At 62.0% G+C, this 112,392-nt stretch carries 110 protein-coding genes, 4 tRNA genes and 1 riboswitch (2 of these 115 cut by a window edge); of the genes, 61 read left to right on the top strand and 53 right to left on the bottom strand.

Going from position 1 to position 112,392, the window contains the following annotated elements:
- Positions 1-777: the 5' portion of an FAD-dependent monooxygenase gene (locus R1W01_RS04290; RefSeq protein ID WP_297756127.1), read on the bottom strand. Its footprint begins 396 nt before the window's first position; the window shows 777 of its 1,173 coding nt (coding positions 1-777); its start codon is at positions 775-777; its stop codon lies off the left edge, out of view.
- 87 nt (positions 778-864) lie between these two features.
- Positions 865-1,287 (bottom strand): RNA polymerase-binding protein DksA, encoded by a 423-nt coding sequence (gene dksA, locus R1W01_RS04285; protein WP_243614593.1) that lies wholly within the window; start codon positions 1,285-1,287, stop codon positions 865-867.
- A gap of 407 nt (positions 1,288-1,694) precedes the next feature.
- Between dksA and R1W01_RS04280 the strand changes: the two genes are divergently transcribed.
- From R1W01_RS04280 to R1W01_RS04260, 5 genes are all read left to right on the top strand, one after another.
- The gene (locus R1W01_RS04280; RefSeq protein ID WP_243614560.1) at positions 1,695-2,540 is read left to right on the top strand and encodes an AAA family ATPase; all 846 of its coding nucleotides are present in this window, start codon (positions 1,695-1,697) and stop codon (positions 2,538-2,540) included.
- An 83-nt stretch (positions 2,541-2,623) separates the two neighbouring features.
- On the top strand, positions 2,624-3,082 hold the full coding sequence (locus R1W01_RS04275) for a GNAT family N-acetyltransferase (RefSeq protein ID WP_243614559.1): 459 nt from the start codon (positions 2,624-2,626) through the stop codon (positions 3,080-3,082).
- A 6-nt stretch (positions 3,083-3,088) separates the two neighbouring features.
- Positions 3,089-4,453 carry a DUF2927 domain-containing protein gene (locus tag R1W01_RS04270; protein WP_243614558.1) on the top strand — a complete coding sequence of 455 codons (1,365 nt, stop codon included), beginning with the start codon at positions 3,089-3,091 and terminating at the stop codon, positions 4,451-4,453.
- Between the two features lie 5 nt (positions 4,454-4,458).
- Positions 4,459-4,626: a hypothetical protein gene (locus R1W01_RS04265; RefSeq protein ID WP_243614557.1), complete on the top strand. Its 168-nt coding sequence runs from the start codon at positions 4,459-4,461 to the stop codon at positions 4,624-4,626.
- A 4-nt stretch (positions 4,627-4,630) separates the two neighbouring features.
- Positions 4,631-5,815, top strand: a complete 1,185-nt coding sequence (locus R1W01_RS04260; RefSeq protein WP_297756132.1) for a vWA domain-containing protein — start codon at positions 4,631-4,633, stop codon at positions 5,813-5,815.
- A 579-nt stretch (positions 5,816-6,394) separates the two neighbouring features.
- Here R1W01_RS04260 and R1W01_RS04255 read toward each other — a convergent pair.
- Positions 6,395-7,045: an SGNH/GDSL hydrolase family protein gene (locus R1W01_RS04255; RefSeq protein ID WP_297756136.1), complete on the bottom strand. Its 651-nt coding sequence runs from the start codon at positions 7,043-7,045 to the stop codon at positions 6,395-6,397.
- A 167-nt stretch (positions 7,046-7,212) separates the two neighbouring features.
- Between R1W01_RS04255 and R1W01_RS04250 the strand changes: the two genes are divergently transcribed.
- Genes R1W01_RS04250 through R1W01_RS04240 form a run of 3 tightly spaced genes read left to right on the top strand, consistent with a single transcriptional unit; the run spans position 7,213 to position 9,732 of the window.
- The gene (locus R1W01_RS04250; RefSeq protein ID WP_297756138.1) at positions 7,213-8,361 is read left to right on the top strand and encodes a M24 family metallopeptidase; all 1,149 of its coding nucleotides are present in this window, start codon (positions 7,213-7,215) and stop codon (positions 8,359-8,361) included.
- A 56-nt stretch (positions 8,362-8,417) separates the two neighbouring features.
- The gene (locus tag R1W01_RS04245) at positions 8,418-9,002 is read left to right on the top strand and encodes a DedA family protein (protein WP_297756140.1); all 585 of its coding nucleotides are present in this window, start codon (positions 8,418-8,420) and stop codon (positions 9,000-9,002) included.
- Between the two features lie 37 nt (positions 9,003-9,039).
- The gene (locus R1W01_RS04240; RefSeq protein WP_297756142.1) at positions 9,040-9,732 is read left to right on the top strand and encodes a M48 family metalloprotease; all 693 of its coding nucleotides are present in this window, start codon (positions 9,040-9,042) and stop codon (positions 9,730-9,732) included.
- Between the two features lie 22 nt (positions 9,733-9,754).
- On the opposite strand, the gene R1W01_RS04235 is transcribed toward R1W01_RS04240, so the two are convergent.
- From R1W01_RS04235 to R1W01_RS04215, 5 genes are all read right to left on the bottom strand, one after another.
- Complete coding sequence (locus R1W01_RS04235; RefSeq protein ID WP_297756143.1) at positions 9,755-10,300, bottom strand: RSP_2648 family PIN domain-containing protein; 546 nt, start codon at positions 10,298-10,300, stop codon at positions 9,755-9,757.
- Positions 10,297-11,493, bottom strand: a complete 1,197-nt coding sequence (locus tag R1W01_RS04230; protein ID WP_297756145.1) for an RSP_2647 family RNA methyltransferase — start codon at positions 11,491-11,493, stop codon at positions 10,297-10,299. The genes R1W01_RS04235 and R1W01_RS04230 overlap by 4 nt, the downstream gene beginning before the upstream one ends.
- A gap of 47 nt (positions 11,494-11,540) precedes the next feature.
- The gene (locus tag R1W01_RS04225; RefSeq protein ID WP_243612460.1) at positions 11,541-12,200 is read right to left on the bottom strand and encodes a DUF6778 family protein; all 660 of its coding nucleotides are present in this window, start codon (positions 12,198-12,200) and stop codon (positions 11,541-11,543) included.
- Positions 12,201-12,410: 210 nt separating this feature from the next.
- On the bottom strand, positions 12,411-12,680 hold the full coding sequence (locus R1W01_RS04220; protein WP_243612459.1) for a hypothetical protein: 270 nt from the start codon (positions 12,678-12,680) through the stop codon (positions 12,411-12,413).
- 1 nt (position 12,681) lies between these two features.
- Positions 12,682-15,477, bottom strand: coding sequence for a glutamine-synthetase adenylyltransferase (locus R1W01_RS04215; protein WP_297756149.1), 2,796 nt, complete (start codon positions 15,475-15,477; stop codon positions 12,682-12,684).
- Positions 15,478-15,596: 119 nt separating this feature from the next.
- Between R1W01_RS04215 and R1W01_RS04210 the strand changes: the two genes are divergently transcribed.
- The 4 genes from R1W01_RS04210 to R1W01_RS04195 all read left to right on the top strand — a co-directional run bounded on the left by R1W01_RS04210 (position 15,597) and on the right by R1W01_RS04195 (position 18,099).
- Complete coding sequence (locus R1W01_RS04210) at positions 15,597-16,064, top strand: YbaK/EbsC family protein (protein ID WP_297756151.1); 468 nt, start codon at positions 15,597-15,599, stop codon at positions 16,062-16,064.
- A 156-nt stretch (positions 16,065-16,220) separates the two neighbouring features.
- Entirely contained in the window at positions 16,221-16,649 is a 429-nt protein-coding gene (locus R1W01_RS04205) for a DUF2852 domain-containing protein (protein WP_243612456.1), read from the top strand.
- A gap of 116 nt (positions 16,650-16,765) precedes the next feature.
- Positions 16,766-17,215 carry an RDD family protein gene (locus R1W01_RS04200; RefSeq protein ID WP_297756153.1) on the top strand — a complete coding sequence of 150 codons (450 nt, stop codon included), beginning with the start codon at positions 16,766-16,768 and terminating at the stop codon, positions 17,213-17,215.
- A 62-nt stretch (positions 17,216-17,277) separates the two neighbouring features.
- Complete coding sequence (locus R1W01_RS04195; protein WP_297756155.1) at positions 17,278-18,099, top strand: arginyltransferase; 822 nt, start codon at positions 17,278-17,280, stop codon at positions 18,097-18,099.
- Between the two features lie 122 nt (positions 18,100-18,221).
- Here R1W01_RS04195 and R1W01_RS04190 read toward each other — a convergent pair whose 3' ends face one another.
- From R1W01_RS04190 to R1W01_RS04175, 4 genes are all read right to left on the bottom strand, one after another.
- Positions 18,222-19,382, bottom strand: a complete 1,161-nt coding sequence (locus R1W01_RS04190) for a winged helix-turn-helix domain-containing protein (RefSeq protein WP_297756157.1) — start codon at positions 19,380-19,382, stop codon at positions 18,222-18,224.
- A 147-nt stretch (positions 19,383-19,529) separates the two neighbouring features.
- Positions 19,530-21,884 carry a TRAP transporter large permease subunit gene (locus tag R1W01_RS04185; protein ID WP_297756159.1) on the bottom strand — a complete coding sequence of 785 codons (2,355 nt, stop codon included), beginning with the start codon at positions 21,882-21,884 and terminating at the stop codon, positions 19,530-19,532.
- A 16-nt stretch (positions 21,885-21,900) separates the two neighbouring features.
- Entirely contained in the window at positions 21,901-22,815 is a 915-nt protein-coding gene (locus R1W01_RS04180; protein ID WP_297756161.1) for a TRAP transporter small permease subunit, read from the bottom strand.
- A gap of 102 nt (positions 22,816-22,917) precedes the next feature.
- Complete coding sequence (locus R1W01_RS04175) at positions 22,918-24,000, bottom strand: TRAP transporter substrate-binding protein (protein ID WP_243612450.1); 1,083 nt, start codon at positions 23,998-24,000, stop codon at positions 22,918-22,920.
- 252 nt (positions 24,001-24,252) lie between these two features.
- Here R1W01_RS04175 and R1W01_RS04170 point away from each other — a divergent pair, with 252 nt between their 5' ends.
- Positions 24,253-25,677 (top strand): cache domain-containing protein, encoded by a 1,425-nt coding sequence (locus tag R1W01_RS04170; RefSeq protein ID WP_243612449.1) that lies wholly within the window; start codon positions 24,253-24,255, stop codon positions 25,675-25,677.
- Entirely contained in the window at positions 25,674-26,333 is a 660-nt protein-coding gene (locus R1W01_RS04165) for a response regulator transcription factor (RefSeq protein WP_243612448.1), read from the top strand. The genes R1W01_RS04170 and R1W01_RS04165 overlap by 4 nt, the downstream gene beginning before the upstream one ends.
- 74 nt (positions 26,334-26,407) lie before the next feature.
- Here the strand turns inward: R1W01_RS04165 and R1W01_RS04160 are convergent, their stop codons facing one another.
- Positions 26,408-27,451, bottom strand: a complete 1,044-nt coding sequence (locus R1W01_RS04160) for a cytochrome-c peroxidase (RefSeq protein WP_411028139.1) — start codon at positions 27,449-27,451, stop codon at positions 26,408-26,410.
- Positions 27,452-27,956: 505 nt separating this feature from the next.
- Between R1W01_RS04160 and R1W01_RS04155 the strand changes: the two genes are divergently transcribed.
- Together R1W01_RS04155 and ilvN are read left to right on the top strand one after the other, a co-directional pair.
- Entirely contained in the window at positions 27,957-29,711 is a 1,755-nt protein-coding gene (locus tag R1W01_RS04155; protein WP_297756167.1) for an acetolactate synthase 3 large subunit, read from the top strand.
- Between the two features lie 12 nt (positions 29,712-29,723).
- Positions 29,724-30,287, top strand: a complete 564-nt coding sequence (ilvN, locus tag R1W01_RS04150) for an acetolactate synthase small subunit (protein WP_243612446.1) — start codon at positions 29,724-29,726, stop codon at positions 30,285-30,287.
- A gap of 80 nt (positions 30,288-30,367) precedes the next feature.
- Here the strand turns inward: ilvN and R1W01_RS04145 are convergent, their stop codons facing one another.
- Positions 30,368-30,733 carry a hypothetical protein gene (locus R1W01_RS04145; protein ID WP_297756169.1) on the bottom strand — a complete coding sequence of 122 codons (366 nt, stop codon included), beginning with the start codon at positions 30,731-30,733 and terminating at the stop codon, positions 30,368-30,370.
- A 246-nt stretch (positions 30,734-30,979) separates the two neighbouring features.
- Here R1W01_RS04145 and R1W01_RS04140 point away from each other — a divergent pair, with 246 nt between their 5' ends.
- The 3 genes from R1W01_RS04140 to R1W01_RS04130 all read left to right on the top strand — a co-directional run bounded on the left by R1W01_RS04140 (position 30,980) and on the right by R1W01_RS04130 (position 33,248).
- Positions 30,980-31,762: a helix-turn-helix domain-containing protein gene (locus tag R1W01_RS04140; protein ID WP_243612444.1), complete on the top strand. Its 783-nt coding sequence runs from the start codon at positions 30,980-30,982 to the stop codon at positions 31,760-31,762.
- A gap of 113 nt (positions 31,763-31,875) precedes the next feature.
- Positions 31,876-33,033, top strand: a complete 1,158-nt coding sequence (locus R1W01_RS04135; protein ID WP_297756173.1) for an aromatic ring-hydroxylating oxygenase subunit alpha — start codon at positions 31,876-31,878, stop codon at positions 33,031-33,033.
- Positions 33,030-33,248 (top strand): hypothetical protein, encoded by a 219-nt coding sequence (locus tag R1W01_RS04130; RefSeq protein WP_243612442.1) that lies wholly within the window; start codon positions 33,030-33,032, stop codon positions 33,246-33,248. Before R1W01_RS04135 ends, R1W01_RS04130 begins: the two co-directional genes overlap by 4 nt.
- Positions 33,249-33,254: 6 nt before the next feature.
- On the opposite strand, the gene R1W01_RS04125 is transcribed toward R1W01_RS04130, so the two are convergent.
- The 6 genes from R1W01_RS04125 to R1W01_RS04100 form a co-directional block, all read right to left on the bottom strand.
- Complete coding sequence (locus R1W01_RS04125; protein WP_297756175.1) at positions 33,255-34,088, bottom strand: DUF2189 domain-containing protein; 834 nt, start codon at positions 34,086-34,088, stop codon at positions 33,255-33,257.
- A 66-nt stretch (positions 34,089-34,154) separates the two neighbouring features.
- A complete protein-coding gene (locus tag R1W01_RS04120) occupies positions 34,155-35,582 on the bottom strand; it encodes an amidase (protein WP_297756177.1) in 1,428 nt (475 codons plus the stop codon).
- A 162-nt stretch (positions 35,583-35,744) separates the two neighbouring features.
- Positions 35,745-36,872, bottom strand: a complete 1,128-nt coding sequence (gene prfB / locus R1W01_RS04115) for a peptide chain release factor 2 (protein WP_297756179.1) — start codon at positions 36,870-36,872, stop codon at positions 35,745-35,747.
- A 96-nt stretch (positions 36,873-36,968) separates the two neighbouring features.
- The gene (locus tag R1W01_RS04110) at positions 36,969-39,521 is read right to left on the bottom strand and encodes a penicillin-binding protein 1A (protein ID WP_297756181.1); all 2,553 of its coding nucleotides are present in this window, start codon (positions 39,519-39,521) and stop codon (positions 36,969-36,971) included.
- A 112-nt stretch (positions 39,522-39,633) separates the two neighbouring features.
- Positions 39,634-40,863 carry an N-acetylmuramoyl-L-alanine amidase gene (locus tag R1W01_RS04105; protein WP_297756183.1) on the bottom strand — a complete coding sequence of 410 codons (1,230 nt, stop codon included), beginning with the start codon at positions 40,861-40,863 and terminating at the stop codon, positions 39,634-39,636.
- A gap of 124 nt (positions 40,864-40,987) precedes the next feature.
- Positions 40,988-42,139, bottom strand: coding sequence for a pyridoxal phosphate-dependent aminotransferase (locus R1W01_RS04100; RefSeq protein ID WP_297756185.1), 1,152 nt, complete (start codon positions 42,137-42,139; stop codon positions 40,988-40,990).
- 58 nt (positions 42,140-42,197) lie between these two features.
- Here R1W01_RS04100 and R1W01_RS04095 point away from each other — a divergent pair, with 58 nt between their 5' ends.
- Both R1W01_RS04095 and R1W01_RS04090 read left to right on the top strand, forming a co-directional pair.
- Positions 42,198-43,535 carry a M48 family metalloprotease gene (locus R1W01_RS04095; protein ID WP_243612435.1) on the top strand — a complete coding sequence of 446 codons (1,338 nt, stop codon included), beginning with the start codon at positions 42,198-42,200 and terminating at the stop codon, positions 43,533-43,535.
- A gap of 16 nt (positions 43,536-43,551) precedes the next feature.
- Positions 43,552-44,301, top strand: coding sequence for a DsbA family protein (locus R1W01_RS04090; RefSeq protein ID WP_297756189.1), 750 nt, complete (start codon positions 43,552-43,554; stop codon positions 44,299-44,301).
- Positions 44,302-44,390: 89 nt separating this feature from the next.
- Here the strand turns inward: R1W01_RS04090 and ispG are convergent, their stop codons facing one another.
- The 3 genes from ispG to hemA all read right to left on the bottom strand — a co-directional run bounded on the left by ispG (position 44,391) and on the right by hemA (position 48,131).
- Positions 44,391-45,515: a flavodoxin-dependent (E)-4-hydroxy-3-methylbut-2-enyl-diphosphate synthase gene (gene ispG, locus R1W01_RS04085; RefSeq protein WP_243612433.1), complete on the bottom strand. Its 1,125-nt coding sequence runs from the start codon at positions 45,513-45,515 to the stop codon at positions 44,391-44,393.
- Between the two features lie 79 nt (positions 45,516-45,594).
- The gene (locus R1W01_RS04080; RefSeq protein WP_243612432.1) at positions 45,595-46,791 is read right to left on the bottom strand and encodes a helix-turn-helix domain-containing protein; all 1,197 of its coding nucleotides are present in this window, start codon (positions 46,789-46,791) and stop codon (positions 45,595-45,597) included.
- Positions 46,792-46,901: 110 nt separating this feature from the next.
- Complete coding sequence (gene hemA, locus R1W01_RS04075) at positions 46,902-48,131, bottom strand: 5-aminolevulinate synthase (RefSeq protein WP_297756370.1); 1,230 nt, start codon at positions 48,129-48,131, stop codon at positions 46,902-46,904.
- A 223-nt stretch (positions 48,132-48,354) separates the two neighbouring features.
- On the opposite strand from hemA, the gene R1W01_RS04070 reads away from it, so the two are divergent.
- Positions 48,355-49,731, top strand: coding sequence for a M20/M25/M40 family metallo-hydrolase (locus tag R1W01_RS04070; RefSeq protein WP_297756193.1), 1,377 nt, complete (start codon positions 48,355-48,357; stop codon positions 49,729-49,731).
- 81 nt (positions 49,732-49,812) lie between these two features.
- Here the strand turns inward: R1W01_RS04070 and R1W01_RS04065 are convergent, their stop codons facing one another.
- The 3 genes from R1W01_RS04065 to R1W01_RS04055 form a co-directional block, all read right to left on the bottom strand.
- Positions 49,813-50,034, bottom strand: coding sequence for an RND transporter (locus R1W01_RS04065; protein ID WP_297756195.1), 222 nt, complete (start codon positions 50,032-50,034; stop codon positions 49,813-49,815).
- Positions 50,035-50,060: 26 nt separating this feature from the next.
- Positions 50,061-50,137 (bottom strand) — tRNA-Asp (locus R1W01_RS04060).
- A gap of 31 nt (positions 50,138-50,168) precedes the next feature.
- A tRNA-Asp gene (locus tag R1W01_RS04055) sits at positions 50,169-50,245 on the bottom strand.
- A 403-nt stretch (positions 50,246-50,648) separates the two neighbouring features.
- Here R1W01_RS04055 and R1W01_RS04050 point away from each other — a divergent pair.
- Entirely contained in the window at positions 50,649-52,436 is a 1,788-nt protein-coding gene (locus R1W01_RS04050) for a M10 family metallopeptidase (protein ID WP_297756197.1), read from the top strand.
- A gap of 80 nt (positions 52,437-52,516) precedes the next feature.
- Here the strand turns inward: R1W01_RS04050 and R1W01_RS04045 are convergent, their stop codons facing one another.
- The 4 genes from R1W01_RS04045 to R1W01_RS04030 all read right to left on the bottom strand — a co-directional run bounded on the left by R1W01_RS04045 (position 52,517) and on the right by R1W01_RS04030 (position 55,346).
- Positions 52,517-53,293 (bottom strand): cobalamin-binding protein, encoded by a 777-nt coding sequence (locus R1W01_RS04045; protein ID WP_297756199.1) that lies wholly within the window; start codon positions 53,291-53,293, stop codon positions 52,517-52,519.
- 4 nt (positions 53,294-53,297) lie between these two features.
- A complete protein-coding gene (locus R1W01_RS04040; protein WP_243612426.1) occupies positions 53,298-53,600 on the bottom strand; it encodes a hypothetical protein in 303 nt (100 codons plus the stop codon).
- Positions 53,601-53,720: 120 nt separating this feature from the next.
- A riboswitch (cobalamin riboswitch) is annotated at positions 53,721-53,940 on the bottom strand.
- A 126-nt stretch (positions 53,941-54,066) separates the two neighbouring features.
- The gene (locus R1W01_RS04035; RefSeq protein WP_243612425.1) at positions 54,067-54,489 is read right to left on the bottom strand and encodes a DUF4345 domain-containing protein; all 423 of its coding nucleotides are present in this window, start codon (positions 54,487-54,489) and stop codon (positions 54,067-54,069) included.
- A gap of 29 nt (positions 54,490-54,518) precedes the next feature.
- Positions 54,519-55,346 carry an NAD(P)H-binding protein gene (locus tag R1W01_RS04030; RefSeq protein ID WP_297756201.1) on the bottom strand — a complete coding sequence of 276 codons (828 nt, stop codon included), beginning with the start codon at positions 55,344-55,346 and terminating at the stop codon, positions 54,519-54,521.
- A 144-nt stretch (positions 55,347-55,490) separates the two neighbouring features.
- Between R1W01_RS04030 and R1W01_RS04025 the strand changes: the two genes are divergently transcribed.
- Positions 55,491-56,462 carry an AraC family transcriptional regulator gene (locus R1W01_RS04025; protein ID WP_297756203.1) on the top strand — a complete coding sequence of 324 codons (972 nt, stop codon included), beginning with the start codon at positions 55,491-55,493 and terminating at the stop codon, positions 56,460-56,462.
- A gap of 33 nt (positions 56,463-56,495) precedes the next feature.
- Here R1W01_RS04025 and R1W01_RS04020 read toward each other — a convergent pair.
- The 3 genes from R1W01_RS04020 to R1W01_RS04010 form a co-directional block, all read right to left on the bottom strand.
- Positions 56,496-56,571, bottom strand: a tRNA-Val gene (locus R1W01_RS04020).
- 119 nt (positions 56,572-56,690) lie between these two features.
- Positions 56,691-56,765, bottom strand: a tRNA-Val gene (locus tag R1W01_RS04015).
- A gap of 19 nt (positions 56,766-56,784) precedes the next feature.
- Positions 56,785-57,201 carry an HU family DNA-binding protein gene (locus tag R1W01_RS04010; RefSeq protein ID WP_297756205.1) on the bottom strand — a complete coding sequence of 139 codons (417 nt, stop codon included), beginning with the start codon at positions 57,199-57,201 and terminating at the stop codon, positions 56,785-56,787.
- Between the two features lie 115 nt (positions 57,202-57,316).
- Here R1W01_RS04010 and R1W01_RS04005 point away from each other — a divergent pair, with 115 nt between their 5' ends.
- On the top strand, positions 57,317-57,760 hold the full coding sequence (locus tag R1W01_RS04005) for a tail fiber domain-containing protein (RefSeq protein WP_297756207.1): 444 nt from the start codon (positions 57,317-57,319) through the stop codon (positions 57,758-57,760).
- A gap of 73 nt (positions 57,761-57,833) precedes the next feature.
- Here the strand turns inward: R1W01_RS04005 and lon are convergent, their stop codons facing one another.
- Positions 57,834-60,230 carry an endopeptidase La gene (gene lon / locus R1W01_RS04000; RefSeq protein WP_243612420.1) on the bottom strand — a complete coding sequence of 799 codons (2,397 nt, stop codon included), beginning with the start codon at positions 60,228-60,230 and terminating at the stop codon, positions 57,834-57,836.
- A 275-nt stretch (positions 60,231-60,505) separates the two neighbouring features.
- Here lon and R1W01_RS03995 point away from each other — a divergent pair, with 275 nt between their 5' ends.
- Positions 60,506-61,423, top strand: coding sequence for a glycosyltransferase (locus R1W01_RS03995; protein WP_297756210.1), 918 nt, complete (start codon positions 60,506-60,508; stop codon positions 61,421-61,423).
- Here R1W01_RS03995 and tgt read toward each other — a convergent pair.
- The gene (gene tgt / locus R1W01_RS03990) at positions 61,420-62,550 is read right to left on the bottom strand and encodes a tRNA guanosine(34) transglycosylase Tgt (protein WP_297756211.1); all 1,131 of its coding nucleotides are present in this window, start codon (positions 62,548-62,550) and stop codon (positions 61,420-61,422) included. The two genes, R1W01_RS03995 and tgt, sit on opposite strands and share 4 nt — an antisense overlap.
- A gap of 116 nt (positions 62,551-62,666) precedes the next feature.
- Here tgt and R1W01_RS03985 point away from each other — a divergent pair, with 116 nt between their 5' ends.
- From R1W01_RS03985 to R1W01_RS03965, 5 genes are all read left to right on the top strand, one after another.
- Positions 62,667-63,557, top strand: a complete 891-nt coding sequence (locus R1W01_RS03985; RefSeq protein WP_297756212.1) for an SPFH domain-containing protein — start codon at positions 62,667-62,669, stop codon at positions 63,555-63,557.
- A complete protein-coding gene (locus R1W01_RS03980) occupies positions 63,557-63,841 on the top strand; it encodes an NfeD family protein (RefSeq protein WP_243612416.1) in 285 nt (94 codons plus the stop codon). The genes R1W01_RS03985 and R1W01_RS03980 overlap by 1 nt, the downstream gene beginning before the upstream one ends.
- Before the next feature lie 128 nt (positions 63,842-63,969).
- Positions 63,970-65,376: a 30S ribosomal protein S6--L-glutamate ligase gene (gene rimK / locus R1W01_RS03975; protein ID WP_243612415.1), complete on the top strand. Its 1,407-nt coding sequence runs from the start codon at positions 63,970-63,972 to the stop codon at positions 65,374-65,376.
- A 131-nt stretch (positions 65,377-65,507) separates the two neighbouring features.
- Complete coding sequence (locus R1W01_RS03970; RefSeq protein ID WP_243612414.1) at positions 65,508-65,870, top strand: SUF system Fe-S cluster assembly protein; 363 nt, start codon at positions 65,508-65,510, stop codon at positions 65,868-65,870.
- Positions 65,871-65,898: 28 nt separating this feature from the next.
- A complete protein-coding gene (locus R1W01_RS03965; protein ID WP_243612413.1) occupies positions 65,899-66,249 on the top strand; it encodes a HesB/IscA family protein in 351 nt (116 codons plus the stop codon).
- A gap of 32 nt (positions 66,250-66,281) precedes the next feature.
- Here the strand turns inward: R1W01_RS03965 and R1W01_RS03960 are convergent, their stop codons facing one another.
- Positions 66,282-67,196 carry an isopenicillin N synthase family dioxygenase gene (locus R1W01_RS03960; RefSeq protein WP_297756213.1) on the bottom strand — a complete coding sequence of 305 codons (915 nt, stop codon included), beginning with the start codon at positions 67,194-67,196 and terminating at the stop codon, positions 66,282-66,284.
- A 119-nt stretch (positions 67,197-67,315) separates the two neighbouring features.
- Here R1W01_RS03960 and tpiA point away from each other — a divergent pair, with 119 nt between their 5' ends.
- Complete coding sequence (gene tpiA / locus R1W01_RS03955) at positions 67,316-68,056, top strand: triose-phosphate isomerase (RefSeq protein WP_297756214.1); 741 nt, start codon at positions 67,316-67,318, stop codon at positions 68,054-68,056.
- A gap of 174 nt (positions 68,057-68,230) precedes the next feature.
- On the opposite strand, the gene R1W01_RS03950 is transcribed toward tpiA, so the two are convergent.
- The 3 genes from R1W01_RS03950 to R1W01_RS03940 form a co-directional block, all read right to left on the bottom strand.
- Positions 68,231-69,607: a TRAP transporter large permease gene (locus R1W01_RS03950; RefSeq protein ID WP_243612410.1), complete on the bottom strand. Its 1,377-nt coding sequence runs from the start codon at positions 69,605-69,607 to the stop codon at positions 68,231-68,233.
- The gene (locus R1W01_RS03945) at positions 69,607-70,272 is read right to left on the bottom strand and encodes a TRAP transporter small permease (RefSeq protein ID WP_243612409.1); all 666 of its coding nucleotides are present in this window, start codon (positions 70,270-70,272) and stop codon (positions 69,607-69,609) included. Before R1W01_RS03945 ends, R1W01_RS03950 begins: the two co-directional genes overlap by 1 nt.
- A 97-nt stretch (positions 70,273-70,369) precedes the next feature.
- Positions 70,370-71,374, bottom strand: a complete 1,005-nt coding sequence (locus tag R1W01_RS03940) for a DctP family TRAP transporter solute-binding subunit (RefSeq protein WP_243612408.1) — start codon at positions 71,372-71,374, stop codon at positions 70,370-70,372.
- Between the two features lie 366 nt (positions 71,375-71,740).
- On the opposite strand from R1W01_RS03940, the gene R1W01_RS03935 reads away from it, so the two are divergent.
- Positions 71,741-72,832, top strand: coding sequence for a fatty acid desaturase (locus R1W01_RS03935; RefSeq protein ID WP_297756216.1), 1,092 nt, complete (start codon positions 71,741-71,743; stop codon positions 72,830-72,832).
- A 54-nt stretch (positions 72,833-72,886) separates the two neighbouring features.
- On the opposite strand, the gene R1W01_RS03930 is transcribed toward R1W01_RS03935, so the two are convergent.
- The 3 genes from R1W01_RS03930 to R1W01_RS03920 are packed head-to-tail and all read right to left on the bottom strand — an operon-like array spanning position 72,887 to position 76,388.
- A complete protein-coding gene (locus tag R1W01_RS03930; protein WP_243612406.1) occupies positions 72,887-74,119 on the bottom strand; it encodes a sigma-54-dependent transcriptional regulator in 1,233 nt (410 codons plus the stop codon).
- Positions 74,116-75,867 carry an ATP-binding protein gene (locus R1W01_RS03925; RefSeq protein ID WP_297756218.1) on the bottom strand — a complete coding sequence of 584 codons (1,752 nt, stop codon included), beginning with the start codon at positions 75,865-75,867 and terminating at the stop codon, positions 74,116-74,118. Before R1W01_RS03925 ends, R1W01_RS03930 begins: the two co-directional genes overlap by 4 nt.
- 41 nt (positions 75,868-75,908) lie before the next feature.
- Complete coding sequence (locus R1W01_RS03920; RefSeq protein ID WP_297756219.1) at positions 75,909-76,388, bottom strand: Lrp/AsnC family transcriptional regulator; 480 nt, start codon at positions 76,386-76,388, stop codon at positions 75,909-75,911.
- Between the two features lie 331 nt (positions 76,389-76,719).
- Here R1W01_RS03920 and R1W01_RS03915 point away from each other — a divergent pair, with 331 nt between their 5' ends.
- Together R1W01_RS03915 and R1W01_RS03910 are read left to right on the top strand one after the other, a co-directional pair.
- Positions 76,720-77,559 carry a ferredoxin--NADP reductase gene (locus tag R1W01_RS03915; protein WP_297756220.1) on the top strand — a complete coding sequence of 280 codons (840 nt, stop codon included), beginning with the start codon at positions 76,720-76,722 and terminating at the stop codon, positions 77,557-77,559.
- A gap of 167 nt (positions 77,560-77,726) precedes the next feature.
- Entirely contained in the window at positions 77,727-78,665 is a 939-nt protein-coding gene (locus R1W01_RS03910; RefSeq protein WP_297756222.1) for a bifunctional helix-turn-helix transcriptional regulator/GNAT family N-acetyltransferase, read from the top strand.
- 9 nt (positions 78,666-78,674) lie between these two features.
- Here the strand turns inward: R1W01_RS03910 and R1W01_RS03905 are convergent, their stop codons facing one another.
- A complete protein-coding gene (locus tag R1W01_RS03905; protein WP_243612402.1) occupies positions 78,675-78,989 on the bottom strand; it encodes a cupin domain-containing protein in 315 nt (104 codons plus the stop codon).
- A gap of 171 nt (positions 78,990-79,160) precedes the next feature.
- Complete coding sequence (locus R1W01_RS03900) at positions 79,161-79,847, bottom strand: hypothetical protein (protein ID WP_297756224.1); 687 nt, start codon at positions 79,845-79,847, stop codon at positions 79,161-79,163.
- A gap of 239 nt (positions 79,848-80,086) precedes the next feature.
- Between R1W01_RS03900 and infC the strand changes: the two genes are divergently transcribed.
- On the top strand, positions 80,087-80,632 hold the full coding sequence (gene infC / locus R1W01_RS03895; protein WP_243612467.1) for a translation initiation factor IF-3: 546 nt from the start codon (positions 80,087-80,089) through the stop codon (positions 80,630-80,632).
- A gap of 123 nt (positions 80,633-80,755) precedes the next feature.
- Here infC and R1W01_RS03890 read toward each other — a convergent pair whose 3' ends face one another.
- The gene (locus R1W01_RS03890) at positions 80,756-81,343 is read right to left on the bottom strand and encodes a DUF6691 family protein (RefSeq protein WP_297756226.1); all 588 of its coding nucleotides are present in this window, start codon (positions 81,341-81,343) and stop codon (positions 80,756-80,758) included.
- Positions 81,344-81,347: 4 nt separating this feature from the next.
- A complete protein-coding gene (locus R1W01_RS03885) occupies positions 81,348-81,902 on the bottom strand; it encodes a YeeE/YedE thiosulfate transporter family protein (protein ID WP_317275032.1) in 555 nt (184 codons plus the stop codon).
- 260 nt (positions 81,903-82,162) lie between these two features.
- On the opposite strand from R1W01_RS03885, the gene R1W01_RS03880 reads away from it, so the two are divergent.
- From R1W01_RS03880 to R1W01_RS03830, 11 genes are all read left to right on the top strand, one after another.
- The gene (locus R1W01_RS03880; RefSeq protein ID WP_243612397.1) at positions 82,163-83,110 is read left to right on the top strand and encodes a phosphoadenosine phosphosulfate reductase; all 948 of its coding nucleotides are present in this window, start codon (positions 82,163-82,165) and stop codon (positions 83,108-83,110) included.
- A gap of 61 nt (positions 83,111-83,171) precedes the next feature.
- Entirely contained in the window at positions 83,172-84,212 is a 1,041-nt protein-coding gene (gene pyrC, locus R1W01_RS03875) for a dihydroorotase (RefSeq protein WP_297756230.1), read from the top strand.
- Between the two features lie 30 nt (positions 84,213-84,242).
- Positions 84,243-84,923: an orotate phosphoribosyltransferase gene (locus tag R1W01_RS03870; RefSeq protein ID WP_243612395.1), complete on the top strand. Its 681-nt coding sequence runs from the start codon at positions 84,243-84,245 to the stop codon at positions 84,921-84,923.
- Between the two features lie 263 nt (positions 84,924-85,186).
- On the top strand, positions 85,187-86,671 hold the full coding sequence (locus R1W01_RS03865) for a replicative DNA helicase (RefSeq protein ID WP_243612394.1): 1,485 nt from the start codon (positions 85,187-85,189) through the stop codon (positions 86,669-86,671).
- Positions 86,671-87,654: a hypothetical protein gene (locus R1W01_RS03860; RefSeq protein ID WP_297756233.1), complete on the top strand. Its 984-nt coding sequence runs from the start codon at positions 86,671-86,673 to the stop codon at positions 87,652-87,654. The genes R1W01_RS03865 and R1W01_RS03860 overlap by 1 nt, the downstream gene beginning before the upstream one ends.
- A 31-nt stretch (positions 87,655-87,685) precedes the next feature.
- On the top strand, positions 87,686-88,723 hold the full coding sequence (gene alr, locus R1W01_RS03855) for an alanine racemase (protein WP_317275031.1): 1,038 nt from the start codon (positions 87,686-87,688) through the stop codon (positions 88,721-88,723).
- Positions 88,720-89,502, top strand: a complete 783-nt coding sequence (locus R1W01_RS03850; RefSeq protein ID WP_243612391.1) for an MlaE family ABC transporter permease — start codon at positions 88,720-88,722, stop codon at positions 89,500-89,502. The genes alr and R1W01_RS03850 overlap by 4 nt, the downstream gene beginning before the upstream one ends.
- Complete coding sequence (locus R1W01_RS03845) at positions 89,499-90,245, top strand: ABC transporter ATP-binding protein (protein WP_243612390.1); 747 nt, start codon at positions 89,499-89,501, stop codon at positions 90,243-90,245. Before R1W01_RS03850 ends, R1W01_RS03845 begins: the two co-directional genes overlap by 4 nt.
- A gap of 216 nt (positions 90,246-90,461) precedes the next feature.
- Positions 90,462-90,890 carry a paraquat-inducible protein A gene (locus tag R1W01_RS03840; RefSeq protein ID WP_243612389.1) on the top strand — a complete coding sequence of 143 codons (429 nt, stop codon included), beginning with the start codon at positions 90,462-90,464 and terminating at the stop codon, positions 90,888-90,890.
- A gap of 17 nt (positions 90,891-90,907) precedes the next feature.
- Positions 90,908-92,275 carry a DNA repair protein RadA gene (radA, locus tag R1W01_RS03835; RefSeq protein ID WP_243612388.1) on the top strand — a complete coding sequence of 456 codons (1,368 nt, stop codon included), beginning with the start codon at positions 90,908-90,910 and terminating at the stop codon, positions 92,273-92,275.
- Between the two features lie 36 nt (positions 92,276-92,311).
- Complete coding sequence (locus tag R1W01_RS03830) at positions 92,312-92,866, top strand: CvpA family protein (protein WP_243612387.1); 555 nt, start codon at positions 92,312-92,314, stop codon at positions 92,864-92,866.
- A 77-nt stretch (positions 92,867-92,943) separates the two neighbouring features.
- Here R1W01_RS03830 and R1W01_RS03825 read toward each other — a convergent pair whose 3' ends face one another.
- Positions 92,944-93,270: a hypothetical protein gene (locus tag R1W01_RS03825; RefSeq protein ID WP_243612386.1), complete on the bottom strand. Its 327-nt coding sequence runs from the start codon at positions 93,268-93,270 to the stop codon at positions 92,944-92,946.
- Positions 93,271-93,704: 434 nt separating this feature from the next.
- Here R1W01_RS03825 and purF point away from each other — a divergent pair, with 434 nt between their 5' ends.
- The 7 genes from purF to R1W01_RS03790 all read left to right on the top strand — a co-directional run bounded on the left by purF (position 93,705) and on the right by R1W01_RS03790 (position 100,066).
- The gene (gene purF / locus R1W01_RS03820; protein WP_243612385.1) at positions 93,705-95,228 is read left to right on the top strand and encodes an amidophosphoribosyltransferase; all 1,524 of its coding nucleotides are present in this window, start codon (positions 93,705-93,707) and stop codon (positions 95,226-95,228) included.
- The gene (locus R1W01_RS03815) at positions 95,229-95,795 is read left to right on the top strand and encodes a DUF2199 domain-containing protein (protein ID WP_297756238.1); all 567 of its coding nucleotides are present in this window, start codon (positions 95,229-95,231) and stop codon (positions 95,793-95,795) included. It begins immediately after the preceding gene.
- Between the two features lie 147 nt (positions 95,796-95,942).
- Positions 95,943-96,212, top strand: a complete 270-nt coding sequence (locus R1W01_RS03810) for a hypothetical protein (RefSeq protein ID WP_243612383.1) — start codon at positions 95,943-95,945, stop codon at positions 96,210-96,212.
- Between the two features lie 299 nt (positions 96,213-96,511).
- Positions 96,512-97,168: an SDR family NAD(P)-dependent oxidoreductase gene (locus R1W01_RS03805; protein WP_297756241.1), complete on the top strand. Its 657-nt coding sequence runs from the start codon at positions 96,512-96,514 to the stop codon at positions 97,166-97,168.
- 132 nt (positions 97,169-97,300) lie between these two features.
- On the top strand, positions 97,301-98,086 hold the full coding sequence (gene surE, locus R1W01_RS03800) for a 5'/3'-nucleotidase SurE (protein ID WP_297756243.1): 786 nt from the start codon (positions 97,301-97,303) through the stop codon (positions 98,084-98,086).
- Complete coding sequence (locus tag R1W01_RS03795) at positions 98,083-98,739, top strand: protein-L-isoaspartate(D-aspartate) O-methyltransferase (RefSeq protein WP_243612380.1); 657 nt, start codon at positions 98,083-98,085, stop codon at positions 98,737-98,739. Before surE ends, R1W01_RS03795 begins: the two co-directional genes overlap by 4 nt.
- A 130-nt stretch (positions 98,740-98,869) precedes the next feature.
- A complete protein-coding gene (locus tag R1W01_RS03790; protein ID WP_297756246.1) occupies positions 98,870-100,066 on the top strand; it encodes a LysM peptidoglycan-binding domain-containing M23 family metallopeptidase in 1,197 nt (398 codons plus the stop codon).
- Positions 100,067-100,211: 145 nt separating this feature from the next.
- Here R1W01_RS03790 and R1W01_RS03785 read toward each other — a convergent pair whose 3' ends face one another.
- The 4 genes from R1W01_RS03785 to R1W01_RS03770 form a co-directional block, all read right to left on the bottom strand.
- On the bottom strand, positions 100,212-101,054 hold the full coding sequence (locus tag R1W01_RS03785; protein WP_243612378.1) for an ATP-binding protein: 843 nt from the start codon (positions 101,052-101,054) through the stop codon (positions 100,212-100,214).
- A 120-nt stretch (positions 101,055-101,174) separates the two neighbouring features.
- Positions 101,175-102,200, bottom strand: coding sequence for a twin-arginine translocase subunit TatC (gene tatC, locus R1W01_RS03780; protein ID WP_297756248.1), 1,026 nt, complete (start codon positions 102,198-102,200; stop codon positions 101,175-101,177).
- A complete protein-coding gene (tatB, locus tag R1W01_RS03775; RefSeq protein ID WP_243612376.1) occupies positions 102,197-102,688 on the bottom strand; it encodes a Sec-independent protein translocase protein TatB in 492 nt (163 codons plus the stop codon). The genes tatC and tatB overlap by 4 nt, the downstream gene beginning before the upstream one ends.
- Before the next feature lie 18 nt (positions 102,689-102,706).
- On the bottom strand, positions 102,707-102,925 hold the full coding sequence (locus R1W01_RS03770) for a twin-arginine translocase TatA/TatE family subunit (protein ID WP_243612375.1): 219 nt from the start codon (positions 102,923-102,925) through the stop codon (positions 102,707-102,709).
- A 207-nt stretch (positions 102,926-103,132) separates the two neighbouring features.
- Here R1W01_RS03770 and R1W01_RS03765 point away from each other — a divergent pair, with 207 nt between their 5' ends.
- Positions 103,133-103,795, top strand: a complete 663-nt coding sequence (locus R1W01_RS03765; protein WP_297756251.1) for a helix-turn-helix transcriptional regulator — start codon at positions 103,133-103,135, stop codon at positions 103,793-103,795.
- Positions 103,796-103,866: 71 nt separating this feature from the next.
- Positions 103,867-104,757, top strand: a complete 891-nt coding sequence (locus R1W01_RS03760; RefSeq protein ID WP_297756253.1) for a cation diffusion facilitator family transporter — start codon at positions 103,867-103,869, stop codon at positions 104,755-104,757.
- Positions 104,758-104,766: 9 nt separating this feature from the next.
- Here the strand turns inward: R1W01_RS03760 and R1W01_RS03755 are convergent, their stop codons facing one another.
- Positions 104,767-105,852, bottom strand: coding sequence for an ABC transporter ATP-binding protein (locus tag R1W01_RS03755; RefSeq protein WP_243612372.1), 1,086 nt, complete (start codon positions 105,850-105,852; stop codon positions 104,767-104,769).
- 97 nt (positions 105,853-105,949) lie between these two features.
- Positions 105,950-106,729, bottom strand: coding sequence for an SDR family oxidoreductase (locus R1W01_RS03750; RefSeq protein ID WP_297756255.1), 780 nt, complete (start codon positions 106,727-106,729; stop codon positions 105,950-105,952).
- A 142-nt stretch (positions 106,730-106,871) separates the two neighbouring features.
- Between R1W01_RS03750 and R1W01_RS03745 the strand changes: the two genes are divergently transcribed.
- From R1W01_RS03745 to R1W01_RS03725, 5 genes are all read left to right on the top strand, one after another.
- A complete protein-coding gene (locus R1W01_RS03745) occupies positions 106,872-107,897 on the top strand; it encodes a Hint domain-containing protein (protein ID WP_243612370.1) in 1,026 nt (341 codons plus the stop codon).
- Between the two features lie 152 nt (positions 107,898-108,049).
- Positions 108,050-109,657: a peptide chain release factor 3 gene (locus R1W01_RS03740; RefSeq protein ID WP_243612369.1), complete on the top strand. Its 1,608-nt coding sequence runs from the start codon at positions 108,050-108,052 to the stop codon at positions 109,655-109,657.
- 31 nt (positions 109,658-109,688) lie between these two features.
- A complete protein-coding gene (locus tag R1W01_RS03735) occupies positions 109,689-110,465 on the top strand; it encodes a hypothetical protein (RefSeq protein WP_317275030.1) in 777 nt (258 codons plus the stop codon).
- Positions 110,465-111,430, top strand: a complete 966-nt coding sequence (locus R1W01_RS03730) for a glycosyltransferase family 2 protein (RefSeq protein ID WP_297756261.1) — start codon at positions 110,465-110,467, stop codon at positions 111,428-111,430. Before R1W01_RS03735 ends, R1W01_RS03730 begins: the two co-directional genes overlap by 1 nt.
- 170 nt (positions 111,431-111,600) lie before the next feature.
- Positions 111,601-112,392: the 5' portion of a DEAD/DEAH box helicase gene (locus R1W01_RS03725; RefSeq protein ID WP_243612366.1), read on the top strand. The gene runs 636 nt beyond the window's last position; 792 of the gene's 1,428 nt are visible here — the first part of the coding sequence; its start codon is at positions 111,601-111,603; its stop codon lies beyond the right edge, outside the window.

Below are 112,392 nucleotides of genomic sequence, written 5' to 3'. Positions count from 1 at the left end.
CGCGTCGAGCATCTGTTTCGCCTCGCCACCATAGCCCGCAAAGGCCCTGCGCAGGTTGGCGGGGTCATCCTCATGCATCCAGCCCTCTTCGGCCCAGCCCGTGCGCTCCTGCACGGCAACGATGTTGATGATCTCGCCGCCCCGGAGCGGATAGCTCACCATGTGCTGACGCGGCCCCATATGGACGCGCGACACATTGGGATGGCCAATCACGTTCGGGATCGTCGCCCGCCATGCGGTCTGGCGCGTGAAGAACGGGGCCTGCACGCCGTTGAGCGTCTGACGCAGCTTCGAATGTAGCCCGTCCGCCCCGATCAGGAGCTTGGGCTTCACCACGTCGCCATTGCCCATATGCAGAACCGGCCCATCATCAAGCGCCACGCGCTCCACCTTCTGCAAAAGCCGGATACGCACCCCAGCCGCCCGCGCGGTCTCGGCCAGAAGATCGATGAGATCCGAGCGATGGACAAAGAAATACGGCTGATCCTGCGGCAAGAGCCCAAGATCGAGACGCGCCACAAGTCCCCCCGCGCGATAGTCGCGCAGTTCCACCGCCTCGCCCTGCACGGCGATACCCCGGAATGCCTCCCCAAGACCAAGTGCCTTGAGAACCGCAAACCCGTTCGGGCTGACCTGAATACCGGCCCCCACCTCGGTGATCGCCTCGGCCTGCTCAAGCACCGTCACCTGCGCGCCGCGCTGGCGCAGCGCAATCGCCGCCGTAAGGCCGCCAATCCCGGCACCGGCGACCGTGATCTTCTGTCCGTCTAAACCCATTCCCATCTCCTGCACCGCCCCATGGACGGAAAAAGCGCCGGGCTTTCACCCCCGGCGCCTCTGTCATCTTCCCAAGCTCATGCCGCGTCAGTCGTCGCGGTGAACTTTTTCGCGGCGCTCGTGACGCTCTTGCGCCTCAAGGCTCATGGTCGCGATCGGACGGGCGTCGAGGCGCTTGAGCGAAATCGGCTCGCCGGTCACTTCGCAATATCCGTATTCGCCTTCATCAATCCGGCGCAGCGCCGAGTCGATCTTGGCAACGAGTTTGCGCTGGCGGTCCCGCGTGCGCAGCTCGAGCGCTCGGTCTGTTTCTTCGCTGGCACGGTCCGCAATATCCGGGATATTGCGCGTGCTGTCCTTCATGCCCTCGATGGTATCGCGGCTGTCTTCCAGAAGTTCGCTCCGCCAGTTGATGAGTTTGCGGCGGAAATATTCGACCTGTCGTTCATTCATGAACGGTTCGTCTTCTGCCGGACGGTAATCGTCTGGCAGGAAAGATTCAGCTTTCATGGTTGCTCCCTCGTCGTGGCTAACGTCCGTCACAATCATTTCTTCAGACATCAGGCACTCCCTTCACTCTGCGCAAGCCAATAGCCCAGAGCTGTGCGAATGTCACTAGCCAAAGCGCGTATTTCCCAAGATCAAACTGTTCACGTTTTCATGTGGAAAAACATGCATCTGTTGCAGGCGTTCTGGATTGCATTCGCCAATACCGGAGCACTCCGTGGATTGTTCCTTCCCGCGCAACAATCTTGATCGGTGCAAATGGTCTGATTGCTCAAACAAGTCGCGCGTCTAACAACACGGCTGGTTGACTGCTTCCGACGCAGCGGCGGGGATTGCCAAAGCGGCGTCACCGCTTTACCCAAATGCCGGACATATGAATGACGCGCAGATGCAGGCAGGAAGGACGCCCCATGACCCATCGTTTTGAAGGCACGAGCACCTATGTGGCCACCGACGATCTTACCATCGCCGTGAACGCCGCGGTGGCGCTGGAGCGCCCGCTTCTCGTCAAGGGCGAGCCCGGCACCGGCAAGACAGAGCTTGCCAAGCAGGTGGCAGAGGGGCTTGGCCTGCGGATGATCGAATGGAACATCAAATCGACCACAAAGGCGCAACAAGGCCTTTACGAGTATGACGCGGTCTCGCGCCTGCGCGATAGCCAACTCGGCGAAGAGCGCGTTCATGACGTGAAGAACTACATCAAGAAAGGCAAACTCTGGGAGGCCTTTGAGGCCGACGAGAAAGTCGTTCTGCTGATCGACGAGATCGACAAGGCCGATATCGAGTTCCCCAACGACCTCCTTCAGGAACTCGACAAGATGGAGTTCCACGTCTACGAGACCGGCGAGACGATCAAGGCCAAGCAACGCCCGATCATGATCATCACTTCGAACAATGAAAAAGAACTCCCCGACGCCTTCCTGCGCCGCTGTTTCTTCCACTATATCCGCTTCCCCGACACCGAGACGATGCAACAGATCGTCGAGGTGCATCATCCGGGCATCAAATCCTCGCTCCTGACCACGGCCCTGACCCAGTTCTACGAAATTCGGGAAACCCCCGGCCTGAAGAAAAAGCCGTCGACCTCCGAAGTGCTCGACTGGCTGAAACTCCTGCTCGCCGAAGATCTCGACGCCGAGGACATCAAACGCGACGGCGTGGATGCCCTGCCCAAACTGCATGGCGCCTTGCTGAAGAACGAACAGGACGTGCACCTCTTTGAACGCCTCGCCTTCATGGCCCGCTCACGCCGCTAAGCACTGGATTTAACGCGTAAAAGAGCCATAATATCGCCCTAAAGCCTGCCTAGGGTTTGCAGAGATTTTTGTTGGAGCCGCGTATGTCGCACGCCTCTCAGGTTACGATTCGTCCCCTCACTGCTGCGGATGAAGCAGATTGGCGCCGTCTTTGGACGGGCTATCTCGCCTACTACGAGACCACAGTGCCCGAAGAGGTGTATCAAAGCACCTTCGCGCGCCTGCTCGGGGACGATCCGCGCGATTTCTCCTGTTTTGTCGCAGAAGACGGCGACGGACGGCTCGTCGGCCTGACCCACTACCTGTTTCACCGACATGGCTGGAAAATCGAGGACGTCTGCTATCTGCAAGACCTCTTCACCGATGAGGCCGCCCGCGGCAAGGGCGTCGCTCGGGCGCTGATCGAAGCGGTTTACGCCGCTGCGGATGCGGCCGGGGCGCCTTCGGTCTACTGGCTCACGCAGGATTTCAACGCCACGGCGCGCAAGCTCTATGACCGGATCGGTGTGCTGACCCCGTTCATCAAGTATCAGCGACCATAGACCCAGATGAAGCGCGCCCTTCTCCCCTTCCTCTTTGTGCTCGGGGCCTGTGTCGCCACGACACGGGACGACGCGCCAACCCGCGCTGCTGTCTCTGATAGCACCTTGCCACCAATGAAGATTTTCGCGGTGCCGCAACCGGTTGGCCCGACGCGCTCTAATCGCGACATGGCCCGCGACTTCCTCGATCTCGCCTTCACCATGGAAAGCGGTCGCACCCTGTCCGCCATGACCCGCTTTGAGGAACCGATCACCGTGCGCGTGACCGGTGCCGCCCCGGTGAGCCTTGCCCCAGACCTCAAACGCCTGCTCTCCCGTCTGCGCCGCGAGGCCGGAATCGACATTCGCCAGACCGGCGATAGCGCGGCCTCCATCACCATCGAGGCCGTCTCGCGCGATCGCATCCGCAAGAGCCTGCCGCAGGCCGCCTGTTTCGTTGCCCCCAATGTCTCGAGCTTGGCCGAGTATCACCGCGCCCGACGCGGCGCCACGACCGATTGGGGTCTCCTGACGCGCCGCGACAAGCTCGCCATCTTCGTGCCGAGCGATTCCAGCCCACAAGACTTGCGCGATTGCCTGCACGAGGAACTGGCTCAGGCGCTCGGCCCGCTCAACGATCTCTACCGCCTGCCCGACAGCGTCTTTAACGACGACAACGCCCATGCGGTCCTGACCGGGTTCGACATGCTCATCCTGCGGGCCTATTACGACCCGGCGCTCGCCAATGGCATGGACCGCCGCGACGTCGCGCGCCGCCTGCCTGCGATCTTTGCCCGCATCAACCCCGCGGGGGATCGGGTCTCGCCAGAAACCCTCGCCGAAACACCGCGCGCCTGGATCGACGCCATCCAGACCGCCCTCGGCCCCGGCGCGGGACCGGGCGAACGCCGTCGCTCTGCCGCCACGGCCCTGCGCATCGCCCAGCGCGCCGGCTGGAGCGACCATCGCCTTGGCTTTAGCCACTATGCCTATGGCCGCCTCATGCAATCCTACGACGCCGACGAGGCGCATAAGCATTTCCTTCTCGCCGACCGCGCCCTGCGCCTTGCAGGAGGCCCAGAGTCTCCGCATCGGCTCTATGTCGCGACCCAACTCGCCGCCCATGCCGTCTCGGCCGGACGTGGCAAAGAAGCCCTGAGCCGTGTGACGCCGCTCCTGCCCGTCGCCGCCAAGCTCGAGAACGCCACACTCCTGTCCACGCTGATGCTGCTGCGCGCCGAGGCGCTCGAGCTTGAGGGCCGCACCGCCGAGGCCGAACAGGTCCGTCTGGACAGTCTCGGTTGGGCGCGATACGGGTTTGGTTCGGACTGGGCCGTGCGCGCGAAACTGCGCGAAATCGCGGCTCTTAGCCCGCTGAAAGGGAGATACTGAGCCACATGTTCGTTCTGCTTGGGGTGCTACTCGGCGCCATCATCGGTGCCACGATCGCCAAACGTCGCAAGGGCAAACCCCTCGACATCCTGCAATATGCCGTGATTTATGCGATGATCTTTGCCATCATCGGCCTGTTCCTCACCATAGCCGCGCATAGGTTGGCGCTCTGATCCCATGTTTCTGCCCTTCTTCGACAATCTCCGATCCGGCGGTGTGCCGGTCTCCCTTCGGGAGTATCTGAGCTTTCTCGAAGGGGTGAAATCCGGGCTGACCACCTACGACATCGACGCCTTCTACTACCTCGCCCGCGCCACCATGGTGAAGGACGAGCGCAACCTCGACAAGTTCGACCGCGCCTTCGCGGCGACCTTCTCGGGGCTCGAAGGCATCTCCATGCAGGACATGCTGAACGCGGTCGACATCCCCGAAGAGTGGCTGCGCAAGATGGCCGAAAAGCATCTCAGCCCCGAGGAAATGGCCGAGATCGACGCGCTGGGCGGCTTTGACAAGCTGATGGAGACGCTCAAAGAGCGGCTGAAGGAACAGGAAGGCCGCCACCAAGGCGGCAACAAATGGATCGGCACCGCCGGGACCTCGCCCTTCGGTGCCTATGGCTACAACCCCGAAGGCGTCCGCATCGGCCAGAAGGAAAGCCGTCACAAGCGCGCGGTCAAGGTCTGGGACAAGCGCGAGTTCAAGAACCTCGACGACTCGGTCGAGCTTGGCACCCGCAACATCAAGGTCGCCCTCAAGCGCCTGCGCCGCTGGGCCCGTGACGGCGCACAGGAAGAGCTCGACCTCGACGGCACCATCCGCGCCACCGCCGAACATGGCTATCTCGACGTCAAAACCCGCCCCGAGCGCCGCAACGCCGTCAAGGTGCTCCTGTTCCTCGACGTCGGCGGCTCCATGGACCCGCATATCCGCGTCGTGGAAGAGCTGTTCTCCGCCGCCCGCGCCGAATTCAAGCATCTCGAATATTTCTACTTCCACAACTGCCTCTACGAAGGCGTCTGGCGCGATAACAAACGCCGCTGGCAGGAACAGACCCCGACCCACGAGATCATGCGCACCTATGGCGCGGACTATAAATGCATCTTCGTCGGCGACGCCTCCATGTCGCCCTACGAGATCGCCTATCCGGGCGGGGCCAACGAACACTGGAACGCCGAGGCCGGTCAGGTCTGGCTCGAGCGCGCCCGCGAAACCTGGACCTCGAACCTCTGGATCAATCCGGTGCCTGAGAAATACTGGGACCACACCCATTCCATTTCCATGATCCGCGAAATCTTCGAGGACCGCATGGTGCCGATGACATTGCAGGGGCTGGAACAGGGCATGAAAGACCTCGTGCGCTAACCCCACGCCCCTTTCGGTCAGCAACGATGCAAAGCAAGACGCATATCAGAGACCGTCGCGAGACATGGTCGCAAAGTGCAGCACTGTCCGGCAGGTAAAGGTTCGTTGTGCGGGACGAAGGAGACCTCTTTGACGAGGCTTTCTATTCCGAGATCTCGGTCTTCACGATATTCGCAACCATGACCGGCGCGCCGTCCTCTGCCAATCCACCAGTGCAGAAAATATTCTTCAAGCCCGTTAGTTCCGTTGCATCTGCATCTAGCGGAACGGCTCCCTGTTCCGATGGGTCGCAAGTATTGTATTGTGAAATAGCATCTTGCAAGGTCTCTGCTCTAAACTGGCTGCAGTATGTGCCACCCTCAAATTCGACCACGAACGTCCAAGTAGCCATTCTCAACTTCCATTCTGACGGGGAAATATTCCTTGCTGGTTATCATAACGAAGGATCGAAACTAACGTAACCGTTCTAAGGCTGGCATGTAGGTTTGGCCTCAAACCGACCCTTCGCTGCGCCTCCATGAAAGTCAGAGCGCCCTTTGATGCCAAAGTTCCCCCGGCACCTCCCCTCTCACCCCAAGATCACCGATCACGTTCCAAGACCGACGCCACAAGACTTGCGATCCGGGCCGAGCCTTTTTGCGAGGGATGCGTGCGGTCGAAGGCAAAGAGCGATAGATCATCGGGAGAGAACACATCATCCATGTCCACCAATGTCACGCCGTCATCGGCCCCGGCCATCCGTGAGAGCCGCTCTTCAAGCGCCTGATACGGGGCCTCGCAGGCGGTGCCCGCATATCGCGGCGACGTATAGTAATCCGCCCAGACCACCTGCGCCCCGCGCCCGCGCAAATCGGCCACCAAGGCCGGGATCGCACCCTGCGTCCCGTCGTCCGAGATCAACCGATCGAGCACCGGCCCACAATCGGAACAGTCGCAATTCCGGCTCAGGTCATTCGCGCCGCCATTGAGGACAACCCACTCGGCCTGCACCCCGTCAAGCTGGGTCGGGATGTTCAAGCCGCCGACCCCGCCCGCGACTTGCGCGAAGGAAAGCGACACATCGCCCACGGGTTCGCCCAAGCGCTCCTGCAACACATCCGCCACAGAGCCGCCGGTCATGCTGTTCCATGCCATGACGGAATCCCCCGCAACGACGACGCGCGCGTCCTGCGATGCGGTGCGCCCGCAGGCCGCGAGCAAACATAAGGCTAAGACTGTCCATCGGATCATGAAGAAAGACCTAGCGCGCACGATTGCGCGATCAAGCCGCCTTCGAAATCCGCACCACCGCAATGCAGACGCAATACCGACGTGATACCGACGTGGGGTTTGACGCTTTTTCTTGCCAAATTCCGCCCCCCGGTTTCCAGTGATCCGACGCTTTCAGGAGACTGCCCATGCCCCGCCATTTCACCACTGAGGAATACGCCGACCGCCTCTCCCGCGCCCGTGCGGCCCTCTCGGAAACCGGCCGCGACGGCCTCCTCCTCTTCGCGCCTGAAAGCCACTATTGGCTGACCGGATATGACACGTTCGGCTTTGCCATGTTCCAATGCATGGTGCTGACGGCCTCGGGCGAGACCCATCTCCTGACCCGCCGCCCCGACCGCCTTCAGGCGCTTCAGACAAGCACGCTTTCCGAGGATCAAATTCATATCTGGACCGACTATGAAGGCACTGATCCGATTGCCGATCTCGCCCGTTTGATTGCCTCTCTTGGGCTGGATGCGGCTCGCCTTGGCTACGAGTCGAGAACCGCAGGACTCAATGATTACTGGGGGTTACGGCTCCATGCGGCCCTTCCGGGCCTGACGGATTGCTCCGATCTGATGCCCGCCTTACGCCGCCTCAAATCCCCGGCAGAGGTCGAGATGCACCGCCGTGCCGCAGCCCTCTCCGATGACGCGCTCGATGCCGCGCTCGAGACCACCCGCGCCGGCGCCTTCGAAGGCGATATCCTCGCCGCGATGCAGGGCGCGGTGTTCCGGGGCGGCGGCGATTACGCGGGCAACGAGTTCATCCTCGGCTCCGGCGCAGGCGCGCTTCTGTGCCGCTCTGCCTCTGGTCGCCGTCACCTCGATCCACAGGACCAGATGACCATCGAATGGTCCGGCGCCTACGCCCGCTACCACGCCGCCATGATGCAGACCCTCATCACCGGCGACGCCTCCCCCGCCCACCGCCGCATGCACGCCGCCGCTTCTGAGGCCCTCACCGCCTGCGAAGCCGCCATCCGCCCCGGCGCCCCCATGGGCGACGTCTATGAGGCCCACGCCCAAACCTTCGACGCCCACGGTCTCTCACATGCACGGCTGAGCGCCTGTGGCTATGGCATGGGCGCGGTCTATGCGCCGATCTGGGTCGACTTTCCGATGTTCTACGAAGGCAACCCCCTGATCATGCAGGAAAATCAGGTCTTCTTCCTGCATATGATCCTGATGGATGATGAAAGCGGCCATGCCATGTGCCTCGGCCATTCTGTGCTCAATACGGCGCAGGGCGCAGAACGCTTGTCGCGCCACGCACCGGCCCTGTTCGAACTCTGACACACCCCTGTCACGCACCTCGGGCATGACCGCCTCATGTGTGCGAGGACCGACATGTGACAGACCTTCTGGCATCCTATGGCCTGCCGCTTCTGGCCCTCGTGACCTTTGCCGCAAGCCTCGCCCTACCGATCCCGGCCTTCCTCGCCCTATTGAGCGCCGGGGCGCTTGCGGCCTCTGGGCATCTCGCCCCGATCCCCGCCCTCTGCGCTGCGTTTCTAGGCGCGGCGCTTGGGGATCAATGCGGCTATCATTTCGGCCACCATATCGCCCCTGCCCTGCACCGAACCATGACCCGCCATCCGCACACTGGCCGCCTGCTCGCGCGCGCGGAACATCTGTTGTCGGATCACGGCGGCCTTGGTGTCTTCCTGAGCCGCTGGCTCCTCGCCCCCCTCGGCCCCTATATCAACCTGCTCTCAGGCACCGCAGAGTTGTCTTGGTTCCGCTTTACCCTTTGGGCGATGACCGGCAAGGCGCTTTGGATCGGGCTCTATTGCGGCCTCGGTTATGGCTTTGCCCAAAGCCTGCCCCGCGTCGCCACAGTCGTCCGTCAGACCAGCACCGCGCTCTTGTTCCTCGCCCTGATCGCCCTCGCCGCGCTACTGCTGCATCGCCAACAGAGCAAACGCCGCCGCTGACCTTGCCGAACCGTCCCGCGCAGGCCATATCAGACACATGCTACGCCTGACCCCGATCCTCCTCGCCCTGCTTTACGGGTTGCTGCTCTACCGCTTCTCGGTCTGGCGTACCTCGCGCGAGCTTGACGCACGTTCGACCGAGCTTGCAGATCCGACTCTCGTGCCCCTGATCCGGGACATGGCCAAGGCGCTCGACCTGCCCCGCATCCGCGTCCATATCTATGAAATCGAGCCGGTGAACGGCCTTGCCGCCCCGGATGGGCGCATCTTCCTCACGCGCGGCTTTTACAACCGCTACCGCGCGGGCGAGGTCTCGGCAGAGGAACTCGCCTCGGTGATCGCGCACGAACTGGGTCACGTCGCCTTGGGCCATTCCCGCCGCCGGATGATCGACTTCTCCGGCCAGAACGCCATCCGCACCGCGCTCACAATGGTCATCGGGCGCTTCCTGCCTGGCATCGGCCCCTGGCTCGTCAACATGGCGATGTCGCTTCTCGCCGCCCGTCTCTCGCGCGCTGATGAATACGAGGCCGACGCCTATGCCGCGGCCCTCCTTGCCAAATCCGGCATCGGCATCGCGGCGCAGAAGTCCCTGTTTCACAAGCTCGAAGACCTAACCCAATCGCGCGGCGGCGCAACGCCAGCCTGGCTCATGAGCCACCCCAAGACCGAGGAACGCATCAAGGCCATCGAAGCGCTCGAAGCGAAATGGGGCCTCGCCCCGGAATAAGCCATTCCGAAAAGCCTTGTCCCTACGCCGTCAAAGCTTTCGCCAACCTCGGCAAACGCGCCTTCTTGAGCAGGCGTCGCATGTCCCAACGTTCCCCCGAGAGCCGCTCGGCCTCCTGCCGCACGGTTTCTGCAACCTCTGCGACCGCCTCCGGCGCCCGCTCCCACACCCCACGCAAGAGCGTATCGGGATCGACCCGTTCAAGCCCCTCTTCGGCAAGGATATGGCGCGGAAAGTCCTTGGCATTCATCGTGACAATCGCATCCGCCGACCCGGAAATCGCTGCGGCAAGGACATGCGTGTCCGCCGCATCCGGCAGGTAGAGCCGATCCTCGAGCGACGGCTTCCACGTCACCTCGGCCTTGGGCCATGCCGCGCGCACAAGGGCGATCTCACCGCGTGCCTGCGCCTCGCCCGTCGGCCCGATCTTACGCGCCGCGCGCGCCCATTCCTCGAGGATGCGCTCGGACCAAAGCGGCTCATACGCGCCGGTTTTCGCCACCCCAAGCAGGATTTCCCGCATCACTGTCGGGTAGATCACGCAGGTATCGAGAAGAAGCCGCCTCACAGCCGGAAGAACAACGACTTGAGATAGCCGCTCTCGGCGAGTTGCGGCATCAGCGGATGATCCGGCCCGGCATACCCGGTGTGGATCAACTGGCCCTGCCGCCCGGCGCGCCCGATACCGCGCACGCAGGCCCCGCGAAACTTCGCCACATCCGCCGCATGGGAACAGGAACACAGGCCAAGATAGCCCCCCTCTGCCACCAACGGCGCCGCAAGCCGCGCCACGCGCTCATAGGCGCGCAGCCCCTTTTCCAATGCGGGTTTCGACGGTGCAAAGGCGGGCGGGTCACAGATCACCACGTCGAATTCCGCACCTTCCTCTGCCAAGGCGCTCAACACATCAAAAGCATCGCCCTTGCGGGTCTCGAACCGATCGCCAAAACCCGAGGCCTTGGCCCCCGCCTCGGCCAGTTCAAGCGCCGGTGCCGAGCCATCAACCGAAAGCGCCGAGGCCGCCCCGCCTGCCAGCGCGGCGAGCGCGAAGCCCCCCACATGGGAAAACACGTCGAGCACGCGCGCCCCCGCGCAAAGCCCGGCGGCAAAGCCATGATTGGGCCGTTGATCGTAAAAAAGCCCGGTCTTCTGCCCGCCCATCAGGTCGGCCATATAGGTCGCGCCGTTCATCACTACAGGCACCGGAGCCTCCGGCGCACTGCCAACCATCACCCGGCTGTCCTCATCAAGCCCTTCAAGGCTACGCGCCCGCCCAGACCCGTTCTTGAGCACCGTCGTGACGCCCGTTACCTCGACCAGCGCCGCAACCATTTCATCAAGCAAGACCTCGGACCAGGCCGCGTTCGGCTGGATCACGGCAACATCGCCAAAACGATCCACGACGACCCCGGGAAGACCATCGGCCTCGGCATGGATCAGGCGGTAGAACGGCGTCTCATAGAGCCGTTCTCGCAGCGCAAGCGCGCGGGCGAATTTCTCGACAAGCCACGCCCGGTCAATCTCGCGCGTCACATCCCGCTCGAGCATCCGCCCGGCGATCCGCGACTCTGCGTTGAACGCGATCAGGCCAAGCGGGCTGCGCTCGTTGTCTTCGAGACAGGCAATGCTGCCCGGCGCAATTTTCTTGGCGCGGCGGTCAAGCACGAGTTCGTTGTCATAGATCCAAGGAAACCCGTGGCGGATCGCACGGGCATTGGCCTTGGGTTTCAGGCGGACAATAGGAAAAGAGGACGGCGTCATGCCGTCCTCCTAATCCTTTCCTGCGCGTCTGAAAAGCGCCGATTGGCTCAGAGCGGTCTCACCGGGCTCAGCGGCACAACCCGCGCTGTCACGCCGCGCTCGGGCGCAACCCAACCGCTGGCAAGGCTCATCTCGTCGCGCACCACTTTGGCAAGGTGCTGAGTGATGCGGTATTTCTGGGTAAGCCCACGGGCCTCGGCCTGAAGCGCCTTGGAGCCACCATAGCCCACGAGGTCTGCCTTGATCTCACGCGGGCCGCGCACCACGGCGCCGGTCTGCGGGTCACGGATGGTCATGGTGAACTCGATCGAGTGGATACCCCCGACCGAATAGCGGGTCTTCTCGGTGAGCGCGTGGAAGCGGTGCACCTCGATCTCGACAACGACCGGCATCGCACCGTCCAGCGGCTGCGCGCCAAGCTTGATCGCGTCCTCGAAAAGCGCGCCCACCTGCTCATAGCGGTTGCCATAGGGGTCGCCGCGCCACACGATGTCACCACCGGGATAGTAGCTGTTGGCCTCCGACACTTTGAGCGTCAGCGGCACATTCACATCAAACCCTGCAAGCGCAAAGGACGGGGCCGGTGCGGCCAGTTCTGTCGCGGTCGGATCCAGCGGCGCGTTTCGCGTCGCGGTATCTACCGAGGCACAGGCCGAAAGGCCAAGTCCAAGAGCCATCATCAGGGCGGTCATACGAAGCGTCTTCATCGTCGTTCTCCTTGGGAGCAGAGTCGTTGCTCCTCTTCGAATTCCATCCGAATTTGCTTCTGAAATGCGGCACGATTGGGACAAATTGTGTGCCATTAGAAGGTATTGGCCGGGTTTCTTCGCCCAAATTGTCGCATCTCGGCAAAATGGCCAGCCTCCCTCTCACGCGCTTCAACCCTAAGCTGTGAGTCTGGCACCGGCCCAAGCGTTTTAGTGACGCGGACGGCTACGCCACCCTCCGCGCCGCTTCGGCGCATCCGAGCGCACAAGTCCATCATGCAGGATGGCGGTCATCGGGTGGTCTTCATTGCCGGTCTCGTAATGGTCAAGAAGCGTCCGGATCGCGTCGCGCGGCTTATAGCTGCTGTCGAGAGACAAGGCCCAGTCAAGAAAGATCGACCGACATTCCCCTTCGGTGATGCCTTCGATCTTATAGGCCTCGCGGACCAACCCCTTCTTGTCGATCTCTGTCAGATCCATCTTATGCTTCTCCTTCGCCCGCGCCCGTGTCGACGCCAAGCGCCGTGTCGATGATCGCCCCCGCCTCTTCGGCGCGTGCACGCATCGCCTCTGCCAAGGTCTCGAGCGTGTCCTCCCCGGTCTCACGCAACAGGAACGCTGCCCCGCCACGCCCGATATCTTCTGGAGAGATCGGTTTCTCACTCAGAAGCTTCGAGGCGACCTGCACCGTCCAGAACACACCATAGGCCTCCTCGAGGCGCGCGGCCTCAGCGTCCGACAGAAGCCCCACCCGCGCCGCCGATTGCAGCCCATCAAGGACATTCTGCGCCGCGCTCCCCTCAAGCAGCGCGCCCGTTTGCGACACAAGCTCGATCTCTTGCAACCTCCCGCGCCCGATCTTGGCATCCCATGCCCCGCTCGGGGCCTTCGCCGCGGCGATCCGTGCGCGCATGTCCTGCACGTCCTTGCGCACCGCCGCTGCGTCTTTCGCCCGCTTGAGAAGCCCCTCGCGGAACGCCGTGATCTCCTTCATCAACGCCGCCTCCCCCGCCACGGGCCGCGCGCGCGTCAGCGCAAGATGCTCCCATGTCCAGGCCTCGTTCTCCTGATAGCTCTTGAACGAGGTGAGCGAGGTCGCCACTGGCCCCTGTGTCCCCGAGGGGCGCAGACGCATATCGACCTCATAGAGCCGTCCCTGCGCCATCGGCGCCGAAAGCGCGGTCACCATCGCCTGCGTGAGCCGCGCATAATAAACCCGCGCCGCAAGCGGGCGCCGCCCCTCCGACGCTTCAACCCCATCCGCATCGTAGATCACGATCAAATCGAGGTCGGACACCGCATTGAGCCGCCGCGCCCCGAGCGAGCCCATGCCAAGCACCATCGCACCCCGCCCCGGCATCTTGCCGTGTTTCTCGGCGAATTTCTCCGCCACCACGGGCCAGAGCGCTGCGAGGACCACGCCCGCCACATCGGCATATTGCGCCCCGGCCTCGCGGGCACAGATCACGCCGCGCAGGTGATGCACCCCAATGCGGAACCGCCATTCCTTGGCCCATCGACGCGCCGCGTCAAGCTTGCGCTCGTAATCCGCGCCCTCGCGCCCCATCACGTCGCAAAGATCGTCGCGCAGCGCCGCTTCTCCCGGCCAGGCGGCAAAGAAATCCCCGCCGATCACCGCATCGAACACGCCCGAATTGCGCGACAGGTGCCGCGCCAGCGCCGGCGCCGTGCCGACAATATCGACAAGCAGGTCGATCAACTGCGGATTGGCCTCGAAGAGCGAGAAGAGCTGCACCCCCGCAGGCAAGCCACGCAGAAACCCGTCCAGCGCCAGAAGCGCCTGTTCCGGATGCGCGGTCTCGGAAAGCCGCTCAAGCAGGTCAGGCTTCAACCGGTTGAAGATCACCACCGCGCGCTCCGACCGCAGCGCCGGGTAGGCTTTCCAGCGATTGATGATCTCTTCATCGAGCCCGTGATTGACCTCGCCCCGCCCCGCATCCGGCGCAAAGAACCCCTCGGTCAGCTCATGCACCTCTGTCAATCGCGCCTTGAGGTCCTGCCGCAACTCCCCGACATCGCGCCCCATGAGACAAGCGATCCGCTCCATCCCCTCGGGTGACTTCGGCAGGTCATGCGTCTGGGCGTCGTTGATCATCTGCACCCGGTGTTCGACCTCGCGATGCGCCCGGTAGTGACGCGCGAGCGTCTGGGCGACGTCCTCCGGCACCCAGCCCTTCTCCGCCAGAAGCCCAAGCGCCGGCACCGTGCGGTTGTCGCGCAGTTCCGGATCGCGCCCGCCCGAAATCAACTGTCGCGTCTGGGTGAAGAACTCGATCTCGCGAATGCCCCCGCGCCCGAGCTTCATATTATGCCCCTCAAGCGTGATCTCGCCGCCAAGCCCCTTATGCTCGCGGATACGCAGGCGCATGTCATGCGCGTCCTGGATCGCCGCGAAATCGAGATGCTTGCGCCAGACGAACGGCGTCAGCGCCTTGAGGAACCGCGCCCCTGCCGCGAGATCACCCGCCGAGGGCCGCGCCTTGATATAGGCCGCGCGCTCCCATGTGCGGCCAAGGCTCTCGTAGTAGCGCTCTGCCGCCTCCATCGCGAGGCAAACCGGCGTCACCGAGGGATCGGGCCGCAGCCGCAAATCGGTACGAAACACATAGCCCTCGCCCGTGAGATCATTGAGCATCGCCGACATCTTGCGCGTCGCCCGCACGAACGACGCCCGCGCATCGTGAAAATCACCGGGATCGAACCGCGTTTCATCAAACAGGCAGATCAGGTCGATATCCGAGGAATAGTTGAGCTCATAGGCCCCCATTTTCCCCATGGCGAGCGTGACCATGCCGCCCGCCGTGGCCACGTCATCCTCGGTCTGCCCCGGAAGTTTCTTGCGCCGGATCTCGTTGGCAATCGCCGCCTTGAGCGCGAGGTCGCTCGCAAGGTCAGCGAACTCCGTAAGCGTCCCCGTGACCCGCTCCAACTCCCAGACCCCTGCGAGATCGGCCAACGCGGTCAAGAGCGCGATGCGTCGCTTGCCCTGCCGCAATGCACTGCCGAGCTGGTCCGCAGCGACCTCTCTCAAATCATCATAGAGCCGAGTCACAGCCGCTTCCGGCGCCTCGAACGCCTCCGGCAGCCAGTCGCGCTCTTTCTCGATCAGGGATTTGAGATAGGGGCTACACCCTGCCGTCCCGTGAAGAAGCTTGGCAAGGTCGCCCTCCATCTCCGGCACGAGGGTCAAAGTATCGTCGCCCCGATCTGGATCGAAGGCGCGCGGCAAGCGGGTGATGCGCGAGAGAAAGTCCATGGCGCGACAATGCGAATCCGCTCCCGCATGGTCAATGACATTGCGCAAGCAAACCCGCTTTACATCTGCTTTTTCCACCGGCCAAATGCCGCAACACTGCCGCCGAAGGAAACAGCCCCATGAGCAAGAGCCTCAAACGTGTCCGCGCCGCGCTCGACGCCGCAGACCTGCCGATCGACATCCACGAGACCGATGGCGCCCGCACCGCCCAGATGGCCGCCGATGCCGTGGGCTGCGCGCTCGACCAGATCGCCAAGTCGATCATCTTCCGGGGCGAAGAGAGTGGTGAGGCGATCCTCTTCCTGACCGCAGGCGGCAATCAGGTCGACGCCGCAAAGGCCAGCGCGCTGGCCGGAGAACCGCTCGGCAAGGCCGACGCCGCACTTGTGCGCGCCCAGACCGGCTTTGCCATTGGCGGGGTCTCCCCCATCGGACATCTCAATCCGGTGCGCGCTTTTCTTGATCCTCGCCTCCTCGAATTTGACGTGGTGTGGGCCGCCGCAGGCACGCCAAACCATGTATTCGCCATTGATCCAGCGGCCCTCCCGGCTCTGGCCAATGCGCAAAGCGGCGATTTTACCGCCTGAGACATAAGATTTTATTCATATAAAACAATTGCCTGTGTGAAAAATGTAAAAACCTTTCACATTTTCCCTTGCAATGCGACCACAGCACTCCGATCTATAGTAATGTGAAGACGATTTACATTCCAGTTCACCACCTAGTTCACGGAGATACCGACAATGACACCGACCGCCACCGCCTCTTATTCCTCTCGCCCGATGGGATGGTTCGCGCGGGCCGAAGCTTGGCTTGATGACAAGGGCAAAGGCGCATGGATTGCCGCCATGGTTCTTGGCTTCATCTTCTTCTGGCCCATCGGCCTCGCCCTCGTGTTCTACATCACCTACACCAATCGCTGGAGCAAAAACATGTTTGCAAAGTCCTGCCGCCGTTCCACCCACCGTTCGCACATGGGTCACATGGCCCCGACCGGCAACACCGCCTTCGACGCCTACCGCGAGGACACCCTGCGCCGCCTCGAAGAAGAGCAGCAGAACTTCGAATCTTTCCTCGAGCGTCTGCGCGAAGCCAAGGACAAGGCCGAGTTCGACCAGTTCATGGAAGAACGCGCCGCCAAGGCCGCAGCTGAAACCAAGACCGACGCCTGATCTGCGTCCCTCCCTTGCGCCCCGCCCTTCCCTCGGCGGGGCGCAAATGCGACACTCGCACCGATGCAATACCGACGTGATACCGACGCGATACAGATGTGATACGGGACCCAGATATGAGCGACCGCGACTTTACCCTCCCCGACCCTGACATTCAGCCCGAGTTCTATGCCGATGTCCCGACGAAACGCCTCGTCGCTTTCGTCATCGACACCGTGATCTCGATCCTTATTGCCATCGCGGCCCTGCCGTTCACTGCCTTTATCGGCATCTTTTTCTTTGCTTTTCTGGTCTCTAGCGCCGGTTTCGTCTACCGCGTCGTGACCCTCGCCACGGGGTCTGCCACATGGGGTATGCGCCTTGTCTCATTGGAGATGCGCGACCGCGCCGGACAGCGTTTCGACCTCGGCTCGGCCTTCCTGCACACGGTCGGTTTCTATGTCTCCTGCGCCGTCTTCCCGCTGCAACTCATCTCCGTCGTCCTCATGCTCACCACCGCCCGCGCCCAAGGCCTGAGCGATCATGTGATGGGCAGCGTGGCGATCAACCGCCGGGCGCGTTTCTGAAAGGGTTGGCGCGGGCGGGAACGCTTGCTATCGTCGCATAAGACGCCGATCAACGGAGCCCCATGCGCCATACACTTCCCCTCGCGCCCCAGTTCTACGTGACTGCGCCCCAGCCCTGCCCCTATCTCGAGGGGCGTATGGAGCGTAAGCTCTTTACTGCGCTGCAAGGCGATCATGCCGAGACGCTGAACGACTCTCTCTCGCATCAGGGCTTCCGTCGCTCGCAAAACGTCCTCTACCGCCCCTCTTGCAGCGATTGCGCCGCCTGTCTCTCGGCCCGCATCGACGTGTCGAAATTCAGCCCCACCAAAAGCCAGAAGCGCACAATCAAACGCAACGCGCATCTTGCGCGCCAAGCGACATCGCCTTGGGCCACGGAAGAACAGTTCTCTCTGTTCCGCCGCTATCTCGACACCCGGCACGCCGATGGCGGCATGGCCGATATGGACGTGTTTGAATTTGCTGCAATGATCGAAGAAACCCCGATCCGCAGCCGCGTCATCGAATACACCGACAAAGACGATGACCACCTGATCGGCGTCGCTCTGACGGATGTGCTCAGCGACGGGCTGAGCATGGTCTATTCCTTCTTTGAGCCGAACCTGCCGCGTCAGAGCCTTGGCACCTACCTGATCCTCGACCATATCGAGATCGCGCGCGAAGCGGGCCTGCCGTATGTCTATCTCGGCTACTGGGTGCCCGGCAGTCCGAAGATGGGCTACAAAGCGCGCTTTGCCGGGCTTGAGGTCTATTTCGGTGGCCAATGGCAGGCCATCGGAGACCCCGAGCGCTTCGACACCGCACGCCACCCGCTCTCGACCGATCCGATCGCCGAACAGGTCGCCAATATCTCCCTGCCCGACACGCGCAACCCCGGCAGCTAAAGCGTTCCGCATTATACTTGAGGCACGAAGATAAGGCGAAACGCGCGCAACGTTCATATGTTGCGAGCGTTTCGCGAAAAGCTGTGCCTCAGGTTTTTCTCGAAACGCTTTAGCATCAGGCGTCACACAGCCCAAACCACCTCATTCAGCCCCGCCAGCTTGGCCAGCCGGCCCAACTCGGCCTCAAGCTTGGCTGCGCGTTTCGGCGTGTGCAGCCGCTCTGACTCGGTCCAGAAGTTGGTCAGGGTCAGCGTGCCCTTGGCACGATCCCCCTTGGCCTCGATACGCCCTACGAAACGGTTCCCCTCAAGAAGCGGATAGACGTAATAGCCCCATTTGCGCTTCGCGGCGGGCACGAACATCTCTACGGTATATTCAAACCCAAAGAGCCGCGCGAGACGTGCCCGGTCCCGGATCGCCGGATCAAACGGGTTGAGAATGCGCAACCGCGACGTTGGCACCTGGAGCGCCTCGATGCGCGCCTCTATATCCGCGCAGGCCAGCGCCTTGTTCCATGCCCCATCAGCCCCCTGAACCTCGACCTCGACAAGCGCATCCGCAGCGCGCGTGGCCCAGGCTTTGACCTCTGCCGCCGAACACGCCTCCCAAAAACGCTGCACCTCTCCGGGCGTGCCAAACCCAATCCGCTCAAGCGCAGCGCCGCACAATTGGTCGATCTGCTCTTCATCGCTGTAGATGGGCACGTCCTGCGGAAAGACCCGCTCGGCCAGATCGTAATACTTGGTAAACCCTTCTCGATGCGAGGTCGCCAAATCGCCTGCATACCAGAGGTAGTCGAGCACCATCTTATGCGGTGGGCGTTGCCACATGGCCTTCTCGCCCGCGACCTTGGTCTCGAAGTCATGCGTTGAAAGCGGCCCTTCCTCGGTAATCCGCCGGGTCACTTCCGCAATCAGATCCGCATCCAGATGCTTGCCGAACCAATTCGACCGCCCCACCTCTTCCTTCTTGCGACGGAATTGGCGCTGCCACATGGGCAGGAACGTCATCGGCAACACCGAGGCATCATGGGTGAAATGCTCAAAGACCTGCCGCCGGTCGCGCAGCAACCTGTCGAGCATCGGTTCACGGTAGTTCTGGTTGCGGCTCCACAAGATATGATGATGCGCGCGAGAAATGACCTGGATCGTGTCGAGCTGCACAAATCCAAGCTGCTCAATCAGGCCCATTGCGTCCAACGGACCCGTGGGCACCTGCGCAAGCCCATGCGACGTCAACCACAAAGCGCGCGCTGTCCGATTGTCGATTCTTAGTCGGGCCAAACCTCAACACCCCCTCATGTTCCCTATTTGTTTCACATCCCAAAGAGAAGGGAAACCCGTTAAAGCGCCTCGCGACACGCCCAACAACCGAAACGCAAAACGGGGGCCGCATGGCCCCCGTTTCTTGTCTTGCTATGAAGCGCCCCGTTAGTTCGGGATCAGCGCCGGCAGGATCGTCACGATCGAGGGGAAATACCACAGGATCGCAAGCCCGACGACCTGGATCAGGACGAAGGGAACAATCCCCTTGTAGATATGCCCCGTCGTGACCTCTTTCGGTGCCACACCGCGCAAGTAGAACAGCGCAAAGCCAAAGGGCGGTGTCAGGAACGAGGTCTGAAGGTTCACGGCGATCATGATCGTGACCCATTTCGGATCGAAATAGGAACCATAGATCACCGGCCCGACAATCGGGATCACGATGTAGATGATCTCGAGGAAGTCGAGCACAAAGCCAAGCACGAACAGAACCAGCATCACGATGAGGAACGCCGTCGCCGGGTTGTCAAAGGACTTCAGGAACCCTTGGATATAGTGCTCGCCACCAAAGGAGATCACCACAAGGTTCAGAAGCTGCGACCCGATCAGGATGGTAAAGACCATCGACGTAACCTTTGCCGTCTCCCGCACGATGGGCGAAAGAACCTTGCCCCGGAACAGAACCCAGCAGCCATAGATCATGCCGAACATCGCGAAGAGATAGGTGATCTTGGCCACCGCAAAGGCGATCCAGTTCTCGACGGCCACCGTCTCTTGATTGACGCGCAGGTCAAAGTTGACGCCCACGAGGATCATGATGACGATCGCGAAGGTCGACCAGATGATGATCCGGCCCGATTTGTCCTCTTCCTGCAGCTTGCGATAGGCCGCGAGCATGATCGCCCCGCCTGCCCCAAGGGCCGCGGCCGGGGTCGGGTTGGTGATCCCGCCAAGGATCGAGCCAAGCACCGCCACGATCAGGACGAGTGGCGGGAAGACCACGCGCAGAAGCTCGTTCTGTCCCAACAGCCCCGCCGCATAGCGACATCCATAAAGCGTGAGCAGGATTGGCACCGCAAGGAAGACAAGCGTCATCCCCGGTGTCGTCTCCGGCGTGATGATGAGCGCATCCACGATCAGCGCCAGCAGAATGCCCCCGGCCCCGATCATAAGCGGACGGGTGTCTTGCGACGGCCCCACACCACGCGCAGTGGTGAGCACGAAGGCCAGAAGCAGGAAGCCGGTCGCAATACCCGAACCAATCGGTGCGGCATTGTCGAGCTTCGCTTGATACGCCGTGGCGATTTCTTCATCGGAAAGCTGGTGCGATTCCTGCACGCCGCCCGCCGCGTCGATCTCTGCCTGCTCGGCGACGGCCTGATCCCAAGCCGCCTGACCATGCAGTTCGATCATCGCCGCTTTACACTGGTCATCAACCTTGGTGCGCAGGCTCGCGGTCTGACCCGCGTCCGAGTAGCTGTCGACGATAACGTTCTGGCTGCCGATCAGATTGACATTGCTCAACCCGATCATCCCCACCACGAGAAGCGCCGGTACACCAAGGAACCAGACAAGACCGTGATTGCGGCCAATCGGCTCGCTGTTGGAGGCGCCAAGTTCAACCGCCGGAGCGTTCTTGGGGTTCAATAGCGCATAACCGAAGGCATAGAGCGCATAAAGCACGGCAAGCATGATCCCCGGCAAAAGCGCCGCCTGGAAAAGCGTGCCGACCGAGACAACCGCCGGTTCCCCGAGATAGGTCAGAGCGTCGGAACACCCGGCAACCTGTGCGCGCTGTTCCTGTGCTGCGGAATAAAGGTCACCCGCCAGCGTGCCAAGAAGCACGATCACAATCGACGGCGGAATGATCTGCCCAAGCGTCCCCGAGGCCGCGATGACCCCGGTGGCAAGTTTCGGCGAGTAGCCGTTCTTGAGCATGGTCGGCAGGGACAAAAGCCCCATGGTCACCACGGTCGCGCCGACGATCCCCGTCGAGGCCGCAAGGAACGCGCCCACCACGACCACCGAAACGGCAAGACCGCCCGGCAGCGGCCCGAAGACTCGCGCCATCGTCGTCAGAAGTTCGTTGGCGATCTTCGAGCGTTCAAGCGTGATCCCCATCAGGACAAACATCAGAACCGCCAGAAGCGTCTCGATCGACGCGCCTGCGAGAACACGTTCGTTCATCCGGTTGACGATAAACGACAGGTTCCGATCCATCGCCTGTTCCCAGCCACCCGGGAAGACCGGCTCGCCGATGCGTGGCAAATCCGGGTATCGGAAGATCGAAACCGTATCCGGCCGCACGCCTTGCGCGATCAGGTCGGAATACATGGCCGAACCGGTATCAATGGCCTGATGGATCAGGATGCCTGCGCTATCGAGCGCGGCAATGATACCGAAAGAAATGACCCCGGCGCCGCCGATGGCAAAGGCCACCGGAAAACCCGAGAGAATGCCCCCGAAGAGGCAGAGAAAGACGATAATCAGGCCGATTTCGACCCCATCAAGTCCGAAAAGCATGTGTTCTGCCCCTTACTTAGTGCGTGCCTTCATAGGCTTCTTCACCCTCGCCGAGCGTATCGCGGTCGAGGTATTTGCCTTCGCTGTCCATGCCTTCCTTCCATTCGAGATACGAGCGGTAGAAGAAGGCAATTGCATGCAGGAAGACGAGGCCCGCAAAGGCCACGAGAAGAACCTTGAAGAGGAAATAGGCGTTGAACCCGTTGGGCGAGAAACCGATCGTTTCCACGTTCCACTTGAGAATGCGCGCCTTCTTCATCAAAAGCTCGACCTTATCCGAGGCCGAGACCTTGGGCGTCACGAGGTGGCGCCACATGAAGAACCAGCCGTACATCCACGTCAGAACCGCCGCAGGCATCATGAAGATGAGCGAGCCGAACATGTCGATGACCTTCTTGGTGCGGTAGGACACGGCCGAATAGACCAGATCGACCCGCACATGTCCGCCCTGCACAAACGTGTAGGTCGCGCACATGGTCACGATCATCGCGTTATAAAGCTTGAGCTCTTCCGCCCACCAACTGACATCGTGGGTCAGGAAATCTACGTTCCAGATGAGCGAGATTTCGGCGACGGTAAAGATCCGTTGCATGAAGACGATGACGATCTGCTGCAGAACCATGATAAGCCCGGCCCAAGCAAAGAAACGTCCGATGGTGTTGGCCATGCCCTCAAGCACGCGCACACAGCCCCACATGAAGGACCGGCGCCAAAAGCCAACCGCTGTCACGATCAGGAAGATCGTAAAGACAACAAAGAAAAACTCGGTCGAGCCGCCGTAGTAGACAAAGCGCATGAGCGCCTGCTTGTCCTCAACGGTCTCAAGACCCCCCATCCACGAAAGCCATTGTCCCGGATGCGTGAGTGCGTATCCGAAATTCACGAAGGCTTGTGCAATATTGGTGAAGAACCAGACGATTGCGTCCAGCATGATCCCCCCATCCCCTTATGATTTACATGAGGCGCGCTGTCGCGACTTTCTGAAAAGGCCCCCCGAAATCTCGGGGGGCCTCTTCTATTTTCGCGGTTTGGCTTAGCCCAGAACGCGGTCGCGCTGTGCGCGGTAGGCGCTTTCGGACTTCTGAATCCAACCCGAGGAAGACTTCATCGACGCTGCAAAGCTGTCGTAGATCTTCTTGTAGAGCTCGTCGCCCATGTTCTCTTCGTGGACTTCCATCGACGCCTTGCCGAATGCATCCCAAACCGAGTCGGGGAATTCGAGCGTCTTGACGCCAGCCGACTGGAGACGCTGAAGCGCGGCACCGTTGTTGTTGAGGAACTGTGCGAGGTTCCACTGGTGGGTTTCCGAAGCAGCGATCTCAACGATCTTCTGGTGTGCCGGCGAAAGGCTGTTGAAGACTTCGCGGTTGGTGGCAACCGAAAGACCTGCGCCCGGCTCGTGGAAACCAGCGGTGTAGTAGAACTTGGTGATTTCCTGGAAACCGGCTTTTTCGTCTGCCCAGGGGCCGATCCACTCGGTGCCATCGATGGCGCCGGATGCGAGGGCCTGGTACACTTCTGCGCCCGGAAGGTTCTGAACCGATGCGCCAAGCTTGCCGAGGGCTTTACCGCCGAGACCCGGCATACGGAACTTGAGACCGTTAAAGTCTTCCGGACCGTTGATTTCTTTGGCGTACCAACCACCAGCCTGTGCGCCGGTGTTGCCGCCGAGGAACGATTTCAGGCCAAAGATTTCGCCCAGCTCGTCATGCAGCGCCATACCGTCGCCATGGTAGTACCAGTTGGCCAGTTCTTGTGCGGTCATGCCGAACGGAACTGCGGTGAAGAAGGCATAGCCCGGGTGCTGACCCACAAAGTAGTAGTCTGCGCCGTGGTACATGTCGGCCTGACCTGCGGTCACGGCGTCGAACACTTCGAACGCGCCGACGAGTTCGCCAGCCGCTTTAACTTCAACGGTCAGCTGACCGTCGGACATGGCGGTGATGCTGTCAGCGGTGCGCTGCGCGGCATCGAACACACCTGCGAGGCCGCGGCCCCAGGTGGTGACCATGGTCAGCGTGCGCTTGCCTTGTGCATAGGCCGGTGCCGCCAGAGTGGTGGCTGCAGCAGCTGCGCCGCCCATAGCCGAAGTCTTAAGAAAAGAACGACGATCCATTGAGTGATTCCTCCCAGAATATTGTTACAGCCCGGCACGCCGCGAACGGCCTGCGGACGGATCGTTGCAAGTTCTGCCAGCCTAGCCATGCAACCCGCGTGTTGGAATACCTAGTTCTGCGTAGATACCCATCTTCCCGGTAGAAAAACTGACCAATTTCTCAGCAGCCCCCACATTTCCTCCCTCGCCGACAGCTTTTGATTGCAAAATCTCCTCTATGATTCGGCTCCGCAACATCGTAACGAATCATTCATGCGCCGCCTTTTCACGCCTCCACGCCCGTCTTATGGGCAAAAACTGTTCCTGCTCGCGACTGTGCCGCTGATTCTCGCGGTGGCCGCGATCACCGTTTTGGTCGCGACGCAATCACGGCAACTGGCCGAACGTGAAATCCGCACTCTCGAACAGCGCCTGATCGAAGCCAAGAAGGCGGAACTGAAGAATTATATGTCCATCGCGCGCACCGCCTTCATCAATATCTACGGTCGTGCCGCGCCAGACGATGAACAGGCCAAGGTCGCCGTCACCCAGATCCTAGCCTCCATGCTCTACGGGCAAGACGGCTATTTCTTTGTCTTCGACTACGAAGGCACCAATCTCGTCAGCCCGCGCCAGACCTACCTCATCGGCAAGAACTGGACGGGGCTCGAAGACATCAACGGCACCAAGATCACCGACGAACTCATCCGCATCGCACGTCAGGGCGGCGGCTATCACACCTATGACTGGCCCAAACCCTCGACCAGCGAAACCGCGCGGATGGTGACCTACGTGGTCGGGCTACAGGATTGGCGATGGGCGATCGGCACCGGCATCTTCATCGACGACGTGCTCGAAACGGTCGCCGCCTCGCGCGCCGAGGTGCAGACCCGCGTGCGCCGCACCTCACAATACATCCTCGCCATCGCCGTCGGCGCGCTGCTCATGGTGTTCATGTCTGGCCTCGTTATTAACATCCGCGAACGCCGCCTTGCCGACGTCAAGCTCAAGGCTCTGACACAACGGGTCTTTGACGCTCAGGAAGAAGAACGCGGCCGCGTCGCACGCGAGCTTCACGATGGCATCAGTCAGCTTCTCGTCGGCGTCCGTTATGCCCTCGACAGCGCCAAGCGCCGCTTCGCCAAGGGCGATGATCAGGCCGGCGAAACGCTCGACCGCGGCATCAGTCACCTCTCGAGCGCCATTCAGGAAGTGCGCCGCATCTCCCGCGACCTGCGCCCCGGCGTGCTCGATGACCTTGGGCTTGGCCCTGCCCTCAAGACGCTGACCGATGAATTCGCACGGCGCACCGGCATCGAGACCACCTTCAACACCGTGGTGTTCCGGAACCGCCTCGACAACGACGCCAAGAACGCCCTCTACCGCATCGCCCAAGAAGCCCTGACCAATGTCGAGCGCCACTCCGGGGCGACCGAGGTCGATGTCGATCTGCGCGGCCATATCGGCGGCGCCACCCTGCGCATCACAGACAACGGCACCGGCATTCCACAAGACAGCCCGCGCCACCCACAGACCGGCCTTGGCCTGCGCAACATGCAAGAGCGCGTGGAACAGCTTGACGGCACATTGCGCATCTTTTCCTCCCGCTCCGGGACGGTTATTGTCGCCGAAGTTCCGCTCAGCCATATCCTGCCGCCGGAAGAGGCCTCCCCAGACAAAAGAAAGGCCAGTGCATGACCGAGCCCGCGGGCCCTGCCACAATCCGCATTGCCATCGTCGATGATCATCCCATGGTCGCCGAGGGCATCCAATCGATCCTCGAAAGCTACGATGACATCGAGGTCATCGCGACGCTCACCAACGGGCGTGAGGCGGTGGATACGCTGGGAGATATGCATCCCGACATCGTCTTGATGGACCTCAACATGCCGGAAATCGGCGGCCTGACCGCGACGGAAATGCTGCTCGAGGCCAACCCCGACACGCGCATCCTGATCCTGTCGATGCACGACAGTCCGGAATATATCTCCACCGCGCTTTCGCACGGGGCGATGGGGTATGTGCTGAAGGACGTGCCGACCGAGGAAATCCGTACCGCGATCGAAACCGTGATGCGCGGCGAACGCTATCTCTGCACCGGCGCACAAGGCTCCATTGCCCCCACCGAGGGCAGCGAACGAGAGGCACTGACAAGCCGCGAACAGACCGTCCTGCTGCAACTGGCCCAAGGCAAATCCAACAAGGAGGTCGCCATCGCGCTCGACATCTCCGTGCGCACGGTCGAAACCCACCGCAAGAACATCAAACGCAAGCTGGGGATTTCCTCGACCGCTGGCCTGACGCGCTACGCGATGGAGCATGGCGTTCTGCAAGGCACAGGCGTCAGCCTCTAAAGCCCCGGCCCGTCACATGAAAACGCCGCGCGTGCTGCGCGGCGTTTCCGGTGTCTCACGTATCGTCTGAGCGTTTACTCAACGACGATCCCGCTCGGGCGCGGCGTGCCTGCGGTCTCAGCCGGCAGCACCGGATACTCGACCATCGGCATTTCGCCAGTCAGCGAGCCTAGGAAGGCAACGATCTTATCGGCTTCATCGCTGCTGAGCTCTTCGCCCAACTGGCTTTCCGCCATGATCTCAACCGCCACTTTCAGATCCCAGACAAGCCCGGAGTGGAAGTAAGGCGCAGTCTGGTCGATATTGCGGAGCGGTGCGGCGCGGAACACATACTCGTCATCCGCGGTTTCGGTCACAGCAAAGCGCCCCTTGTCGCCTTCCGGCAGGATGTCTGCCCCCGGCTTCTCGATAAGACCGAACGGATAGTAGCCGTTGCCGCCAAGGTTCACATCATTGTGGCAAGACGCACAGCCCTTATCCATAAAGAGCGCAAGCCCCTCTTTCTCTTCGGCGCTAAGCGCATCTTCGTTGCCATTGAGATAGGCATCGAACGGCGCAGGTGTGGTCAGGGTCGCCTCATACGCCTCGATGGCCTTGGCAAAGTTGTCAAAGGATACCGGATCCGCTTCTTCCGGGAAGGAGGCTTTGAACCAGTCCTGATACTGCGGCATCGAGTTCAGGGTCGCGACCACGTTTTCCGGCGTGTTGGCCATTTCGACACCGGCCTGCACCGGGCCTTTGGCCTGAGCCTTGAGGTCTTCCGCGCGCCCGTCCCAGAACTGCGCGATATTGAACACGGCGTTGAGCACGGTGGGCGAGTTGCGCGGCCCCTTCTGCCAGCCATGGCCAATCGAGGTCGGCATATTATCGTCCCCGCCGGTGGCGAGGTTGTGGCACGAGTTGCACGAGAACACGCCCGACGCCGACATACGCGGATCAAAGAACAACGCCTTGCCGAGGTCGATTTTCTCGGGCGTGATCGCGTTGTCCTTCACAGCCGGAACTGTCGAAGGTAGCGGCTTGAAATACTCCAGTGCGTCTTCGCGAAGGTCGCTTGCATTGGCTTGCGCACCCATGACGCAGGCGATGGCGGCCGATGCAGTCAAGAGACGTTTCATTTTCTAGCTCCTAGATCGAGTCTCACGCGTTTGAACGGATCATGCCACCTTTGCAGAACGCAACTTTGATTTAGATCAATTCTAAAAAGCGGAAAAATACTTTATTTTCCATATACTTAATCTGTAAATCACTTGTGAAATCTCGACATTTTCGCTCATGAATCCCGCATTTCACGCGGATCGCGCCAGAAACGCGGACGATACTGTGCGCCACCCCGCCACTTCGCGCAACTTTCAGAAAGAAATCACCCCTCCCTGCGACACTTTTTTCGCATTTTCCATGCAAAGGTGGGGTTTTCGCGGTTGACGCCCCTAGACCACGGCCATAATGTCCCGCCCACACGCGAAGGAGACTGAGCAAATGGGCGTACTTATCGTCGTCGTAGGAAAATGGCGCATGGGCCGGTAACGGACACCATAACGGTACCCCATGCGCCCCCGACAACCTCGGGGGCTTTTTTGTGTGTAAGAGACTATTGAAGTGACGTTGTAAACGGAGAGACAGATGACACGTCAGATGACCGGAGCGAGAATGGTGGTTCAGGCCCTCAAGGATCAGGGTGTGGACACGGTATTCGGATATCCCGGCGGGGCAGTCCTACCGATTTATGACGAGATCTTTCAGCAGAACGATATTCGCCACATCCTCGTGCGCCACGAACAAGGCGCCGTGCACGCGGCCGAAGGCTATGCCCGCGCGACCGGTAAGGTCGGCGTGGCGCTGGTGACCTCTGGCCCCGGCGCAACCAACGCTGTGACCGGCCTGACTGATGCGCTGATGGACTCGATCCCGATCGTTGTTTTGTCGGGTCAGGTGCCGACCTTCATGATCGGCTCGGACGCGTTCCAAGAGGCCGACACCGTTGGCATCACCCGCCCCTGCACCAAACACAACTGGCTCTCGAAAGAGACCGAGACCCTGTCGGATACCATCCACCAGGCCTTTCACGTGGCACGCTCTGGCCGCCCCGGCCCTGTGCTGATCGACATTCCCAAGGACGTGCAATTCGCATCGGCGGAATACACCCCCCCGCAGTCCATCGACACCAACCGCTATCAGCCACAGCTCAAGGGCGACATCGAGGCGATCACCGAACTGGTCGAGGCGCTGGAAAAAGCGGAACGCCCGATCTTCTACACCGGTGGTGGTGTCATCAACTCCGGTCCGGGCGCGAGCCAACTGCTGCGCGAACTGGTCGATGCCACGAATATCCCGATCACCTCGACGCTGATGGGCCTCGGTGCCTACCCGGCCTCGGGCAAGAACTGGCTCGGGATGCTCGGGATGCACGGTCTCTACGAGGCCAACATGGCGATGCATGATTGCGATCTGATGATCAATATCGGCGCCCGCTTCGACGACCGCATTACCGGTCTCGTCTCGGCCTTCAGCCCCGGCTCGAAGAAAGCCCATATCGATATCGACCCTTCCTCGATCAACAAGGTGATCAAGACCGATATCCCGATCGTCGGTGATGTGGGCCACGTGCTCGAGGACATTCTCAAGATCTGGAAGGCGCGCGGCCGCAAGACCAACAAAGGCGCGATTGCCAAATGGCACGAGCAGATCAACGACTGGCGCGCCGTCGATTGCCTGAAGTTCACGCAGGAAGGCAAAACCATCAAGCCGCAATATGCGCTGAGCCGCCTTGAAGCGCTGACCAAGGACATGGACCGCTACATCACGACCGAGGTCGGTCAGCACCAGATGTGGGCCGCGCAATACCTCGGCTTCGAGGATCCGAACCGCTGGATGACGTCCGGGGGCCTCGGCACCATGGGCTATGGCGTCCCCGCCTCCATTGGTGTGCAAATGGCTCATCGCGACAGCCTCGTGATCAACGTCGCGGGCGAAGCGTCGTGGCTGATGAACATGCAAGAGATGGGCACCGCAGTGCAATTCCGGCTGCCGGTCAAACAGTTCATCCTCAACAACGAGCGTCTCGGCATGGTGCGCCAGTGGCAGGAACTGCTGCACGGCGAACGCTATTCCCATAGCTGGTCCGAAGCCCTGCCCGATTTCGTCAAGCTCGCCGACGCCTTTGGCTGCAAGGGCATCCGCTGCGACAACCCCGACGATCTCGACGAGGCGATCAAGGAAATGCTCGCCTATGACGGCCCGGTGATTTTCGACTGCCTGGTCGAGAAGCACGAAAACTGCTTCCCGATGATCCCGTCGGGCAAACCGCATAACGAAATGCTTCTGGGCGAAGCCTCGACCGAAGGTGCCATCGAAGCCGGCGGCGCCGTGCTTGTGTAAGGAGAGACGACTATGGCTGCTCTAAAGATCAAGAAAGGCTCGACCAAGCACTCGGCCTATAACCTGCGCCCGAATTTCTCCGACGTGCAGGAAACCCATACGCTCGCGGTGAATGTCGACAACGAGCCGGGCGTCCTTGCCCGCGTCATCGGCCTGTTCTCGGGCCGGGGCTACAACATCGAAAGCCTGACCGTGGCCGAGGTCGATCACCTTGGCCACCAGTCGCGCATCACCATCGTGACCAAAGGCACGCCGCAGGTCATCGAACAGATCAAAGCCCAGCTTGGCCGCATCGTGCCCGTGCACGAAGTGCATGACCTGACCGTCGAAGGCCCCGCCGTCGAACGCGAGCTTGGCCTGTTCAAGGTCACGGGCGATGGTGACAAACGCATCGAAGCCCTGCGCCTCGCCGAGATCTTCCGCGCCAACGTGGTTGACTCGACCCTCGGTAGCTTTGTCTTCGAGATCACCGGCGCGCCCGAGAAGATCGACGCCTTTGCCGATCTGATGCGCCCGCTCGGCCTTGTCGAAGTGGCACGCACCGGCGTTGCGGCGCTGTCGCGCGGCGCGGTCTGACGCCGCCGCCCCTTCACCGTCTCATGTAAAAAAAGGGGGCCACATGGCCCCCTTTCTTGCCCCTCACCCAAATAGTCGGGTCAGGCAGGGAGAAACTCTCCGGCCCGCCGCGCGTTGCGTCGGCGCGTAAATGGAATGATGTTCGCGGCACTGAAACCCGCGCCCCTTTGCTCCTGCGGCTCGGGCTCCGCCTTGGGCGCGCTCGCATCAACAAGACGTTCTGTCAGCCCCTCATAGGCCCCCTGCTGAAGCCGGCGCATGTTCCTTGCAAGGCGACGCTGATTGTCCTGCTGCATCTCGAATTGCACGAGGTCGCCCGCATCAAGCGTGGCGCCGTCGAAAATCGAGCTGCCCGCGCCGTCAAAATAGGCAAGTTCACCGTGGTCTTCGCACCAGATCACGGCCTTCTTGTCGGTGCTATCGCTCCAGAGAACCACGCCAAGCATCTGAGGCCAAACTCCTTTTTCCACTCTCTTCGAGTGTTCCAAAGAACTCGAAATGAAAACACGTAAAATTGCGCGTCGCTTGCTTCGGAATTGTGTCGACTCTGCCCTATATGGATGCGAAACTGCATCACCATGATGTTAGTTGGCGTCAATTCGCACAGACAACTCGCGCCAGGCGAGATGCAATGATAATATGACCAACCGGAGGGTGCATTGGTCAAGAACGACAAGATACAGAATCAGGACATGTCCCCAGCCGACCTGCGCAAGATGTTCGGCGAGAACCTCCGCATCCTGGCCAAAACCTACCCGTCCGTCTCACAGCTCTGCCGCGAGCTCGGCATCAACCGGACGCAGTTCAACCGCTATCTGTCCGGCGAGAGTTTCCCGCGCCCCGACGTGCTACATCGCATCTGTAGCTTCTTTGGTGTCGATGCCCGCATCCTGCTCGAACCGATCGACACGCTTGAAACAGAGCGCGGCGTCCTGAACCACCCGTTGATCGACGACTATATCGGCGCTGGCATGACGGACATCCCCCAAGATGTGTTTCCGAACGGGTTCTACCGTTTCTCCCGACTGAGTTTTACCGAGGCAGATCTGGTCATTACCGGCCTTGTCTATGTCTTTCGTCGCGACAACCACACCTTCATCCGCGGCTATGAAGCCAAGGAAGGCATGCGCCAGCAGGGCCTGCCCACAGATCCGACAACCCGCGAGTTCCGTGGCGTGATCCTGCCACAGGAAGACGGCGTTGCCGCGCTCGTCTCGCATCGCCGCACCATGGCCACCTCTTTCAACTACCTAAGCCGCGTCGCCTCGTTCCAGAACCACTACTGGACCGGCTACGCGACACGCACCGTCCGGGAAACGGTCACAGGACGCCGCGCCGCGCGGCTCGTTTACGAACATCTCGGCGCCTTCGGCCCCGAGGTTCTACAGGCCGCGCGCAAGGTCGGATTCTGTAGCACCGAAGAGCTGATTCCCTATCACCGCAAGCTGCTTCAACCCGAACGCCCCTTCTCTTGATCCGCATCAGGGCGACGCCCCAACGTGTCGCCCCAAGTCAATTCAAGTCGCAGTTAGGCAAATGAATTGACGCCCCCCCGGCTAATCTCTGTCCACCCTCAGAGGAGTTAGCCATGGAAATCCAAGACCTGTCGGCTGTGCGCCGTCCCGTGGAAGAGGCCCTCGGCCTGCCCAATAGCCATTACACCGATCCGGCCCAATTCGAAGCCGAGAAGAAGGCGGTTCTTTTTGCCTCTTGGTCGGGCCTCGCCGTGGCCGCAGACGTGCCTGAACCCGGCGATGCTGTCCCGATGAGCTTTCTTGGCATGCCTCTGCTGCTCTTGCGCGACAAACAGGGTCAGGTCCGCGTCTTCTACAACACCTGCCGTCACCGTGGCATGATCCTTGTCGAAGAACCGCGCAAGATCGAGGGCGCGATCCGCTGTCCCTACCATTCCTGGTGCTACGCCACCGATGGCCGCCTCGTCACGACGCCCCATGTCGGTGGCCCCGGCCAAAACACCCATGACGCCGTCAAACGCTCCGAGCTTGGGCTCATTGAGGTCCGTAGCCATATCTGGCGCGATGTGGTCTTTATCAACGTCTCCGGCGACGCCGCCCCCTTCGAAGAGGTCCACGCCGATCTTCTGAAGCGTTGGGAAGAGGTCGAAAAGCCCGTCTATCACGGCGGCACCGATAGCAAGTTCACCCTCGAAGTGAATACCAACTGGAAACTCGCCGTCGAAAACTACTGCGAAAGCTATCACCTGCCTTGGGTCCACCCCGGCCTCAACAGCTACTCGCGCCTCGAGGACCACTACAACATCGCCGAGCCGGGCCAGTATTCCGGTCAAGGCACGCTGGTCTATCGCCAGTTGAAAAGCCATAACGGCGACACGTTCCCCGATTTCGACGGCCTTTCGGACAAATGGGACGAGGGCGCGGAATACATCGCCGTCTACCCCAACGTCCTCCTCGGCGCACAGCGCGACCACGCCTTCGCCATTGTGCTCGAGCCCGTCGCCATCGACCAGACGATCGAGCACATCCATCTCTACTACGCCGCGCCCGAAATCGAACAAGGCCTGCGTGCGCGCAATACGCAGCTTTGGAAAACCGTCTTCGAAGAAGATGTCTTCGTGGTCGAGGGCATGCAACGCGGCCGCCATGCGGTCGGCTTTGACGGCGGTCGCTTCTCGCCCGCGATGGATGGCCCCACCCACTGCTTCCACGATTGGGTCGCCTCGCGCTACGAGATCGCCAACGCCAATCAATCGACCGCGGCGGAATGACCAGAGAGGCGCTGGACACCCGCCTCCTTGCGGCCCACGAGACCGGCGACAGGCCGTCTCTCGTGGCGCTTTATCGCGAGGCGGCGGAGACCGCCAACGCCGATGAGGCACGTGGCTTCTACCTGACCCATGCCTATGTCTTTGCTCTTGAATCCGGGCACCACATGGCGCCTGACCTGCATGCCATGCTGCGTGCCATGGGGCGGGAAGAGTAAGGCTTATTAGGCCAAGGCATCCTCGGCGTCGGCCTCATAGGCCGATGCCTCCGCCTCCCCGGCTTCTTTCATCAGCGAATAAAGATGCCACGATGCATGCCCCAATAGCGGCAGCACAAGGAACAACCCAAGAAACCCCGGCACCATCGCCGCAAATGTCAGCGCCGCAATAAGCGCGGCCCAGAGGATCATCGGGACAAAATTCTCAGTCACGCTCTGAAAGCTGGTGATCATCGCCGTCACGAAATCCAACTCGCGGTCAAGCAATAGCGGCAGCGACAGCACCGTGATCATATATAGCAAGAGCGCGAACGCCGCCCCCACGACTGAGCCAAAGCCAAGCATCATCAGTCCATTGCCACTTAGGTAAACCTCGTAGGACGAAGACACATTGGTCATGGTCGATAGGCCAAGGAAAAGCGCGAAGATCATGTGGGCGAGGAAGAACCAGAATAGGAACACGACAACGATCACCGCACAGATCGAAGGCAGCTGGCGCTTGCTCTGCCGCCCAACCACACCAAAGATCGCGTAGAGGTCCATCGCCCGCCCCTGCTCAAGGCGCCGTGACACCTCATAGAGGCCAACCGCCGCGAAGGGCCCGAGAAGCGGAAAGCCGATGGCCGCGAAGACAAGCCAATAGCTCTGCCCCGTCGCCAGCGTGATCCAAGAGATGAGCCACCCCGCCAGCACATAGAACACCGAGAACACGATCCCGTAGCCCGGCTTGGCGCGAAAATCGCGCCATCCCCGCACAAGCGCCTCGCGCAGCATCCCGATCGTGACACTGCCGAGGTCCGGCACACCATGCTCAGGCCGTTGTTCTGCTCTGTCCGGCATCCATCCCTCCCAAAACGCATGTCGTTCTGACGATATGAACGCGTGTCGCTTTACAAATCAACCTTTTCACGCATCGGGAAAGATCTGCGGGCGCTGTTCTGGCCAATGAGTGGCCCGATGATAGGCCTCCGCCACCTCAAGAAGCGCTCGGTCCGCCCCTTTGCGCGCGATAAGCTGCATGCCCATCGGCAAGCCCGCCTCGCCAAAGCCCACCGGAACGCTGATCGCCGGAAGCCCCGCAAGGCTCGCCGGGACCACGACTTCCATCCAGCGATGATAGGTATCCATCTCGCGCGCGCCAATCGCCTCGGGAAAGCGCCACTCGACCGGGAAGGGCCAGACTTGCGCTGTCGGCAGCGCGAGCACATCATAGCTCTCGAACAGGTCCGCCGCCCGCTCGAACCACCGCGCCCGTGCGGCGCCCGCCCGGCTGATCGCCATGGCGTCAAGCTTGAGCCCCGCCTCAATCTCCCAGATTGCCTCTGCCTTGAGCGCCGCGCGCTTGCGCGTATCCGCATGAAGCGGCGCAAGCTCCGTCGCGACGGCCCAATGGCGCAACGTGCACCAACTCTCCCAGAGCCGCTCCGCCGCCATCGGCGCGGGCAAGGCCTCGACCCCGGCCCCAAGGTCCTCGAGAACCCCAAGCCCCGCCTCACAAAGCGCCAGGATACCGTCCTCCATCGCATAGGCCCCACCCCAGTCTCCAAGCCAGCCAACCCGCACCCCCCGAAGCCGCGGCTGCGGGCCAAGCGTCCACTCCTGCACCGGGACGTTATGTGGCACTTTCGGGTTCGGCGCGGCGATCACAGACAACAAAAGCGCAAGGTCGCCCGGGCTGCGCGCCATTGGGCCATTGGTCGAGATCTGCTGCAAAAAGGTTTCGCCGCCCGCATCGCGCGGCACCACGCCCCAACTGGGCCGAAAGCCGTAGATATTACAGAACCCCGCCGGGTTGCGCAGGCTGCCCATCATGTCCGACCCATCGGCCAACGCCACCATCCGCGCCGCCAATGCCGCCGCAGCACCCCCCGAAGACCCTCCCGCGCTCTTGGCATGGTCATAAGGGTTGTGCGTCGCGCCAAAGACCGGGTTGAACGTATGCGAGCCAAGCCCGAATTCCGGCACGTTGGTCTTGCCGATAAAGATCGCCCCCGCGCCGCGCATCCGCGCCACCATGACATCGTCTTGCGGCGCGGGTGTCTCGGCAAAGAGGCTCGATCCCATCGAAGTCGGTACCCCCTTCACGCTGGCGAAATCCTTGACCGCCATCGGAAGCCCGTGCAACGCGCCCCGCGCCTCGACCGGCACCCGGTCCGCCGCCCGCGCCTCGCTGAGCAAATCCTCGGTCTCCCGACGCGAGATAATCGCGTTGAGACCGGGGTTCAGCCCATCCACGCGGTTAAGCGTCGCCGCCATGACCTCTTCGCACGATAGGCGCCGCTCCCGCATCGCCGCGACAAGCGCCTCCGCCTCCCAATCCAGAAACTCGCCCATACTGAAATCCTTCCCTGACCCACCGAACGCTAAAGGCCCCACGCTTTCGCGCAAGGCCCATCTCTTCCTCTTGCCGAAAATATCCTGGGGTGAATTGGCCTCATTGAAGCCAAGAGGGGCAAAGCCCCTGCGACGTCCCCTGCCTGTTCGCCGTCGTGCCGCTTAATCCTCGGCTTGGGCGTCGGCGCGGCTCTTGCCCGCGACATCCATGGCAAGCGTCGCCGCCATGAACCCGTCGAGATCCCCATCCAACACGCCTTTGGTGTCCGAGGTCTCGAAATTCGTGCGCAGGTCTTTCACCATCTGGTAGGGCTGCAATACGTAAGACCGGATCTGGTTGCCCCAGCCCGCATCCCCCTTGGCCTCATGCGCCTCGTTGATCGCCGCGTTGCGCCGGTCAAGCTCAAGCTGATAGAGCCGTGATTTCAGGGCCTTCATCGCGATATCGCGGTTCTGGTGCTGCGACTTTTCCGAAGAGGTGACAACGATGCCAGTCGGCTCGTGGGTGATCCGCACGGCCGAGTCGGTGGTGTTGACGTGTTGACCGCCTGCCCCGGACGACCGGTATGTATCAATGCGGATATCGGACGGGTTGACCTCAATCTCGATATTGTCGTCCACCACCGGATAGACCCAGACCGAACTGAACGAGGTATGCCGCTTCGCCGCCGAGTCATAGGGCGAGATCCGCACAAGGCGGTGCACGCCGCTCTCGGATTTGAGCCAGCCATAGGCGTTGTGGCCAGAAATCTTGTAGGCGGCGGACTTGATCCCGGCCTCTTCGCCCGCTGTCATCGACTGAAGCTCGACCTTGTAGCCCTTCTTTTCGGCCCAACGCACATACATCCGCGCCAACATCGACGCCCAGTCACAGCTCTCCGTGCCGCCCGCGCCCGAGTTGATCTCGAGGAAGGTATCGTTGCTGTCCGCCTCTCCATTGAGAAGCGCCTCAAGCTCTTTCTCCGCGGCCTTCACCGCAAGCGCCTTGAGCGCTGCCTCGGCGTCGGCGACAACCTCGTCATCCTCTTCCATTTCGCCAAGCTCGATCAATTCGACATTGTCGTTGAGGTCGGTCTCAATGCCGTTCACCGTATCAAAGGCATCGACCAGGTTCTGCCGCTCGCGCATGAGCGTCTGCGCCGCGTCCGGATCATTCCAGAGGTCCGGGTCTTCGACCCGCGCGTTGAATTCCTCAAGCCGATACTTGGCCGTCTCCCAGTCCATGCGCTGGCGCAGCAATTCGAGCGATTTTTCGATCTCTGCAACGATGGTCTGGGTCTCTGCGCGCATCTGGCTGTCCGTTTCTTTGTCTTGGTGTCAGGTCCGCGTGATAAACCAGCGCCTTGACGCGGGCAAGGCGGCGCGTGGTCTTCAGGCGTCTTGGGGCTAGTAGAGGCCGCCGGAACTCAGCGTGCCGAAATCCGCTTTCGGGCCGACCACGGTCTTCTTGCCGGTCGAGGTGGTGACCTCGGTGACGCCCGTGTTGACCTCTTCAAATAGCGGCAGGTTCGACCCCATGGCGAAACCACCATCATACATCACGCCGAACACCGGTTCTTCGCCGTCACGGAAATACTCCGCCACAACATTCGCCCCCGACGCTTCGTTTTCAAGCCGTGCACCGGTGTAGCGATCAATCTTGATGAAATGGCCCCCCGGCGGCACCTGGAACTTGCCGGCGCCGTATTTCTCGATGGCTTCGCTCATGAACTCCTGGAACACTGGGCCACAGGTCGATCCACCATAGGTGCCCCGGCCAAGCGGACGCGGCCGGTCATGACCGATGTAACAGCCCGCAACGAGCGTGTTGGTGAAGCCAATGAACCAAACGTCCTTGGCCTCGTTCGTGGTCCCGGTCTTGCCCGCAACCGGCACGGGTAGATTGACTGTCCCCGAGGCCGTGCCGCGCTGCACCACGCCCTGCATCATCGAGGTGAGCTGGTAGGCGGTGATCGCGTTCATCACACGCTCGCGGTTGCTGACGATGCGCGGCCCGCGCGTCGGCGCGATGTCGGACCGGTCGCAATCCACACAGTCACGCTTGTCGTGGCGATAGATCGTCTCGCCATAGCGGTCCTGCACCCGGTCAACGAGGGTCGGCTCTACCCGCTCGCCGCCATTGGCGAACATCGCATAGGCCGCAACCATCTGGAACAGCGTCGTCTCTTCCGAGCCAAGCGAGTTGGCAAGGTAGGTGCCCATATTGTCATAGACGCCAAAGCGTTCGGCATAATCGGCGACGACCTCCATCCCGACCTCTTGCGCAAGGCGAATGGTCATCAGGTTCCGGCTCCGTTCGATGCCCGTGCGAAGCGGCGTCGGGCCGTAGAATTTGTTCGACGAGTTGCGCGGACGCCAGACGCCCTGCGGCGTGTCAATTTCAATCGGCGCGTCGATGACAATCGTCGCAGGGCTATAGCCGCTGTCGAGCGCCGAGGCATACACGAAAGGCTTGAACGACGACCCCGGCTGCCGCTTTGCCTGCGTCGCCCGGTTGAACACCGAATCCTGATAGCTGAACCCGCCCTGCATCGCGATCACGCGGCCGGTGTTGACGTCCATCGCCATGAACCCGCCCTGCACTTCCGGCACCTGCCGGAGCGACCAGCGCACGAAACTGCCATCGTCTTCCTTGGTGATCGCCCGCACGAGCACCACATCGCCCACGTCAAGAAGATCGCCCGCCACCTTCGCCTTGCGCCCAAGCTTGCCCTCTTCGAGCAGTGGCCGCGCCCAAGTTACGTCCTTGGCGGCGATGAAATGGCCATCGGCGTCATCATCAATGCCTTCGATGCCGATCCGCGCATCGTTCTTGCCCACCTCGAGAACAACCGCCGGATGCCAGCGCCCCTCAAGATCAACATCGCGGGGCAGATCCAGATCACCAAGCGCCGCGCGCCATTTGCCCTCATCCGACAGGAGCTCAGGGTCAATCGTTTCACCTGTGCCGCGCCAAACCCCGCGTGAGCGGTCGTATTTCTCAAGCGCGTGGCGCAGCGCCCGCGCCGCGATCTCCTGCATCTCCGGGTCGATCGTCGCGCGCACCGTCATGCCGCCGGAAAAGAACTCGTCCTCGCCGAAATCTTCCGATAGCTGGCGGCGGATTTCATCGGTGAAATAGTCCCGCGGCGGCAGTGCCGATTTGAAGCTGTCAAAGTCGCCATTCTGAACCGAGCGCAGCGGCATCGCCTTCTCGGTCTCATAGCTCGCATCCGAAATATACCCGTTCTCCGCCATCTCGCGCAGAACGAAGTTGCGCCGCGACAAAAGCCGCTCCTTGCGGCGCACCGGATGATAATCCGACGGTGCCTTGGGCATCGCCGCAAGCGTCGCCGCCTCATGCGGGGTCAACTCGCTGAGCGACTTGTTGAAATAGGTCTGCGCTGCCGCCGCCACGCCATAAGAATTCTGCCCGAGGAAAATCTCATTGAGGTAAAGCTCGAGGATCTGATCCTTGGAAAGCGTCTCTTCAACGCGCGTGGCAAGGATGATCTCTTTGATCTTCCGCTCAAGCCGCCGGTCGCCGGAGAGAAGGAAGTTCTTCATCACCTGCTGAGTGATCGTCGAGGCCCCGCGCACATTCTGCCCACGCGACCGCACCGCCTCAAAGGCCGCCGCTGCGATCCCCCGCGCGTCATACCCGCTGTGGGTATAGAAATTCTTGTCCTCTGCCGAGATGAACGCTTCCTTCACCAGATCGGGAATCTCGGCCGACGGCACGAAAAGGCGCCGTTCCTTGGCAAACTCGTCGATGATATGGCCTTCGCCCGAGTAAATCCGGCTGATCGTCGGGGGCTTATATTGTGCAAGCGCCTCGTGGCTCGGAAGATCGCGCCCGTACATCCAGAACACCGCACCGATGGATAGCGCGATCACGGCTGCGCCCATCGTCACGAAGGTGAAGATGGTCCCCATGAAGGAAAGAATGAATCGGATCACGCGCTTACCCCGTTTCGCACTCGGTCATGAGGCTTCTATATAGGCCGTGCGCGAGGGGGTCAAAACACATCCCCGCGCTTGCCTGCCCCTTTTGGGCACCTTTTTGCTTGCATTACTGCCGCAAGAGGGCGCGCATCTCTTCGTCTTCCTGCACCCAAAGCTGAAGCGCATCGCGAATGCCCCCCGCCATAAGCGCGCGCCAATTCGGATCGGTCAGCCGTGCAAGGTCTTCCTCCGACGACAGGAACCCCACCTCGAGAAGCACCGAAGGCACGTCCGCCGCCTTCAAAACCGAGAACCCGGCGTGGCGCAGGGGCTTCTTGTTGGTGGACCCGGTGCTTTCTTCGATCTGTTTGACAAGCATGCGCGCGAAAAGCTCTGTGCGCGGCTGTGTCTCGAGCCGCGCAAGATCGAGAAGCACATTCGCCACCTCGTCATCCGCCTGCGACAGATCAATCCCGGCAAGGATATCGGCCCGGTCATGGCGCTCGGCAAGGATTTCCGAGGCCTTGTCCGAGGCTTCCTCCGAAAGGGTATAAACCGTCGCCCCCGTGGCATGCCCATGGCGCAACGCGTCGGCATGCAAGGAGATAAAGACATCCGCCCCGACCTCATGCGCGATCGACACCCGCCGCTCAAGAGACACGAACACGTCCTCGTCCCGCGTCAGCACAACTTCGAATGCCCCCGTGCGCCGCAAGGTGTCGCGCAATTCCCGCGCAAAGGTCAGCATCAGGGTCTTTTCGTTGACATCGTCGCGCTCGGCCCCCGGATCAATCCCGCCGTGGCCGGGGTCGATCACGACGACCACGGGCGCCCAGTCGGGCCGCGCCTCTCGTGCGCCTGTCATTGGCAAGGCTGGCTCCGGTAAATCCCAACGCGGATCGCGCGGAGCGCCCGCAAGCGCGGCATAGTCTTCTGCGCTCACGGGATCGAGCACCAGCTCGAGCTGCGCCGCACCGCTGATCTCATCGACGGCAAGGGCCGCCGTCTCGACCGCAAGCGCTTCGGTCAGCTCGACCACCATCCGGCTCCAACCGGGGCGGAACTGACCAAACTGCACGGCCCCGATCCCCTCTGCCGCGCCAAACGTCTCGGGCGTCACACCGCGCCAGTCCACCTCGCGGAAATCGAGAACAAGCCGCCGGGGCGCCTCAAGCTGAAACACCCGCCAAGGCACGCCTTGCGACAGGCCAAGCCGAAAGGTCACAGACCCCCGCCAGCCCTCGCTGAACCCGCTCTTGGCGGCCTCGACGCGCGCAAGCCCGCTCAACTCCTGCGCCTGTCCCGGCGCGGCAAACGCCCAGACAAGCGCGCAAATGACGGCAATGATCCTGCTCATGATCCCTCTCGCGGGTGATCTGTTTTCCCGCATCCTATACCGATGTCGTGTTTCTTGAAATGAAATCCGCACCACCGCGATACAGACGCAATACCGACGTAATACCGACGTTGGTTCTTGGGCCTTAGGCGAAGCCGCGTGCCCTCATGAAAGCGCCAAGCCGGGCAAGCCCTTCCTGCATGTCCGCCGTCGAACGCGCATAGGAAAACCGCAAGGTTCCCCCGCCCCGCACCGGATCAAAATCAAGCCCCGGCGTCACTGCAACCCCCGCCTCGTCAAGGATCTCGCGGGCAAAAGCGCGGCTATCATCAGTGTATTGGCTCACGTCCACATAGACATAAAACGCCCCATCGGGCGGCGCGAAACGGTCAAAGCCGATCTTCGGCAAACCCTCGATGAGAAGCTGCCGGTTTTTCCGGTAAACCCCCATATTCGCTTGCAATTCCTCGTGGCACTCCATCGCTCCAAGGGCCGCAACCTGGCTCACATGTGGGGCGCAAATGAACATGTTCTGCGCCAGTCGCTCAACCTTGCGCACATGGTCTTCTGGAACCACCATCCACCCCACGCGCCATCCCGTCATAGAGAAATACTTGGAGAAGGAATTGATGACATAGCAGTCATCCGTGATCTCAAGCGCCGTCACCGCCTTGGCCTCATATTCGATGCCGTGGTAGATCTCATCGCTGATAAACGCAGCCCCCTTGGCCTGCGCCGCCTCCACAAGCGCTCGCATCGCCCCATGGTCAAGCATCGTCCCCGTCGGATTCGCCGGCGACGCCACCATCAACCCCTGCACGTCCATTTCTGCAAAATCATCCGGCACAGGCTGAAGCCGGTTGGCTTCGGACGTTGGCAAATCAACGGGTTGCAGAGACAAGGCTTTGAGAATTTGTCGGTATGACGGATACCCCGGCGCCCCAATGGCAACACGGTCACCAGCGTCAAACAGCGATGTAAACGCCAACAGGAACCCCGCCGACGACCCAGACGTGACCACCACACGCTCGGGATTGAGGTCGACCCCGTACCACTCACCATATAGCTGCGCGATGCGCTCGCGCAGCGCCGGAAGGCCAAGCGCCACGGTGTATCCCATCGCGTCCTCTTCCATCGCCCGCGCCACAGCCTGTCGCGCGCCCTCTGGCGCGGCGGTCCCCGGCTGACCGACCTCCATATGGATAATATGGCGCCCCGCGTCCTCGGCCTGCCGCGCGGCTTCCATCACGTCCATCACAATAAAGGGATCAACGGCGCTTCGGGTTGAGTTTCGCATGGTTTTCCTTCCTATTGGCCCCATGTTTGTTACCCGCTGTTTTCACCGCGAAAAGACCATGGCGTCAATCCATCCGCTCAAGGCAATCGCCATTGTGCTTGCCACGCTTGCCCTGACATTCACGAGCAGCGCCGCCAAGGCTGTTTCTCTGATCCGGGATCCCGATATTGAGCACGCCCTGAACCGCGCCGCTGCGCCGGTTCTTGCGGCCGCTGGTCTCGGCGGCAATGTTCAGGTGCTCGTCGTCAACGACCGAAGCCTGAACGCCTTTGTCATCGACAACAACCATATCTTCATCCACCTCGGCATGCTCCTGCGCATGGACACGCCCGAGATGTTTCAGGCGGTGGTTGCCCACGAAGCGGCCCATATCACCAACGGTCATATCTCTCGCCGCATCACCAACATGGGCGCTGCGCAAACCGCCGCCGGGCTTGGCCTCGCCCTCGCCGCTGCGGCCGCCGCGGCCACGGGCAATGCCAATGCCGGTGTGGGAATCGCCCTCGGGACAACCGCCACGGCCGAGCGCCGCTTCCTCGCTCATACCCGCGCCGAGGAAGTGGCCGCCGACCAGACCGGCGTGCGCTACATGAGCCGCGCCGGCGTTGATCCGCAAGGCGCGGTTGACGTGCACGAGATCTTTCGCGGCCAGGAAGCCCTCAATACCTCGCGCCAGGATCCCTATATGCGCTCGCACCCGCTGACACGCGACCGCATCCGCACCATGAAAAGTTATGCCGCGGCCCATGCCGACAAAGCCAAGCCTACCGACCCAGACGTCGCCTATTGGTATGCCCGCGCGCGCGCCAAGCTCGCCGCCTTCACGCTCTCGCCCGGCTGGACCCTGAACCGCCTCGGCGAAAGCCCCACCCAAGACATCCGCCTCATGCGCGAGGCCGCCGCACGCCATCGCCTATCGCAATTCAATGCGGCGCTCACCGCGATCAACAGCGCGATCAAGCTGCGCCCCGAAGATGCTTTCTACTACGAGCTGAAGGGCCAGATTCTGCTCGAGAACCGTCGCTTCAATGACGCGGTCAGCGCCTATCGCAAATCGGCGGCCCTTGCGCCGCGCAACGCACTTTGCCTCGCAAGCCTCGGTCGCGCCCTCCTCGCCGCCGACCGTCCCCGCGAGGCGCTCGACGCGCTTGAGAAATCGCGAAATCGCGACTTCCGCAATGGGCTCATGCTGCGCGACCTCGGCGCGGCCTATGCGCGCACTGGCAACAACGGCATGGCCGCGCTCTCCGCAGCCGAGCGATACGCCTTGCAAGGCCGTCTCAAAGATGCAGGAGTGCTCGCCAAACGGGCCAGCGGCCTCCTGCCCACCGGTTCGCGCGGTTGGCGCCGCGCCGAAGATATCCTGCGCCAAGCCGAGCGCGCCGAAAAGAAATAGACTGACGGAGTTCGACATGTTCAAGACCCTCACCACCGCCGCTTTCCTCGGAGCCGCTGCGCTGCCCGCGGCGGCGCTTGACCTCAACAACCTGAGCGATGCCGAGCGCGACGCCTTCCGCGCCGAGGTCCGTGCCTACCTGCTCGACAATCCCGGCGTCATCATGGAAGCCGTGGAGATCCTCGAAAAGCAGCAACAGGCCGCAGCCTCTGCGCATGACTTCTCACTGGTCAAATCCAACCGCGAGGCGATCTTCAACGACGGCTATAGCTTCGTCGGCGGCAACCCCGAGGGCGACATCACGCTGGTAGAATTCGTCGATTACCGCTGCGGCTATTGCCGCAAGGCCCATGACGAGGTGAAGCAACTGGTCGAGATGGATGGCAATATCCGCCTCATCTACAAAGAGTTCCCCATCCTCGGTGAAGATTCCCTCGCCTCTTCGCGTTTTGCCATCGCCGTGAAACAAGTCGCGGGCGACGAGGCCTATGCCCTGGTCCACGATGCCCTGATTACCTTCAACGGCGACGTCACCGAAACCGCGATGACCCGCCTCTCCGATGCACTCGGCTTTGATACGGATGCCGTGCTCGCCCAGATGCAAAGCGAGAGCGTCACAGCAGAGATCGCCCAGACCCGCGCCCTTGCACAGAAGCTCGCCATTTCGGGCACACCGACCTTCGTCCTCGAAGATCAACTGCTGCGTGGCTACATGCCGCTCGCAGGGATGCAAGCGCTCGTCGATGAGAAACGCAACGACGGCTAATCGGACGCCGACCGCGTCCATCTTCTCTGTGAAAATACTCGGGGTGAATTGTGCCAAAGGCGCAAGAGGGGCAACGCCCCTCCCCCGCTTTACTCCGCCGCCGCAGCGGTGTCCGCTTCGATCTCGGCAGCGCGGCGTTCGACCTGTTCGACGATATGGTCGACCATCTCCTCGTTGGACATCTTGTGGCTCTGTTTGCCAGCAAGATAGACCATCCCAGACCCGGCGCCACCGCCGGTAAAGCCCACATCCGTCATCAACGCCTCACCCGGCCCGTTCACCACGCAGCCAATGATCGAAAGACTCATCGGCGTGTGAATATGCGCCAACCGTTTTTCCAACTCGTCCACCGTCTTGATCACGTCAAACCCCTGACGCGCACAGGACGGACACGAAATGATGTTGACCCCACGATGGCGCAGACCGAGCGACTTCAGGATCTCAAACCCGACCTTCACCTCCTCGACCGGATCGGCACTTAGCGAGACGCGCAGCGTATCGCCAATACCCATCCACAACAGATTGCCAAGCCCGATCGCAGATTTGATCGTCCCGCTCACAAGGCCGCCTGCCTCTGTCACCCCAAGGTGAATCGGCGCATCGGTCGCCTCTGCAAGCTGCTGATAGGCAGCGGCGGTCATGAACACGTCGCTCGCCTTCACGCTAATCTTGTAATCGTGGAAGTCGTTGTCCTCGAGAATGCGGATATGCTCGAGCCCCGACTCCACCATCGCATCCGGGCAGGGTTCGCCATATTTCTCAAGCAGGTGCCGCTCGAGCGAACCGGCATTGACCCCGATCCGGATCGAACAGCCATGGTCCTTGGCGGCCTGGATGACCTCTTTGACCCGCTTTTCATCGCCGATATTGCCGGGATTGATCCGCAGGCAGGCCGCACCGGCCTCTGCCGCCTCAATGGCGCGTTTATAGTGGAAATGGATGTCGGCCACGATCGGCACGGTGCTTTCGCGCACGACCTCCTTGAGGGCCTTGGTTGCCGCCGCGTCCGGGGTCGAGACCCGCACGATGTCGGCCCCGGCCTCTGCTGCCGCCTGAACCTGCGCCACGGTCGCCTTGACGTCGGCGCTATCGGTGTTGGTCATGGTCTGCACCGCGATCGGCGCATCCCCCCCGACCGGCACGTTGCCGACCATGATCTGGCGCGATTTACGGCGTTCGATATTCCGCCACGGACGAATGTGGTTCATCGACATGAAAAGGCCCCTCACCTCATACAGGTTCAGGGCCTATGTAAGTTGCATATGCCACGGGGGCAATGCGCGATACAGGGATTTACTCGGCGTTGATCTGCGCCGCGTCCGCCTCGGCAACGATACGCGCAAGGTCCGGATCCATATCGAGATCTGCAAGATCGTAGGATTCCAAAAGACGATCCGCATCAAGCGCAAGATCGCCAATCCGGTTCGTGCCTTCGCCCACCGGGCCGAACACCGCACCATTGACCTTAAAATAGATCGCGCCGCTCATGCCGGCGGTGAGGGTTGGGGCGTCTTCCGACTTGGGCAGCAGATATTCCTCGCCAGGGTTGAGGATTTTCTCATGCAACACCGTGCCATCCGCCGAACGCACACGGACCCAGGCCGGACGCACAGCCATCAACACGAGGTCTTGCGCATCGCTTTCGACAACCTGCGGCATCACCCGGTCAAGTTCTTCCTCGGACACCGCCGCGACAAGCGAGGCATCCGGCGTGAAAACACCGACTGTATCGGGATTGAGCGTCGAGATCGGTGCATCGCGCGCCACCATGACCGGCACGTCAAGCGCTTGCGGTCGATAGAGACGATCAAGGGATTGCGATGGCGGTGTAAAGACACCCGCCTGCGCCGTGACGCGCCCATCAGCCTTCTCCGGCTGCGAGGTTGCCTCTTTCAGAGGGTCCAAATCCGCCAGCACCACCGGCGTTTGATCCACTGGCGCAAGTTGAACGCGTTGAATTTGGTTCAGCACCGACCACCCGCCATAGCCAAGCGCGGCAATCAGCGCGACAAGAACGAGGGACGAGCCAATTGCCTGCGGCTCAATCCGGCTCAGAAGGGATTCCGGAGCCGGGGAAAACGGCATGATGGGTGCTTCGAGCGGATCATTGCCGCGCTCGCGTCGCTCGGCCAGCATATCGCTCTTGCGGATCGTCGAGGCCTCGGCAGCCATGCCATGCGCGGTCGCAAAACCGCTTTCACGGCAGAAATGCGCAAACGCTGTATCCGGGTCCATCCCGAGATAGCGCGCATATGACCGCACGTAGCCAGCAATGAAGCCGGGTGTCTCAAAGGCGTCTGGATTACAGTCTTCTATGGCGGAAATGTAATTCGCCCGGATGCGCAATTCGCGTTGCACATCGAGGAGCGATTTCCCCATTGTCGCGCGTTCCCCGCGCATCATATCGCCGAGCCGAAGATCATAGTCGTCAAAGCCTTTCGGCCCTAACGTTTCCTCAACGGAGCTGCGCTGTCCCTTGCGCCTGATCATTACATTTGCCTCACTGCAATGCCGATCCGTTACCGTTTCCCGATTCGGATCGGGTTCTTTGTTGAGGCTAAAGTAACACAGCGCAACAGAAATTGCACCTTACTTGCAGGTCACCCGGCAAGCTCGGCACGATTCAGCGCACAGTGCGACCAAAGCTGATCCATCGCGCGGACAAGCTTGTCCATTTCCTTCGGCCCATGCACCGGCGACGGCGTGAAGCGGAGGCGTTCCGTGCCGCGCGGCACGGTGGGGAAATTGATCGGCTGCACGTAGATGCCGAAATCCTGCAAAAGCATGTCCGAAAGTTTCTTGGTATGCACCGGATCGCCGACGATCACCGGCACGATATGGCTGCCGTGGTCGATGATCGGCAGGCCCATGCCCTTCAGGCGCAGTTTGAGCACCTTGGCCTGTTCCTGATGCTTATCGCGCAGCTTCTGCCCCTCGCTGGTCTTCAGGAAGGCGACAGAGGCTGTCGCGCCTGCGGCCAATGCCGGAGCAAGCGAGGTCGAGAAGATGAACCCCGGCGCATAAGAGCGCACCGCGTCGCACATCTTTGCGCTTGCCGCGATATAGCCGCCCATCACGCCATAGGCCTTGGCCAGCGTTCCGTTGATAATGTCGAGACGGTCCATCAGGCCATCGCGTTCACAGATCCCTGCCCCGCGCGCGCCGTACATGCCGACCGCGTGCACCTCGTCGATATAGGTCAGGGCGTTGAATTCATCCGCAAGATCGAGAATCGCCTCGATCGGGCCGAAATCGCCGTCCATCGAATAGACCGATTCAAAGGCGATGAGCTTCGGCGCCGCCGGATCATCCGCCTCGAGCAGTTCGCGCAGATGCTGCACGTCGTTGTGGCGGAAGATGCGCTTGGCCCCGCCATTGCGGCGCACGCCTTCGATCATCGAGGCGTGGTTCAACTCGTCAGAATAGATGATAAGACCGGGGAAAAGTTTCGGCAGGGTCGAAAGCGTCGCGTCATTGGCGATGTAGGCCGAAGTAAAGAGAAGCGCCGCTTCTTTCTGGTGGAGATCGGCAAGCTCTGCCTCGAGGCGCTTGTGATAAACGGTCGTACCCGAGATGTTGCGCGTCCCGCCCGACCCGGCGCCCGTCGCATCCACGGCTTCATGCATCGCGGCGAGGACAACGGGATGCTGACCCATGCCGAGATAGTCATTGCCGCACCACACGGTGATCGGCTGTTTTTCCCCGTCCGGACGGGTCCAGACAGCATGCGGGAAGTTACCTTTTTCGCGTTCGATATCGATAAACGTCCGGTACCGGCCCTCTTCATGAAGGCGGTTCAGAGCGTCATCGAGCTTGGCATTATAATCCAAAGGTGTTCTCCCGATCTTAACTGGCATTCGCTTGCGCGGGTCGGAGATGCCACATTTATTCACGTTCATGAATGGATATATCGCGCGCGTCCATCGAGCAATACGTTACATTTCGTAGCACCTTTAACATTGATCTCGGTCAAGCCCGCTGGACAGTCCTGCGATCGCTGTTAGGCTCCCTCCCAAATCACATTCCCACCCGAACGCGCAAGGAGAAATCCGCATGTCTCTCGACACTGTTCTGTCCCGTATTGATTCCGATCTAGACGCCGCTACCGAGCGGCTGCTCGATTTGCTGCGGATTCCCTCGGTTTCGACCGATCCGGCCTATAAAGAGGATTGCGACAAAGCTGCGGATTGGCTTGTGTCAGAACTGCAAGCGCTTGGAATTTCGGCTGAAAAACGCCCCACGCCCGGCCATCCCATGGTCGTGGGCCATGTCGATGGCGACGGGCCACACCTTCTTTTCTATGGCCACTATGATGTGCAACCCGTCGATCCTCTCGAGCTTTGGGATACCCCGCCGTTTGAGCCCGCAATCGAGGACACGCCTAAAGGAAAAGTGATCCGTGGCCGTGGATCCTCCGACGACAAGGGCCAGCTGATGACATTCGTCGAAGCCTGCCGCGCTTGGATCGCGGTGCACGGCAAATTGCCCTGCAAAATTACTTTCTTTTTCGAAGGAGAAGAAGAATCAGGCTCGCCCTCCCTTGTCCCCTTCATGGAGGAAAACGCCAAGGAACTCGGCGCCGATATCGCTCTGATTTGCGATACGGGCCTCTTCGAAAGCTCTGTGCCCGCGATCACGACACAGCTGCGTGGCCTTCTCGGTGAGGACTTTACCATCACTGGCCCCTCCCGCGATCTCCATTCGGGCATGTATGGCGGCATTGCCATGAATCCGATCCGCGTTCTGACGAAAATCCTCGCCGGGCTGCATGACGAGACCGGCGCCATTACCCTGCCCGGCTTCTATGATGACGTGCCCGAGCTGGCCGACGAGATTCGCGCCCAGTGGCAGGGCCTCAATTTCGACCACGAGAGTTTTCTCGGCGATGTCGGTCTGAAGTCGCCCGCAGGCGAACAAGATCGCACCCCGCTCGAGATGATCTGGTCGCGCCCAACCTGCGATGTGAACGGGATCTGGGGCGGTTATACTGGCGACGGCTTCAAGACCGTGCTGCCATCAGAAGCCTCGGCCAAGGTCTCTTTCCGCCTCGTTGGCCAACAAGACCCCGATAAGATCCGCAAGGCCTTCCGAAGCTACCTCGAAGACAACCTCCCCGAGGGGTTCACCGTCGAATACCGCACCGACAAGGGCGCGCCCGCCTCGCAAATGTCCATCGACGATCCCGCCTTCGAGAAGGCGCGCAAGGCGCTTTCCGATGAATGGCCGCGCCCGGCGGCCTATGTCGGCTGTGGCGGCTCGATCCCGATCGCGGGCTATTTCAAAGAAATCCTCGGCATGGACTCGATGCTCATCGGTTTTGGCCGCGACGACGACCAAATCCACTCCCCGAACGAGAAATACGACCTCGAAAGCTTCCACAAAGGCACGCGGTCCTGGGCGCGGATCTTGGACGAACTGAGCAAGGGGTAACCTTATTTGAGCGTCCGCAATCGATTTGCGGGCGCTCAATAGACAGGACGCAATCGCGTAGCGCGCACCCACCGCCAATCTTTAGCCGGACCTACCAGAACGCAGCCCCTTGATCGCAAGAACAAGAACCGGGGCACCATGCATCGCGAGGTCGAACCAATCGAGCGGGCGCACCAATGTGCCGGCCCCGAGCATCTTGAGCTTTTCCCATAGGTGCGGCTCAGGCAGGAACGGCGCCAACCCCAACAACAACGCCACAAGCGTCACATCGCGCCAACGAAGCCTGTCGATCCATGCCAACATACTTTTCTGACCTTTCAGGGAAGAAGTGGCGCGGTTGACGGGGCTCGAACCCGCGACCCCCGGCGTGACAGGCCGGTACTCTAACCAACTGAGCTACAACCGCGCATACGCTTCGGGTGCTGGACGGACAGTGGTGGCGCGGTTGACGGGGCTCGAACCCGCGACCCCCGGCGTGACAGGCCGGTACTCTAACCAACTGAGCTACAACCGCTCACTGTCCGCCCGGGGCTTGGCCCGAGCGTGAGGCGGTGTTTAGGCTGAGGCAGAGGGCGCGTCAAGCGCATATCCCGCGCGATGCGAAAGTTTTTTGACGGCCCTGTTCCCCCTCTCGCAAACCCAGACACCTTCCCCCATAGGACACCGGTTTTCATGCGATCTCAGGGGTCGAAGGCAGATGGTTTCGACGGCCCAACACATGCGACGCCATGCCCCTCCGAAAGGAGGTAAACCAAAGGTAAACGCGGGTTGACTCGAATCCCTTGGCACAAGATAGAAGACGCATAGCGAGATCGGCATTCCCTCAAAGATTGCACGTAGACGATCTGAACATTTGACCTTGATATTTGCCCGAGTCATTTCCCGCCTCGAGCATACCAGACGGAAAGATCACGAGTATGAGCGGCATTGGTAATAGCACAACCCTCGTCACCCAGAGCGGCGATGATTTCATCGACGGCGTCTTGACCAACCAGCGTTGGAGCGACGCCACGATCGAGTATTCCTTCACGACCGACGGTTCGGTCTACAGCTATTTCAGCTCCGATGGGCTCACCGATCTGCCCGCAAACCATGTCGATGTGACCAACCAGCAGAAACTGGCCGTACAATTCGCCCTCGATGCGGATAACGGCACCAATAGCGCCGCTTCCGCCGGCTTCTCCGTGGAAGGGTTCACAAATCTGGGCATCGACCTGGACACCACTCCGGATTCGTCTTTTTCTTCCCGCGAACATATTCGCATCGCCAACACGACCTCCTACCTTGTCCCGACCGCACGAGTCGGCGACTTCCCGGGCAATGACGAGACGAACGGCTCTGATGACAACGGCGACGTCTGGTTCGGCCCATATAGCAACAACATCTACCACACGCCGCAAGCGGGCAACTACGCCTGGGCGACCCATATCCACGAGCTTGGCCACGCGCTTGGCCTGAGCCACGGTCACTCCTACTGGGAGTTCACCGACCTTCCCTATGCCTATGACTCGATGGAATACTCGATCATGACCTATGCCTCCTATGTCGGGGCATATACTGGCGGTGGCTACACCAACGAAACTTGGGGCTATGCCCAGACCTGGATGATGGCCGATATCGCCGCGCTGCAATATATGTATGGTGCCGATTTCACGACCAACTCCGGCGATACCGTCTACAAATGGAACCCCGGTTCCGGCGACACGCTGGTGAATGGCCAGGTGGCCATCGACGCGGGTGGCAACGTGATTTTTGCGACGATCTGGGACGGTGGCGGCACCGACACCTACGATCTCTCCGCCTATTCGAGCGACCTCGAAATCGACCTGCGCCCCGGCCAGCACTCGGTCTTCGACCAGACCCAGCTCGCCGAACTGGACAAGTATGACATCGGCTCCGAAACCGCACGCGGCAGCATCTTCAACGCCCTGCAATACGAGGGCGACGCCCGCTCGCTGATTGAGAACGCCATCGGCGGCAGCGGCAATGACGAAATCGTCGGCAACGCCGCCGACAACGAGCTTCAGGGCGGCGCTGGCAACGATACCCTCACCGGTGACGTTGGAGACGATACCCTGCTCGGCAACAACGGCATCGACAGCCTTATCGGCGGAGACGGCTTTGACCGGCTCGAAGGCGGCGAAGGCGACGACACCCTGCGCGGTATGAAAAACGGCGATGTGGCCTATGGCGGCGACGGCAACGACACCATCTATGGCGGCAACGGCCACGATGACCTCTATGGCGAAGGCGACAACGACCGGATCTATGGTCATGGCGGCGCTGACCTGATCGAAGGCGGTATTGGCGGAGATCGCCTGTTCGGCGGTCGCGGCGATGACACGATCCTCGGCGGCAACGGCTATGATAGGCTCTTTGGCAGCAAGGGCCGCGATATTCTCAACGGTGGAATCGGCAACGATACCCTGACGGGCGGCGAAATGGCCGATACCTTCGTCTTTGACGATGGCTTCGGGCACGACATCATCCGCGACTTTGCCGCTGCCAACCTCGAAAAGGTCGACCTGTCCGGCGTGACCGAGATCACCGACTACACTGACCTGATCGCCAACCACCTTGTCGACGAGGGCGGCTTTGCCAAGATCGTGGACGGGGACAACTCGATCCTGCTCGAGGGTGTGGCGTATACCGACGTGCGCGACGGTGTGAACGGCTATACTGAGGACGATTTCCTCTTCGTCTGATCGCCGCGCCTCCCCGAGGCCGCATGAAGCTACCAAAGGCCGATCCCTCCGAGGGGTCGGCCTTTTCTCTAGCCAAAGCGCTAGGCCAATGCCGCGGCGATCGCGTCCAACCCATCGGTCAATGCGGCAGGACCGGGCTGTAGGATCAAGGGCGATTTGATCTCGACAATCCGCCCCTCCCGCACCGCGGGAATGCTGTCCCATCCGGCGCGCGCCGCGATTTTCTCAGGCCGGACTTTCTTGCCGCACCAAGACGCTAGGATCACGTCAGGCGCGGCTGCGATCACCTGTTGAGAGGTTACGAAACGGTCTTTGGCCTTGTCCTTGCCTGCAAGCTCTGGGAATGCCTCGCGCCCGCCCGCAATCTCGATCAACTCGGAAACCCAGCCGATACCGGTGATCATCGGTTCATCCCATTCCTCGAAATAGACCGTCGGACGGGCCCGCCCCTCTGCCTTCGCTTCGAGTTTCGCCAACCTCTGCTCATAGTGATGCACAAGTCGCGCCGCGCGCTTGCTCTGCCCCACCATCGCGCCCAGGTGTCGGATCATCGCAAGGATCCCGGCAACGTCGCGCTGATTATAGCCCATCACCGTGACGCCTTCGCGCAACAAGGCCGCGGCGATATCGGCCTGCAAGTCTGAAAAGGTCAACACAAGGTCAGGCTCAAGCGCGAGAATCTTGGGGATATCCGCCGAGGTAAACGCCGAAACCCGAGGCTTCTCGGCCCGCACCCGCTTGGGGCGCACCGCATAGCCCGACACGCCAACGATCCGATCTTCCGCACCAAGAAGATAAAGCGTCTCGACCGTTTCCTCTGTCAGGCACACGATCCGTTCAGGGGGAAAGCGTCTCATGCCGTCACGTTGCCGCGCGCCGCGCCCGAGCCCCACCGCGCCGAAGCTTGCGCGGCAGCGCCAAGGGCAATGGCTCAATCGGCACCCGCATCGACGCCAGAAGCAGATCGCAAAAAACCGCAATGGCGGGGGATGTGGCAATGAACGGCATTGCAGCGGTATAGGCCTGCATCGCCTCTTCGCGATAATGCGCCATCGGCTTCAGCGCCCCAAGCCACTGCATATATCCGAGCTGGCCAAGCTCGGTCGCCCGATCCGGGCACACATAGCCAATATCAAGTTGAGAAATCGTCCGTTTCAGAAGCATCGCGCCCTCCGCGCAAGAAGCGAGGGTAAGCGGCGCAGCGGCGATCGCGTGACGTATATAGCGTCCATCCCGGTCTCTCCGGCCCGTGGCACCCCGCCAGGGTTAAAGTGACTGCAGCGCGCGAAGCACGCCGGAGATGGCAGGTCTCCTGACTTGCGGGTCGTTGCTCTCCCGAACCTTCCCGAACCGCCCGCATTGCGGGTCTGGGTTCAGTGGCGTGTCTCGGGGTCGCTCACCGCTCACAGTTGCGGGGGCAGTCGTGGACTTGGGCCAAGGCCCGCACCACATTCCCTTTTCAGCCGGCCACGCAAGGCCGGACACCATCCCTTGCGTCGTCGCAGAAAAACCGCGCTGTGTCCAGCAAAAGCAGAGCCCATGCGACACAGGCGCAGCGCCGCATCAGGCAGCCTCAGACCAGAGGCGTGGGGCGAGGCCATCCAAGCGGCCCCGCCCCGGTCTCGCACCGTCACCCATGCAGTGCGGTGGTCTGCCGAAGCGCGGTCGCGCCTCGTGCGATCTGCCGCCATACCACGAGGCACAGCGCACCGATGAGGACTTCAAGACCAAGAACACTGGCGATCGCATCGCCGGGCCAGCCGTCAAGCACAATGCTGACCAGACGCCCGAAGACGAAAGCAAAATAGACAAGCGTCCCAAGCGCGGCGGACAAATGCGCGAGGCCGGGCCGGATGGCGCCCACAAAGACCAAGGCGCCAAGAGCGGCAAGGTTGGCACCGGGCGCGCGCAACTCGCTAAGAGCGGCCGGATTTTGGCTGATCTCGATCCCGTAACCGGCATAGAAGGCCTGTGGAACAAAGGTGATGGCAAGGCCGATCCCAAGCCCTGTGAGGCCTGCGACCCCGAGGATGAGTTTCTGAAAGAGTGTCATGTGTTTATCCTTTCAATAGCTGATCTGGTTCAGGCCGCATCGGCCCAGGCGCCGCTCTGTGCGGCGGTTTCTGCAAAGGTGAGGAAGTCACGCGGCGCTCGGCCCAGGGCGCGCTGCACACCGTCGGTCACATAGGCGTTGCGTCCGTCCAACGTTTCCCGCGCGATCCCCGTCAGCACATCGGCGATCATCTCGCCCTGCGCTTCGAGCAAAGCCGCATGGAAATCCTCAAACGAAATCGGCGCATGTGCGATCGACCGACCGCTGGCCTTTGAAAGCGCTTCGGCCATCTCGGCAAAGGTCATCAGGCGCGGACCGGTCACTTCATAAAGCGCGCCGTCATGGCCCGGTTCGGTCAGCGCCGCGACCGCCACATCGGCGATATCGTCGACATCGACAATCGGTTCCTGCACCTCGCCACCCGGCATCGGGACCACGCCTGCCATCACCGGCGCATGCAAAGCCCCTTCCGAGAAGTTCTGAGCGAACCAGGCCGCGCGCACGATGGTAAAGCGCAGACCAGAGCCGCGCACCACCTCTTCCGCGCGCTGTGCATGGTGCTCGCCCCGTCCAGTCAGCAGGACAAGCTTTTCAACGCCCGAGGCACGCGCCAGATCAACAAGGGCTGAAACGGCCTCCACCGCGCCGGGCACGGCGATATCAGGGAAATACGAGATATAGACAGAGGACACGCCTTCAAGCGCGGCAGGCCATGTCTCTGGCGCGCTCCAATCGAAAGGCCGCGCCGCGCGACGCGACCCGCGGCGCACCGGCAGGCCAAGCGCTTCGAGGCGGCGCGCAACACGCGATCCGGTCTTGCCGGTGGCGCCAAGAACTAGAGTGGTTTTGGTATGCATGGGGTTCTCCTTGGGATGCATAGGTCGTTTGATGCCCCCAAGGTATCGACGCGCTCTGGATGAACAATTCCCGCACGTCCGGATTTATTACCCCATCGTCCAGCATATCTGGACGTAAGGTGATAATCACGCCACAATACCCCCATGACACAGCCCCACGTCCCCAACCCCGACCTCCTCGCGCAACCCATCGGTGATCCGCTGGGCGAGATCCTGCACCTGCTAAAACTGACCGGCACCTTCTACTGCCAGTCGCGACTTAGCGCGCCATGGGGCATCACCATTCCCGGCTTTCCCGAAGTGATGAGCTTTGCCGTCGTGATCGGCGGTCGGGCTTGGATGAAAGTTGGTGACGACGCCCCTTTCGAGATTCAGAAAGGCGATCTGGTGCTGATGACCCACGGCGCACCGATCAACCTCTATAGCGACGCCGAAGCCCGGCTGATGCAGCTCGAAGACCTGCCGATCCGCAAGGTGACCGAGCTATATGAGACAGTCGAATACGGCGGTGGCGGGGCGGAATGCAGCATCATGTACGGGCTCGTGCGTCTCGATCACGCCTCAAGCCCGATGCTGATGGCGCTTCTGCCGGATGTGCTCAAAATCGACCCGTGGGAGGAAGAGGCCGGAAGCTGGCTCCAGGGCACGTTGCAGTTTATCGCCCGCGAAGCCCGCGAGCTGCGCCCCGGTGGCGAAACCGTCATCACCCGACTGGCCGATGTCCTTGTGATCGAGGCGATCCGCCGTTGGCTCAGCCGATCGCAAGAGGCCGACCGCGGTTGGCTCAAGGCAGCGCGAGATCCCCAGATCGGACGCGCCATCGTCGCCATTCATCGCGATCCGGCCGCCGATTGGACGGTCGAGAGCCTCGCACAGGTGGCGGGCATGTCACGCTCGGCCTTTGCGGCGCGCTTCACCGGTCTCGTTGGCACACCTGCCATGCAATACCTGGCCCAGTGGCGCATGAACCTCGCACGGCGCTCCTTGCGCGAAACCAGCCACCCCATTGCATCCATCGCCGCCGACCTCGGCTACCAATCCGAACCCGCCTTCAACCGCGCCTTCAAACGCGTCTTCGGCACAACACCCGGTCAGGCACGACGAAACGCTTCATGACCACGCAGCTTCTTTGATTTCAAAGGGATGGGATGGTGGGTCGTGAGAGGCTCGAACTCCCGACATCTTCGGTGTAAACGAAGCGCTCTACCAACTGAGCTAACGACCCGATGCGCGCTTTATTAGCCGCGCCTGCGGGCGGGTTCAACAGGAATTTTCACCGACCTTCCAAACCAGTCGCCAAAAAGAAGAAGGACGCTCAACCCTTGCGGGGAGCGCCCTTGAAACTGGTGGGTGATAAGAGATTTGAACTCCTGACATCTTCGATGTGAACGAAGCGCTCTACCACTGAGCTAATCACCCGGTGACGCGCTATGTAGCCTCACTCCGCAGCCTCTGCAACCCCTTCTTTCGCGCCCTCGGGCTGCTTTTTTGGCTGGCGCAGGCGGACGTTCATCACCTTGCCGTTCGACACTTCTTTGGCGCGCTGTACCTTCATTTTACCGAATGGCCGCAGGTTGAGCTCGCGCCCTTCGTCCAGTGCTTCGCCGAGCACGGCAAGCATCGCTTCCACGGTCGGCTTGGCAAAGCGCTTCTTGATGCCGGAGCGTTCGACAACCATGTCGATCAGCTCTTTCTTTTTCATCTCGGGGCCGGCAACCACCGGCTTGGCCTCGTTGACGACAACCGGCTTTGCGGCGGCGGCGCTGGCCGTCTTGCGCTTGGTTGTGGTCTTACGGGCGGTGCTCGCGGGTTTGCGCGTCGTGCTCTTGGCGCGGGTTGTGGTCGTCTTGGCCATCTTGGACTCACCTCACTGTTTTCGGTTTGGAAACAGCGTAACAGCCATGCCGCATTGACTCCAGATGACATTTCGAGAACGCTTTGTGACACGCGCCAAACAAGGGGATTATGTCATGCGACACACCGCCATTGCCACTCTTCTCATCACCTCGCTGACCGCCACGACCGCCTTGGCAGGCCCGCCGGCCACAGCCTTTGGGACACCCACGGTCTCCTCACAATCCGTGGCTGACGACGCCGCCAGCGCCTCGACCCCGGCGATCGCCATTGTCGGCCTCTTGGCACTGACCATGGCGCTTCTTGCAACGTCGAGCAGCCCTGCGCCCCTGCCCGCCCCAAGCGATGAGCGTCTCAAGACGGATATCGACCGCGTCGGCACCGCCGCGAACGGTCTGCCGCTCTATCATTTCCGCTACAAGGGCCACGCGCAGGTCTTCGAAGGCGTCATGGCGCAGGATGTGCTTGCCCATACGCCCGACGCGGTCCTGACCATGCCCGGCGGCTATCTTGCCGTGGACTACGGCATGCTCGGCCTGTCGATGACGCGGGTCGACTGATAGCACCGCCGACCAACGAAAAAGGGCGTGGATTTCTCCACGCCCTTTGTCATTTGCAGGTCTCTGACGGAGATCAATGCGCTGTGGCGCTGGTCCCTTCGTCGCGCGCGAGGGCTGCGGCGACTTCTGCCGCCTCGTCCCATTCGATCGCATCCGGCTCTCGTACCAGCGCGAGCTTGAGCACGTCGCGCACATGGCTCACCGGGATGATCTCGAGGCCTTCCTTGACGTTGTCGGGAATCTCCGCGAGGTCTTTCTCGTTTTCCTCGGGGATCAGCACCGTCTTCACGCCGCCACGCAGCGCCGCAAGAAGCTTCTCCTTGAGACCACCAATCGCCGAGGCATTGCCGCGCAGCGTGACCTCGCCGGTCATGGCGATATCCTTGCGCACCGGAATCCCCGTGAGCGTCGAGACAATCGCCGTCACCATAGCGAGACCCGCCGACGGCCCGTCCTTGGGCGTCGCCCCGTCCGGCACGTGAACGTGGATGTCCCACTTGTCAAACAGCGGTGGCTTGACCCCGATCTGCGGCGCGATAGAGCGCACATAGCTCGAGGCCGCGTCGATGGATTCCTTCATCACATCGCCAAGCTTCCCGGTGGTCTTCATCCGGCCCTTGCCCGGCAGGCGCAGCGCCTCGATAGAGAGAAGATCGCCCCCGACACTGGTATAGGCCAGCCCCGTGACAACCCCGACCTGATCTTCCTTCTCGGCGAGACCATAGCGGAACTTCTTCACGCCAAGGAAATCGTCAAGGTTTTCCGGCGTCACGTCGACCGCTTCGGTCTCGCCCTTGACGATCTTGGTCACCGCCTTGCGCGCCAATTTGCCAAGCTCACGCTCGAGGTTCCGCACCCCCGCCTCGCGGGTATAGGTGCGGATCATCTCCATGAGCGCCTCCGGCTCGATCGAGAACTCCTTGGCCTTGAGCCCGTGGTTCTTGACCTGCTTGGGCACAAGGTGCCGCGTCGCGATCTCCGCCTTCTCTTCCTCGGTGTAACCCGCCAGCGGGATGATCTCCATCCGGTCGAGAAGCGGCCCCGGCATGTTGTAGCTATTGGCCGTGGTCAGGAACATCACGTTGCTGAGGTCGTATTCAACCTCAAGGTAATGGTCCACAAACGTGCCGTTCTGCTCCGGGTCGAGCACTTCGAGCATCGCCGACGCCGGGTCGCCCCGGAAGTCCTGACCCATCTTGTCGATCTCATCGAGCAGGATAAGCGGGTTCGTCGTCTTCGCCTTCTTCAGCGCCTGAATGATCTTGCCCGGCATGGAGCCGATATAGGTCCGACGGTGGCCGCGGATTTCGCTCTCATCGCGCACCCCCCCAAGGGAAATGCGGATAAATTCGCGCCCCGTCGCCTTGGCCACGGATTTGCCAAGCGAGGTCTTACCGACGCCCGGAGGCCCGACAAGGCACAGGATCGGCCCCTTGAGCTTGGCAGACCGCTGTTGCACCGCGAGATATTCGACAATGCGCTCCTTGACCTTCGCAAGCCCGTAGTGATCCTCATCAAGGATCGTTTCGGCACGGCCTAGATCTTTCTTCACGCGGGATTTCTTGCCCCACGGGATCGACAGCATCCAATCGAGATAGTTGCGCACGACAGTCGCCTCGGCGCTCATCGGGCTCATGTTCTTGAGCTTCTTGAGTTCCGCCTCGGCCTTTTCCTTGGCCTCTTTCGAAAGCTTGGTTGCGGCGATCTTCTCTTCGAGTTCAGCGATTTCGCCCTCGCCGTCCTCACCGTCGCCAAGCTCCTTCTGAATGGCCTTCATCTGCTCATTCAGGTAATATTCGCGCTGCGTGCGCTCCATCTGGCTCTTGACGCGTGTCTTGATCTTTTTCTCGACCTGCAAGACGCTCATTTCGCCCTGCATCAGCCCATAGACCTTCTCAAGCCGCTCGCTGACCGAAAGCGTCTCCAGAAGTTCCTGCTTCTGGTCGACCTCGATGCCAAGATGCCCCGCCACGAGATCGGCAAGCTTTTGCGGCTCAACCGTCTCGGAGACCGCCGAAAGCGCCTCTTCGGGGATGTTCTTCTTGACCTTGGCATAGCGCTCGAACTCGTCGGTGACGGTCCGCAATAGCGCCTCAATGGTGGCTGCGTCGCCCGGAAGCTCCGTCAGGTATTCGGCCTCGGCCTCAAAGAAATCGTCGTTTTCGATGAAATGGGTGATCTGCACACGGCTTACGCCCTCGACCAGCACCTTCACGGTGCCATCGGGCAGTTTCAGAAGCTGTAGCACATTGGCCAACACGCCAGCGCGATAGATACCATCGGCATCCGGGTCATCAATCGCCGGGTCGATCTGGCTCGACAGAAGGATTTGCTTGTCATCTGCCATGACTTCTTCGAGCGCCCGTACAGATTTGTCGCGCCCCACGAAAAGCGGCACGATCATGTGCGGGAACACCACGATATCGCGCAGTGGCAGCACAGGATAAGAAGAATTGAGAGGCTCTTGCATACTCGGTCCTTGTTCTTGGCAAAACGACACGGGCCCCATAAGCGGCAACCCTTTGGCCGTTTCCGTTTCCTCACAGTCTAAGGTGGGGCATACCCCTGCCAGTTTCAACTGTTCCGGCTCGTCGGCACACAATGCCGCCCCCGGACAGGAGCCACAAGCCGCGAATCCGGGCAATGCATGAAAAATTCCCCAGCAAACCGCGCCCCCGGCTTGCTGGACAGCCCCGCGCCCCAAGGCTATCGTCGCCCCGTCCCGCCCCTGATCTCCCGGTTTCAATGATCCAGTCCCCGACCCTCGCCGCCCTCGTCGTGACGATGAACCGTCCCGACCAGATCCGGCAAACCGTTGCGCGGCTACGCAGCGAAGGCGCGGACTATCTGGTGATCGTGGACAATGGATCAGACGCCGACACCCGTGATTGGCTGCGCTCGCTTGAGGATGACCAGACCCGCATTCTGCTCACCGACCGGAATCTCGGTGGCGCGGGCGGCTTTGCCCGCGCCCTGACCGAAGCGCGTGAGGCATTCGATCCCGATTGGTATCTCCTGATGGATGATGACGCCCGCCCCGACCCCGGCGCGCTTGCCGCTTTCCGGGCGATGGACAAGACCGGCTGGGACGCGCTCGCCGCCGCGGCCTATTACCCGGACGGCACGATCTGCGAAATGAACCGCCCGCTGGTCAACCGCCTTTCCGGCCCCGGTTTCATCCCCACGCACCTCACGCCCGAGGACTACGCCAGCCCCTATACGCGCCCCGTCGCAGCCTCGTCCTTTGTCGGCCTCTTCCTGACCCGCACGGCGGTGCGCACCATTGGCCTACCCGATCCCGACCTTTTTCTTTACATGGAAGACGGGCTCTATACCCTCGCCCTGACCCGCGCGGGGCTGCGTCTTGGCTTTGCGCCAAAACTCCGCTTCACCCATGATTGCCAGACACTTGCAACGCGCACCTCAGGCTTTCGCCCGGTGTGGAAAGCCTATTACTACCATCGCAATCTGCTGATCTTCTATCGCCGCGCGATGGGGCCACTTGTCTGGCCAACCCTCGCCTATCTTATCCCGCGCTGGCTCATGAAAACGCGCGATCAAAAGGGCGAGGCCCGCGCCTTCCTGCGCTACCTTGCCCGCGCGATCCGCGACGGACTGCGCGGCCGCACAGGCACCGGTCCGGTCGAGAACGGCGAGGTCTAGACCGGCTCGATATCGCCAAGCGCGCGGGTCGCGTGGAACTCCGCTTCCCATGCCTCGAACGTGCCCGCCGCAATCGCGTCGCGCATCCCCTGCATGATCTCTTGGAAATAGTGCAGGTTGTGCCAGGTGAGTAGCATCCCCGAAATCATCTCACCCGCACGATAGACGTGGTGCAGGTAGGCCCGGCTATAGCTGCGGCACGCCGGACAGGTGCAATGCTCATCCAAGGGGCGCGGATCATCCGCATGGCGCGCGTTCTTGATATTGACCTGTCCCCGCCGGGTCCACGCCTGCCCCGTGCGCCCCGAGCGGCTCGGCAACACGCAATCCATCATGTCGATACCGCGCTTGACCGCGCCGACGATATCATCCGGCTTGCCCACCCCCATAAGGTAGCGCGGCTTGTCCTGTGGTAGGTATCCCGGCGCATAGTCGAGGCAATCGAACATCGCCTCTTGCCCCTCGCCGACGGCCAGCCCGCCGATCGCATAGCCATCGAACCCGATGGCCTTGAGCGCCTGCGCACTTTCCTCGCGCAGATCGGCCTCAAGCCCGCCCTGCATGATCCCGAAAAGCGCATGGCCGGGACGATCCCCGAACGCCTCCTTGGATCGCTCCGCCCACCGCATCGAAAGCCGCATCGACTCGGCGATCCGATCCCGATCCGCCGGAAGCGCCGGGCATTCGTCGAAACACATAACGATATCCGAGCCGAGCAGCCGCTGGATTTCCATCGACCGCTCCGGCGTCAACTCATGGCGCGAGCCGTCGATATGGCTCTTGAAGGTCACGCCCTTCTCGGTGAGCTTGCGCAGGTCGGCAAGGCTCATGACCTGAAACCCGCCCGAGTCCGTGAGGATTGGCCGGTCCCAATTCATGAATTTGTGCAAGCCCCCCAACCGATCAATCCGCTCTGCCGTCGGGCGCAGCATCAGATGGTAGGTGTTGCCGAGAAGGATATCAGCCCCCGTGTCACGCACGCTTTCGGGCATCATCGCCTTGACCGTCGCCGCCGTGCCCACCGGCATGAAAGCAGGCGTGCGGATGTCGCCACGCGGGGTCCGGATCACGCCCTTGCGCGCCGCGCCGTCGGTGGCCTCAAGTTCAAAGGAAAAGCGGGATGTCATGCGATACCTTTCGGGTTTTTCTTTCTCCAACCACAAAAGCGCGGCCTTGTAAAATGGCGCAGCCTTGCGCACTCTGTCCGCAATCCGCCATCCGGCGCGTATTTACGGAGCCTCCCATGTCCGAAGACGTTCTTCTCAACTTCGTTGCAAGCAATCTTCTCTACCTTCTGGCGGCAGTCTTCGTCGTCATTGTTATCCTCAAGGGCGTGCGCATCGTGCCGCAATCGGAAAAACACGTGGTCGAACGCTTTGGTCGCCTGCAAGCGGTGCTTGGCCCCGGCATCAATCTGATCGTGCCCTTCCTCGACGTGGTCCGCCATCAGGTCTCGATCCTCGAACGCCAACTCCCCAACGCCAACCAGGACGCGATCACCAAGGACAACGTGCTTCTCGAGGTGGAAACCTCCGTCTTCTATCGCATCATCGAGCCGGAAAAGACCGTCTACCGAATCCGCGACGTGGACGCCGCTATTGCCACAACCGTCGCCGGGATTGTGCGCGCCGAGATCGGCATGATGGATCTCGACGACGTGCAGGCCAACCGCGCCCGCCTGATCTCGACCATCAAGACCTCTGTGGAGTCCGCCGTCGATGACTGGGGTATCGAAGTGACCCGCGCCGAAATTCTCGACGTGAACCTCGACCAAGCCACCCGCGACGCCATGCTGCAACAGCTCAACGCTGAACGCGCCCGCCGCGCCCAGGTGACCGAGGCCGAAGGCACCAAGCGCGCGGTCGAGCTGTCTGCCGACGCCGACCTCTACGCCGCCGAACAGGCCGCCAAGGCCCGCCGCATCTCGGCCGAAGCCGAGGCATATGCAACCGAAGTCGTCGCCAAGGCGATCCGCGAGAACGGCATCGAAGCGGCGCAATATCAGGTCGCCCTGAAACAGGTCGAAGCCCTGAACGCGCTCGGCAATGGCGATGGCAAACAGACCATCGTCCTGCCTGCCGCCGCGCTTGAGGCCTTTGGCGATGCGTTCAAACTCCTGAAAGGCGGCTCCTGATGGAGAGCATCCCCCTCTACGCCACGTGGTGGCTCTGGATCGCCGCCGCGCTTGGCCTTGCGATCCTCGAAACTCTCGCGCCGGGCTTTGTCTTCCTCGGCTTTGCCATCGGTGTCGCCCTCGTCGGCCTCCTGCTGCTGATCCCGTCGGTCACCGGATGGTCATTGCCACTCTTGCTTCTGATCGCAGCGCTTCTGTCTCTCGTCGCATGGTTCATCCTGCGGCGAAGCTTTGCCCTGCGCGGCAGCGCCCCCAAGACATTCGATCACGACATCAACGACTGACGCGGGCCAGCCTGCGGTGTCCTGCCGCTGGCGCGCTTCGGGCTTGCACCGGTTCACAGGCTGCGCTTCATGCTGCATCCTGACCGGTGCGCACCACCGATTCCCCCGACCCCTCTGGAGGCCTAGGCATGACCGATACCCAAACTCCCGCCCCCCTGAATCTCGGCTGGGAGGAATGGATCAGTTTGCCCGATCTCGGCCTGCCCGCGATGCGCGCCAAGGTTGACACCGGCGCCCGCACCTCGTCCCTCCACGCAACCGATATCGAACCCTTCGGCACCAAGGACCGCCCCCGCGTCCGCTTTACCGTGCACCCGATTCCGGGCAATGACGATCTCCTGATCCCCTGCTCGGCCGAGATCAAAGACCGCCGCGAGATCACCTCCTCCAATGGCGAAAGCGAAATGCGCTATGTCATCGAAAGCACGCTCTCCGTCGGCGGCGAGACGTGGCCCATCGAATTGACCCTGACCGACCGGCGCGGCATGGCCCTGCACATGCTGCTTGGCCGGCAGGCGCTTGGCGAAAACGTCACCGTGATGCCCTCGGATCGCTTCTGCCAGCCCGAGTTGGACTATTCCGTCTATTCCTCCTCGCACATCCGCAAGACCGCCCCCAACCGCGCCCTGCGCATCGCGGTTCTGTCGCGTGAAGACAATTACTCGACCCGCCGCCTCGTCGAAGAGGGCGAGTCGCGTGGCCATTCGGTCGAGGTCATCGACACCACCCGCTGCTACATGTCGATCAACGCCCTCGCCCCGGAAATTCACTATGACGGCAAACGCCTGCCTCGCTACGACGCCGTGATTCCGCGCATCGGCGCCTCGATTACCCCTTATGGCACCGCCCTCTTGCGTCAGTTCGAAACCATGGGCACCTATTGCGTCAACGGCAGCAGCGGTATTTCCGCCAGCCGAGACAAGCTCCACGCCCACCAAGTTCTCGCAGGCCACAAGATCGGCATGCCGGCCACCGCCTTCGCCGCCTCGCCCAAGGATACCAAGAACCTGATCGACATCGTTGGCGGCGCGCCAATGATCGTGAAGCTCCTTGAGAGCACCCAAGGCAAGGGCGTCGTTCTCGCCGAAACCAAGAAGGCCGCCGAATCCGTCATCACCGCCTTCCGCGGTTTGCGTGCCAACTTTCTGGTACAGCATTTCGTCAAGGAAGCGGCGGGCGAAGACATCCGCTGCATGGTGATCGGCGCCAAGGTCGTCGGCGCGATCAAACGCACCGGGGCCGAAGGCGATTTCCGCTCCAACCTGCACCTTGGCGGCTCGGCCCAGAAAGTGCGCATCTCCAAGGACGAACGCGAGACAGCCGTGCGCGCTGCCCGCGCCTTCGGTCTCAACATGGCTGGCGTCGATATGCTACGTTCCGAAACCGGCCCAAAGGTGCTCGAAGTGAACTCCTCGCCGGGCTTCGAAGGCATCGAGAAAGCCACCGACAAGAACCTTGTCGGCGCGCTCTATGATCAGATCGAACAAAGGGTCCGCCCCGCTCCGGTGCGCAAACGTACCATCCGCAAGACATAAGGCGGCGAGTCTCGCACCGACGCGATACCGACGTAATACAGACGTGATACCGACAGGGGGTTTCGACCTCTGGACCTCGCGCCTCACAATCCTTATATGTTTGCTCAAGTAACCCGCAGGACAGGCATCACATGACTGAACTACCCGATCCCGTCGAAGGCACGCCCCTGATTGCTCCGTCAAGCACGGACCATCCCTTGCACGAACAGGCCGTCGAGGCCTGCCGGAGCGTGTTCGACCCCGAGATCCCGGTCAATATCTACGATCTTGGCCTGATCTACACGATTGAAATCTCTGATGAAAACGATGTTCACATCACCATGACCCTGACCGCGCCGGGCTGTCCCGTCGCGGGCGAGATGCCGGGCTGGGTGCAAGAGGCCATTGCCGGTGTCGGCGGCGTGCGTAACGTCACTGTCGATCTCGTCTGGCAGCCGCCCTGGGGCATGGAAATGATGAGCGACGAAGCCCGGCTCGAACTTGGCTTTATGTGACCTTTCAAAGGCTTAAGGAGGAACGCTCATGTTTGGCATTCCCGGAAAATCGCCTGTGACCATCACCCCCGCCGCCGTGACCCAGATCACGCGGCTGATGCAAAAGGACGGCCATGCTGGCCTGCGGATCGGCGTCAAGAAAGGCGGCTGCGCAGGCATGGAATACACCATGGAATACGTCTCCGAACCCGATTCCAACGACGAGGTGGTCGAGGTCGACGGCGCCCGCGTGATGATCGCGCCCATGGCCCAGATGTTCCTGTTTGGAACCGAGATCGACTATGAAACCTCGCTCCTCGAAAGCGGCTTCAAGTTCAACAACCCGAACGTCACCGAAGCCTGCGGCTGCGGTGAATCGATCAAGTTCGAAGGCATGTAAGGCGCGCGTAAGGAACGCCGCCTAACCCCTTCTTACGCCGTCTCTTTCAGGTGTAGATAGGTCTCGTTGAACCGCTTCTCGAGATGATCTCCCGCAAGGATTTCCCGCCCCGATCCGATTGGCGCGACATTGGTGTCGTGGTTGGGGTTAAAGAACATCGGCACGGAAATCCGCTCTTCGCTCGTCCCCTTCACGCGATGCGGCGTTGCACGCACCTTGCCATCGGTCCACATCTCGAGCATCTCGCCAAAGTTGATGATAAACACCCCCGGCTCCGCCTCGACCGGAATCCACGTCCCATCCCGCTGCTGCGCCTCGAGCCCGCCAACGCCATCCGTCCCCAGAAGCGTGACACAGCCGTAATCCGTATGGGTGCCGATGCCGAAATCCTTCTCCGTCGCCCACTCAGGCCGCGGCGGATAGTAGTTCGCCCGCAAAAGCGCCATGGGCCGCGAAAAGGCCGCATCGAAATAGTCCTCCGGCTGCCCGATCGCCGCCGCGATTCCCCTCAGCACCCCCATCGACACCTCAAGCGCCCGGCCATAATAGCCTTGCACCGTGGCGCGAAACGCCTCCGGCACGTCCGGCCAGAGGTTGTCGCCATAAACCGATAGGTTCAACGCCCGAAGCGGGTCATCGGCGGCCAATTCAAACCCGCAATCAAAGACTTGCTTGTAGTCCGGGTTCGCCTCTGGATCGACCTGTTCAGACCCCGGCGCGCCCCAGCCCCGGTTGGCCCCGGTGCGCGCCATGTCGACGCCGCGCTTGGCCGCTTCGGGTTGCTTGAAAAAGGCCCGGTAGACCTCGATCACCTCTAGCACATCCGCCTTGGTCAGTGCCGAGTTCTCGACAATAAGAAACCCCGCTTCCTCCACGCCCTGACGCAGCTGCGCCATGGTCTGCGCGTCCCGCGCATCGATCTTGCGGGCATCAAGTCTTGGGATCATCTCACACCTCCGATTTCGCCCCTTCTTTTACGCCCCACGCGCGGCGCGACGCAAGGTGCCCTTGACGCATAGCGGCGAACCCTTGAAAACAGATCAACCAAATCAAGAAGGAGCAGCAGATGCGTCGCAAACTGGCCGCAGGCAATTGGAAGATGAACGGGCTCGGGGCGGACCTCGCCGAACTGGAGCGCCTCGCCGCCGCGCCTGCACCGTCCCAGACCGGTCGCCTGATCTGCCCGCCCGCGACGCTGATCTCACGCGCCACGCTGGTCGCAGGCGATATCGCCATCGGCGGTCAGGACTGCCACGCCGCGCAGTCCGGGGCCCACACCGGCGATATCTCCGCCGAGATGCTTGCCGATTGCGGCGCCTCTGCCGTGATCCTTGGCCATTCCGAGCGTCGCGAAGACCATGGCGAAACCGACGCCACCGTCGCCGCCAAGGTCGCGGCGGCATGGTCCGAGGGCCTGCTCGCGGTCGTCTGTATCGGCGAAAGCCTTGCCCAACGCGACGCCGGTGAAACCCTTGCCCTGATCGGCAGTCAACTCGCAGGCTCCCTCCCCGACACCGCCACCGGCGCCAACACCGTGATCGCCTACGAGCCGATCTGGGCCATCGGCACCGGCCGCATCCCGACGCTCGAACAGATCAACGAAGTGCATGAGTTCATCCGCACAACCCTGACCGACCGCTTCGGCGGCGAAGGCCATGCCTTCCGCATCCTCTACGGCGGCTCCGTGAAGCCCGAGAACGCCTCTGAAATCTTCTCGGTCGCCAATGTCGACGGCGCGCTGGTCGGCGGCGCGAGCCTCAAGGCCGACGACTTCCAGGCCATCATCGACGCACTCGACGCCGCCTGACCTTCCTCTTGCCAAAAATATCCCCGCCGGAGGCAATCCGCAGGCAGCGGCCCCTGACAAGGGGCCGATGACGAGAAAACCTGCGCGCGGCCCCGCCGCGCCCCTTTCAACATCGCCATGAAAAACGGCGCCCCGAGTGCTCGGGACGCCGCCAAAATCGCATCTGTGACCGCCCTACTGGGTGACGATCTCAGGCCCCATGAAGGTGTTCGGCAATACTGTCGAAAGCCACGGGATATAGGTCACCATGATGAGGAAGACAAAGAGCACCGCGAGGAACGGCAGCGCGGCCCGCACCACCGACATCATCGGCATCCCAGCCACCCCAGAGGTCACGAAAAGGTTGAGCCCCACCGGTGGCGTGATCATCCCAATCTCCATGTTGACCACCATGATGATCCCAAGGTGAATCGGGTCAATGCCAAGCTCGATGGCAATCGGGAACACCAGCGGCGCCACGATCACGAGAAGCCCCGAAGGCTCCATGAACTGCCCGCCGATAAGCAGGATGACGTTCACCACGATGAGGAACATCACCGGCCCGAACCCGGCCGACAGCATCGCATTGGCGATGGTCTGCGGCACCTGTTCGTCGGTCAGCACATGCTTCAGGATAAGCGCGTTGGCGATCACGAAAAGAAGTGTGACGGTCAGCTTGCCCGCCTCGAACAGCGTATGTTTCGTGTCCGGATGCACAAGCGCCGTGACAAGCGCATAAGGTTTCCGCAGCAGGCTCGATTTCTCGCCCGTCTCGCCGCCCGCAAGCGGCCCCATGTCCTTGTAGACAAAACAAGCGATCAAGAAGGCATAGACGGCGGCCACGGCGGCGGCTTCGGTCGGTGTAAAGATACCGCCATAGATGCCCCCAAGGATGATCACGATGAGGAACAGACCCCAACCCGCCTCGCGCCCCGAGGTAAAGACCTCGCCCCAGCCGAGCCATTCGCCCTTGGGCAGGTTCTTCACCCGCGCCATGACATAGATCGTCACCATGAGCATGAACCCGGCGAGAAGGCCCGGAATGACCCCTGCAAGGAACATCCGCCCCACCGAGACCTCGACCGCGGCGGCATAGACCACCATGACGATCGACGGCGGGATGAGGATGCCGAGCGTGCCCGCGTTACAGATCACACCGGCGGCGAATTCCTTGCTATAGCCAACCTGCCGCATGCCCGCGATCACGATGGACCCGATGGCCACCACGGTCGCCGGGGACGATCCCGAAAGCGCGGCGAAAAGCATACAGGCAAAGACCCCCGCAATCGCAAGCCCGCCCGGCAAATGCCCGACACAGGCGATGGAGAAGCGGATGATCCGCTGCGCCACGCCGCCCGTGGTCATGAAACTCGAGGCGAGAATAAAGAACGGAATGGCCAGAAGCGTGAAATGCCCCTCGAAGGCCTCGAACAAGGTCCCGGCCACCGAGGCCAGCGAGCTCTCCGAGAAGAAGAGAAGGAACAGCGTCGAGCTAAGACCGAGCGAGACCGCAATCGGCACCCCGATCAACAGCAGCCCGATCACCATGGTGAATAGAAGAACAACTTCCATCAGTCATGCTCCCCCTGCAATGCGCGCACTTCGTCGATCTCGTCCTCGACCTCGTGGCTCGCGACAAGACGGTCGGTCTCTCCGCGCCAGATTTGAAGCGCGACCTGGAAGAACCGGAACACGAGAAGCGCCATGGAAACGGGCAGGACGAGATAAGGCACCACCTTGGGCATCTTCTCGTACTCTTCGCCGTAATTGATAAGGTCTTCGAGAAAGCTGAGCGCGCCGACCATCGGCACGTCCTGCACCTCGTAGAACGATTGCGAGCGGAACCTGTCCTCAAACCCGGTCGGGAACCAGCGCCCCGACGTCGGCGGCAAGTCCGCAAACACGGCCCAGTAGTCATAGGCCCCTTTCAAAAGAAGGAGCGAGAACACAATGCAAACCGTGACCGAGATCAGCCCGAGAATACGCGCCACAGGGGCGGGCACCATGTTGATGATCGCGTCGACGCCAAGATGGCTGTGCTTCTTCACGGCGTAAGAGGCGCCAAGCAGGACAAGCCAGCCGAACAGGAACACCGTCAGTTCCAGCGCCCAGAGAATATTTGAGTTGAATCCGAAACGGGCGATGACATTGGCAAAGGTGATGACCGTCATGAGCCCAAGCAGGAGCGCGATCAGCGTCTCCTCGATCCGGTCCACAAAGCTATGCTTATGCTGCATAAGGCCTGTCCCCGTCTTGCTAGGTGGGTTGTTTGAAAAAGGCGGCCCAGCGCATGGGCCGCCCCAAGATCTTGCGCCCGAAAGCGCAGCGATCAGATTACATGGAGGCGTTGATCGCCTGAGCCGCGTCGATGTTGTCTTGGCCCACGTCGTCCGAGAACTGGTCCCAAACCGGCTTCATCGTGTCGACCCAGTCCTGGCGCTGTTCTGCCGAGAGCTGACGGATGGTGCCGCCTGCGTCGACGATCGCCTGTTTCGCGGCTTCGTTCACCGAGGTCGACTCCGAGTTCCGGGTCGCGGTCACTTCGCCAAGGATGGTGAGGAACTGGTCACGCACATCCGCGTCGAGGCTGTCGAGCCAGTCCACCGAGGTCACGACAAGATAGTCGATCACACCGTGGTTGGTTTCGGTCACGCCGTCCTGCACTTCGAAGAACTTCTTGCCGTAGATGTTCGACCAGGTGTTTTCCTGACCGTCCACAACGCCCTGCTGAAGCGCGCCATAGACTTCCGAGAAGGCCATTTTCTGCGGGCTGCCGCCGATGGCTTCCATCTGTGCCACGAGCACGTCTGAGGACTGCACGCGGAACTTGAGGCCGTTGGCATCCGACGGCGAGACGAGCGGCTTGTTGGCCGACATCTGCTTCATGCCATTGTGCCAGTAGGCGAGACCCTGCAGGCCGCGGCGCTGCATGGAGTCGAGAAGGGCCTGACCGGAGTCCGACGCTTGGAACGCGTCCACGGCGTTGATGTCTTTGAACATGAACGGCAGGTCGAAGATGCGGAATTTCTTGGTGAACTTCTCGAACTTCGAAAGGCTCGGCGCGGCAAGCTGCACGTCGCCCTGAAGCATGGCTTCAAGAACTTTGTTGTCGTTGTAGAGGGTCGAGTTCGGGAAGACTTCCATGCAAGCCTTGCCGTTCATCTCGTCATTGACGCGCTGCTCGAGAAGCGAGGCGGCAATGCCTTTCGGGTGTTTGTCGGTGTTGGTCACGTGGCTGAACTTGATGACGATTTCGCCATCGTCACAAGCGGCCATTGCGGTGGTGCCGGCAGTCACGGTAAGCGCGAGAGCGGTCGCTGCGGTGGTCAGGAATTTCATGTGGTCTCCTCCCAGAGGTCAAGAATTCGATATGTCCGATGCCCGAAAACCGGGCGATCCGCGCAAAACACTGACGGTCAGGCAAAAACCGCTCAAGGGTTTGTTACCAAGCTATGACATTTTTGCATTTCCCGTTTGTTTTCAGGGCAATATTGCGCCCTCGCACACCGAACACCCAAGCGCGCGGCACGGACTGTGCGATTTCCCGCACGGGCCAAGCCGCCTTTGTGCGAAAATCCGCACAGTGAATCGCCCTCCCCGAATAGGCCTTTTGTCCCCTCCACGGCCATGGCGCGTCACCTCTGCACATTGACCCGGCCCGCGCCCGCGCCCTACTCTGCCCAAGCCTTACTTCGCAGGAATGCCATGCCCGACTCTGCCGCCCCCCGCGCCACCGGAACCATCTCGCCGCAATCGCGCCGCCACAACGATATGCGCCGCGCCGCGCTCAAGGCCCATCCCGAGTTGGCCGATCTTTCTGGTCCCGAGCCGCGCACCGCGCTCGCCCTGCCAATCCTCTTCGCGATCCAATGGGGGATCGCCTGGGCCGTCTCCGATGGCGGGCTGCTGCTGGTCGGCCTCACGGCCTTTCTCATCGGGCAGATCGTCTACCACTCCGCCGCCTCGCTCATCCACGAGACCTGTCACAAGCTGGTCTTTCGCGGCGACCGGGCCAAACTGGCCTTCGACCTTGGCCTCGAGGCGATCCTGACCTCCTATGGCAAGCAACTCACCTATCAGCATCAGCACGTCACAAGCCACCACCCCTTTGTCGGTGACTATGAGCGCGACTACGAACACGAGGACATCTGCGCTCTGCAAGCGCGCCAGCACGTGCGCCGCACTCATCCCGTGACCCAGCGCCTCCTGACCCTCCTGACGCTGTTCCTTCACGCGCTGCCGCTCGGATTCATGCTCGGCGATGCGATCCTGCCCCGACTCTACGCCTGGGCCTCGGGCCGTCCCGTCGCGGATCCCGTCGACCGTTTTACCGGAACCCGCCCCGATGGCCGCGACATGCGCCCCTTCATCGCGGTGTCCCTGATCTCAAACCTCGCAATGCTCGCCCTCCTCGGGCCTTGGGCGCTGCTTTATCACCTTTGGTCGCTGTCCTTCTTCCTCGGCAAGCTGGGGATTTCCAACCTTGGCCAATCGCTCTCTGAACATCCCGGCACCGATGACGAGAACCCGACCCGCTCGACCTATGGCCCGATCAACCTGATCCTGTTCAACACCGGCTATCACAACGAACACCATAGCTTTCCCAATGTCCCTTGGACCCGCCTGCCCGACTTGCATCGCATCGCGCCGGAAGTGTTCCATGCCACGTCCGAGAAAACCTATCTCGGTCATTGGTGGGATCATGTGCGCGCTGATTTCTCGCCCTCTCGCGATCTGAAACTCCACGAGACAGACCAACTCCCCCGCTGCGAAGGCAAGACCACCCCGGCAGAATAGGCGCGCAAGGATTTTCGGAAATCCTTGTCCAAGCCCTTTCCAAAGGGCTTGCCCCTAGCGGAACTCTTCCGGCTTCAGCCCATGCTTGGCGAGCTTGTCATAAAGCGTCTTGCGTGGCAGCTTGAGCGCCTCCGCCGCCGCGCTCGCCCGGCCTCCTGCACGCCGAAGCGCCTCGGTCAAAAGCGAGCGCTCCACTTGCGCCATCTGCTCGGCAAGCCCAAGCCCGCCGTGATCCTGCGCCTCGTCGCCGTCCTGAAGCCCGAGCACAAAGCGCATCGCCACGCTCATCAGCGCCCGCGCATTGCCCGGCCAGTCCCGCGCCATCAGGTCTGCAAGGAGGTCCGGCGTGATCTCCGGCGCGCTAAGCCCCGCCTGCTCAGCGGCCTGCGCGACATAGTGACGAAACAGAACCGGTATATCTTCGGGCCGCTCGGCTAACGTTGGAATCCGTACCTGCATCGCATCAAGCCGGTAATAGAGATCGGCATGAAGCTGCCCGGCCTCCACCGCCCGGCCCAATTCCTGCGTGCTCCCGAATAAGAGCCGCGGATGCCCGCCCTGCTCCATCATCGTCATCAACGCGAATTGCGTCTCCATCGGCAGGACCGCCACCTCGTCGAGAAACAGGCTCCCGCCCGCCGCATCCTTGACCGCGCGGGCAAATCGCTCTGCATCCATGCCGCTCGCGGCGTATTTCCCGAAAGGCCCCTTCGAGAGCGGCGAACACAGATGCACCACCTCGGCCACCTTGGAAACCCCACTGCCCGGCGCGCCGCTGACAAGCACTTCCGCTTGCGTTCGCGCCACGCTGCGCACCCGCTGGCGCAACCCCTCGGCAAGGTCAGAATTGCCAAATAGCATCCGCGCCGCTGGATCGCCTGTCTCAAGCTGCGCCTTCAGACGCCGGTTCTCAAGCACAAGCGCCCGCGTCCGCAACGCACGTTCGATCACGGCAAGCAAATCTTTGGGCGCACAGGGTTTTTCCAGGAAATCAAACGCCCCCTGACCCATCGCCGAAACCGCCATCGGGATATCGCCCTCTCCGGTCAAAAGGATCACCGGCAATTCCGCATCAACGCCGCGCGTATAAGACAAGAGGTGAAACCCATCCCGCCCCGGCATGCGGATATCCGACAGAATGACGCCCTCGAACCCCGGCGCGATATGATCCTTGGCCTCGATGAAGCTCCCCGCCGGGATGGCCTCGAGATCGGCCAGCTCGAGCGTCTGCGCCAGCGCCGCACGCACCGCCGCATCGTCATCGACAAGAAGCACTTTCCGCGTCATGCCGCCGCCTCCTCGCTCCACGGATCAAGCTCGACGGTGAACACCGCACCGCGCGCGGAATTGCTCCCCCGGATCGCGCCGCCGAAACTCTGCACAAGCCCGTAAGAAATCGACAGACCAAGCCCCATACCGTCCGAACTGCCCACCGCCTTGGTGGAATAGAACGGCTCAAAAATCCGATCCGGGTCTTCGATGCCCGGCCCGGTATCGGCCACATCGACCGCAAGCCGCGCGTCGTGGCGCAGGGAGATGGTGATCTCCTTATCGGCGACACCCGCCATCGCGTCCGCCGCATTGTTGATCAGGTTGACGAAGACCTGCACAAGCCGCACCTCTCCGCCCCAGGCAAGCACCGCCCCCTCCGGCATGTCCCAGGTCAGCCGCACATCTTCGGCCCGAAGCCGCGCCGACGTCAACTCGACCGCCGTCTCGATCACCTGCACGAGGTCCACCTTCCCCATCGGCTCGCTCTCATTGCGGGCGAAGGCGCGCAGGTTCTTGATGATCCGTGCCATGCGCGCCGCCATGGCGCTGATCCGGCCAAGGTTGTCGCCCGCGACCTCCGGCTTTTCCCGCTCAAGGAAAAGCGCCGCATTGTCCGCATATTGCCGGATCGCCATCAGGGGCTGGTTCAACTCGTGACTGATCCCCGCAGACATCTGGCCCAGCGCCGATAGTTTGCCCGCCTGAACAAGATCGGCCTGCGCCTTCTTGAGCGCAGCTTCGGCCTCTTGGCGTTCGGTGATCTCCCGGCGCAACTGCGTGTTGCTGAGCGAAAGCGCCTCGGTCCGCGCCGCGACCCGCTCCTCAAGAACTGCGTTCGCCTGCGCAAGCACTTGCCGCCGTCGCATCGCCTGATCGAGGAAAATACCAAACGCAAGGATGAGCGCCGCCACCACCGCCGCCTGCAATCCCGCAAGCTGTCGTGCCGGGGCCGCGTCGATCACGGCTTCGGCGGTCATCCCAATGACCGGCAAGGGCTTCACAAGGTGCAAGCCAAGGTTCGGCACATACGGCCCCCAGTCCAGCCGCCAGAGCGCATAGCCCGCCCGCGTGATCTCGCGGAATGCGGGCCGCGCTCCCACAGGCGGGACAAGCCCCGCCATGTCGCCGCGCCGCTCCCAGAAAAGAAGCTCAGAGCGATTGGTGATAAACACCCGTTTGTTGTCATCCACGAAAAATACAGGAGGCCCATCTCCGCGCCAGTTTTCCTCCACCGAGGTCACATCGACGCTGACCACAAGCACCCCCTGCACCCGGCCATCGCTGGCAAAACTTGGGGCGGCGAAATGAAACGCCCGTCGCCCGCTCGCCGGGTCGACATCGTGATAAACCCCAAGCGCCCCGTGCAAGGCGCGCTCGAAATAGGGTCGGCCGCGCAGAATTTCCCCCGCATCGCCAAAGGCCGACGCAAGAACATGCCCCTCGCTATCGGCATAGACCACCGCCCGCGCTGTCGTCTTGTCTGCCGCATCAAGCAATAGCGCCTTCGCCGCACCCTCGCCGCCGCGCCCGCCTGACAGGGCCACAAGCGTCGGATGCGGTGCCATCAGAACTGCAAGCTCTTGATACCGCTGTAACTGCGCCGTGAGCCAATCCGCCGCCAACGCAAGGTCCGACTTGCCGCGTTCCTCGATCTGCGCCAGCGCCTGACCATAGCCGAACCACCACACCCCGCCCGACACGGTGGCAAGCAAGAGCGCGAAGGCAAGGCGGATCGCGTATCTATGGCGAATAATGGCTCTCATGCTGTCGATCTTACCAACGCCCGCGCCCAGATGGCCATATCTCAGGCCCCATCTCCCGCCACAAGCGGCAGGCGCGTGGTCGATTTGATCTCTTCCATCGACAATAGCGCGGTCACGTTATGCACCCGCACCTCCGAGATCAGCGCCTGATAGAACGCATCATAAGCGCGCGCATTGGCGACCCGCACTTTCAGGATATAGTCGATATCCCCCGCCAACCTGTGCGCCTCAAGCACCTCCGGGCGATCCCGAAGCGCCTTGAGGAACGCCGCCTGCCAGTCAGCCTCATGCTCGCTGGTGCGGATGAGAACAAAGAAACACGCCTCAAACCCAAGCGCCTCGGGGTCGAGGATCACCGTTTGCTGCCGGATCACCCCGGCCTCACGAAGCTTGCGAATCCGGTTCCAGACCGGGGTCTTGGACGATCCCACGATCTTGGCAATTTCGTCGAGCGAGCGGCCGGAATCCTCTTGCAGGCACTCAAGGATCTTCCGATCCAGCTCATCGATCTTCACAGCCATGCATGCCTCCTCGACAGGCCGGTTTCATGGCAAGAGATTCGGAACAGATGTTCTGGATTCTCCGCCTTCATGGCTTCGATACGGGAGACTCTCCCACTTCTCAAGGCTGCTCAGCCTGTATTCGCCGGTTCAGAGGGCCAAATTTTCGGGATTTCAGTCCGTTTTTGCGCCCTTCCCCGGCATGCTGTTCCGCACAGGCCACGGCAGATGAAAAACTTGCGCCAGATCAAAGCAATCTTTCAGATACATTTTTAAAACCCCAATCAACCTGTTAGGCAAAGCCCAGCTTTCTGCCACCTCTCATTGCAACCAAACGAACGAGCGACCCGACGTGACCGACGCCCAAGCGACCGCTATTCCCAAAGTTCCGACCCTGCCTGACGCCCAGACCGTCACCGAGGTCAAACACTATACCGACCGGCTCTTTGCCTTCAAATGCACCCGTCCGGCCTCGCTCCGCTTCCGCTCGGGCGAGTTCGTGATGATCGGCCTCATGGGCGATCCTGATCCCAAGACCGGCAAGCAGAAACCGCTCCTGCGCGCCTATTCCATCGCGTCGCCCTCTTGGGATGAAGAGCTCGAGTTTTACTCGATCAAGGTGCAAGACGGCCCGCTGACGTCGAAGCTTCAGCATATCAAGCCCGGCGACGAGATCATCCTGCGCCCCAAACCCGTCGGCACCTTGGTGCATGACGCGCTCCTGCCCGGCAAACGCATCTGGTTCTTCGCGACCGGCACCGGCTTTGCCCCCTTTGCCTCGCTTCTCCGCGAGCCGCAGACCTATCAGGACTATGACGAAGTCATCATCACCCACACCTGCCGCGAAGCAGGCGAGCTGACCTATGGCCGCGAGATCATCGAAAGCCTCAAGACAGATGAGCTCCTGAACGAGGTGATCGGCGAAGGGTTCTGGAAAAAGATCAAATATTACCCGACCACCACCCGCGAAGAGAGCGCCAAGATGGGCCGCATCACCGACCTGATGCGCTCGGGCGAGGCCTTTGCCGATCTCGGCGTCGAGCCGCTCTGCCCACAGAACGACCGCGCCATGGTCTGTGGCAACCTTGCCTTCAACCTCGAGATCAAAGAGATGCTCGAAGGCTATGGCCTCGTCGAAGGTGCCAATTCCGACCCGCAAACCTATGTGGTCGAAAAAGCCTTCCTCGACTGATCCGCGCCGCCGCGATCTGCGGACCGCACGCCAGACTCTTTCGAGGCCCCGGTTCCAAGCCGATCCGCCAACAAGCGGGTCGGCTTTTTCGTCCCGAGACCAAATCGCGCAGGTGACAAACCGGGCCTCCCCGTCCTAAAGTTGCATCAAGCAACCAAGGGATCTTCATGACCAAAGCGCTCGTCGCCCCGATCCGCCACCATTCCCGCCATCTGATGCGCGAGTTGGGCGTGCTCAACAGCGCCCTGCCGGGGATTGGCCTGTCGTCTTCCGCCGTGCACGCGATTGTCGAACTCGGGTTCGAAGACGGGCTGACCGCGCGCGATCTCTCGGCCCGGCTCCTGCTCGAGAAATCGACCATCTCGCGGCTGGTGAAATCGCTCAGCACCAAAGGCTTGGTAAGCGAAACGCCCGACCCTGATGACCGCCGCGCCAAACACCTGTCCCTCACCCAAGAGGGCCGCGCCAGCCTTGATCAGATCAACCGCCTTGCCGTGACCCGCGTCAGCGCCGCCCTCGACCGCGTAACCCCGCGCGATGGCGAAGCGATCCGCGACGGCCTGCGCCTCTATGCCGGGGCGCTTGCCGCTGCACGCACCGACACGACGCCCCCTGCGCCAAACATCCGCACCGGCTATACTCCCGGCCTACTTGGTCGCATCGTCACGCTACACGCCCGATACTATAGCGCCCTTGTCGGCTTCGGGCAGGCGTTTGAAACCACCGTCGCGGCAGGCATGGCCGACTTCCTGCCCCGCCTCTCCAACCCCGCGAATGGCACCTGGTGGATCGACCGGGACGGAGACATTGTCGGCGGCATCTCCATCGACGGAGAAGACCTCGGCGACGGCGTGGCGCATCTGCGCTGGTTCATCCTCGACCCCGACCTGCAAGGATCGGGCCTTGGCAATACGCTCTTGGAAACCGCGCTCGCCCATTGCCGCACGCAGGGCTTTAAACAGGTCGACCTCTGGACATTCTCTGGCCTCAATGCCGCCCGCGCGCTCTATGAAAAACACGGGTTTGCCCTCGTCGAGCAAAAGACCGGCGATCAATGGGGCAAGGCGATGCAAGAGCAAAAGTTCTCGCTTACCTTGTCGACATAGCCCTGATCGTCACGCCTCTGGACGCGGCTCAAGAAGCTCGATCTCGACAAAGGCGCATTCGAAATCATTGGCGCTCTTGACGTTGTGCTTGACCCCAAGGTCGCGATAATACGGCACGCCTGATTGCATCTCGGCAATCACCGTCTCGCCGTTCTCAAGGTCGATTTCCAACGCCCCGTCGAACTGCGGCACCACGACATAGTCGAAACCATGACGATGCCAGCCCGTGTCGTCTCCACGCGCCTTGAATCGCCATTCCGTCACCCGCACACGCGCGTTCTCGACCATAACCGTCGCAATCGCGCTTCCTTGTTCACTGCACATTGTTTTCCCTCGCTGACATATGTCGCAAGAGTGTTCCCGGCCCTGCCTTCCGCCCTAGGCCCAGTGGCCAGCCGCCGATGACGCCAGATCTGCGGAAAGTCTAAGCGCCCGAAACGAAAACACCCCCACAGAGACCTGCGGGGGTGTTGGTATTCCACGTGGTCGCGGGGATCAGAACCCAAGCGCCTCACGCACTTTTTCCAAAGCGGTTTCAAGAAGTTCGGGGCTTTCCTCGGCCTTCTCAATGGCGGCTTTGAGCGTCATCTTCGTCATCTCGCCAAGCGACGAGTTGTCGATCTGCTCTTTCGCCTTCTCAAGGTCGAACCCGTCCAGCGTCAGCGAGTCCGGCGTCTCCGAAGAGGCCTCGGGTGCTGCATCGCTGGCGCTTTCCATCGCTTCGGCCGCTGCTTCGCCAGTGGCCTCTGCCGCGTCGCTTGCCATATCCATGGCGTCATCCGCGGCTTCGCTGGTCGCTTCGGCGGCATCGCTCGCGCTGTCCATCGCCGTATCGGCAGCGTCGCTGGCGGCATCGCTCATGCTTTCGACCGCATCGCTCGCGGCATCGCCCGCCGCTTCAGCAGCCTCGCTGGCGCTCTCGACAGCGCCCGACACCGCGTCGCTGACGGCCTCTTCGGCTTGGTCCATCGCGGCGGCGGCATCATCCATCGCCTCGTTGACCGCGTCCTCGACCGTCTCTTGCATCGGCTCCGGCGCTTCAACCTCGGCCGGGGCCGACTCTTCGGTGGCCGCATCGTCGTTCATGTCCGACATGATCGGCGCCGCGCCATCATCCTTCATCAACAAGTACCCAAGGGCCACAACCACGACCGCGAGCACCACCCAGATCAGATTACGCATATCTTTCTCTCCTTTCGCGCAGGGAAGCTTCCCGTGCTTATTTCTCTCCCACAGATGGTCTCCTTCCCCTTGAGAGGCAAGGGGGAAACATGTTGCAGGCGTCCCATGCACGGGCCGATTTCCGCCGACTCCCCGCCCCGCGCGCGGCCCGCAACGGCCCTTAGATTTGCCGCTTGAAGTGCGCGGCAACGCCCGATAATTTACGCCGCATCAGATGTATCGATAAAAGGAACGAACCCATAGCCCGCAGACCTCATAACGCGCCCCCGACGCGCGACACCGGCCCCCGCGTCAACGATCGCATCCGTGCGCCCGAAATCCGCCTGATTGGTGCGGATGGCGACAACGTAGGCGTCGTGACCCCGCGCGAGGCCCTTTCCATGGCAGAGGAAGCCGGCCTCGATCTCGTCGAGATTTCGCCCAACGCCAATCCGCCTGTCTGCAAGATCATGGATTACGGCAAGTTCAAGTACGAACAGCAAAAACGCGAATCCGAGGCGCGTAAGAAACAGACCACGATTCAGGTCAAAGAGGTCAAGTTCCGCCCCAACACCGATACGCACGACTATGAGGTCAAGATGCGTAACGTGTTGAAATTCCTCGAGAAGGGCGACAAGGTCAAAGTGACCCTGCGCTTCCGGGGCCGCGAGATGGCGCACCAAAACCTTGGTCGCGAACTGCTCCTGCGTGTTGCCGAAGACACCAAGGAAATCGGCAAGGTCGAGAACATGCCGAAGATGGAAGGCCGCCAGATGATCATGATGATCGGCCCGCTGTCGAAGTAAGTCTTCGCTGAACCCGTTATACCAAGGCGCCCCCGGTTGAGACATCACCGGGGGCGCTTTTCTTTTGTGGATCACCGCCGGAACCGAACGGGTCGGTTCCCGCGCCCCATCCAGAGCCCGCGATTACTCGGCGGGCATCTCGACCGCATCCTCTCCAACAAGGCTGTTGGGAAGCACGAAGGCCACGAGGATGAAGATCAGGCCAAGCACGATCCCGAGAATATCGCCCGGCAGCGCCGTGATCCCCTCGTATTTCGCCCCCGGCACCGTGCCGAGCGTGACCTTGCCGCCTGCGATCCCGTCAAGAAGCCCCGACGCTTTCCAGCCATCATATGTGACCATATACGCCGCCGCGCCAAGCAAGCCGCCTGCGATGAAAAAGAACGCATCCTTGCGCCCCGACGCTGCCGCGCAAACGCCGGTGCCCGGGCAATAACCCGACGCAGCCCAGCCGCCACCAAGCAGCAGCCCGCCAAGGAACACCCCGACATAGGCGGATTTGACCGACATGTGCAGCACATCCACAACGCCAATCACCTGCCCGCCAAACATCAGGACCGAGCCGACCCCGATGGCAAGAAGGATGGTCTTCATCAAATGCAGGTTGCGCAAAGACAACATGCGGATAATCCAGTTCGGATTGGTTGCGCCAATCCGGTCAAGCGTGGCACCGAAAAGCGCGCCGATCACGAGTGCGAGTATGATTTGCATGGGCCTAGGCTCCCTTATTGTAGACCATCATCGCAACCGGAATGGCTGCGAGGAACGCACCGGCGGCAAAGATGTAGCCCGAAAGCGCGGTCTGCATCATCCCCGACATCATGTGCCCCGAGGTGCACCCGCCCGCGAGCCGCGCGCCATAAAGCACGATGAACCCGCCAACAAAGGCCAGCGCGTACCGCTTGACCGGCGTGTCGCCGTAATTGGCGTACCAGATCGCTGGAAGCCGCGCTTCATCCTTGCCAATCCCGCCACGCGCCTTGGCCGACACAAACGCCCCGATCATCATCGCAATGACGAAGACAAAGCTATAGTTGAGCGGGTTTGACGCGTTCTTTGCGTATTTTCCGCCCGATTTCGCGAGATACGCGTTGGTCGATGTGTAGGCCCCGTCATCGGTCTGGGTGATCACCTCCGGGTTCACCGCATCCGCGACAATGGCATCTAGTATGACGAACTGCGTCGAAACCCCGATCGGCTTCACAAGCAGCACCGCCAGAAAAAACACGAAGCCAAGAAGCACTCCGCCTGTTTTCCAGTTGAGAACCATGTCCCCTCTTCCCCTCTTTCCAAATCAATCGCGTGATGCTTTTCGCAATCACATGCAGCTTTTGTTATATTTTATGTTTGGAATTTATGCAAGATTTCCGCCGTCGGAGCACAGCGATGCAATGCCCGCTATCGGGCTGAATTGCCTTATTTTCTTCACGTGGCCCGCCACATTCTTCTAACTTTCGCCGCATTGGCGCACTACATATCCAAGGCGAGAACAGGTAGAGACGCCCGCAACGGCGGCAAGAGGATGTAGGTATGCAGGATTCGCCCAACGGTTTTGAGACGCCCATGCTTGGGCTGGAAACCCCAGAGTGGCTTGCGAAACTCGAGGAGATCGCAGGCGAGGATGGCTATTATCAGCCCCTCGGCCCCCGTCACCACGCGGTGATGGTCGAGGAAAAGCCGATCCTTCTGGTGACCTTCGAATCCATCGACACGATCCAGGCGCGGGGCGACACCGGGCAGCCGCTCGGCTTTGAGCTGGTGCGCGAGTTCGGCTGGTCGCATCTCTGCCTTCTGTGCGAAGAAGACACCTGGTTCCGCGACCCCCATGTCTATGCCTATTTCGATCGTATGATCGACGATGGCTTTTTCGAGGATTTCCAACAGGTTGTCTTCTACGGCGCGGGTCCGGGCTGCGCCTATGCCGCGGCGGCCTTTTCCGTCTCTGCCCCCGGTGCAACGGTCATCACCGTGCAGCCGCAAGCGACCCTTGCCCCCCGCCTCGCCGGCTGGGACAAGCGCTTTGCCCAAATGCGCCGCGTCTCCTTTGTGGACCGCTACGGCTATGCGCCTGATATGATCGACGCCGCCGACCGCGCCTTCGTGATCTACGACCCGCGACAGGAAAAAGACGCGATCCACGCCGCCCTCTTCGCCCGCGACAACGTGAGCCTCCTCCCCATGCCGCTCATGGGCAACGATATCGAGGCCGCGCTGCTTAAGATGCAAATTCTCTTCCCGCTTCTGGCCAAGGCCGGGACCGGCAACCTGACAGCGGCGGATTTCTACCGTCTTGCCCGCGCCCGGCGCACCTATCTGCCCTATCTCGATGCGCGCCTGCGCTTCATCGAAAGCCAGAAACGCCCCTTCCTCAAGGCGCTTCTGTGCGCCAACGTCGCACGCCGCCTGAAGGCGCCGCGCTACATGCGCAAGCTCGACCTCCTCGAGAAAGCCGCACGCCAGGGCAAACTGGCAAGCTGAGCCCCCGTCACGGCATCGGAATCACTGGCGCGGCGCGCGCGATTTGTCTAAACCCGCTCGCATGAGCACCTCCCTGACCATCACCCGCCCCGACGATTGGCACCTGCACCTGCGCGATGGCGCGGTGCTGCGCGCCGTCCTGCCCGAAACGGCCCGCGATTTCTCCCGCGCCATTATCATGCCGAACCTCGTGCCCCCGGTTGTGACCGGCGCCGAAGCCGCCTCCTATCGCGACCGCATTCTCTCGGCCCTGCCCGAAGGCATGACGTTCGAACCGCTGATGACGCTCTACCTCACCGAAGACACCGATCCCGCCGATGTGGCGCTCGCCGCCGAAAGCGGACTGGTCAAGGCGGTGAAGCTCTATCCCGCAGGCGCGACCACCAACTCCGCCTCCGGTGTGCGCGATTTCGACCGCGTGCGCCCCGTGCTCGAAAAGATGGCCGAAATTGGCCTGCCCCTTTGCGTCCATGGCGAGGTGACCGACGCCGAGATCGACATTTTCGACCGCGAAGCCGTGTTCATCGACCGCGTTCTTGATCCCGTGCGCCGCGCCACCCCAGGCCTGCGCGTGGTGATGGAACACATCACAACGAAAGATGGCATCGACTACGTGAAATCGAACGACGCCGACCTCGGCGGCACGATCACCACGCACCACCTGATCATCAACCGCAACCACATCCTCGTGGGCGGGATCAAGCCGCATTACTACTGCCTGCCCGTGGCCAAGCGCGAAGAGCACCGCCTCGCCCTGCGCGCCGCCGCAACCTCGGGGGATGCGCGTTTCTTCCTCGGCACGGATAGTGCGCCGCATACGGATGAAAACAAAGAAAGCTGCTGCGGCTGTGCTGGCTGTTTCACGGCAACCAACACCATGGCGCTTCTGGCACAGGTCTTTGAAGAGGATGAGGCCCTCGACAAGCTCGAGGCCTTCGCCTCCAAGAACGGCCCCGCCTTCTATCGCCTGCCCGAGAACGATGGCACGATCACCCTCGTCAAATCCGACACCCCGACCGACTTCCCCGAGAAAATCGAGACCGGCGAAGGCCCGGTGACCGTGTTCGATCCGGGCTACCCGGTCTATTGGTCCGTTGCCTGACCCTCTGCCGCATATTCCAAGGATATTCTCATGATCCCGACCACCTACCCCGCACAGGACGAAATCGCCCGCCTCACCGCCCGTATGCTGCTTGAGATCGGCGCGGTGAACTTCAACACGGACGAGCCCTATACCCTCGCCTCCGGCCTGCCCTCACCCTCGTATATCGACTGCCGCAAGCTGATCTCCTTCCCGCGCATCCGCTCGACGCTCATGGATTTCCTTTGTGTGACGGTGATGCGCAACGCAGGTCTTGAGGCGTTTGACAATATCGCCGGTGGCGAGACCGCGGGCATCCCCTTTGCCGCGCTGGTCGCTGAACGCATGGCCCTGCCGATGACCTATGTGCGTAAGAAACCCAAAGGCTACGGCCGCAACGCCCGGATCGAAGGCGCGATGAGCGAGGGCGAACGCGTCCTCCTCGTCGAAGACCTGACAACCGATGGCGGCTCCAAGCTCTCCTTCGTCGATGCCATCCGCGACACCGGCGCAACCTGCGGCCACACGGCGGTGATCTTCTACTACGACATCTTCCCCGAGACGACGAAAACGCTCGGCGATCACGGCGTTGACCTGCACTATCTCTGCACCTGGTGGGACGTGCTCGCCGAGGCCCGTGCGCAAGAGGCCTTCTCCGAAGAGACCCTCTCGGAGGTCGAATCCTTCCTTAAGGCACCCCGCGCCTGGCAAGAAGCACGCATGAAGGGCTAAGGCCCGGCGATCGGACAAGCGTAAAAACTTGTGGATAAAACAAGGGGGTGCTTTGTGGATAAGCCCCCTCGAGAATCGCCCGTAGCGGGCCGATTTGGACATTTCGCACGGCTGTGACACACTATCTAGGGGTCAAGCCGTCCGAGACCACCAGTCGGCCCCCGCTGCGCGCAGGATATCCCGCAGATATCCACAGACATATGCAGATAGGTCTTGGCAGGGACTCTCTGTATCACCAAGTAGAGCGGAAAACGGGGACAGGTATGAACGAGATTTCGACGATCAATCCGACCGGAGAAAACGGTGACGGCGATCCAATGCCGCATTCGATCGAAGCCGAGCAACAGCTCCTCGGCGCGATCCTGACCAACAACGACATCTTCGACCGTATCGCATCGATCATCAAACCCGAGCATTTCTACGATCCGGTGCACGCCCGCATCTTCGAGATCGCCGCCGCCCGCATCGCCAAGAACGCGCTCGCCTCGCCGGTGACGCTCAAGGCCTTCCTCGAGGATGACGAGGGCCTGAAGGAACTCGGCGGCCCCGCCTATCTCGCCCGCCTCGCCGGGGCTGCGATCTCGGCCTTCGCGGCGCGCGACTATGCCCAGATGATTTATGACATGGCGATCCGCCGGGAACTCATTGGCCTCGGCACGGACATTTCAACCAAGGCCAAGAAGGTCGATGTCGCGCTTGAACCCCGCGAACAGATCGTCGAGGCCGAACAGGCGCTCTACAAGCTCTCCGAACAGGGCCAGACCGAGCGTGGCTTCGTCTCCTTCCTCAAGGCCGTGACCGAGGCCGTGAACTCTGCCAACGCCGCCTATCAACGCGAAGGCGGCCTCGCCGGGATTTCCACTGGCCTCATCGACATGGACAAGAAACTCGGCGGGCTGCACCCTTCGGACCTTCTGATCCTTGCCGGGCGCCCCTCGATGGGCAAGACCTCGCTCGCCACCAACATCGCCTTCAACGTCGCCAAGGCCTACAAGAAAGGCACCCGCCCCGACGGCAGCGAAGGCGCGGTCGAAGGTGGCGTCGTGGGGTTCTACTCCCTCGAGATGAGCGCCGAACAGCTTGCCGCGCGGATTCTCTCCGAGGCCGCCGAGGTGCCCTCGGAACAGATCCGCAAAGGTGACATGACCGAGGCCGAGTTCCGCCGCTTCGTCGATGCCGCCAAATCGCTCGAGGCCTGCCCGCTCTATATCGACGACACGCCCGCGCTTCCCATTGCCCAGCTCGCCGCCCGCGCCCGCCGCCTCAAACGGACCCATGGGCTTGATCTCTTGATCATCGACTACCTGCAACTCTGCCGTGGCACCGCCGAGAACCGCGTCAACGAGATTGCTGAGATTTCCATGGGCATGAAGGCCATCGCCAAGGAACTCAACATCCCCGTGATCGCCCTCTCCCAGCTGTCGCGCCAAGTCGAAAGCCGCGATGACAAACGCCCGCAGCTTTCGGACCTGCGTGAATCCGGCTCGATCGAACAGGACGCCGACGTGGTCATGTTCGTGTTCCGCGAGGAATACTACGTCGAGCGCGAGAAACCCTCCGATGACCGGCTCGACGAAATGGCCTCGTGGCAAGAACGCATGGAACGCCTGCACGGCAAGGCCGAGGTCATCATCGGCAAACAGCGCCACGGCCCCATCGGCACCGTAGAGCTTTCTTTCGAGGGCCGCTTTACCCGCTTCGGCAACCTCGTCAAAGCATGGCAACAGGGCGAAGATCAGGGCTTCTGATGACGCGCCCCCGGCTGATCCTGCATATCGGCTCGCAGAAAACCGGCTCAACGGCGATCCAGTCCGCCCTCGACAATCACCCCGAGAGCCTCGCCGCCTCGGGGCTGCGCTTTTCCCGCGCCGGGCGCAAACATATCGCCCACCAACGGCTCTATCAGGCGATCCTCTCGGGCCGACCGCGCCCCGCGTTTCTCGAACTGCGCCGCGAGCTGAAGGCCCATCCTGACGCGACCCTGATCCTCTCCTGCGAGATGTTCCTCGCCCCCGGCATCGCCCCGGTCTTCGCGCGCTTCCTCGGCCCCGACCTCTGCGCCCGCACCCAAGTGATCGCTTACCTGCGCCGACAGGATCACTTCCTCGAGGCTCTCTACAAGCAACACCTGAAGAACGGCCGCGTCACCGGCACTATTCAGTCCTATCTCAAGGGCCGCATCGACCGCCTCCTCTATAGCCCGACCCTCGCGCAATATGACGCCGCCTTCGGCCACAAGAACCTCTGCGTGATCCCCTACGAGCGCGCGGATTTCCCAGACGCCAACGGCGTCGCCGATTTTGCCGCCCGCATCGGCTGGCAGGACGTGCCGCCAGAGGCGCTCGGCTCGGGCGAGGTCAATGCCTCGCTCTCCCTGCCCTACTGCCATGCGCTTGGCGCGCGCGCGGATCTCCCGGCCCCGACGCGTCGCGCCCTGATCCGCGCCCTGATCGCCGACCCCACCGGGCACAGCACCGCCAACAACGATGTGCTCTCGGACCGCCCTCGCGCCGATATCCTGCGGCTCTTGGCCCGCGAAAACACCTTGATCCGCGACCGCTGGTGCCCTGACCGCACGGCGCTTTTCGCCCCGATGACCCCCGCCACGACACCGCCCCTCCCCGAAAGCGCGCTCCCCGAGGCCATTGCAGATGCCGCGGCGCACATCGCTCTGCTGCTGGAAAAGATCGAACCGCCCCCGAAGCCCCCCGCGCGGCCCCTTTCCTCTTGACCTTGCCCCCGACTGCGACAACAACAGGCCCATGGCTACCGCGACCCTGACAATCGACCTCGACGCGCTCGTCTCCAATTGGCAGGCGCTGGATGCCCTCTCCGCCTGCGAAACCGCAGCCGTGGTCAAGGCCAATGGCTATGGGCTCGGCGCTGATCGCGTCGCCAAGGCCCTACAGGCCGCTGGCGTCCGCCGTTTCTTCGTCGCCGTCGCCGTGGAAGGTGCCGCCCTGCGCGCCGCGCTCGGTCCGGGACCAGAGATCAGCGTCTTTTCCGGCCATATGGACGGCGACACCGAAATCCTCGCCGAGATGCAGCTCACCCCGATGCTGAACTCCCTCGACCAGATGCTGCGCCATTTCGAGACCCTGCCCGGCGCGCCTTTCGGGGTACAGCTCGATACCGGCATGAACCGCCTCGGCATGGAACCCGCCGAATGGGACGCCGTGCGCGACATCGCGCTCGAACAGGGGCCTGCCTTGCTCATGTCGCACCTCGCCTGCGCCGATGACCCCGAACACCCGATGAACCCGCACCAACTCGCCACCTTCCGCGAGATGACGGATGGGCTCGACGTGCCGCGTTCGCTCTCTGCGACGGGCGGGATTCTGCTCGGCCCCGACTATCACTTCGACCTCACGCGCCCCGGCGTCGGCCTCTATGGCGGCATGCCCTTCATCGACGCCGCCCCCGTGGCCGGTGTCCATATCCCGGTCATCCAGATCCGCGACGTCGCCCCCGGCGAAACCGTCGGCTATGGCAACACCTGGACCGCCGAGCGCCCCTCACGCATCGCCACCATCGCGGGCGGCTATGCCGACGGCATCCTGCGCGCCATCGGTCCCAAGGCGCATGTCTACGCCGGCGAACACCGCTGCAAGATCGTCGGCCGCGTCTCGATGGACCTGATCGGCATCGACATCACCGATGCCCCCGACATTCCCGAGACCGTGGAACTGCTCGGGCAGCACCAATCCGTCGACACCATCGCCGACGCCGCTGGCACCATCGGCTATGAAGTCCTGACCTCTCTGGGCGGTCGCTACGCGCGCCGCTACCTGCCGTCATGATCCTGACCGCCCCCCTTGCCGCTTTGGGCCGCGCCACGCTCGCCCTTCTGGCCATGATCGGCCAGGTCGCGCTCTTTGCGCTCTCTGCGCTGTCGCATATCCTGCGCCCGCCCTTCTATGGCCGCGAGTTCGCCTCAGCCCTCCTCAACGTCGGCTGGCTCTCGCTCCCTGTTGTCGGCCTCACCGCGATCTTCACAGGTGCCGCGCTGGCGCTTCAGATCTATGACGGCGGCTCGCGCTTCTCGGCCGAGGCCGTGGTGCCCCAGATCGTCGCCATCGGCATGGTGCGCGAACTTGGCCCCGTCCTCGTCGGCCTCATGGTCGCCGCCCGCGTGACCTCTTCGATTGCCGCCGAAATCGCAACGATGAAAGTCACCGAACAGATCGACGCATTGGTGACGCTCTCCACCCACCCGATGAAATACCTGACCGCCCCGCGCGTCCTCGCAGCCCTGCTCGTGGTGCCACTCCTCGTTGGCGTCGGCGATATCATCGGCGTCTATGGCGGCTTCCTCGTCGCCACAGGCACGCTCGGTTTCAACCCGGCGACCTACATCACCAACACTTGGAACTTCCTCGAGAATTCCGACATCATCTCTTCGCTCATCAAGGGCTCGGTCTTCGGCTTTATCGCCGCCACCATGGGCTGCTACTACGGCATGAACTCGGGCCGCGGGGCGCAAGGCGTGGGCCGCGCCACGAAATCCTCCGTTCAGGCCGCCGCCGTCCTTATCCTCGCCGCCAACTTCGCCCTCACATCGCTGTTCTTCGCCTCATGATCACCTTCGACAACGTCCATAAATCCTTTGGCCCCAAGAAGGTCTTGCGCGGAGTGAACCTCGAGATTCCCAAGGGCGAGTCGATGGTCATCATCGGCGGCTCCGGGACCGGCAAGTCCGTGGCGCTGAAATGCGTCCTCGGCCTGATCACCCCCGATAGCGGCACGATCAATGTCGACGGCAAGGACGCCACCCTCGGCGACCGCGACGCCTTCCTCGCCCGCTTCGGCATGCTGTTTCAGGGCGGTGCCCTCTTCGATAGCCTCTCGGTCTGGCAAAATGTTGCCTTCCGCTTGCTGCGCGGCTCGCTCAAACGCCCCAAGGACGAGGCCCGCGAGATCGCCATCGAGAAACTGCGCCGCGTCGGCCTAACCCCAGACGTGGCCGATCTCTTCCCGTCCGAGCTTTCGGGCGGTATGCAAAAGCGCGTCGGCCTTGCCCGCGCCATCGCTGCCGAGCCGGAGATTATCTTCTTCGACGAGCCCACCACCGGCCTCGACCCGATCATGTCCGGCGTCATCAACGACCTGATCCGCGAGATCGTCGTCGAGATGGGCGCCACCGCCATGACCATCACCCACGACATGACAAGCGTGCGCGCCATCGCCGACAAGGTCGCCATGCTGCACGACGGCGTCATCCAATGGACAGGCCCGGTCTCCGAGATGGACAATTCCGGCGACCCCTACCTGACCCAGTTCATCTCCGGCAGCGCCGAAGGCCCTATTGAGGCGGTGCGCTAGCCCGTCCCCCACCACGCCCCCGGCTTCTTCTCTGTCCAAATACCTCCCGCCGGAGGCCTCAAATCTCTTTGCGGAATTTTCCAAGAAGTCCGTCGCCCCACCTCCGCGATACAGACGCAATACCGACGTGATACCGACGTTGCATTTCCGCCCCTGACGCGCCGCGCCAAAACCTCCCCCTTGCGCGGCTCCCGCGCGCGCCGTAGCTCTATTCCCATGCTCCTACGCCTCGCCAATCTCTCGCTGCTCCTACTCTTTCCCGTGGCATGGTTCGCCCCGCTCCTCCACGCGGGCCTCCTGCCGATCTTCGGCCTGAGCGAGATCTCGATCATCTCCGGCCTGCAAAGCCTCTGGGAGACCGATCCGGCCCTTGCCCTCCTCGTCACCTTCTTGGCGATCTTCGCGCCCTACCTGAAAACCATCGGCCTCGCCCTGATCCAATTCGGCTACCTGCGCCGCAAGACGCTTCCGGCCCTTGAAATCCTTGGCAAACTGGCGATGGCCGACGTCTTCCTCATCGCGCTCTACGTGGTCATCGTCAAAGGCGCGGGCCATGTGACGGTGCAAACCGGCTGGGGCCTCTACCTCTTTACCGCCTGCGTTCTGGCCTCCATCGCGATTAGCCATTTGACCCGCCGCCGTTAGTGGTCCAAAACAAGAACATGGCCAAATCGAAACCCCAGTTCACCTGCTCCGCCTGCGGCAACACCACGACCAAATGGTCCGGCCGCTGCGAAGCCTGCGGCGAATGGAACACCATCGTCGAAGAAACGCCCCTCTCTGCCGGACCCTCCGCCGCCGGTCTCGGCACCGCCAAGGGCCGCACCATCCCCCTGACGGATTTGCGCACCGAGGAAACGCCGCCCCCCCGCACCCTGTCGGGACTGGGCGAGTTGGACCGCGTGCTGGGCGGCGGCCTCGTGCCCGCCTCGGCGATCCTCGTCGGCGGCGACCCCGGCATCGGCAAATCGACACTCCTTTTACAGGCCGCTGCTCAATTCGCCGCCAAGGGCATGAAAACGCTCTATATTTCCGGCGAAGAAGCCTCCGCACAAGTGCGCATGCGCGCCCAGCGCCTTGGGTTGACGAACGCCCCGGTACAGCTTGCGGCAGAAACCAACCTGCGCGATATCCTGACCACGCTCGACGCCGAGCGCCCCGCGCTCGCCATTATCGACTCGATTCAAACCATGTGGTCCGACAGTGTCGGCTCCGCCCCCGGCTCCGTGAGCCAGGTGCGCGCCGCGGCGCATGAATTGACCGCCTTCGCCAAACGGCGCGGCATGGCCGTGGTGCTTGTCGGCCACGTCACCAAAGAGGGCCAGATCGCCGGCCCCCGCGTCGTCGAACACATGGTCGACACCGTGCTCTATTTCGAAGGCGAGCGCGGCCATCAATTCCGCATCCTGCGCGCCGTGAAGAACCGCTTTGGCCCGGCGGATGAAATCGGCGTCTTCGAGATGACGGGCGGCGGCCTCGCCGAAGTCCTTAACCCTTCCGCGCTGTTCCTGTCGGATCGCGGTGAACCCTCGCCCGGCTCGGTGGTCTTTGCCGGGATCGAAGGCACCCGCCCGGTGCTGATCGAACTCCAAGCCCTCGTCGCCCCCTCGCCGCATTCGCAACCCCGGCGCACGGTGGTCGGCTGGGATGGCGGGCGGCTGGCGATGATCCTCGCCGTGCTCGAGGCCCGCTGCGGCATCCCCTTTGCCGGTCTCGATGTCTATCTCAACGTCGCGGGCGGCATGAAGATCAATGAACCCGCCGCCGACCTCGCCGTCGCCGCCGCCCTCCTATCGGCCCGCGAGGACGCCGCATTGCCCGCCGATACCGTGGTTTTCGGGGAAATCTCTCTCTCAGGAGCCCTAAGACCCGTCGGTCAGGCCGAAAACAGGTTGAAAGAAGCGCAAAAACTTGGTTTCTCATCCGCAATCGCCCCGAAAGGCGGGAAGGCCCCGAAGGTGGACGGCATGACGCTGAACGGCATCGGGGATCTCGCCAGCTTCGTCGGAGAAGTGTTCGGGGCCGGATGATCGCCGCGTGCGGCCTATTGAAAGACGGATTTGAGCATGGACGGATTCACCATCATCGACGGCGTGGTCGCAGGCGTCATCATCATCTCGGCGCTTCTCGCCTATAGCCGCGGGCTGGTGCGCGAAGGCATGGCCATCGTTGGCTGGGTCGCTGCTGCGGTGCTCGCCTTCATGTTCGCCCCGCAGGTCGAGCCGCTGGTGACGGAAATCCCTGTGGTGGGCGAATACCTCGCCGATAGCTGCGAATTGTCGATTATCGCCGCCTTCGCCGCCGTCTTTGCCACCGCGCTCGTCGTGGTGTCGCTCTTTACCCCACTGTTTTCTTCGCTGGTCCAACGCTCCGCGCTCGGCGGCATCGACCAAGGCCTCGGCTTCCTCTTCGGCGTGCTGCGCGGCATCCTTCTCGTCGCGATCGCCTTCTTCGTCTATGAGACCATCGCCGCGACGCAATCCATTCCGATGGTCGACGAAAGCCGCTCCGCCTCGGTCTTCTCGCGCATGACGCAACAAATCGAAGAGCGCGACCCGGCACAGGCGCTCGGCTGGATCACCCGCCAATACGAAGAACTCGTCGGCGTCTGCGACAAGTAACGTCCCCACCGACCTGAAAAGCAAAGCCCCCGCGCCTCTGGCCGGGGGCTTTTTCATGTCTCAAAGAAGGGCACGGCTCAGAGCTTGCAGCGCTTCTTCTTGGCCAGATCGACAAGCACTTTCTGGCGCGCGTTCGCCGCCTCGATCGCCTCGGACGCATTGGCGTAATTGCCGATCGCCGCAGGCCAGAACAAAAGCACCGCCGCCACGTTCTTGCCCGAGGCCGTCTTGCCCTTGCGCGCTTCCTCGCGGATCTCATCGAGCTGGGCGCGCTGCGTGCGGATTTCTTCGCAGGTCATGCTCTCATCAGACACATCCGTCGAGGCAACAACTTCCGGCGACACACAGCCCGCAACGAGCGAGAGGCCAACCAACAGGGCTGGCACGGTTTTTTGAAACATCATGTATTGGAACTCCAGTATTCAGGTAATCGCCCGACCGCGGCCGGGCGTGCCGCTTCTTTGCAAGCGCCCGCGATTCCCACAAGCCCAAAGCCGCCCAATCGACGCTCTTTCGCATCACACGGGTCCACCCCCCCAAAGCCCTGTGCCCCATAAAGAACACTGCGTCATAGCGCCTTGCCTGAACTGTGATCCTTTCGTGACATACCGCGCGGGACGGCTTAAGAGAGGCCAAGAAGCGCGCCCTAATGGATTCGGAGCCCCATCTTGTCCCGTGCCCTGATGTCTGCCCCCGTTCGCACCGCCCCCGTGGCGGTGACCGGCCCCGGCACATGTAGCGATACGGCTCAAGCTGTCAAAACACGGCTCCCGATCCATCCGACTGCGCATCCGACAGCCTTTCATCGACAGACCTAACGGGATACGGGAGCCACCTCATGTGCGGGATTTTGGGGATCGCCAACCGGAACGACGACGTTTTCGCCGAGATTTATGATGGCCTCCTGATGCTACAGCATCGCGGACAGGACGCCTCAGGTATGGTGACCTACACCGGAGAGTTCTTCCGCGAACGCAAGGAAAACGGCCTCGTGAAGGACGTGTTCCATCCCGAAGACGCAGAGAAACTCACCGGTCGCATCGGCATGGGCCATGTCCGCTACCCGACCGCCGGGTCGCTTTCGGCCTCCGAGGCCCAGCCGTTCTTCGTCAACGCGCCCTATGGCATCTACCTCGTCCATAACGGCAACATCACCAACACCGAAGAACAGCGCCAGAAGGTCACCGCCAAGTATTCCCGCCACCTGCGCACGACCTCCGATTCCGAAATCCTCTTGAACGTGCTGGCTGACAAGGTCTCCGATGCGATCAAGGTCAACGGCACCGCCGATCCGATCCGCAACATCTTTGCTGGCGTGAAGATGACAATGGAACGGGTGCAGGGCGCCTATTCGGTGATCTGCCTCATCGCCGGGGTCGGCATGCTCGCCTTCCGCGATCCCAACGGCATCCGCCCCCTCTCTGTCGCCAAACGCAACGAGCGCGGCGACGGCGACGATTACGCCTTTGCTTCCGAAGATGTGGCTTTTGGCATCAACGGGTTTAAGAAGCTGCGCGACCTGCACCCCGGTGAGGCGATCCTGATCGACCTTGACGGCAACATGCACGAGTTTCAGGCCGTCGAAGGCAAGCTCACGCCCTGTATCTTCGAATATGTCTACCTCGCCCGCCCCGATTCCATGCTCGACGGTATCTCCGTCTATAAGACCCAGATGCGTATGGGCACGACCCTTGCCGAGCAGATCAAGGAAAGCGGGCTCGAGATCGACCGCATCATCCCCGTCCCCGATAGCGCCCGCCCTGTCGCCCTCGAAGTCGCGAAATCGACGGGCATCTCCTATCGCGAGGGCCTCGTGAAGAACCGCTATGTGGGCCGGACTTTCATCATGCCGGGCCAGGGCGAGCGCAAGAAATCCGTCCGCCGCAAGCTCAACGCCATCCCGCTCGAGTTCAAGGGTCTGAACGTCCTTCTGATCGACGACTCCATCGTGCGCGGCAACACCATCAAGAAGATCGTCGAGATGTGCCGCGAGGCCGGGGCCAAGAAGGTCTATATCGCCTCCGCCTCGCCGCCGGTGAAATACCCCAATGTCTACGGCATCGACATGCCGACCAAGCACGAATTGATCGCCAACGGCCTCTCGATCGAGGAAATCCGCGAGGAGCTTGGCGCCGACGCCCTGTTCTACCAGAAGCTCGAAGACCTGATTTGGGCCGCGCAGGAAGGCAACCCTGACATCGCACAGTTCGATTGCTCCTGCTTCGATGGCAACTACGTCACCGGCTCCATTTCCGATGATTATCTCGGCGCGCTGGAGAACTCCTCCCGCGTGAGCCAGAAGATCAAGGACATGCCCGAGCCGGGTTCATCCTGGAACGCCGATCAATCCGCGGCAAGCTAGGTGTCCCTTCTCGCCCTCGACGCGCGCTGGCGCCGCCTTCATGACGAAGCGCGCGCCTGCCCCTGTTGCGGGCGGCAGTTCTCCGGATTGATCGACTTCGCCTTCGCGCAGCCCGATGCCTGGCCCCACGCCGAGCCGACGCCCGGGATGCCCGAGATCGTCGCGGGCGAGGATCGCCTTTCGCCCGACCTCTGCCGCATTGGCGAAGACCGTTTTCTTTCCGCCCTCCTGTCGCTAAACGTGCGCGGCAGCGACGAAGAGGTGCATTTCGCCCTCTGGGTCGCTGTCGCGCCCAAGACGTTCTACGCCTATCTCGACGCGGCAACCGGCGATGGCCCGGCGTTTGAAGGCGGCGCAGGATGGCTGATGAACGATCTCCCCGGCTTTGAGAGCGACGAGCCCCTGCCCTGCACCCTCCTGCCCGGTGCCGAGGGCGAGCGCCCCCGCATCCGCCTCGCCGACGGCCCGCTCGCCGCGCTTCAGGCGGACGGCATCGGCTTCGATCCGCTCCTCGATCTCTACGCCGCGCTTGGTGACGACATCCGCCCCCACCTCGCCGCCGACTGATCACTGGTGTCTCGGCGGCCTTTTGCTGCGATGCAGCGAAAACCCGCCGATCCGCGCCATATCCCCTCTTTTCTTTGCCTCTCGCCCCTGTTAGAGGCCCGCGCTTGGCCCATATCAGGCCGAGACGCGAACAGAAGAGATGGCCAGATGAGCACTCAACAGATGGAAACCACGCCCGACAACGTCGCCGAGATCGCGACGGAACGCGGCACGCTCGGGCAGCGCGGCGTGTTCACGCTGCTCGGCATCATGGGAAGCGAGGACGCCCTGCGCGCGCTGATCCTGCTGCCTTCGGGCAAGACGGTGATGACCGAGGCAGACGGCACCTCCGCGCTTGGCCCGGTACGTGCCATCGACGCCACCTCTGTAACCCTTCTGCGCGGCGGGCGCCTGATGCGGCTCGACCTGCCCGCCTGATCCCGCGCGCGCCCGGTCTTCTTCTCTGGAAAAATACTCGGGGTGAATTGCCTGCCCTGGCAGGCAAGAGGGGCAAAGCCCCTGACCTAAAGCGTCACGCCTTAAACCTGAGCTATCAGGTTGAAGGTGAGGCGCGCGCCACAGTCATATGGTGCGCGGCGCTCTGCCAAAAGCTGTGTCTCAGGTGTTTGGCGGAACGCTTTATCCCGCACCGACGCAATACCGACGTGATACCGACGTGTTACAGATGTGCCGTTTCGCCCCTTGACCTCTCGGCCCCGAGGGCGCACATCCCTCCCATGACCGATAGCACTTCTCCCAAGATCGCGCTTGTGACCGGCGCGTCCCGAGGCCTCGGCGCCGCCTTTGCCGAGGCGCTCGCCGACCAGTATCACATCGTCGCCGTCGCCCGCACCACCGGTGCGCTTGAAGAACTCGACGACCGCATTCAAGCCAAGGGCGGCGCAGCCACGCTCGCCCCGATGGACATCACCAACACCGATGCCATGGCCCAGCTCTGCCGCTCGATCCATGATCGCTGGGGCAAGGTCGACCTCTGGGTCCACGCCGCGATCCATGCCGCGCCGCTGACGCCAGCGGGCCATATCGACCAGAAAGACTGGGACAAATCCATCGCCACCAACCTGACCGCGACAGGTCAGCTGATCCCCTTCCTAAGCCCGCTTCTCGGCCAGGACGGTCAAGCGGTGTTCTTCGACGATCCGCATGGCGGCGACAAGTTTTTTGGTGCCTACGGCGCAACCAAGACCGGTCAGATCGCGCTGGCCCAAAGCTGGCAAGCCGAGAGCGTGCGCACCGGTCCCCGCGTCTCGATCCTCGCCCCGAAAGCGATGGCAACCGCGACCCGCGCCCGCTTCTTTCCCGGCGAAGACCGCGCGCCGCTGCACGACATCCGCGAAGAGGCCGCCCGCCTGATCGCCGAACTGTCGCTCTAGGCCGCAAACCCCTCCGCGTGGGGCCGCTCCGGCCCCCGCAAGCGCCTTCTGGACAAGGCGCCACTTGCCCCACGCCTGCCCCTCCTCTAGACAGTGGACAACAGGCAGATCACGGGCAAAAGGCGGCACTCCATGCGCATTCTCATCACCAATGACGACGGTATCAATGCGCCGGGCCTCGAAGTCCTGCTCGAGATCGCGACAGAGCTTGCCGGCCCCAAGGGCGAGGTCTGGACCGTGGCGCCCGCCTTTGAACAATCCGGCGTCGCCCACTGCATCAGCTATACCCACCCCACGATGATCGCCAAGATGGGCGCGCGCCGCTTCGCCGCCGAAGGCAGCCCTGCCGACTGTGTTCTTGCGGGTGTGCATGACGTGATGGAAGGCAACCTGCCCGATCTCGTCCTTTCCGGCGTCAACCGAGGCAACAACTCGGCCGAGAACGCGCTCTATTCCGGCACGCTCGGCGGCGCCATGGAAGCCGCGCTTCAGGGCATCCCGGCGATTGCCCTCTCGCAATACCTCGGCCCCGAGAATTACGACATCGACACCCCCTTTGAGGCGGCGGCCCAGCATGGCGTCTCGGTCATTCGCAAAATCCTCGACGCCACCCCCGAGGAAACCCACGACTACCGCCTGTTCTATAACGTCAATTTCCCGCCCGTGCGCGCCGAGAACGTCAAGGGCATCCGCGTCACCGAACAGGGCTTCCGTCAGGGAACGAGCTTTTCCGTCGCGCCGCACAATTCGCCTTCGGGACGGCGCTTCCTCTGGGTGCGCGGCGGCAACCAGCAAATCCCGACCGCCCCCGGCTCGGACGCGGCGGCCAATCTCGACGGCTACATTTCCGTCACCCCAATGCGCGCCGACCTGACCGCACATGAAGTGCTCGACACGCTGAAAGTGCTCGAAAAATGAGTGACGCCCCCGTCTCCGACGCCGAACGCAAGATGCAGTTCCTCTTCGCCCTGCGCTCCAAGGGCGTGACGGATGCGCGCGTTTTGTCGGCGATGGAACGGATCGACCGCGCGCGGTTTCTACGCGGGCTGTTCGCCGGGCGCGCCTACGAGGACACCCCCCTCCCCATCGCCTGCGGCCAGACCATCTCGCAGCCCTCCGTGGTCGGCCTGATGACCCAAGCGCTTGGGGTGCAACCGCGCGACAAGGTCTTGGAGGTCGGCACCGGTTCGGGCTATCAAGCGGCGATCCTGAGCCTGCTGGCGCGGCGCGTCTACACCACTGATCGCCACAAACGTCTCGTGCAGGAAGCGCGCGGCGTCTTCGATGCGCTCGACCTTACCAATATCACTGCCCTGACCGGCGATGGCAGCTTCGGCCTGCCCGATCAGGCCCCCTTTGACCGCATCATCGTCACCGCCGCCGCCGAAGACCCGCCCGGCCCCCTCTTGGCGCAATTGAAACCCGGCGGTATCATGGTCCTGCCCGTGGGCCAGTCCGACACGGTCCAGAGCCTCATCCGCGTGCGCCGCACCGAAGAGGGGTTCGACTATGACGAATTGCGGCCCGTGCGTTTCGTCCCCCTCGTGGAAGGGGTTGCCCCCGAGAACTGATCTGGGGCAGAAGCGAAGAAAGACCCAAGACCAACAAGGCGTGGTAAAGCGCCGGGTATGACTGATCATTGAGCACCGCCCGCCGCGTTTCTTGCGCGGTTTCAGGGGCAAATTGAGGACCAGAGCAGAGATGACACGCCACAGCAAAGCCCCGCCCGCACGGCTCATGATGATGGGCCTGACCCTTGTTCTCGTCGGCGCCTGCAATGACGGGTTCGACTTCGACCTACGTGGCGGGATCGGGGCCGGTCTCGACACCACCACCGCCGCCAAGGCCGCGACCGCTGATCGTCCGCGCCCGGACAAGCGCGGCATCATTTCCTATCCGAATTATCAGGTCGCCGTGGCGCGCCGGGGCGACTCGCTCGACGATGTGGCCACCCGCATCGACATGCCCGCCGCCGACCTTGCCCGCTACAATGGCCTGCGCCCCGAAGACCAACTGCGCGCCGGCGAGATCATCGCCCTGCCCTACCGCGTCGCCGAGCCGTCGCCTGCAACTGGCGGGCGCGGTGTCGTGACGCCGCCCTCTGGCGTCGACATCACCGCCATGGCCGACAGCGCCCTGAGCGACGCCGAAACGCGCCGCGTTGCCACCGAGCCGCTGCAACCGGCTCCGAGCAACGCGCCCAAAGGCGAAACCGGTCTTGAACCGATCCGCCACAAGGTTCGCCGTGGCGAGACCGCCTTCACGATCGCGCGTCTCTATGACGTGACGCCCCGCGCTTTGGCCGAATGGAACGGGCTTGGGAGCGACTTCATGATCCGCGAAAACCAAATCCTGCTGATTCCGCCCGCAGCCATTGGTGCGCCGGACCGTAGCACGGCCCAAGAGGCCGCAGCAGCCCCGGCGGTGACGGCCCCCGGCGGCAACACCCCGACGCCGACCCCGCCGAGCGCGCGACAACCGCTGCCCGACCCCGACAAGGCCGTGGAAGCGCCCGAAGCGCCGGACCTCGGCAAGACCCAGACCGCGCGCAGCTCGCGCATGGGCTACCCGGTCGATGGCAAGATCATTCGCCCCTACGCACGCGGCAAGAACAACGGTATCGACATCGCCGCCGCCGCAGGCACCCCGGTGCAGGCGGCGCGCGACGGCAAGGTCGCGGCGATCACCACGGACGCCGACAATGTCCGCATCGTCGTGCTGCGCCATGACAGCAACCTGATGACCGTCTATTACAACGTCGATGACGTGACGGTCTCCAAGGGGGCGAACGTCAAGCGCGGCCAGTCCATCGCGGCGATCCCTGCCAAGGACAGCTTCGTGCATTTCGAAGTGCGCAAGGGGTTCGATTCCGTCGACCCGATGCCCTACCTGAAATAATGAGAGTCAGGGGCTTTGCCCCTCTTGCCCGCGGCGCGGCATGTCGCTCAAAAGTGGGAACCGGTTTTGAGCTCCTCGGACATGCGCTTGAATACGGGCAATTCACCCCAGGATATTTCTCGCAAGAGGAAGAACAGGCCCGCGCTTAGCTGATCGCCACGCCACGGCGCCCGGCAAGGTCGGTGAAATACTGCCACGCCACGCGCCCCGAACGTGCGCCCCGCGTCGCCTGCCATTCGATGGCCTCGGCGCGCAGCGTCTCGTCATCAATCTCGACCCCGTGGGCATCACAATAGCCCCGGATCATCGCGAGGTAGTCATCCTGACTACAGGGATGGAAGCCGAGCCAGAGCCCGAAACGATCCGAGAGAGAGACTTTCTCCTCGACCGCTTCCGCCGGGTTGATGGCGCTTGATCGCTCGTTCTCGATCATGTCGCGCGGCATCAGGTGGCGACGATTGGACGTGGCATAGAAAATCACGTTGTCGGGCCGCCCCTCGATCCCACCATCAAGCACCGCCTTGAGGCTCTTGTAATGTTGGTCATCATGGCTGAACGACAGGTCATCGCAAAAGAGCAGGAACCGCGCGTCGCTCTCGCGCAGAAGGTTTAGAAGCCGCGAAACGCTCGGCAGGTCCTCGCGCTGCAACTCCACGATCTTGAGCGGCAACCCCTGCCCAAGCACCTCCGCGTGGATCGCCTTCACCAGCGAGGATTTCCCCATCCCCCGCGCGCCCCAAAGAAGCGCGTTGTTGGCCGGAAGGCCCTTGGCAAACTGTAGCGTGTTCTCAAGCAGCGTGTCCCGCGTCCGCCCAAGCCCGATCAAGAGCGAAAGATCGACCCGGTTCACCTTCTGCACCGGCTCGAGACGGTCCGGCGCCACATGCCACACGAAAGCCTCCGCCGCATCGAAATCCGGCGCCGCCACGGGTGCAGGCGCCATTCGCTCAAGCGCCTCGGCAATACGGGTCAGGGTGTCTTGGTCCATCGGGGTCTCCATCTCGGCTCCCCGGTTTGAACCACGAAGCCGCGCCCCCGACAAGAGGCGCGAGAAACGAAAAAGGCGCGCCCAAGCAGGACGCGCCTTTTCCAGATCTTATGCGGAGGATCAGCTGGTCTTGTCGACCATCCCGTCATCCTCGTCGTCCTCGTCCTCGTCGAACTCCTTCAGGAGCGGATCGTCTTCGGGATCTTCCTCATCCTCAAAGGGGCGCTTTGCAGCGGGTGCCTCGTCGGCGGGTTCGTCCTCGTCGTCGTAATACCCCTCGGCCCGAAGCTGCGCCTCGCGCTTGGCCTCAACCCGGCGCACAAGGAAGATCGACACCTCGTAAAGCCCGTAGACCACCGTGAACAGGATCAACTGCGTGACGACATCCGGCGGCGTAACCAGCGCGGCGAGCACCAGAATGCCCACCATTGCGTATTTGCGCACCGAGCCAAGCCCGTCCGCCGACACAAGCCCGGCCTTGCCCATCAGGGTCAAAAGCACCGGAAGCTGGAAGCAGAGGCCAAAGGCGATGATGAATTTCAGCGTGATATCAAGGCTTTCGTTAACCTTCCCGAAGAAGGTGACCTTGATCCCCTCCTGCGTCTCCGGCACCACAACGGCATCCGCAGGCAATTCCGGCGTATTGCCAAGCAGGTTGGCAAAGATCGAACTCACATCGGCAAAGCCAAGGAAAAACGACATGGCAAGCGGCGTCACGACGAAATGCGCGAATGTCGCCCCGAGCAGGAACATGAAGGGCGAGGCGACCATGAACGGCAGGAACGCGCCCTTCTCGTTCTTGTAGAGCCCCGGCGCCACGAAACGCCACATCTGGAAGGCGATGACCGGAAAGGCCATGGCAAAGCCGAACACCATCGAGATACGGAACAGCGTGAACAGGTATTCCTGCGGCGAGGTATATTGCAACGTCGGCGACGGATCCCCAAGCGCGCGCAGCGACGCCTCGATCGGTGACAAGAGGAAGTTGAGGATATGCACCGCAATGAAATCCCCACCAATGGGGATAAAGCAGATCGAAATCCCCACAAGCAAGGCAAGCACCGACCGGATCAATCGCGTGCGCAGCTCCGCCAGATGCTCGATCAGCGGCGCGGCGCTTTCCTCCATCTCATCGGTGCGGCTCATGCTTTGTCGTCCTTCTCGGCGCCTGCATCAGAGGGCGCATCGCCTGCCTCTGCGGCCTTGGCCGCGGCAGCGGCCTCTTCGGCGGCCTTCTTCTCCTTGGCGATGCGGGCTTCGGCCTTGGCCGCGCTCGCTTCGCGGATCTTCTTCGCCGCCTCGGCGCGTTCCGCCGAAAGCTTGCCGGTCTCGCTCTCGGGGTCGAAATCCGTCATCGACTTGGCCTGATCCCGGATCGCGTCCGACGCCGTTTTCATCGGGTTGGACACTTTGCCGATCCCGTCCGTCGCGCTCCGAAGAGAGTCGCTCACGTCCTTCACGCCTGCCTGGTCCGCGGCCTGGTTCATCGCGCTCGAGAACTCCCGCGCCATGCCCTTCGCCTTGCCGACAAACTGGCCCACCTTGCGGAACAGAACCGGCAGGTCTTTTGGCCCCACGACGATCAGCGCAACAACGCCGATCACCAGTAGTTCGGGCATTCCAAGATCAAACATGGCTTACAAGCCCCCGTATCAGACTTTGTCTTTTTCGTCTTCGGGGGTGACGTCCTTGGCGGCGTCCGCCTTCTCGTCTTCAAGCTCTGCCTGGCCCTCGTTGATACCCTTCTTGAACGAGGTGATGCCTTTGCCCACTTCGCCCATCAGGCCCGAGATCTTGCCACGCCCGAACAGGACCAGCACGACAATCGCGATCAGAAGGATGCCCGGAAGGCCGATGTTACCAATACCCATAGTCTTTCTCCTATGTCTCGACGGCTCACCCGCAAGCCGTTCAAAAATCCAGACCTACAAATAAGCAGTCTGACGGATCAGGAAAAGCGACAATCACGATCAGATTGGCCCTTTTTGAGCAGATTCTCGCGCCGCATTTGTCAGCAGCTTGTCAGTTGACAGGTTTTTGTCAGTATACCCCCGAACAGCACGAGAGAATCACCTGCGATGAAACGTTCTGACAGGCTCTATAGCTTGATCGAAATCCTCAAAGACGGTGCCCAACACCGGGCCGAGGATCTGGCCCTGAAGCTCGGTGTATCGATGCGCACGATCTACCGCGACATGGACACGCTCGCCGCTTCTGGTGTTCCGGTAGAAGGAGAGCGTGGCATCGGTTATTCCGCCCGCGCCGCGATTACCCTGCCGCCCCTGAACCTGACCGAGATCGAGCTGGAGGCGCTGCACCTTGGCCTTGCAGCGGTTGGCAATGGCCTAGACGGTGAATTGCGTGACGCGGCCCAAAGCCTTTCCGCCAAGATCGACGCCGTGCTGCCCGAAGACCGCCACGGAGCGCCAAAGTCCTTTGGCTTCGCCGTCTACCCCTTTGCCGATGCCGCCGAGGGCTTCCGCCACCTCACGACGCTCCGCGCCGCGATCCGGGGTCGTCAAAAGCTTCGCCTCGCCATGCAGGACGGCACCACGCGCGAGGTGCGCCCGCTGAAACTCGACTATTGGGGCCGCGTCTGGACCTGTCTCGTCTGGTGCGACACCACTGGCGATTTCGCCAACCTGCGCGCCGATCAGATCACTCAGGCGACCGTATTGCCCGGCCTCTTTGTCGATGAACCCGGAAAACGCCTTGAGGACTATCGCAAGGCGCTCGAATAGCCCCGCGCCCCTTGAGCGCAGCGCGCCCGCCCTGTACCAAGCGGTCCAAGCAAGACAGGACCGATACCGCCATGTCATCCGCCCTCAAACTCGCCACGACAAGCCTATTCGTTGGCGCGCTTGTCCTCGGCCTCAAGATGTTGGCGTGGTGGTTGACCGGTTCCGTCGCGTTGCTCTCAGATGCCCTCGAGAGCATCGTCAATCTCGCTACCGCTCTGGCCGCTCTGATCGCCATCCGCGTTGCCGCCCGCCCCGCCGACGACACCCATCCCTTCGGCCACCACAAAGCCGAGTTCTTCAGCGCCACACTCGAAGGGCTGCTGATCGTCCTCGCCGCCCTCCTGATCCTACGCGAAGCGTTCTACGGATTCCTCGCGCCCCATGCCCTCACGACTCCGCTCAAAGGGCTTCTGGTCAATGGCGGCGCAACCGTTCTCAACGGGGTCTGGGCCTGGGTTCTGATCCGACAGGGGCGCAGGCTGAAATCCCCGGCGCTGGTGGCGGATGGCCAACACCTGTGGACCGACGTGCTTACGTCTTTTGGTGTCGCCATTGGCCTGATCCTGACGGTGCTGACCGGCTGGTGGGCGCTTGATCCGCTGATGGCGTCTCTGGTCGCGCTCCATATTCTGTGGACTGGCGGCAAGATCGTACTTTCCTCCCTGAGTAGCCTGATGGACGAGGCCGTGCCCGACGAGACCCTCGCCCTGATCCGCACTGTGATCGCTGCCGAGTCGCAAGGCGCGGTCGAAGCGCACGATCTCAAGACACGCCACGCCGGGCGCGCCACATTTGTAGAGTTTCACCTTGTCGTGCCGGGTGAGATGAACGTGTTCGATGCCCATGAAATCTGTGACCGGCTCGAGGCCGCACTGCACAAGGCCGTGCCGGGCGCACAGGTGACGATCCACCTCGAACCGGATCACAAGAGCGAAGAAACCGGGATCATCCTGCCGGACTAGACGCGCCGCCTAGACTTCGGCGCGGAACACGAAACAGCGATCTCGCCGCAGCATGAGCCAAAGCGGCGTGCCGGGTTTGGGAAGAAACACATTCGGCACCGTCGCCTTGAGGACCGATCCGTCGTGCTCCATGCGAAACTCGACAAGGCTCTCCGTCCCCATGAACCGCGCCCGCTCCACAACGCCCCGCGCCGCAACCCCGTCTCCCGGAGTCGGCAGCGGCCCCTTGCCGCCTCGGTCGAAATCAAGCTTGAGATGCTGAGGCCGGATCACGACCTCCACATCCTCGCCATCCCTGAACCCAGGTGTCAGGAACTGACCAAAGGGCGTCTCCGTGAGCGCGCCTTTGCTTTTGCTCCGTATCACGTTGATATCACTAAAGAACGCGACCGCCGCCTTATCAACCGGCGCGTTATAGATATTGTAGGGCGCGCCTTGCTGCACGATCTTGCCGTCCCGCATAAGCGCGATCTCATCGGCCATGCGCAACGCCTCTTCCGGCTCATGCGTCACCAAAAGAACCGCCGTGTCCTCATCCTTGAGGATCGCCAGCGTTTCATCACGGATGCCATCCCGCAGCCGGTTGTCCAGCCCCGAGAACGGCTCATCCATGAGCATGATCCGCGGCCTCGGCGCCAAAGCGCGCGCCAGCGCGACCCGCTGCTGCTCGCCGCCCGAAAGGCTATGCGGATACTCGTCAATGGTCCACTCAAGGCCCACCTTCGCCAAAAGCGCCTCGACCCGCGCCCGCTTTTCCGCCTTGCTGCCCTTAAGGCCAAAGGCGACGTTATCGGCGACCGTCAAATGCGGGAAAAGCGCGAAGTCCTGAAACATCAGGCCGATCTGCCGCCGCTCGGGTGGCACCCGAAACACCGTGTCACAGATCAGGTTGCCGTCGACATAGATCTCGCCGGAATCCTGCATATCGACGCCCGCGATGATGCGCAGCGTCGTCGACTTGCCGCAACCCGACGGCCCAAGAAGACAGGTCACATGCCCCGGCTGAATCGTGAGCGACACGCCGTCCACGACGTTGCGATCCCCGAAACGGCGGCGCAGGTTGCGGATTTCAAGTCTGGGAGGGGGCTGCGTCACGTCCGTCTCTCATGGCGTCTGTGGTCCCGTCTGAGCGATTTGCTCGGGATTTCGTGACCCTTACCAGCCCCCTTTGCCTCTCGCAAGCCTGCCGCCCCTACATGGTCGAATTGACCGCACCCCCATCAAGCAGGACGTTCTGCCCGACGATAAAGCCCGCATGCTGCGAACACAGGAAGGCACAGGTCGCGCCGAATTCCTGCGAGGTGCCATAACGCCCGGCCGGGATCGTCGCACAGCGGTTGGCTTTGGCCTCTTCAATGCTGATCCCCTGCTGGTTGGCAACGCCCGTGTCGAGCGAGATCGCGCGATCCGTGGCGTGGATGCCGGGTTGCAGGTTGTTGATCGTGACACCGCTCCCCGCCACCTGGCGCGCCGTGCCCGCAACATAGCCCGTCAGCCCCGCGCGCGCCGAATTCGACAGCCCCAGAACCGCGATCGGTGCTTTCACCGACTGCGAGGTGATGTTGACCACCCGGCCCCAACCTTTTTCCATCATCCCCGGCAATAGCGCCTTCATGAGAGCGATGGGGGCAAGCATGTTGGCATCAAGCGCCTTGATGAAATCGTCGCGATCCCAATCGCTCCACATGCCCGGAGGCGGTCCGCCTGCATTGGTCACGAGGATATCCACGCCCTCTGCCGCTTTGAGCACCTGCGCCTGCCCCTCAGGCGTCGTGACATCCGCCGCGACGGTTTCAATCGCCACGCCAAACCGCGCGCGCAGATCCGCCGCTGCCGCCTCGAGCGCCTCTGCGCCGCGTGCGTTCATCACGAGGTCGACCCCCGCTTCGGCCAAGGCCTCGGCACAGCCAAAGCCGAGGCCCTTGGAGGATGCGCAAACCAGCGCCCTTTTGCCTTTGATTCCAAGATCCATGTCATGTCTCCCCTGTTCGTTCCGCCTCAAGTAACGCGATATTTATGGCGACTGCCAGCAAATTGCCGATAGCATGGCCACAAAGCGCCATATTCCAAAGTCACAACTTGAACACCCCGGCGCAATCGGAGAGAACCCCAAGATGTCATCGCCCCGCCCGAAATCCGCGCTCCCTGCGCAGCAGTTGCCCGTCTATCTGGCGGACGATTTCTGTGTCATCAACGGCGCGAACCTGGGCGACCCTGTGTCCTTCGCGGACGAGCTTGTGCCCGATGACATCTACGAACTGGCGACCGATGCCGATATCCATCGCCTTTCTTTTACCATTGCCGAAGACGATACCTATCGCGTCGCCGAAGAAAGCGCCTGCGGCACACCGGGCGCGCCGCTCTATGCCGATTGCGTCCTGACAATGATGCCGCCGACCGGCGAAACCGTCGAAATCGTGGTGCTCGTCGAGGTCGACGCCGATGGCCACGTGTCACAAGTCTTTGCCGCCCCCCTCGCCCCGCTTTCGGGCAAGACGCCCTATACGCTCGTGGGCATGGATCGCACTGCTGCTCGCCTGCGCATGGCCCAACTCGCCTGTGTGAGCTTCACCCGTGGCACCCGTATCACCATGGCCACCGGCGAACAGAAACCCGTTGAGGACATCCAACCGGGAGACCGCGTCCTGACCCGAGATGACGGCCCGCAAGAGGTGCGATGGATCGGCACCCTGACCATGCGTGCACATGGCGAGTTTGCCCCGATCGTCATCACCGAAGGCACGCTCAACAACGCCGCCGACCTCAAGGTCAGCCCCGACCACCGTCTCTTCATCTATCAGCGCCACGATCATATCGGCGCCGGCCGCTCGGAACTGCTCGTCCGGGCGCGCCACCTTGTGAACGGCGAAACCGTCTTCGTTCAGGAAGGCGGTTTCGTCGACTATTTCCAGATCCTTTTCGACAGCCACCAGATCATCTTTGCCGAAGGCATCAGCGCCGAAACCATGCAGGCCGATCAGCGGACCCGCCCCGTGCTGCCGAGCGAGATCGAGAAACGCCTCAAGGCCCTCTCCAATAGCGCCCCAGGAAGCGCCACCGCCCGTGCCTTCGAGCTGCAGGAAAAGCTCCTCAAGCGCCCTGACGCTGTCGACCTCTTGCGCCGCGCCTCGTCCAAGTAAACCTGTTCGCAGTCCACCTTTCGGTAATCTTTCGGTAACCGTCCTGAACCCACGCCCTGCGAAACCCGCACCGACGCAATACCGACGTTATACCGACGCGATACAGAACCCTTGTATTGCGCCGCCGCCTCGCCCCTTCTATATGCGAACGCATGCTTGACGTTTCGACCAATCGCCCCGCCCTTCCGCCGGAAATCGGCCGCCGCCGCACCTTTGCGATCATCTCGCACCCGGATGCGGGCAAGACGACTCTGACCGAGAAGTTCCTCCTCTACGGGGGTGCCATCCAAATGGCCGGTCAGGTGCGCGCCAAGGGCGAAGCACGGCGCACCCGCTCGGACTTCATGCAGATGGAAAAGGACCGTGGCATCTCTGTGTCGGCCTCGGCCATGTCCTTTGATTTTCACAAGTTCCGCTTCAATCTTGTCGACACGCCCGGCCACTCGGATTTCTCCGAAGACACCTACCGCACCCTGACCGCCGTGGACGCCGCCGTGATGGTGATCGACGGGGCCAAGGGCGTCGAGAGCCAGACCCAAAAGCTCTTTGAAGTGTGCCGCCTGCGTGACCTGCCGATCCTGACCTTCTGTAACAAGATGGACCGCGAGAGCCGGGATACCTTTGATATTATTGACGAAATTCAAGAGAACCTCGCCATCGACGTGACCCCGGCCTCTTGGCCCATCGGGGTCGGCCGTGACTTCATGGGGTGCTATGACATCCTGAATGACCGTCTTGAGCTGATGGATCGGGCCGACCGCAATGTCGTGGCAGAAAGTGTTTCCATTCAAGGGCTTGATGATCCGAAACTCGCCGAACACATCCCCGCCCACCTTCTCGAACAGCTCCGCGAAGAAGTCGAGATGGCGCGCGAACTGCTGCCCACGCTCGACCCGCAGGCCGTGCTCGAAGGGCACATGACCCCGATCTGGTTCGGCTCTGCGATCAACTCCTTCGGGGTGCAGGAACTGATGGACGGGATTGCCAAATATGGCCCCGAACCGCAGCCCCAAGCCGCAGAACCGCGCCAGATTTCGCCTGAGGAAACCAAGGTCGCAGGCTTTGTTTTCAAAGTTCAGGCCAACATGGACCCGAAGCACCGCGACCGCGTGGCTTTCGTCCGCCTCGCCTCCGGCCATTTCAAGCGCGGCATGAAACTGACCCATGTCCGCTCCAAGAAACCGATGGCGATTTCAAACCCGGTTCTCTTCCTCGCCTCCGACCGTGAGCTTGCCGAAGAGGCTTGGGCGGGTGACATCATCGGCATCCCCAACCACGGCCAGTTGCGTATCGGCGACACGCTGACCGAGGGCGAGATGATCCGCGCGACCGGCATCCCCTCCTTTGCCCCGGAACTGCTTCAGGGCATCCGCGCAGGCGATCCGATGAAGGCCAAACACCTCGAGAAGGCGCTGATGCAATTCGCCGAGGAAGGCGCGGCCAAGGTGTTCAAACCCAACATCGGTTCGGGCTTTATCGTCGGCGTCGTCGGCGCGCTTCAGTTCGAGGTTCTGGCAAGCCGCATCGAGATGGAATACGGCCTGCCCGTGCGCTTTGAACAGTCGCAATTCACCTCCGCCCGCTGGGTCTCCGGAAGCCGCGAGGCTGTCGACAAATTCGTTAACGCCAACAAGCAACATATCTCCTACGACCACGATGGCGACGTCGTCTACCTGACCCGCCTGCAATGGGACATCGACCGCGTAGACCGCGACTACCCAGACATCAAACTGACCGCGACCAAGGAAATGATGGTCTAGGTCATTGGGGAATTGCGCGGGGCTTTGCCCCATGCAATCATACGCCATGAGCAGTGAAAACATGACCTATCCCGGTGGACTGGACGCCCTACTTGGGCGCTACAACTCCCGCCGTGAACCGTTTGATTTCACTGGAGAAGATTTCCCGCCCAAGGACATAGATCTGGTGGCGCTCGCGGCCACGAAAGTGACCGAAGACGCCACCCACAAGCCCAAGGGTGCGGCCGACCCGCGCTCGGCCTGGAACAACAAACGTCGCGCCATTGCCGGCGAGTTCATTGGCCGCTCCGAACTCGCTTATCTCAACGCGTTGTTGATCTCGACCCTGCGCAAATCCTCCGCCCCCGATGGCGCTGCCGCGTTGTTCTTGCGGCTTTGGGCGGACCACCACGCCCACCTGATCGACGAACTCGACATCCGCTGGAAGGTTTCTTCCATCATGACCTTCGCCGATCACGGCGCGACCGACGTGCAGCGTCAGGTCGGTCAGGCGCTGCGGATGCTCTTCGGCATGATGAAGCTCTATGAATTCGAGCGCCTCTATAGCGGGTTTGACCCGCAAACGCCCTTTGGATTTAGCCGCAAGAAACGGGTCGCCCTACCGCTCAACATGGATCAATACTCCTTGCGCGCAGGCGGGCTCGACTCCAACCTTCTCGCTCCGGTGTGGGAACTGGCCATGACCGATCCTGGCATCGCACCTTTGGCCAATCACCTTATGGAAGAACTCAACCGCGATCCCGGCACGATCTTCCGCCGCCTCCGCCGTATGCGCGAGGTCTATACCCGTCTCAAGGAGGATCGCTGATGCGCTGGGGTATTGTTGCGACGATCAAGGCGTCCGCCCGCGAGGTGCTTGATTTTGTTGCCTACCATCTGGACCTCGGTGCGGATCATATCTTCATCTGCCTGGATGCCCCGACACCGCGCGCGCGCGTCGTGCTCGACGCACACCCCAAGGTGACCGTGCGCTTCACCAATGACGCCTATTGGCAAGAGATCAACAACGGGCGCAGACCCAAGAAGCACCAAGGCCGGCAAGTGTCCAACGCGACCCACGCTTACAAGCTCGCGGGGGAAATGGGGCTCGACTGGCTTGGCCATATCGACGTTGACGAGTTCATCTGCCCGACAGGAGATTTTGGCGCAGCTCTCGCGGCAATGCCCGCAAATGTGAACGTTGCCCGCATCGCACCGGCCGAGGCGATGGCGTCCGAAGGCCTTCCCGACCTTGATCCGAACGCGGTCTATTGCAAGGCGTGGGAGCGCAACGTGGATCGCCGCGCCGCGCTCGAGGACGAGCTTTACCCGACCTTCGGCCACTACCTCCGCGGTGGTTTCGTGAGCCACATCCGCGGCAAGTGTTTCCTGCGCACTGGCCTTGGCCCGCTAAGTTTTAAGATTCACCGCGTGATGCGCGGCGAGGAAGAGGTCGGGCCGCGCCAGTTCATGGAAGATGTCGATCTCTGTCATCGTCACATCATGAACTGGGAAAGCTGGCGCAAGAGCTTTGACTACCGCCACGACAAAGGGTCTTACCGGGCCGAGCTCAAGCCGACACGCCCACGCGAGGAAGGCGGACTTTCGGCACATGAGCTTTTTGCGGCCATCCTCGAGGAGAACGGTGAGCAGGCCCTGCGCACCTTCTTCGAGGATGTTTGCCTTGCCCGGCCCGAGCTTCTCGAGGGCCTGCGGGAACGCGGGCTTTTACGCGTGTTTCACCTTGATCTCGATGAAAAGCGCGAACGTCTCTTTCCCGACTGGCGCAAATAAGCGGCGTGAACTGGCCGAAAACCCTTTGTTTCCCGAGCTTTGATTGACCCGAAGCCGGCATTGAGCTACAACCCCGCTCGTGGGTCATATACGTGACAAACCGCGGGACCGCACGGGTCCGATCCGCATTTTCGCTACGGGCCGCAAGTGTCCGTAAACCACGGATACGCATGACAAAATTCTCTGATCTCAACCTCAACACCAAGGTTCTCAAAGCGATCGACGAGGCCGGCTACGAGTCGCCGACCCCGATCCAGGCAGGGGCGATTCCCCCCGCGCTGGAAGGCCGGGACGTTCTCGGCATCGCACAAACGGGCACCGGCAAGACGGCGAGTTTCACATTGCCGATGCTGTCGCTTCTCGCCCGAGGCCGCGCCCGCGCTCGGATGCCGCGAAGCCTCGTGCTCTGCCCGACACGGGAACTCGCGGCTCAGGTGGCTGAGAACTTCGACACCTATTCCAAGCATCTCAAACTGACCAAGGCGCTGCTGATCGGCGGCGTGTCGTTCAAAGAGCAAGACGCCCTGATCGACCGTGGCGTTGACGTGCTGATCGCAACGCCGGGCCGCCTGCTTGACCATTTCGAGCGCGGCAAGCTCCTGCTCACCGGCGTACAGATCATGGTCGTGGACGAGGCCGACCGGATGCTCGACATGGGCTTTATCCCGGATATCGAGCGCATCTTCTCGCTCACGCCCTTTACCCGCCAGACGCTTTTCTTCTCGGCCACCATGGCGCCCGAGATCGAGCGCATCACCAACACTTTCCTCTCCGCCCCCGCGCGGATCGAGGTCGCCCGCCAGGCCACCGCCTCCGAGACGATCGAACAGGGCGTCGTGATGTTCAAAGCCTCGCGCCGTGACCGCGAAGCAAGCGAGAAACGCCGCGTCCTGCGCGAGCTGATTGCCAAGGAAGGCGACGCCTGCACCAACGCGATAATCTTCTGCAACCGCAAGACGGAT

Source organism: Shimia sp. FJ5 (assembly GCF_032918335.1).
In the GTDB taxonomy this organism is placed as follows: Bacteria; Pseudomonadota; Alphaproteobacteria; order Rhodobacterales; family Rhodobacteraceae; genus Shimia; species Shimia aestuarii_A.
Note: the sequence above shows the minus strand (reverse complement) of the source record. Positions and strands in the feature narration are given on the sequence as shown.

What these genes read in the sequence shown, in the direction of transcription:
- R1W01_RS04125 (WP_297756175.1), bottom strand. Translation starts at nt 34,088, where the DNA reads ATGCCGGACAGAGCAGAACAACGGCCTGAGCATGGTGTGCCGGACCTC.
- R1W01_RS04045 (WP_297756199.1), bottom strand. Translation starts at nt 53,293, where the DNA reads ATGAGACGCTTTCCCCCTGAACGGATCGTGTGCCTGACAGAGGAAACG.
- R1W01_RS04250 (WP_297756138.1), top strand. Translation starts at nt 7,213, where the DNA reads ATGCCCCGCCATTTCACCACTGAGGAATACGCCGACCGCCTCTCCCGC.
- R1W01_RS04040 (WP_243612426.1), bottom strand. Translation starts at nt 53,600, where the DNA reads ATGCTTCTGAAACGGACGATTTCTCAACTTGATATTGGCTATGTGTGC.
- R1W01_RS04170 (WP_243612449.1), top strand. Translation starts at nt 24,253, where the DNA reads ATGCGCCGCCTTTTCACGCCTCCACGCCCGTCTTATGGGCAAAAACTG.
- R1W01_RS03740 (WP_243612369.1), top strand. Translation starts at nt 108,050, where the DNA reads ATGCTTGACGTTTCGACCAATCGCCCCGCCCTTCCGCCGGAAATCGGC.
- R1W01_RS03920 (WP_297756219.1), bottom strand. Translation starts at nt 76,388, where the DNA reads ATGGCTGTGAAGATCGATGAGCTGGATCGGAAGATCCTTGAGTGCCTG.
- R1W01_RS04135 (WP_297756173.1), top strand. Translation starts at nt 31,876, where the DNA reads ATGGAAATCCAAGACCTGTCGGCTGTGCGCCGTCCCGTGGAAGAGGCC.
- R1W01_RS03730 (WP_297756261.1), top strand. Translation starts at nt 110,465, where the DNA reads ATGCGCTGGGGTATTGTTGCGACGATCAAGGCGTCCGCCCGCGAGGTG.
- R1W01_RS04240 (WP_297756142.1), top strand. Translation starts at nt 9,040, where the DNA reads ATGCTACGCCTGACCCCGATCCTCCTCGCCCTGCTTTACGGGTTGCTG.
- R1W01_RS04220 (WP_243612459.1), bottom strand. Translation starts at nt 12,680, where the DNA reads ATGGATCTGACAGAGATCGACAAGAAGGGGTTGGTCCGCGAGGCCTAT.
- R1W01_RS04130 (WP_243612442.1), top strand. Translation starts at nt 33,030, where the DNA reads ATGACCAGAGAGGCGCTGGACACCCGCCTCCTTGCGGCCCACGAGACC.
- R1W01_RS03870 (WP_243612395.1), top strand. Translation starts at nt 84,243, where the DNA reads ATGATCCCGACCACCTACCCCGCACAGGACGAAATCGCCCGCCTCACC.
- pyrC (WP_297756230.1), top strand. Translation starts at nt 83,172, where the DNA reads ATGAGCACCTCCCTGACCATCACCCGCCCCGACGATTGGCACCTGCAC.
- R1W01_RS03765 (WP_297756251.1), top strand. Translation starts at nt 103,133, where the DNA reads ATGAAACGTTCTGACAGGCTCTATAGCTTGATCGAAATCCTCAAAGAC.
- R1W01_RS03785 (WP_243612378.1), bottom strand. Translation starts at nt 101,054, where the DNA reads ATGGACCAAGACACCCTGACCCGTATTGCCGAGGCGCTTGAGCGAATG.
- R1W01_RS03945 (WP_243612409.1), bottom strand. Translation starts at nt 70,272, where the DNA reads ATGCAGCATAAGCATAGCTTTGTGGACCGGATCGAGGAGACGCTGATC.
- R1W01_RS03735 (WP_317275030.1), top strand. Translation starts at nt 109,689, where the DNA reads ATGCAATCATACGCCATGAGCAGTGAAAACATGACCTATCCCGGTGGA.
- R1W01_RS04275 (WP_243614559.1), top strand. Translation starts at nt 2,624, where the DNA reads ATGTCGCACGCCTCTCAGGTTACGATTCGTCCCCTCACTGCTGCGGAT.
- R1W01_RS03950 (WP_243612410.1), bottom strand. Translation starts at nt 69,607, where the DNA reads ATGGAAGTTGTTCTTCTATTCACCATGGTGATCGGGCTGCTGTTGATC.
- R1W01_RS03745 (WP_243612370.1), top strand. Translation starts at nt 106,872, where the DNA reads ATGTCATCGCCCCGCCCGAAATCCGCGCTCCCTGCGCAGCAGTTGCCC.
- R1W01_RS04260 (WP_297756132.1), top strand. Translation starts at nt 4,631, where the DNA reads ATGTTTCTGCCCTTCTTCGACAATCTCCGATCCGGCGGTGTGCCGGTC.
- tatB (WP_243612376.1), bottom strand. Translation starts at nt 102,688, where the DNA reads ATGTTTGATCTTGGAATGCCCGAACTACTGGTGATCGGCGTTGTTGCG.
- R1W01_RS03925 (WP_297756218.1), bottom strand. Translation starts at nt 75,867, where the DNA reads ATGAGAGCCATTATTCGCCATAGATACGCGATCCGCCTTGCCTTCGCG.
- R1W01_RS04070 (WP_297756193.1), top strand. Translation starts at nt 48,355, where the DNA reads ATGTCTCTCGACACTGTTCTGTCCCGTATTGATTCCGATCTAGACGCC.
- prfB (WP_297756179.1), bottom strand. Translation starts at nt 36,872, where the DNA reads ATGCGCGCAGAGACCCAGACCATCGTTGCAGAGATCGAAAAATCGCTC.
- tpiA (WP_297756214.1), top strand. Translation starts at nt 67,316, where the DNA reads ATGCGTCGCAAACTGGCCGCAGGCAATTGGAAGATGAACGGGCTCGGG.
- lon (WP_243612420.1), bottom strand. Translation starts at nt 60,230, where the DNA reads ATGCAAGAGCCTCTCAATTCTTCTTATCCTGTGCTGCCACTGCGCGAT.
- R1W01_RS03860 (WP_297756233.1), top strand. Translation starts at nt 86,671, where the DNA reads ATGACGCGCCCCCGGCTGATCCTGCATATCGGCTCGCAGAAAACCGGC.
- tgt (WP_297756211.1), bottom strand. Translation starts at nt 62,550, where the DNA reads ATGACATCCCGCTTTTCCTTTGAACTTGAGGCCACCGACGGCGCGGCG.
- R1W01_RS03880 (WP_243612397.1), top strand. Translation starts at nt 82,163, where the DNA reads ATGCAGGATTCGCCCAACGGTTTTGAGACGCCCATGCTTGGGCTGGAA.
- R1W01_RS04080 (WP_243612432.1), bottom strand. Translation starts at nt 46,791, where the DNA reads ATGATCAGGCGCAAGGGACAGCGCAGCTCCGTTGAGGAAACGTTAGGG.
- R1W01_RS04155 (WP_297756167.1), top strand. Translation starts at nt 27,957, where the DNA reads ATGACACGTCAGATGACCGGAGCGAGAATGGTGGTTCAGGCCCTCAAG.
- R1W01_RS03840 (WP_243612389.1), top strand. Translation starts at nt 90,462, where the DNA reads ATGCTCCTACGCCTCGCCAATCTCTCGCTGCTCCTACTCTTTCCCGTG.
- R1W01_RS03770 (WP_243612375.1), bottom strand. Translation starts at nt 102,925, where the DNA reads ATGGGTATTGGTAACATCGGCCTTCCGGGCATCCTTCTGATCGCGATT.
- R1W01_RS03825 (WP_243612386.1), bottom strand. Translation starts at nt 93,270, where the DNA reads ATGATGTTTCAAAAAACCGTGCCAGCCCTGTTGGTTGGCCTCTCGCTC.
- ilvN (WP_243612446.1), top strand. Translation starts at nt 29,724, where the DNA reads ATGGCTGCTCTAAAGATCAAGAAAGGCTCGACCAAGCACTCGGCCTAT.
- R1W01_RS04145 (WP_297756169.1), bottom strand. Translation starts at nt 30,733, where the DNA reads ATGCTTGGCGTGGTTCTCTGGAGCGATAGCACCGACAAGAAGGCCGTG.
- R1W01_RS04050 (WP_297756197.1), top strand. Translation starts at nt 50,649, where the DNA reads ATGAGCGGCATTGGTAATAGCACAACCCTCGTCACCCAGAGCGGCGAT.
- R1W01_RS03865 (WP_243612394.1), top strand. Translation starts at nt 85,187, where the DNA reads ATGAACGAGATTTCGACGATCAATCCGACCGGAGAAAACGGTGACGGC.
- R1W01_RS03900 (WP_297756224.1), bottom strand. Translation starts at nt 79,847, where the DNA reads ATGCGTAATCTGATCTGGGTGGTGCTCGCGGTCGTGGTTGTGGCCCTT.
- R1W01_RS04165 (WP_243612448.1), top strand. Translation starts at nt 25,674, where the DNA reads ATGACCGAGCCCGCGGGCCCTGCCACAATCCGCATTGCCATCGTCGAT.
- R1W01_RS04210 (WP_297756151.1), top strand. Translation starts at nt 15,597, where the DNA reads ATGAGCAAGAGCCTCAAACGTGTCCGCGCCGCGCTCGACGCCGCAGAC.
- R1W01_RS03885 (WP_317275032.1), bottom strand. Translation starts at nt 81,902, where the DNA reads ATGGTTCTCAACTGGAAAACAGGCGGAGTGCTTCTTGGCTTCGTGTTT.
- R1W01_RS03905 (WP_243612402.1), bottom strand. Translation starts at nt 78,989, where the DNA reads ATGTGCAGTGAACAAGGAAGCGCGATTGCGACGGTTATGGTCGAGAAC.
- R1W01_RS04065 (WP_297756195.1), bottom strand. Translation starts at nt 50,034, where the DNA reads ATGTTGGCATGGATCGACAGGCTTCGTTGGCGCGATGTGACGCTTGTG.
- R1W01_RS03845 (WP_243612390.1), top strand. Translation starts at nt 89,499, where the DNA reads ATGATCACCTTCGACAACGTCCATAAATCCTTTGGCCCCAAGAAGGTC.
- radA (WP_243612388.1), top strand. Translation starts at nt 90,908, where the DNA reads ATGGCCAAATCGAAACCCCAGTTCACCTGCTCCGCCTGCGGCAACACC.
- rimK (WP_243612415.1), top strand. Translation starts at nt 63,970, where the DNA reads ATGACCGATACCCAAACTCCCGCCCCCCTGAATCTCGGCTGGGAGGAA.
- R1W01_RS03960 (WP_297756213.1), bottom strand. Translation starts at nt 67,196, where the DNA reads ATGATCCCAAGACTTGATGCCCGCAAGATCGATGCGCGGGACGCGCAG.
- R1W01_RS03965 (WP_243612413.1), top strand. Translation starts at nt 65,899, where the DNA reads ATGTTTGGCATTCCCGGAAAATCGCCTGTGACCATCACCCCCGCCGCC.
- R1W01_RS04100 (WP_297756185.1), bottom strand. Translation starts at nt 42,139, where the DNA reads ATGCGAAACTCAACCCGAAGCGCCGTTGATCCCTTTATTGTGATGGAC.
- R1W01_RS03760 (WP_297756253.1), top strand. Translation starts at nt 103,867, where the DNA reads ATGTCATCCGCCCTCAAACTCGCCACGACAAGCCTATTCGTTGGCGCG.
- R1W01_RS03830 (WP_243612387.1), top strand. Translation starts at nt 92,312, where the DNA reads ATGGACGGATTCACCATCATCGACGGCGTGGTCGCAGGCGTCATCATC.
- R1W01_RS04030 (WP_297756201.1), bottom strand. Translation starts at nt 55,346, where the DNA reads ATGCATACCAAAACCACTCTAGTTCTTGGCGCCACCGGCAAGACCGGA.
- R1W01_RS04105 (WP_297756183.1), bottom strand. Translation starts at nt 40,863, where the DNA reads ATGAGCAGGATCATTGCCGTCATTTGCGCGCTTGTCTGGGCGTTTGCC.
- R1W01_RS04270 (WP_243614558.1), top strand. Translation starts at nt 3,089, where the DNA reads ATGAAGCGCGCCCTTCTCCCCTTCCTCTTTGTGCTCGGGGCCTGTGTC.
- R1W01_RS04010 (WP_297756205.1), bottom strand. Translation starts at nt 57,201, where the DNA reads ATGGCCAAGACGACCACAACCCGCGCCAAGAGCACGACGCGCAAACCC.
- R1W01_RS04230 (WP_297756145.1), bottom strand. Translation starts at nt 11,493, where the DNA reads ATGACGCCGTCCTCTTTTCCTATTGTCCGCCTGAAACCCAAGGCCAAT.
- R1W01_RS04280 (WP_243614560.1), top strand. Translation starts at nt 1,695, where the DNA reads ATGACCCATCGTTTTGAAGGCACGAGCACCTATGTGGCCACCGACGAT.
- surE (WP_297756243.1), top strand. Translation starts at nt 97,301, where the DNA reads ATGCGCATTCTCATCACCAATGACGACGGTATCAATGCGCCGGGCCTC.
- R1W01_RS04095 (WP_243612435.1), top strand. Translation starts at nt 42,198, where the DNA reads ATGGCGTCAATCCATCCGCTCAAGGCAATCGCCATTGTGCTTGCCACG.
- R1W01_RS04120 (WP_297756177.1), bottom strand. Translation starts at nt 35,582, where the DNA reads ATGGGCGAGTTTCTGGATTGGGAGGCGGAGGCGCTTGTCGCGGCGATG.
- R1W01_RS04200 (WP_297756153.1), top strand. Translation starts at nt 16,766, where the DNA reads ATGAGCGACCGCGACTTTACCCTCCCCGACCCTGACATTCAGCCCGAG.
- R1W01_RS03890 (WP_297756226.1), bottom strand. Translation starts at nt 81,343, where the DNA reads ATGCAAATCATACTCGCACTCGTGATCGGCGCGCTTTTCGGTGCCACG.
- R1W01_RS03795 (WP_243612380.1), top strand. Translation starts at nt 98,083, where the DNA reads ATGAGTGACGCCCCCGTCTCCGACGCCGAACGCAAGATGCAGTTCCTC.
- R1W01_RS04195 (WP_297756155.1), top strand. Translation starts at nt 17,278, where the DNA reads ATGCGCCATACACTTCCCCTCGCGCCCCAGTTCTACGTGACTGCGCCC.
- alr (WP_317275031.1), top strand. Translation starts at nt 87,686, where the DNA reads ATGGCTACCGCGACCCTGACAATCGACCTCGACGCGCTCGTCTCCAAT.
- R1W01_RS04175 (WP_243612450.1), bottom strand. Translation starts at nt 24,000, where the DNA reads ATGGATCGTCGTTCTTTTCTTAAGACTTCGGCTATGGGCGGCGCAGCT.
- R1W01_RS04005 (WP_297756207.1), top strand. Translation starts at nt 57,317, where the DNA reads ATGCGACACACCGCCATTGCCACTCTTCTCATCACCTCGCTGACCGCC.
- tatC (WP_297756248.1), bottom strand. Translation starts at nt 102,200, where the DNA reads ATGAGCCGCACCGATGAGATGGAGGAAAGCGCCGCGCCGCTGATCGAG.
- R1W01_RS04090 (WP_297756189.1), top strand. Translation starts at nt 43,552, where the DNA reads ATGTTCAAGACCCTCACCACCGCCGCTTTCCTCGGAGCCGCTGCGCTG.
- R1W01_RS03985 (WP_297756212.1), top strand. Translation starts at nt 62,667, where the DNA reads ATGTCCGAAGACGTTCTTCTCAACTTCGTTGCAAGCAATCTTCTCTAC.
- R1W01_RS04140 (WP_243612444.1), top strand. Translation starts at nt 30,980, where the DNA reads ATGTCCCCAGCCGACCTGCGCAAGATGTTCGGCGAGAACCTCCGCATC.
- ispG (WP_243612433.1), bottom strand. Translation starts at nt 45,515, where the DNA reads ATGTCGATGAACCACATTCGTCCGTGGCGGAATATCGAACGCCGTAAA.
- R1W01_RS03750 (WP_297756255.1), bottom strand. Translation starts at nt 106,729, where the DNA reads ATGGATCTTGGAATCAAAGGCAAAAGGGCGCTGGTTTGCGCATCCTCC.
- R1W01_RS04225 (WP_243612460.1), bottom strand. Translation starts at nt 12,200, where the DNA reads ATGAAGACGCTTCGTATGACCGCCCTGATGATGGCTCTTGGACTTGGC.
- R1W01_RS04180 (WP_297756161.1), bottom strand. Translation starts at nt 22,815, where the DNA reads ATGCTGGACGCAATCGTCTGGTTCTTCACCAATATTGCACAAGCCTTC.
- R1W01_RS04025 (WP_297756203.1), top strand. Translation starts at nt 55,491, where the DNA reads ATGACACAGCCCCACGTCCCCAACCCCGACCTCCTCGCGCAACCCATC.
- R1W01_RS04255 (WP_297756136.1), bottom strand. Translation starts at nt 7,045, where the DNA reads ATGATCCGATGGACAGTCTTAGCCTTATGTTTGCTCGCGGCCTGCGGG.
- R1W01_RS03910 (WP_297756222.1), top strand. Translation starts at nt 77,727, where the DNA reads ATGACCAAAGCGCTCGTCGCCCCGATCCGCCACCATTCCCGCCATCTG.
- dksA (WP_243614593.1), bottom strand. Translation starts at nt 1,287, where the DNA reads ATGAAAGCTGAATCTTTCCTGCCAGACGATTACCGTCCGGCAGAAGAC.
- R1W01_RS03810 (WP_243612383.1), top strand. Translation starts at nt 95,943, where the DNA reads ATGAGCACTCAACAGATGGAAACCACGCCCGACAACGTCGCCGAGATC.
- R1W01_RS04035 (WP_243612425.1), bottom strand. Translation starts at nt 54,489, where the DNA reads ATGACACTCTTTCAGAAACTCATCCTCGGGGTCGCAGGCCTCACAGGG.
- R1W01_RS03930 (WP_243612406.1), bottom strand. Translation starts at nt 74,119, where the DNA reads ATGACGCGGAAAGTGCTTCTTGTCGATGACGATGCGGCGGTGCGTGCG.
- R1W01_RS03805 (WP_297756241.1), top strand. Translation starts at nt 96,512, where the DNA reads ATGACCGATAGCACTTCTCCCAAGATCGCGCTTGTGACCGGCGCGTCC.
- R1W01_RS03935 (WP_297756216.1), top strand. Translation starts at nt 71,741, where the DNA reads ATGCCCGACTCTGCCGCCCCCCGCGCCACCGGAACCATCTCGCCGCAA.
- R1W01_RS03995 (WP_297756210.1), top strand. Translation starts at nt 60,506, where the DNA reads ATGATCCAGTCCCCGACCCTCGCCGCCCTCGTCGTGACGATGAACCGT.
- R1W01_RS03850 (WP_243612391.1), top strand. Translation starts at nt 88,720, where the DNA reads ATGATCCTGACCGCCCCCCTTGCCGCTTTGGGCCGCGCCACGCTCGCC.
- R1W01_RS04185 (WP_297756159.1), bottom strand. Translation starts at nt 21,884, where the DNA reads ATGCTTTTCGGACTTGATGGGGTCGAAATCGGCCTGATTATCGTCTTT.
- R1W01_RS03970 (WP_243612414.1), top strand. Translation starts at nt 65,508, where the DNA reads ATGACTGAACTACCCGATCCCGTCGAAGGCACGCCCCTGATTGCTCCG.
- R1W01_RS04265 (WP_243614557.1), top strand. Translation starts at nt 4,459, where the DNA reads ATGTTCGTTCTGCTTGGGGTGCTACTCGGCGCCATCATCGGTGCCACG.
- R1W01_RS03980 (WP_243612416.1), top strand. Translation starts at nt 63,557, where the DNA reads ATGGAGAGCATCCCCCTCTACGCCACGTGGTGGCTCTGGATCGCCGCC.
- R1W01_RS04160 (WP_411028139.1), bottom strand. Translation starts at nt 27,451, where the DNA reads ATGAAACGTCTCTTGACTGCATCGGCCGCCATCGCCTGCGTCATGGGT.
- purF (WP_243612385.1), top strand. Translation starts at nt 93,705, where the DNA reads ATGTGCGGGATTTTGGGGATCGCCAACCGGAACGACGACGTTTTCGCC.
- R1W01_RS04205 (WP_243612456.1), top strand. Translation starts at nt 16,221, where the DNA reads ATGACACCGACCGCCACCGCCTCTTATTCCTCTCGCCCGATGGGATGG.
- R1W01_RS03790 (WP_297756246.1), top strand. Translation starts at nt 98,870, where the DNA reads ATGACACGCCACAGCAAAGCCCCGCCCGCACGGCTCATGATGATGGGC.
- R1W01_RS03940 (WP_243612408.1), bottom strand. Translation starts at nt 71,374, where the DNA reads ATGAAATTCCTGACCACCGCAGCGACCGCTCTCGCGCTTACCGTGACT.
- R1W01_RS04215 (WP_297756149.1), bottom strand. Translation starts at nt 15,477, where the DNA reads ATGGACTTTCTCTCGCGCATCACCCGCTTGCCGCGCGCCTTCGATCCA.